Below are 114,184 nucleotides of genomic sequence, written 5' to 3' on the forward strand. Positions count from 1 at the left end.
GGCGGGGAGGGGGCGGCCGCGGAAGGCGACGGGCTCGGGGTGGGTGACGGGCTCGCGGTGGGTGACGGGCTCGCGGTGGGTGACGACGAGGGGGCGGCGGCGGCTTGCGGCGGCGCGGCCGGCACCAGTGGTGTCTTCGCGGCCGTAGTCCCTGGCTGCGGCGAAGGAGGCTGGGGATCTACCGGATCTACCGGCCCTGGTGAGACGACTCCTGCCGTGGGTCCCGCCCCGGTCGTGGGCTCCGCCGTATCGGCCGTGGTCTCCACACCGGCCGTCGGTTGTACCGCGACGGTGGGCACCACCCCGATGGTGTGGACCACTGAAGGCCCAGGCTCCGATGACGCGGGCGCTGGGGACACCGGCGCCGGGGACTCCGGCTCCAGGGATACCTCAGCGCTGGGTGTATTGCTGGGAACTACCAGGTGGGGCCTCGTGGCGCCGGCGCCCTGCCCGAGCATGACCGGCCCGCCCAGTGCGACGACGGCCGCCGCCGCGAGCACGAGTCGTCGGCCGACGAATCTGGAAGCCATGTCCATCCCCCTACTGACACTGAAGCCGGGAACCTGTCATCGGCTTTCGCTGCTGAGGCGGTCGCCGGTGGCCTCGCTCGGCCACCGGGCCAGCGTCGGGTCGGGCGGTTAAGAAATGGCTGAGGTGCCCGGAGCGGGCAGATTCCGGACGAACCACCACTGGCCCTGCAACTCGGCCAGCGCGTGTGCCCGCCGCCGGTGGTCCTCCGCCGCAGCCGGCAGACCGTTCGCCAGCTGGGCGTCCGACACGACGTGATGGATGTACGGCAGCAGCAGGCGCTCACCGATCCGCTCGGCCAGTTCGACGGCGGCGACGGCCCGTTCCAGGGCTTCCGCGGGCCGGCCCGCGGCCAGGATGCCGGTGGCGGCGAGCGCGCCGAAGTAGGGCAGGTGCCGTTGCGACTTCCCGCTGTGGTTGATCGCCTCGGCCATCATCGCCAAGCCCTCCTCCGGGTTGCCGCCGACCGATACCGCCCAGCCGAGCAGCATCTGCGACCAGACGAACCATCCGTCGCTGCCGATCTCCACCGCGATCTCCAGCGCGGACTCGGCCAGCCGGTGGGTGGTGGGGACATCGCCGGCGAGCTGACGGGTGATGGCATAGGTCAGGTCCGTGATGCAGACCGCGTCGAGTGCCCCGGCCCGGCGGGCGATCACGTCCGCCTGCCGGAACAGGTGATCGCTGTGCTCACCGCGGTCCTCGGTGAATGCTGCCAGCCCGGCGAGGGTGAGGTTCGCGCACTGGACGAGCTTCACGACCGCGGTCCCGAAGTACGAGGTGGCGTCGACCGCTGCCAGCCTCGCCGACGTGACGGCGACCTCCTCGGCCTCGGCGAGCCGTCCGAGCCAGAACAGCGTCCTGCTGTGGTAGACGCGCACCGCCTCGTAGAGCCCGCCGGACGCCTCCGGGGCGGCCAGGACCCGGCTGCCGTGGCGGGCCGCGGTCTCGTACCGGCCGATGCCCTGGAGTCCAAAAATGATCAGCGCGTCGATGGCGCCGAGGATCTCGGTCCGGCCCAGCGTGACGGCGAGCCGCCGGGCACGCAGCGCGGAGGTGTAGACCTCCACGTCGGCGGCTCCGGTCACGGCCATCGAGTGGGCGAGCACGATGTTGGCCAGCAGGGTGGTGGCGTCCCGCTCCGGGGTCGCGGGCAGCTGCGGGATCAGCCGGAGTGCCTGCCGGGCGTAGCGCACCGCGTCGACGTACCGCGTGGCCTTGCTCGCCTCGTCGGACGCCTTCATCCACAGTTGCACGGCGCCCGCGATGTCACCGGAGGCGGTCAGGTGTTCCGCCAGCCGTCCGGGCTCGGCGGACCCGGACGATCTCATCCACGCGGCGATCCGCCGGTGCAGCTCGGCGCGGACGCCGCGGGGCAGCGTGGCGTAGGCGCAGTCCTCCAGCAGCGCGTGGCTGAAGACGAAGCATCCCTCGCGGTGTCCGCTCGCCCGGCGCAGCACCCCGGCGGACACCAGTTCGGTGAGATCCTGTTCCAGCAGCGCCGGATCCCGGTCGCCGAGGTGCCGCTCGTCGCAGAGCAGCGCGACCAGCTCGCGGTCGAACGGCCCGCGCACGGCCGCGCACCGTTGCGCGAGCGCCTTCGCAGGGCCGAGGCTGTCGAGCCGGGCCTGCAGCGAGGCGTGCAACGGCGTCGGGAGGTCGCCGGTCACCTCGAGCGCCTCGGGGCCGGCGGCGACGGTCGCCAGGGTCAGCTCCCGCAGGTGCAGCGGATGGCCGTCGCAGCGCCGCACGATCTCGTTCACGGTGGCGGTCCGCAGCCGCCGGGCGCCGGCCGTCTGCACGACCAGGGCACGGGCGTCGGCGGAGGGGAGGCGGCCGAGCCGTACCCGGCGGGCGGTCGCGGCGAGCCGGGGCGGCAGATCGTCGGTACGGCTGGTGATCAGCAGGATGCCGCCGCCGACCTCGTCGGCCACCTCGTCGAGCAGGTCCCGGGTCTCCTGGTCCACATCGTGCAGATCCTCGACGACCAGGCAGACCGGCCGGTCACCGGCGCAGGCGCTCAGCCAGGTCAGGACGGCCCGGCGGCGGGCCCCGCCGGTGCGTTGCCGGGGCTCCGGGCAGTCGGCCCAGCCGGCCAGTTCGCCGAGCATCCCCAGCAGGTGGGCCGCGTCGTCGCCGGTCACGCCGGCCAGCTGCAGCTCCAGCAGGAACTGGTCCGCGTCCCGGTAGCACGCGGCCAGGGCCGCCGCGACCGGGTGCAGGGCCTGGCCGCGCCGGTGCCGGTCGCCTCGCAGGATCACCACGGACGCGGCCGGGTACCGGTCGCCGAGCTGGTCCAGCGCGGCCCCGGCCAGCGCCGTCTTCCCGATGCCGGCCTCGCCCCACAGCAGCAGCACGGTGAGGCCGCGGTCGGCGGCCGCGGCCTGCCGGACCTGGGCGAGATCGTCGGCTCTGCCCCACAGGTTGCCGCAGTGCAGGCCGTTCGCCGAGGGTGCCTGCTCGCCGACGACCACATACGTGCCGTCGGCGTTGGCTTCCAAAGTGAAGTGCGGGCCCACCATCATCGCCACCGCACCGGAGAGCACGACCTCGCCCTGGCCCGCGGCGCGCTGCAGCCGGGCTGCGACCGCGGGCGTGCTGCCGAACACCGCGGTACGGCTACCCGCCCTGAACAGCGCCAGCCCGTTGTGCACTCCGGCGCGTACTCCGGCGAGCGTGCTGGCGGCGCCGGGCCGGACCGCGGCCAGCCCGGCCCGGACCGCCTGGCGGGAGTCGTCCTCGGTCGCGACCGGATGCCCGAAGCAGGCCAGCAGACCGCCGTCGTCCACCGCGTGCACCACGCCGCCGTACTCGTCGACGATCGCGCGGATCCGCTCGCGGAACGCCTCCACCTCCGCCATCAGATCTTCGAGGTCGAGATCCTCGGCCAGCCGGTCGTATCCGGCGAGGTGGAAGCTGATGAACGTGGCCGGCCGCCGCTCGTCGGCGACCGTGATCGCGGTGGAGACGGGCGTGGCCACCGGAAGGCGTGGGTCCTGGGTGAGGATCGTCCGCTCCATCCGGCGAAGCTCCGGTCCGGGCTCGACGCCGAGCTTGTCCAAGAGCAGGTCGCGTACCCGCTGATAGATCGCGAGCGCGTCGCCCTGCCGGCCGGTCTGGTAGTAGGCCTGCATGAGCAGCGCCCACGGGCGTTCCCGGCACCGGTCGGTCTCGGTCAGCTCGATCAGGGCCGGAATGGCCTCGGCGATCTGTCCGATCCGCAGCAGCAGCGCGAGCCGTTCCTCGGCGGCCTCGGCACGCCGTTCGTCCAGCTTGTGTACCAGCCGTTCCACCACCGGGAAGGACCGCAGGTCGGCGAGTGCCGGGCCGGACCACAGGCCGAGGGCCTCGCGGTAGCGGTCGGCCGCGCGTTCCGGATCCGGGTCGGCCGCCGTCTGCGCGTCCGCGACCAGCCGTTTGAACCGGAAGAGGTCGCACTCGTCGTCGGCGAGGGACAGCCGGTACCCGAACGGCTCGCTGACGATCCGGTGTGGGGAGTCCAGGGCGCGGCGCAGGTGTGCGATGTAGACCTGCAGCGTCTTGCGGGGCCGGCCCGGCACGTCCTCGTCCCACAGGTCGTCCATCAGCTCGTCGACCCCGACGGCCCGGTTGGCCCGCAACGCGAGCAGCGCCAGGACGAGGCGCTGTTTGGGGCCGCCCAGCGCCACCTCACGCTGGTCGATGGTGACGCTGAGCGGGCCGAGAAGACTGAGCTGCACAGATAAGGATGTAGCGCAGGAAACCAGACTTAGCGTACTTATCACTCAAAACATACCCACTTGGCGCTTATCGTCGGCCGCTTCGGGGACGCGCACCGGCCGGGCAGCCGACGTCCACGGCACGGCCCACGGTCACAGGCCGGGAATGCCCTGATAGGCGCGCAGGTCGTGGGCCGGCACGACCTGCAGGCCGTCGCCGAGGCCGGCCATCCGCAGCAGTCCGGTCCGTACCGTGGCGGGGTCGTGGTCGGCGAATCTGCGCATCAGCCAGGGCCGCTCGGCGCGGCGGTGGAGGCCGTCGAGCTGCCAGGTCAGGTCGCCGATGAACGCGTAGCGCCGGCCGGCGGAGTCGGTGACGAAGACGATCACCGAGCCGGCCGTGTGGCCGGCGGCGAGCACGATGACCACGGACCCGTCGCCGTGCACGTCGTGGCTGTCCGGGAAGCCCTGGTAGGGGCCGCTTCCGAAGCCGTAGGCGCGGATCTCGTGGCGTGCGGAGACGTGCCGGAAGACGGCGCTGTCCGGTGCGCCGGCCGCGTACCGCCGCTCGGCCCCGTTCAGCCAGACCGGCGTGTCCTCGAAGCCGTCGAGGCCGCTCGCGTGGTCCCAGTGCGTGTGGGTGAGCACGACGCCGCGCAGCCGGCCGCGGTCGTAGCCGGCGGCGTCGAGCTGCGCGGCGGCGGTCCGGCCCGCCCGGTGCGGTGAGCGCTGGTACCAGGGCAGCATCGCCAGGTGCCGTGCGAGCCCGGCGCCGAAGCCGGCGTCGATCAGCAGATCACCCTGGGGATGCCGGACCAGGATCGCGGACGCGGCGAACGCGCGCCGGTCGCGGAACGATCCACCCCGGACGGCCATGGCGGCCCGGGTCTCGTAGGTGCCGGTGGGCAGGTGGAAGACGCCTATGTCCATCGTGATTCTCCCGCTGAGTGATGAGACCCCGGTCCGATCACGGTAGCACGTGATCGGACCGAGTCCCATCACCTGTGGTCAGCGAGTGCCGCGGTAGCCCACGGGGCCCTCGTTCGGGAACTGCGCCGTGCCGGAGAACTCGTTGGCGACCCGCAGCGCGATGTCGGCGTTGCCGTTCGGGCCGCTCCAGCTCAGCTTCGTCCCGGCCGGCGCGGAGTTCCGGTCGATGACGACGTGCCGGTTCTTCACCAGGGCGGTCAGGTCGGCGTCGTTGTGCCACGGCGCCTGATCCCCGCCCCACTGGATCTGGGTGTCGAACACCGCGGCGGCCTTGCAGCTGACCGAGGTCAGCCGGTCCAGCGTGCCGCGGTAGCCGACCGGTCCCTCGTTCGGGAACTGCGCCGTACCGGTGAAGGTGTTCTTGGCCTTGAAGGTGATGTTGCCCTTGCCGTTCGGCCCGGACCAGTGCAGCTTGGTCCCGGCCGGGACGGTGGCCTTGTCGACGATGACGTTCCGGTTCCCGATCAGCAGCGTGAGGTCGGCGTCGTCGTGCCACGGCGCCTGCTCCCCACCCCACTGGATCTTCGTGTTGAAGACCGCCGCGGACCCGCACGGGGCCGCCTCCACCGCGTGGGCGGTGCCGGCGCCGAGCCCGGCGACGGCTACGGCAACCGCGGTGGCGAGCAGGGCACCGGTGGTACGGCGCAGAGCACGGATGTTCATGATCTTCCCCCTGTGATCGATGTGCGGCCATGACCCTGACCGCCAGATCAGCCTCGGCGAGGCCGGTTAAGGAATGGCTGAGGCGCGGACCGGCTACGTCGTGGCTGGTTCACAGGTCGGCGCAGTGCGCCTGGGTCCGTCAGCCGACCGGCCGGCGCCAGATCGCCACCCCCGCGCCGATGAGCCCGGCGAAGACCGGATAGACCGCGCAGCGCTCCACGAGACCGATCAGGACGTTCGCCCCCGACCCCGCGACCGTCACGAACGCGACCAGCGACACCAGCCCGAACGCGCCCAGCACGACCATTGCCCGCCCGGTCCGCCGGTCGGCGCCGAGCCGCCCGCACATCCGGCCGAGCACGATGATCAGGATGTTGCCGCCGACGATCGCCATCATCGCGCCGAGCCCGTGGAAGTCGAACCGCCCCAGCCGGTCCGCCTCGCCGTCGCCGGGGAAGAACGCCAGCACCATGCTCCCCACGCCGACGATCACGCCGAGCAGCAGCACCGCGGCACGACGCCATCCGTGCAGGCCGCGCAGCAGCGCGATCCCGGCGATCACCAGGACTCCGAAGAGGAAGAAGCCGCTGTTGAAGACCCAGTCGAGCGGCGAATACATGTACTGGTCCAGCGCCACCAGCGGCCCGCGGACACCGAGATCACTGATGTAGTGGTAGGTGTAACTGTAGGGATGCTCGCCCGTCCAGGCCGCGGCCGCGACGAACTCGGCGAGCAGGAAGACGGCGGCCGCGGCGGCGAGCGCCAGCCCGGCGGCGCGGCGCGTGGTCGTGGCCGGCTGTGCGTCGATCATGGTATTTCCTCTCGATCGGTGACGCGGGTCAGCGTGGGCCCGCCCGCTCACACGGGGCAGACACAGCGCTCACACGCGACAAACCAATCAAGATCAAGATCAAGATCTGGATTTCCCGCTTCCGGCGTGGTCCGGTTCCGCGAGCTCCCGCGGCCTCGGATCCGTGGGTGGTCACGGAAAGCCCGCGACCTCCGCGGCTGGTCGCGTCCACGCCGCGACCAGCCGGCCCGCGGCAGACCACCCACGCAACAACGCCGCCGGGTACGACCCGTCCACTCACAGCCGGCCAGACCACGAACGGCCACGAAACCACGGGAAGACCGCGGCCGGTCGCGACTGGAGTGATCGGCAACAGGCACGAAGCCACCTCGGCCGGCTTTTCAACCTCAGCGTGCTGCTGAGGTTCGGCGTCGATGCCGGGCCGCCCACCGGCAGGCTCCTATTTCATGAAATTTCGGGTATGGGGTACTCGGTCGATCACGTCGGATCCCGGCCTCGATGCCGAAAACCCCGCAACGGCTCCCCATAGCCACCGCGGGAAGCCAAAGGATCATTGACGTCGGCAAAATGGCGGTCAATCGGCGCCGGAAAACGCCATTTTGCCGACGTCAATGATCCTTCTGCCGTGGATATCCCTCCTGGAGCGGTGAAGGTCCCGCAGAGGGCACAGGATCGCCCGGCCGTGGGTGGCAGCCGACCCGGCCAGACCCGCTGCGCACAGGTTCCGCCGCCAGGATGTCGCCGGCCCTCGGCGTCGAGGCCCCGCCCCACCTCGATCAGCGGGCACTCTGTACCCGAAATTCATGACATAGCGGCTCGCGCGCCGGCCACGGCGTCACGCTGACACCAAGCGCAGAAAGCGGTGCGGACAGCCCCTTGACGCACGCCCGGACATGCACGCGCGAAGATCGGGTTATGGACAGCGGTACACGGCTTCGCATCACGCTGCTCGGCGCGCTACAGGTCGCCCGCGGCGACGCCGCACACTCGCCTCCTACCGACGCCCCGCAGGTGGCTCCCACCGACGCCGCGCAAGTGCCTACCGGCCACGCCGCTCAGGGGGCTCCGGGCGGCGCTTCACGGGTGTCCCCCGGCGACGCCGTCCTGCCCGTGCCCGGTGCACGACTGCAGGCGCTGCTCGTCCGGCTGGCGCTCGCCGGGGGCCGCGCGGTCGAGCCCGGCGTGCTCGTCGACGCGATCTGGCCGGAGGAGCCGCCGCCCGGTGCCCAGCACGCGCTGCAGGCGCTCGTCTCCCGGCTGCGCCGCGCCCTCGCCCCGGCGACAGTTCTCCAGGCCCCGGGTGGCTACCGGCTCGCAATCGAACCCGGCGATGTGGACGCACTGCGGTTCGAGCGGCTGGCCACCGCCGGCAAGGAGCAGCTGCGGGCCGATGATCCGGCAGCGGCGGCAGCCGTACTCACGCAGGCTGTTGATCTGTGGGTCGAACCACCCGGCGCGGAACCCGCCGTCATCGCCGGGGTCGCGCCCACCGTCGCGACCCGGCTGGCGCGGATGTCGATCGAGGCGGTCGCCGACCTCGCCGACGCAGAACTGGCCCTGGACCGGGCCGAGCCGGCCGCCGCCCGGCTGACCGCGCTGCTGGCCGAGCATCCTGTGCACGAGCGGGCGGCCGCGCTGCTGATGGACGCGCTCACCGCACAGGGCCAGCAGGCCGACGCGCTCGCGGTCTACGAGCGCATCCGCGAGACGCTGGCCGACACGCTCGGCACCGACCCGGGCGCGGCCCTGCGCGAACGGCACCTGCACGCGCTACGCACCGACGAACCCACCCGGCATCGGCCGTCTCCGCGCAGCCTGCCGGCGCCGCTGACCAGCTTCGTCGGCCGCGACGACGAGCTCGACCGCATCGGCGCGCTGCTGACCACCGGGCGCCTGGTCACCGTGCTCGGGCCGGGTGGCGCCGGAAAGACCCGGCTCGCGATCGAGGCGGCCCGCCGCCACCGGCACGAGTACCGGGACGGCGCCCGGCTCGTGGACCTCGCGTCCGTGACCGAGCCGGCAAAGATCGCCTCCGCGGTCCTCGCCGGGGCCGGGCTGCGCGGCGCCCGCCTGCCGGCCGACGACCTGGACGCGCTGGCCGGGGAGATCGGCGCGCTGCGGTGCCTGCTGCTGTTCGACAACTGTGAGCATCTGATCAACGCCGTGGCCGAGCTGGTCTCGGCGCTGCTGCCGCGCTGCCCGGGGCTGAGGATCCTCGCCACCAGCCGTGAGCCGCTGGCGATCGACGGTGAGGCGCTGGTCCCGCTCGCCTCGCTCCCGCTGCCGGGCCCGGGTGACGGCATCGATCAGGCCCGTGACGTGGCGTCGGTGCGGTTGTTCGCGGAGCGGGCCGCCGCCGTGCGCCCCGGCTTCCGGGTCGACGAGGACACGCTGCCGGACATCGCGCGGGTAGTGCGCGACCTGGACGGGCTGCCGCTGGCGCTGGAACTGGCCGCGGCCCGGCTGCGCACGCTGTCGCTGTCCGAGGTCGCGGACGGCCTCACCGACCGTTTCCGGCTGCTGGCCTCCGGCACGCGCGCGGGCCCCGCCCGGCACCGCACGCTGCGGGCCGTGATCGCCTGGAGCTGGGACCTGCTCACCGAGCCCGAACGCACGCTGGCCGAACGGGTCTCGATCCTGCCCGGCGGCGTCACCGCGGACGCGGCCGCCGCGCTCTGCCCTGGGCCGGACGTGCCGGAGGTGCTGTCCGCGCTCGTCGACCGGTCGTTGCTGCAGCGCACGCCCGGCCGCTATCGGATGCTGGAAACCATTCGTGGGTACGGCATGGAGCGCCTGCACGACATCGGCTCCGTGCGTGACCTGGCCGCCGCTCACGTGACCGCGGTGCTGGCCCGGCAGGACGCGCTGCTGCGCGGGCCTGGCCAGCTGGCGGCTCTGACGGTGATCCGGGCCGAGTACGACAACGCGCTCGCTGCCCTGCGCCACCGCTGCGACACCGGGGACGCGGACGGCGCGATCACGCTCGCGCTCACGCTGACCTGGTACTGGCAGATGGCCGGGCGTCAGTCCGACGCCGCGTACTGGCTGGATCAGGCCCTGTCCGTGCCAGTCGGCACTCCGGCGCCGGAGCGGGGCAGCGCAGGGGTCGGGGTGCCTGAGCGGGATGGCGCCGGGGTCGGGGTGTCGGAGCGGGATGGCGCGCGGGCGGCGGAGCGGGACGGCGCGCGGGCCGCTTACCTGCTCAGCCGTGTGGACCTGCTGTCCGGGATCACCAGCGAGGAGGCCGCGGACGACCGTGCGGAGATGCACGGTTTGGCCGACCGGCTGATCGCCGATTCGGGGCTGCCCGGCCATTACCGGGTGATCGGGCCGATCCTGATGTTCCTGCAGGGTCGCACGGACGCGGTCGCTGCCTTCCAGCGGTTGGCGGACGGCGAGGACGTGTGGCTGGCCGGGCTGGCGCACCTGTTCCAGGCCGAATTCGCGGAGAACGCGGGCGAGCTGGACCTGATGCGCACCCATGTGGAGGCGGCGCTGGCCCGGTTCGCGCAGGCCGGCGACCACTGGGGGCGGGCCGGGACGCTGCCGATGCGCGCACGGCTGCGACGCTATGACGACCTCGACGGGGCACTGTCCGATCTGGAGGAGGCGCGGACGCTGGCGGCCGGTTTCGGGCCGCCCAGCGCCGGCGACCAGCTCGACAGCGACCTGCGCTGGGTTGACCTGTGCCTGCGGCGGGACGATCCCGGCCGCGCACTGGCCGTCATCGACGGTGCACGTGCCCGGACTGCACCTGACCTGCGGGTACTCGTCGACGCGGAGGAGGCGGCGATCCGGGTCGGGCTCGGTGACCTGGACCGGGCCGCCGCTCTGCTCGACGACGCGGAGCGGGCCCTGCGCCGGGACCTCGCGTTCCCGGCCACCCGGGCCCGGCCGCTGATCGCGGTCACGCGCGCGGGCCTTTGCCTGGCGCGCGGCGACCTGGACGGCGCGGGGGGCGCGCTCGGGGCGGCCTACGAGGTGGGGCTGGAGATCCGGGAGCTGCCCGTGCTGGCGCCGGTCGCCGTGTACGCGGCCGCGCTGGCCGAGGCGCGTGGTCACCCGCATGCCTCGGCCGTCCTGCTGGGCGCCGCCGCCCGCCTGCGCGGCGCCCACGATCACACCGACCCGCAGGTCCGCGCGCTCACCGGGCGCGGCCGGGGCGTGCTGGGCCGCGACGGGTTCGCTGCGGCGTACACCCGGGGCTGGGAACTGGATGCGGACTCGGCCGTGGCAGAGGTCGTGACCAGGGTGGATCGCGCGGTTCCACGCCCAGGAACGACGCGGGCTGGGTCGGGCGTGCCAGGTGCTTCGTCCGAAGACGCTTCTTGAACCGGAGCCTCTTCCGCGCCTCGGACTCGGTCGGAGAGTTCAAAGCCGCACCGGGGCTACGTGGCTACTGTCCGGAAACTGGGCGGGCCGAGGTATGGCGCTCGTAGCCATCCGTACGGGCTGAGCCGATATGCAGGGCCATCGGTCCGGGAACGGCCATGTCGGTGTAGACCTGGTTGTCTTGAGCGAGGTGGCTTTGCAGGCGCTCGTGCCGAAATTGGTATACAGCGCCCACTTGGCGGAGAACGCCGCGCCGATGTGCATCTTCGAGGAAGTGCACCAGTCGCCACGGCAAACGTCCCGTAACCGCAAGGACGAAGCGAGCAAGAGCAAACTGAGGCCAGCGAGAGGCGACCGAGATTACCATGACGATGATGAACATGAGTCCGTCGATGAAGTAATATCCAAAAAATACCGCCACTACCGCCATCGCAAGAACGGCCGCGATCAATACGCGCCGATCGCGCCTCAGACCGGAGCGGGGGATGACGATCGGAAGGTCTCCACTCGGAGTACCCAGCCCACCAACCAGTCCGACCACCACGCACAGGGGATAGCCGACAAGCATTCCATAGAGCACTACGTATGCCAAATCAAGATTGCCGGGAATTACGGCAACAAATACAAGCAACGCAACAACCGCCGCCGAGGAAAACGTTCCGGCGACTAGCACCCTACCCACTTTCAACAACCTTTCCTTACCGACACCCCCGTTGGCCACAACCAGGCCGCGACCTCGAATTACCCTATGGAAAAGGAACACCGCAAGCCCAACGGAGCCCCCCACAAGCATAACCGTATCGGAATACCCGTAACCTGAATTGGCAATCGCAGCCGCTGATCCCGCAACGACTGCATCTCCGAGAAATTCACGAGATCCAACGAAGCCGGAGAAGCGTAGCAACATTGGGCAGATAGCAGACACGCATACCGTGAGGTAGCCAGATCCCTCCACCCACACTACGATCACAGCAGTCCCAAAAACGGCAGCCACGAGCGGTACCCAGAAGAGCAGTCCGCCACTATAGACATGTGTCGCAATAAGCAATCCAAGCGTCATTCCGAGCCCAGGTAAAAAAATCTCCCATGCATGCACGTAGCTATTCATAAGGAAGGGTAGACCTTGTGAAAATGCAATACCTGAAGCGGCGCAGCCGATAAAAAGGGCGTCTCGAAGTCTTTTCAGCGCCGCACGGTCCCGCCCTTGCCCGGCATACCCGCCTGCCAACCGTCCACCGAGATAACCGAACGCAAGGCAAGCCAGATACGAGCATGGTTTCCATTCCCCGGCGGCATAGACCAGTCCATAAAAGAGGCCATTACCCACAAAACAAAGTTGATAGGCGAGCAGCACGACAACGACATAGGCGAGGCCGGCCGCCAGCGGCCAGTTCCCGATCAGATCTTTCAGGCGCCACCAGGCGATGTCCTGCTGTCCGCTGCGGTCCAGATGCCGGGCCAGCACGCGCAGCCATCGCTCCTCTCTACCCGAGGGGTAGATCGCCGGGATGTATCCGGCCAGGAGATGGTGCTCCGTCTGCCTGGCCGATGAGCGCCGGGCCGTGTTGACGAGATCCGCGGGGTCGCGGGACGGCTGTCCGTAGGCGGCCCGAGCCAGGTAGGCATTCAGCGGCGTGGCCAGTACCCGGCCAAGCGTGCCGTCCGGCCGGGTGCGGATCTCGTCGGCGACCGCTGACCATCGCTGCCCGCCGTTGATCTGTCCGGCGGACAGGAAGGCGATGACGTCGTCCGTGCGGGCGCCCTGGAGTTCGATGACGGCGGCGCGGGCCAGCGGCGTACCCCGGTTGTCGGTTGCCGCCTCGAAGTCGTCGGTGCGGCAGGAGACGACGAAGGCGCCGCCGCCGCCGAAGGCGGTGTTGAGGTGGTCGAAGACCTCGATGCGCCGGGTCGGCGGGAGTTCGTCGAGGCCGTCGAGGAGCGGCAGGATCCGGCCGTGCGCGACGAGGGTCTCGATGGTCGCGCGGTCTCCGAGGGCGGGATAGTCCTCGGCGAGGCGGCGGATCAGCCAGTCGTTCAGCTGTTCGCCGGGCTGCCAGGACGGGAGTGTGAACAGTACCGGGACGGGATCGGTGGTGTTGCGGACGGCCAGGAGTTCGAGGGTGAGGATCAGCAGCATCATCGACTTGCCGGCTCCGGGCGCGCCGAGTACCACGATCTGCCGCATGGGCAGCCGGGTCAGGACGTCGGCGAGATCGCGGACGTCGCCGGTCAGGTGCAGGCGGGTCGGCCGTCCCGGGACGACGTCGCCCAGGATCTCTGCGGGGGTGGCGCTGACCGGGCGGGCGGTGGATGCCCACCGGATCCGCAGCGGGCCGGGCCGGTCGAGCATGCGTGCCGTGGCCTCCGCCGCCCATTGCCGCCTGACCAGTACGGCCAGCTGGTCCTCGGGGGGCACGGGTGGAGCCGGCTTCCGGCCGACGAGCAGGGCCAGCAGGCCGACGGCCAGCGACAGTACGCCGACCGCCAGTCCGGCCACGCTCGCCAGCTTGTCGCTGGTGTCGAGCCGTTCGGCGGGCCCGGATGCGAGGAATACCAGGCCGGCCACCAGCGGGACCACGAGAAAGGACCCGCCGACCCACCGACGAGTACGGGAAGTTACCAACACGCTACAGATTGTCGGACTGGATGGTTCCGGCAGCTCGCCCACACACCGCATCGCGTGCGGGAATTAGCACGTCAGAAGGGGTCCGTCCCCGGCAGGAACCGGGGACGGACGGCCGACGATCAGGTGCGGGCCACCAGGCGGTGGGCCTCGCGCAGCACCTCCGAGGCCGCGATCGGGTCGAGGTCGCCGAAGACCGCGTCCGGCGGGCCGGAGACGGTGACCGTGGACAGCGTGCGTAGCTCGGACGAGTCGGAGTAGAGCGGGTTGTAGTCGGGCCAGAAGGCGATCTGGGTGATGTAGCCGCCGGGCCATGCGCGTTCGATCAGCCCGCCGGCCAGCTGCCAGCCGCGGGCGGCGAGCACGAACAGCGCGCGGTCGTCGGTCTGGCCGCCGGTGAAGTCGGCCAGCGTGGCCGTGGCTGCCTGAGCCTCGGACAACCGGTGGACCTCGCGGGCGACCTGCGGGAACGGCTGGAACGTCTCGTAGTCGGCGAAGATCTCCGCCCAAGCGGCGCGTTCGGGGCCGGCCGTGGCCGGGTGGTAGAGGCCGACGCGCTGGTCGTCGGCGAGCGTGAGCGTCTTCTCGTCGGCGTCGGCGAGGCTGCCGTCCTCGGCCACCCGGAAGCCGGGGCCGCCGTCGACCCGCCAGAGCAGCGCGCGGGCGAGGTGCCGGACGACGGGGTGGCCGAGCACGAGCGCCCGGAAGTCCGGCACGGACCAGGTCCGGCCGGTCAGCATGGCCTCCTCCAGGGCCCGGCCGCGTTCGCTCGCGAGCTGGCGGGCGTCCTTCTTCAGTGCGGCGAACGTGCGCTTGGCCTCGGCGGCGAGCGTGGCGTCGTCGGCCGCGACCACACGTGGCAGGCCCTTGAGCGGGCGGCCGTCGGCGTCGCTGACGGTGGGGTGCAGTTTCTCGTCGAAGGTGACGGTGAACTGCCGTGGCCCGAAGTCGAGCGTGAGGCGGCCGTCGGCGGCGAGGCCGAGGTCGGGCACGATCCGGTCGGCGAGTTCGGCCGGGGTCAGGCCGCGGGCCTGGGCGATCTGGGCGAGTTTCGCCTCGGCCAGCGCGCGGAAGCCCTTCTGTCTCGCCTTGCGGGCGACGCGTTGCAGGTGGGTGAGGGCGACGTCGGTGCCGATCGCGCCGAGCACCTCCAGTCCGGACTTGACGCGGGCGGCGGCGCCGAACGCCCACTCCGGGATCAGTGCGGACACCTGCGGGACGGTGGAGTTGTCGCCGAGGAACGCGAGCGCGTGCAGCGCCTGTTTGTCGGCGGCCGGGTGGTCCGCGGTCTGCCACTGGGTGAACAGCGCCCAGCCGAACGCGGCCAGGCTTGCCCGGTCGCAGGTCTCGCGGACCTCGGCCAGGCCGGGGTGCGGCACCGCGAACGTGGACCGGGTGAGTAGTGCCAGCAGCTGCCGCACGGCCGGTTCCGGCAGCGCGCCGTCGTGGCCGGGCACCCGGATCGGCGGCAGCGTCGCGACCGACAGCCAGCCGGGCAGCGCCTTCGCCTTCGTGACGGTGCGCAGCGCCGCGGGCAGCGCGTCGTCCGGGACGATCGGGCCGGTCGCGGCCGGGGCGGTCGTCAGTGACGCCTCGACGCGGGCACGGGCCTGCGGATCCAGGTCCGGCAGCAGCGCGATGACCGTGTCCGGGTGGGCGAGCACGTGGTGGTGCAGCAGCTCGGCCACCACCTCGGCCGCCTCGGGACGGTCCGGGGTCAGGCCGGCCAGTACGCGCAGTGCCCGAGCGGGCTCGCGGGCGGCGACCTGCGTGACCGCCTGCCGTACGTACTTGCGGTCGGCGCGCGCGGCCAGCAGGGCGAAGGCCTCGTCGGTGGGGATCGAGGCCAGCCAGGAGATGACCTTCTTGCGTTCGGGTGCGCCGTGGAAGACCTGGTAGCGCCGCCACGGGCTCTGGCGCTCGCGGTGCAGGTCGTAGCGGTCGAGCATGTCGGCGAATCGGGTGCCGACCGTGCTGCCGTCGCCGACGACGGCCATGACGCGCGCCCGGTCGTCGTCGCCGAGCAGGTCCAGCAGCGCGGGCTTGGTCAGCACCTGCAGGCCGAGGACGTCGTGGGCGAGCGCGGTGTCGCGATCCGCGGCCAGGACCCGCAGCGCGCGGGCCGGGTCGCGGGTGAGCACGCCGAGCCGGTGGAAGTCGAGCTGGCGGGTGTCGACGGTGTCCCAGATGACCGCGTGCAGCGCCTCGTCCGTGGGGATGGACAGCAGCACCTCCAGGCCCTCGGTCTGGATCTCCCGCTGGAAGCTGTGCTGGAAACCGGCCGCTTCCCGGAAGAGCGGGTCGCCGGTCAGCAGCGGTACGCCGGCCGGGCCGAGCGCGTCGAGGATCGTGGCGACGAACGCGTGCGGGCGGCGCCACCCGGCGCCGATGCCGAGCCGGAGGTCCTTGAGCGCGCCCGAGGTCAGCATGGCGGAGAGCCGGTGCGCCTGGTCGGCCGATTCGAGGCAGAACGCGAGCAGCCCGTGGAACCGGCCGGGCGGCTTCGCGTAGTCCGCGAACCAGCCCGGCAGCGCGGCGATGTCCGCATCGGCCCAGCCGGGCCGGCCCGGGACCAGGAACGTCGCGATGATCCGCTGCGGCAGCGGCCCGCCGCGGTAGCCGCCGAGCACGTCGACGGCCGCCGCGTAGTCCGCGTCGGCCGCGGACGCGAGATGCGCCCGGACCGTCGCCGCGGTGTGCACCAGCACGCTCTGGTCCTCGCCGTGCCGCTGGCACTCCGGGTTCTGCCAGTCCCAGCCGCCCTGCGCGGCCCGGCTGAGCGAGCGCCGGTAGAGCGCCTGCTCGCGCCGGGCCGGGTGGAACAGCATGCCGGCCAGCTCCGCCACGGCCCGCGCGGCGAACACCGGTCCGGCACGCTCGATCCACGCCTGCGCGGCCGGCTCGGCGTGCTTGTAGTCGAGGAGCAGCGCGGCCGCGGCCGCGCCGCGGGCGGACAGGTCCGCGGCGGGCCGGTGCAGGTCCGCCGCGAACCGCCGGCCCTCCGCGCGCAGCTCATGGTCGTACTCGGCGTCCGCGGCCGTGCCCAGCTCGGCGGCGTCCAGCAGCGCGGCGAGCCGTTCCGCCGCGCCCGGCTCGATCTCCGGCGGCGGCACCCGCCGGCCCCCGCGACGCGGGAACATCGCCTCGCGCCACTCCTGCGGCATCTCCCAGCCGTCCTCGAACCGCATCCATACCTCCATTGGCATCAATGAGCGGCGCGAGTCTATGCGGCGGGTCCGACAACCCCGGCGTCCGACAACCCCGGCGTCCGACGACCCCGGGTCAGAACGCGGCGGCGTGGCGTTCCGCCCAGGCCCGGAACGTCCCGGGGGCGGTGCCGGTCAGGTTGAACACGTCGTCCGTGACGAAGGCGGACCGGCCGAAACGCAGCGACGACTGCAGCGCCTCCATCATGGCGGCCAGCTGCGGCGGGGTGCCGCGGGCGATCGACGCGGCCGCGTACTCCGCCGGGGTCGTCTCCGCGAACTCGATCGGCCGGTCCAGGACGTCGGCCAGGATCTCGACCTGCTCGCGGGCGGTCAGCGCCTCCGGGCCGGTGAGCGTGTAGCCGTGGCCGACGTGGTCCGGGGAGGTCAGCGTGACGACGGCGGCCCGCGCGATGTCCTCCGGGTCGATCGGCACGGTACGGCCCGGCATGGTCGGATCGGTCACCCGGCCGGCCCGGATCTCGTCGCGCCACCACAGCGCGTTCGTGGCGAACGTGTTCGGCCGCAGGTACGTCACGTCCAGCCCGGCCGTGCGCAGCACCTCCTCGCGGTCCGCGAGCGCCTGGCCGATCGGGTTGTCCTCCAGCGGGTACGTGCGCGCGCCGACCGAGGAGAGCAGCACGATCCGCGGGCCGCCCGCCTTGCGTACCGCCTCGGTCATGATCTTTGCCTGGTCCAGCTGCGGGCCGGTCTGCATGAGGAAGACCGACTCGACGCCGTCCAGCGCCGCGACGACCGACTCCAGGTCGCCGAGGTCGCCGGTGAACCGTTCGACGCCCGCCGGGAGGTCCGCGGCGCGGGCCGGGTCCCGGACCAGCGCGCGGACCGGCAGGCCCTGCTCGTGAAGTTGCCGGGCGACCGGCCCGCCGACGTTTCCGGATGCTCCGGTGACGAGGTACATGTGTGCTCCTCAGGTTCGTGTGGAGATCACATTGCGTGCCCCGGGCACCGGCACACTGGCCCGGTTTGTGCCAGGCTCACCCGTACCCCCGGGGTGAGAATGGCCTGGTGAACCTCGCCACGCTGCTGCGCTCCTGGCGCGCCCGGGTGCAGCCCGCCGACGTCGGCCTGCCGTTCCGTGCCGGGACGCGCCGCACGGACGGGCTGCGCCGGGAGGAGGTCGCCTGGCTGGCCGGCGTCTCGCCCGACTACGTCAAACGCCTCGAACAGGGCCGGGCGCACCCGAGCGCCGCGGTCCTCACCGCGCTGTCGCGGGCCCTGCGGCTGTCCGACGCCGAGTACGAGCTCGCCTGCCGCCTCGCCGGGCACGCCCCGCGCGCGGCCGGGACCGTGCCGCGCCGGATCGGCCCGAGCGTGCAGCGACTGCTGGACCGGTTCGCGGACACGCCCATCGCGGTCTTCGACGCCACCTGGACGCTGCTGGAACACAACGAGCTGTGGACCGCGCTGACCGGCGACACCCATCCCAGGGGTACGCGTGCGACCAACCTGGTCTGGCGGTTCTTTCACGGCGAGACCGGCCGGGTCCGGCATCCCGACCCGGACTCCTACCGTGCCGCGATGGTCACCGATCTGCGCGACGCCGCCGCCCGGTATCCCGCCGACCCGGAGCTGGCCGGCATGATCGCGCAGCTGCGCCGCGACAGCGACGCGTTCGCCCGGTTGTGGGCGGACCCGACCGCGACCGCGTACGGCAACGAGCGCAAGACCGTCGACCACCCGCAGGTCGGCGCGCTCGACCTGGACTGCGACATCCTGTCCGTGCACGGCGCGGACCTGCGCATCATCGTCTTCACCGCCGCGCCCGGCACCGAGGCGGAGGGCCGGTTGAGGCTGTTGTCGGTGCTCGGGACGCAGGACATGAACACCCCGGCCTAGGGAAGCAGCACGATCTTGCCGGTAACCTGCCGGCTCTCGAGCAGCCGGTGGGCCTCCGCCGCCTGCGCGAGCGGCAGCGTGGTGACCTCGGGCGTGATCGCGCCGCCGGCCAGCAGCCCGACCAGGGCGTCGATGTCGGTACGGAAGCGGGCGGGATTCCTGCTGACCGCGCCTTCCACGGTGTGCAGGACGAGCCGGGGGCCGGGGGTGAGCATGGCGCGGGCGATGGCCGCGACCATGCCGCCCAGCGCGCGGGTGCGTGTTCGCCCGGTGCCGGACGCGAAGCTGAACCCGTAGGAGACCACGACACCGTCGCGGGCGGTGGCGCGGCGGGACAGGGCGAGCGACGGGCCGCCGACCGGGTCGAACGTCGCCGCCACCGGCATCGGCACCGAGGCCGCGTCCGCGGCCCACGTCGCCCCGAGCGCTTCCACGCGCGCGCGGCGCGGCGGGCTGGACGTGCCGTACACGGTGACGCCGGCCGAGAGGGCGATCTGGGTGAGCGCCGATCCGACGCCGCCGGCCGCCCCGAGCACGAGCACCGTGCTGCCGGGCCGTGGCCGCGCGATGTGGTGGAACATCTGGTACGCGGTGAGGTAGTTGAGCATCAGCGCGTCGAGCGTCGCCGCGTCGGCGTCCTCGGGCAGCGGCGCCGTCTGGGTCGCCGGGGCGAGCACATGGGTCGCGTAACCACCGGTGCCGACCAGTGCGCCGACGCGCTGCCCGGCGGTGAACCCGGTGACGTCCGGCCCGGTGGCGAGCACCCGGCCGACGGCGTCGAAGCCCAGCACGTGCGGCAGCCGGCCCGGGTTGAGTCCCTGCCTGGTGGTGACGTCGTTGAACGCGACCCCGGCCGCCTCGGTGCGAAGGAGAACCTGGCCGGCGCCGGGCACCGGTACCGGGCCGGTCTCGACCGTCAGGGCCTCGGGGCCGCCGGCGTGGCGCAGCCGGACCCTGGTCATGCTCTGCTCACTCATGCTTGAAACAATAAATGAGAAACTCAAGCATTTTGTCCGAGGTGACCGGCCTCACCCCACCGGCGGGTAGGCGTTGCGCACCAGGCCGGTGAACGCGGCCGGGAACCATTCGCCGCGCGGGGGCGCGCCGGCCATCGCGTTCGTCGGGCGGCTGGTGCCGCGGGGCGGCGGCATCTCGCCGTGCGGGTCGCAGCGCACGTCCTGGGTGAGGCTGCCGTCGGAGATGCCGGGCTGCTTGACCCAGGCGTACGCGTGCACGTGCGGGCGCGGGGTGGCGCGCGGCGGCTCGCCCAGCCCGGCCCCGGCCTGGTTGCACCAGGTGAACCGGACCTGGCGGCGGTCCACCTTGCTCTGGTCGACGAACGTGTTGATGTCGGTGGAGACGCTGGGCGCGACCGGACGGGCCGGGCCGCCCCAGCCGTTGCGGGACGTGTCCACCAGCGCGCCGATCCGGTCGGGGAAACCGGCCGCGACCAGGCGGGCGTGCATCGCGTCGACGAACGTGGACTCCTCCAGGTGGTCGTTCCAGTCGACCCACCGGGTCTGGATGATCGGCACGCCGTTGCGGGTCATGCCGATGTCGAGGAACGGCTCGTCGACCGGGTCGTAGTCGGCGACGTTGACGGCGAACCCGTCGACGCTGCCGACACCGCCGGGCGTACGGTCGGCCGCGGCGCGGACCAGGGTGGCGGCGGCCTGGAGATCCCCGGGCCAGCCGATCTGGTTCGAGGCGGTGACGTCGAGGTAGGCGGAGACGTGCGGGAGCTCGTGCAGGCGGGACAGCGCGTAGGGGATGGCGTCGAGGTAGACGCCGGCCTGTCTGGCCTGCTCACACTCGTACCATGGATAGCTTGTGGTGATCTGGTTCCCGAGTGAGTCGGGTTCGACGACCGTGGCGATCCGCAGGGCCCGATAGGCCGGGTCGGACAGGATCGTGGTGATCGGGTCGATGAAGCGCGTGCGGTACGCGGTCAGGCCGTCGCCGGGGACGGTCAGCTCGCCGGTCGGGGCGTGCGCGCAGCTGCGGTTCGGCAGGTTGTAGAGGACCAGGGTGATCACGACGGGGGTGCCGTCGCGGTCCTGCTGGGCGAGGGCGGCGTCGAGGTGGGCGCGAAGGCCGCGGCGGGCCGGGGTGCCGTCGACGGCGGCGATCGAGTCGAGCCAGACGGCGGTGGGACGGTGCGAGACCGCGGTCATCGCGGGGGCGAGGTCGCCGCCCTGCGCGGCGGCGGCCCGCACGGACGCGGACCAGTCGGGGTCGACGTAGCCGTGGGCACCGGCGAACGGGTTGGTGACCGGCGGGTCCGTGGCAGAGGTGACGTGGCGCGCGCCGGCCGCTGACGCGACGGCGGCCACGGTCCCGGCGGGGACCGTGGCCGACAGGACTGCCAGCGTGATCGGGACGATCCGGCTCCGCCAGCGCATATTCCACCCCATTAATCGACGTCAGTCGATTCAATCAGGATGGTGGCCGGAAGTCCACGGGCCTACTTGCCCAGCGACATGTAGGCGATCGTGTCGCCCTCCAGCTCGAACAGCAGCGTCCACCCCTCGTGCCCGGCCGCGGCCAGCGTGTACGCGGTGTCGGAGCTCTTCGTCAGACCCTTGCTCCCGTACGCCGCCTGCAGCTCCGCGAGCGTCGACCCGCGCTTGATCCCCTCGGCCGTGGTGGCGTCCTTCGGCGCCGCGACCACCTCGAGGCTGCCGTCCCGGAACGCGGCACCGCCCGCGTCGAGGAACGCGATCAGCCGGTCCGCGATCCGCACGGTCGAGTCCGCGTACGTCTGCGCGTCGTCCGCCGCCTCCTGCGCGGACGTGCCCGGATTGCGATCCGCCTCCTCGACCGCCTTCTCCAGCTCCTCGTCCGCGGCCATCCGCGCCGGATCCGGCGCCGGCCCGCCGACGAACGAGTACACGTTCTTGCCGAGCACGGTCGAGACCGGCGCGACCTGCAGCTCGCCGCCGGCCAACGCATCCTTCTCGGAGACCCCGACCGTGATCGTGCCGAACCCGTCCGGCCCGAAGTGCTTCACCGGTGCCACGGACGGCACGCTGCCGAGATCCTCAGTGGTGCCCGCCTCCGTGCCCGGCGAGCAGGCGGCCAGCAGCCCGGCCGCCGCGATGGCGCACAGCGTGCGCCTGACATATCCCCCGTTGATCATGCGGCGCAGCGTAGGTCGGCGTGTCAAGGCTCCACTGAGGAGTCAGTCAGGACAGTCCCGCCACCACGTCCCGCGCGAACGGCACCGCATAGCTCACCGTCGCCGACTTCGCCGCGTCCGCCAGCTGCTCGCGGGTGAGCTTCTCCCCGTGCAGCAGCTCCTCGATCGGCGTGCCCGGCACCTGGAACTGCAGGTTGACCACCGCGTTGCCGGCCAGGACCGAGCACTGGTACGACACCCCGCCGAGCGGCTGCGACGCCACGCACACGCCCCGGTCCCCCGCGCCCACGACCGGCGTCTCCGCGACGATCGAGATCGGGGTCTCGGTGCGATGCAGGTCGGCCAGGATCGCGTAGATCTGCGCGGCGTGGCCCGTGCTGCTCTTGTTCCACTCGCGGAAGTAGTAGGTCACGTTGATCGCCATCGAGGCCGGCCCGTCCTCGATCCACGAGACGATGCAGCCGTTGGTGTCGTCGCCCGTGATCGCGTCCGTGTCGTCGAAGACCGCCGAGGAGTCCGAGACCGTCGCGTCCCCGATCAGCCGCCGCACGTCCGTGCTGGTCAGCGTGTCGCAGACCTTGGGCAGCGTCGAGTACGGCCCGGTCTCGTACAGGGCGTAGCGGATCCCGAAGAACCCCACCGGCAACGCGACGACCGCCACCAGCGCGGCCACGGCGACGGCCAGCACGATCAGGCCGCGCCGCCGGGCCTGCCGTTTCGGTTCCGGCGCAGGGACGAACATCTGTGGCTGCACAGGTCGCACCCTAGTAACCGCACGCCACCCGCGCCATGCGCCGGGTCCATGGGGGGGTGTCCCGCCGGGTGGCGCGCTCTGGCTGAGCACGTCGAACCGACCGCCTCATCGGGTTCCCGGCCTGCTGACGGCGGCGCCGGTCAGCTCCCGGGCGGCGGCCCGGACCATGTCGCGCAGCCAGGTGTGGGCCGGGTCGCTGTCCAGGCGCGGATGCCAGATCATCCCGTAGGCGAACGCGTCGAACTCCTCCGGTGCCTCGACCAGCCGCAGCCGCGGGTCGGTGACCTGCTGTTCCGCGAGGCGGCGCGGGACGGTGCCGACCAGCGTGGTGCCGGGTACGGCGGCGGTCACCGCGCTGAAGTGGGTCACCCGCAGCGCGGCCCGGCGGCGGTGACCGGCGTCGTGCAGCCACCGTTCGACCAGCGGCTGCTCGTTCGCGGTCGGCGTGATGACCACGTGCCGGGCCTCGGCGTACGCGGCGAGCGTGAGCCGGTCGCGTACCGGATGATCGCGGTCGACGACGCAGGCCAGGTCGTCGGTGAACAGCCGCTCCCAGCGCAGCGGCGCGTCCGGGACCATCGGCGACAGCGCCAGGTCGGCGCGCCCGCGCGCGAGGTGGTGGTAGCTGTCCTGATCGCGCTGGTCGACGCGGATCTCCAGCTCGGGCGCGGTCCGGGCCAGCCGGGGCAGCAGGTACGGCCCGAGGACCGCGGTGGAGTAGTCCGTGCCGATGATCCGCAGCGTGCCGGTCGCGGCGGCCGGGTCGAAGGCACGCCCGGCGACCAGATCCTCGAGGCGGGGCAGCAGCAGGCCGATCTCGCGCCGCATCTCCCGGGCCCGCGGGGTCAGCTCGTAGTAGCTGCCGGCGCGGACCAGCAGCTCGTCGCCGAACAGCACGCGCAGCCGTTGCAGGGTGCGGCTCATCGCCGACTGGCTCAGGTGGCAGCGGACCGCGGCCCGGGACACGTGGCGCTCGTCGAGCAGGACCGCGAGCAGGTGCAGGTCGTGCACCATGAGCGCCGGCACGGTACGCGGTTCAGGCATGGATCGGTCCGGCGACGTCACGCAGCCGCCGTCCGGTGCCGCCGCGCGCCAGCGCGATGATCTCGGCCGCGATGCTGACCGCGGTCTCCTGCGGCGTGCTTCCGCCGAGGTCCAGCCCGATCGGCGAGGCGAGCCGGCCCGGGTCGACGCCGGTGTCCGCGAGCCGCCGCAGCCGGTCGTCGTGGGTGCGGCGGGAGCCCATGGCGCCGACGTAGGCGACCGGCAGCCGCAGCGCGACGTCGAGCACGGGCACGTCGAACTTCGGGTCGTGGGTGAGCACGCACAGCACGGTCCGGGCGTCCACCCTCCCGGCGGAGACCTCGGCCGTCAGGTAGCGGTGCGGCCAGGCGACGACGACCTCGTCGGCCGCGGCGAACCGTTCCGCGGTCGTGAAGACCGGCCGGGCGTCGCAGACCGTGACCCGGTAGCCGAGGAACGTGCCGATCCCGGCGACGGCCGCGGCGTGGTCGGTCGCCCCGAAGACGATCATCCGGGCCGCCGGCACGAACGCCGTGACCAGGACCCGGACGTCGCTGCCGTACTCCAGCTGCCCGGTCTTCCCGGCCTCCAGCATCCGGCGGCCGTCGGCGGTGGCCGCGTCGTCCAGCCGCTGTTGCCCCAGCGATCCGGTCCGCTCGTCCGCGGTGAGCACCAGGTGCGTACCGAGCAGGTCCGGCGGCCCTTCGATGCAGGTCAGCAGCGCGACCGGCCGGCCCGCGGTGACGTGCGCGGCGAGCGCGGGCAGTTCCGGGAAGCCGGCCGGTTCGACGAACAGCTCCAGCGTCCCGCCGCAGGGCAGGCCGACCTCGAACGCGTCGTCGTCGCTGACCCCGAACCGGGCCGTGCCCGGCGGCCCGCCCTCGGCCGCCTCCCGGCACAGCTCGTAGGCGGCACCCTCCACGCAGCCGCCGGACACGCTGCCGACCACGGACCCGTCCGCACGGACCAGCATCGCCGCGCCCGGCCGTCGCGGCGCGCTGGCCCAGGTAGCGGTCACCGTGGCGAGCCCGGCGCGCTCTCCGGCGGACCAGGCTTGCAGCAGGCTGTCGAGCAGGTCGGCGTTCATGCCGTCCACTGTGCCGGGCGACGGCCCCGGCACCCAACGCGCGACGCGGATACCCGCTATGCGCCCCGCGCATGATGCCTGGCCGTGGTCCCGGTATACGCGGCACGCATACCCGTCTCCCGCCGTACGCGTTGGCGACGGCACCGTCCACCCGGGACGCTGCCGCCATGACGGAGAGCTATGGAATTTCCCGGCGGGAGCTGCTCGGCCGTTCCGGCACCGTGGCCGCGGTCGCCGCGACCGTGCCACTGGCCGTCGCGGACACCGCCCCGGCACGGGCCACGACCGGTGAGGTCGGCGTGCGGATGACGGTCAACGGCAGCGTCACGCCACTGACCGTCGACCCGCGCGAGACGCTCCTGGACGTGCTCCGGGAACGGCTGCACCTGACCGGGACGAAGAAGGGCTGCGACCGCGGCCAGTGCGGGGCGTGCACTGTGCACGTCGACGGCGAGCGGGTCGTCTCCTGCCTGACGCTGGCCGCCACGCTCGGCGGTTCCCGGGTCACCACGATCGAGGGCCTGGCGCGCGGCGACCGGCTGCACCCGCTGCAGCAGGCGTTCATCGACCACGACGGTTTCCAGTGCGGGTTCTGCACGTCCGGCCAGATCATGTCCGCGGCCGCGGTCCTCGCCGACGGCAGGGCGCGCACCGACGACGAGGTCCGGGAGCAGATGTCCGGCAACCTCTGCCGGTGCGGGGCGTACCCCGGCATCGTGGCCGCGATCCAGCAGGCCCGGAAGGAGGCGAGCTGATGCGCGAGTTCCGGTTCGAACGCCCCGGCACCGTCGCCGACGCGGTACGCCGGCCCGCCCCCGGCACCGCCTTCCTCGCCGGCGGCACCACGCTCGTCGACCTGATGAAGCTGGAGGTGATGACGCCGGCGCGGGTGCTGGACATCAACCGGCTGCCGCTGCGCGGGATAGACCAGACCCGCGACGGCCTGCGGATCGGCGCGCTGGAACGGATGCGGGACGTGGCCGCCCACGACCTCGTCCGCCGCCGCTATCCGATGCTGGCCCAGGCCCTGGAGGCGAGCGCGTCCGGGCAGCTGCGGAACATGGCCAGCATCGGCGGGAACCTGCTGCAGCGCACCCGGTGCGGCTACTTCCGCGACGTCAGCGTGCCGTGCAACAAGCGGGCGCCGGGCAGCGGCTGCCCGGCGATCGAGGGCGAGAACCGGATGCACGCGGTCCTCGGGGCCAGCGACGCGTGCGTGGCCACCCACCCCAGCGATCTCGCGGTGGCGCTGGTGGCGCTGGACGCGACCGTGCGGCTGCGCAGCCGGGCCGGGACCCGCGACGTCGCGCTGCGCGACTTCCACCTGCTGCCCGGCACCACCCCGGAGCGTGAGCACGACCTGCGGCCCGGCGAGCTGGTCACCGACGTGATCGTGCCGGACCTCGGCTGGGCGTCCCGGTCGGTGTACGTGAAGATCCGCGACCGGCAGTCGTACGAGTTCGCGCTCGCCTCAGCCGCGGTCGCGGTCCGCCGCGACGGCGACACCATCGCGGAGGCGCGCGTGGCGGTCGGCGGCATGGGCACCCGCCCGTGGCGGCTCCCGGCCGTCGAGGCGGCGCTGGCCGGACGCCCCGCGGCCGAGGCGTCCTACACGGCCGCGGCCGAACACGCCACCGACGGCGTACGACCGCTGCGGCACAACGCTTTCAAGCCCGCGCTGATGCGCCGCACGCTGGTCCGCGCGCTGCTGGAACTGGAGAGGATCCGATGAGCGTCTCCCCGATCGGGCGCGAGACCGCCCGCGTCGACGGCCCGCTGAAGGTCACCGGCCGGGCGCCGTACGCCGCCGACTACCACCCGGACGGCCTCGTCCACGGCCATCTCGTCCTCGCCACCGTCGGCCGGGGCACGCTGCGCGCCATGGACGTCACCCGCGCCGAGGCCGCACCCGGCGTCATCGCCGTCTACACCCCGTTCCAGCCGGTACGGCTGATCAACACGTTCCAGGGCTTCGGCGCGGAGAACTACGTGCCGCTGCAGGACACCACCGTCCGGTTCCGCGGCCAGATCATCGGCCTGGTCGTCGCCGGCACGTTCGAGCAGGCCCGCGACGCCGCCGCGCTGATCACCGCCGACTACGCCGGCACACCGCCACGCACCTCGCTCGCCGACGCCGGCCCCGGCCGGTCCCAGGACATCGTGCAGGTGCTCGCCCCCGGCGTGGCCTCCATCGACGACGTGCTGCGCGCCGGCCCGGTCACGATCACCACCACCGTCACCCAGCCCGCCCAGCACCACGTCGCCATGGAACCGCACGCGACCACCGCCACCTGGGAGGACGACCAGCTCACCGTCTACAGCGGCGCCCAGATGCCGCAACGCAGCGCGCCCGCGATCGCCGCCGGCCTCGGCATCGACCCGGCCAAGGTCAGGCTGATCTGCCGCTACACCGGCGGCGGATTCGGCGGCCGCTCACCGGCCTGGAACGAGGCCAAACTGTGCGCGGCCGCGGCCCGCGCGCTCGGCCGCCCGCTCAAGGTCGTCCTCAGCCGCGAACAGGTGTTCACCACCGTCGGGCACCGGCCGGCGGTGCGGCAGACCGTCCGGCTCGCCGCGCAGGCCGACGGGCGGCTCCTCGCGCTCGCCCACGACAGCGACGCCGAATATCCCGCCGCCGGCGGCTGGCCGCTGATCCCCGCCCAGCACACCTCCGGCGTCCTCTACCGCACCCCGAACCTGCGTCTCGACCAGCGGCTCGTCACCCTGGACACGCCGTCGACCTGGGCGATGCGGGCCCCCGGCGAGGCACCCGGATCGTTCGCGCTCGAAACCGCGCTCGACGAACTCGCCGCGCGCACCGGCGTCGACCCGGTCGAGCTGCGGCTGCGCAACTACGCCACCCAGCACCCGGTCGAGGGCCGCCCGTTCTCCAGCAAACACCTCGACCAGTGCTACCGGCTCGGCGCCACCCGCTTCGGCTGGGACCGGCGGCCCGCCCGCCCGCGCTCGCGTACCGACGGTGACTGGCTGATCGGCATGGGCATGTCGACCGCCGCCTACCCCACAGACCGAGAAGCCGCCACGGTACGGGTGCGCTTCCACGACAACGGCCGGGTCAGCGTCGCCTCCGGCACCTCCGACCTCGGCACCGGCGCCTGGACCGTGCTCGCCGTGGCCGGCGCCGACACGCTCGGACTGCCCGTCGAGGTGATCGTCCCGGAACTCGGCGACTCCGCGCTGCCACCCGGCGGTGTCGGCGCCGTCGGCTCCGCGGTCACCGCCAACACCATGCCCGCGGTACGTGCCGCAGGCCGCGCCGCCATCGGCACGCTGCTGCGGGCCGCGGTCGAGAACCCGCGCTCCCCGTTCCACGGCCTCGACCCGGCCGACGTCAGCTACCGGCAGGGCCGCCTCCACTCCGGCCGCAGGTCGATGGGCTTCGACGAGCTGCTGCGCGCGATCGGCACGCCGGCACTGGACGCGATCGGCGCCACCGACCCGGCCCAGGACAGCCCGTACGCGTTCCACAGCTTCGGCGCCCACTTCTGCGAGGTCCGCGTCCACCGGCTGACCGCCGAGATCAGGGTCAACCGGTTCACGTCCGTGTTCGACGTCGGCACCGTCATCAACGCCCGGACCGCCCGCAGCCAGTTCATCGGCGGCATCATCTGGGGCATCGGGCACGCGCTGCTCGAAGCCGACCCGATCGAGCCCGACGGCCGGTACGCGGCCGCGACCATGGCCGACTACCTCGTCCCCGTCAACGCCGACATCCCGGACATCGACGTGCACTGGCTCGGCTACCCGGACCCGCACATCAGCGAATCCGGCGCCCGCGGCCTCGGCGAACTCGGCACTGTCGCCTCTGCCGCCGCGGTCGGCAACGCCGTCTACAACGCCACCGGCATCCGCGTCCACGACCTCCCGATCACCCTCGACAAGCTGCTCTGACACCCGTGCCGACCGGTAGTCAGGATCTCTTCGAAGGCGTATTCACCCACCGTGTGAAGTGGCGCCAGAGAAACCGGACCGGCGCCCGCACCACGAGATAGACGGCACCGAAGATCGCCGACAGCACCCAGTCGACGACCTTGGCCCACGCCCGCGCGACAGCGTCGAAAAGGACGACGAACGGCAGGAACAGGAAGTAGATCCCGAGCGTCATGACGCCGAGCAGCAGGTGCCCCCAGATCGGCATCCCGGCCAGTTCATACTCCAGCGGGTTCGGCTCCCGCTTCTGCCGGGGCGGGGGCGGCGGCGGTGGCTGATACGGATAGCCCGGCGGCGGAGGAGGCGGGGGCGGCGACTGGTACGGCTGCCGGGGAGGCTCGGGATACATCGGCTCAATGTAGAAACGCCCGGCAACATCACCCCGGTCTCTCGTCGATGTGCGACCGGCTCCGGCAACTCCTCAATCGCTGATCAGGCGGGCGGCCCGCTCGAGCTTCGCGTGGTGGGCCGCGCGGGCCGCCGTGTCGATCTCCGCCTCGAGCGCGGCCCGAAGCCCGGTCCGGCCGTCGAGCTGCTCACGCAGGATGTCGGCGTGGCCGTGGATGATGACGCCGAACAGCGTGACGTCGGGCTGCGGCCACCACGGGACGCGGCCGGGCGCGTCGACGGGAAGCTCCTCGATCGCCGCGTCCGTGTGCGTCCAGGCGCGCCGGTAGAAGTCGATGATCTGGTCGCGGCTCTCGTCCGGGCTCGCCCACAGGTCGCTGCCGTCCGCGTCCTGCCATCGCACCAGCGGCTCCGGGAACGGACGGCCGAAGACCTCGCCGAAGTACCGGGCCTCGCAGGTCGCCATATGCTTCACCAGGCCGAGGAGATTCGTTCCCGTCGCCGTCAGCGGACGCCGCACGTCGTATTCGGACAGGGCGTCGAGCTTCCAGATCAGCACCTCACGGACCGTCCGGAGCCGGCCGTGCAGGAAGTCCTTCGCGACATCGTCGATCATGGCGACGAGCTTGCCACGGGGCACCCTTTCAGAGGAGGGCGATCTCCGCGCTGGTCAGCCGAATGTCGGCGGCGGCGAGGTTGTCGCGGAGGTGGCCGGTGCGGGAGGTGCCGGGGATCGGCAGCAGCGCCGGTGACCGGTGCAGCAGCCAGGCGAGCGCGATCGCGGCGGGCCGCACACCCCGGGCACGGGCGGCCTCGGTGAGCGCCGTCCCCGTCGTGAGGCCGCCGGTGTTCAGCGGCGCGAACGGGATGAAGGCCAGCCCGTGGGACTCGGCGTAGCGCAGCACGTCCTCGGACGTACGGTCGGCGAGGTTGAAGCGGTTCTGCACCGACACGATCGGCACGATCCGGGCGGCCTCCTCGAGCTGACGCACGCTGACCCCGGACAGGCCGACGTGCCGGATCTTGCCCTCGTCGCGCAGCTGGGCGAGCGCGCCGATCTGGTCGTCGAACGGCACGGTCTCGTCGACGCGGTGCAGCTGGAACAGGTCGATGCGGTCGAGGCCGAGCCGGCGCAGGCTCAGCTCGGCCTGCTGGCGCAGGTATTCCGGGCGGCCACAGCGCGGCCACGGTCCCGGGCCGGTGATCGGGCCGGGCCGGACCAGGCCGGCCTTCGTGGCGATGACGAGCCCGTCCGGGTAGGGGTGCAAGGCCTCGCGGATCAGCTCCTCGGCCACCGCCGGCCCGTACGAGTCGGCCGTGTCGATGAAATCGACCCCGGACTCGACGGCCAGCCGCAGGACGCGCAACGCCTCGCCGCGGTCGGCCGGCGGCCCCCAGATGCCGGGGCCGGTCAGCCGCATCGTGCCGAATCCGAGGCGGTGCACGGTCAGGTCGCCGCCGATGGTGATTTTCATGCCTCAAGCCTGACCTCGGCGATTCATCAGGTCCAACGAGTAATCTCGTTGGTGTCATCGTCGGAATCGTTTAATCGGTAGGCGCATGGACGACCGCAAACTTGAGTGCTTCGTCGCGGTGGCGGAGGAGCTCAACTTCACCCGCGCCGCCCAGCGGCTCTACGCCACGCAGTCGACCGTGTCGGCCGCGCTGCGATCGCTGGAGGAAGAACTCGGGGCGAGCCTGTTCACCCGCACCACCCGCAGTGTCACGCTCACCGAGGCCGGGGCAGCGTTCCTGCCCGAGGCGCGGGCCGCGATCGAAGCACTCGACCGGGCCCGCGCGGCCGTCGCGCCGGAGACTGCCGGGCTGCGCGGCAGCCTCACCATCGGCACGCTGCACAGCATCACCACCGTCGACGTTCCCGCATTGGCCGGCGAATTCCACCGCCGCCACCCCGGGGTACGCCTGCGGGTGGAAATCTCCGCGCGCGGCGCCGCCGGGCACATCGAACGGGTCAAGGCCGGATTCCTCGACCTCGCCCTGGTCAGCGACGCGGAGAACGAGCCGGGCGTGCAGGTGACGCCGCTGCGCGTCGTACCCCTGGCGCTGTTCGTTCCTTCCTCGCACCGGCTGGCCGCGCGATCCGTCGTGAGCATCGCCGACCTGGCCGGCGAGCGCTTCATCGATCTGCCGGCCGGATTCGGCCAGCGGACCGCCGTCGACCGGGCCTTCGCCGAGGCGGGCGTCCACCGTGACCTCTGTGTCGAGACGATGGAGATCGCGGCCGTCGCGCAGTACATCCACCACGGCCTCGGCATCGGCTTCCTGCCGGCCGGTTACACGACCCAGCTGCCGACGGTACGCATCCGGGGCGTCACACTCGGCTGGACGCTGTCGGCAGCCACCGCCGCGGGCCGCGGCCGCTCCCGCGCCGCCCAGGAACTGATCGCACTGCTGCCCGCTCATACACGGACGGACACGCCCTTCTGACCCAGCACGTTCAGCCGATGGCGGCCGGCACTGTTCGGCGGCCGGCCGGGACCGGCCTGAACCGGACCGGCCAGGACTCCCGGCCGCCAGGCGGAAGGAATCCAACCGGTGTCCCAGTTCCACAACGTCTTCTGTGCCTCGCCGGCCGCCCTCTCCCGCACGGACCTTGCCGGCCGGATCGAGGACGCCTGGTACGGCGACGGCGAGCCCGCCTTCGCCCCGGTGCCGGACACCGACCCGGCCTGGCAGCGGCTCGAGGTGCGGCTGCCCGGCATCGGGCGGCCGATCGTGTTCCTTCACGACACCGGCGTGGCCGAGATCGGCGAGCTGGTGGACGAAGCCGCCGGCGCACCACCGACCCCGTTGCGCCCGGAGACCGCCGAGCGGCTGCGCGGCACCCGTCAGATCATCGGCATCGAGATCATGCCGGACGGGCTCGACGACGACGCGTGGGAGATGCTCGACCTCGTGCAGGCCTTCATCGCACGCGAGCTCGACGGCCTCCTGTTCACCCCCGACGGCGTGTACGACGCCCGCCTTCAGCGCATCAGCTGACGGCCGCGAGCGCCCTTCGCCGCCGCGATCGGCCGGCCGTGCGCAGCAGGGCCGACCGCACCCCCTCCGCCACCACCCCCGACGGCACGAAGAGCTGCTGCTTCAGCCGTGTCACGCGCTGGTGCCGTGTGATCAACGGCCGCAGCCGCCCCTCCCACGCGGCCAGGGATGCGCCGAGATCCCCCGGATGCTCCCCCAGCGCACGCCCCAGCTCCACACCCCCGTACAGCCCCGCCGTCGCCCCCATCCCCGAGTACAGGTTCAGGCACCAGGCCGCGTCGCCGAGCAGCAGCACGCGCCCGCTGCTCCACCGCCGCATCCGCACCTGGTGCACGGAGTCGAACAGATGGTCCGGCGCCGATTCCAGCGAGTCCAGGACGTGCCGGACGGCCACGTCGTCCATCCCGGCGAACACGTCCCGCAGGTGCGCGGCATGATCAGCCGGGAAGATCCGGTGCTTCGTGCGGTAGGTCAGCAGCGCCGTCGGCGGCCGGTCCGTGAACCCGAACACCCACGCCGCCCGACCGGCCCGCGCGCTGGTGACGCTGTCCTCCGGGCCGAACCCCGGCACCTGCCGCTCGAGCGGGAACGCGCAGATCATCGCGTCCCAGTTGGTCAGGAACCGTTCGTGCGGCCCGAACACGAGCTGCCGCACCGTCGATCGCATCCCGTCCGCGCCGACGACCAGGTCGAACGTCTCCGTGCGGGTCGCCGGCCCGGCGAGCGTGACCTCCACCCCGGCGCCGGTCTCCGCGAACGCGACCGGCGTGGTGGCGAACCGCACCTCCGCGTCCAGCCGCTCCCAGAGCGCGGCCTCGATGTCGCCGCGGACGACCGCTGCCGGCCGTCCCGGCTGGTCCAGGAACCCCAGTCCCGGCGCGCGTTCCCCGCGCCGGTCGATGGCCCAGGCCCGGCCCTCGGGGTTGCGGACGTGGATGTCGATCCCGAGGTCATCGGCCGCCTGCCGTCCCAGCGGCAGCACACCGATGAAATATCCGCCGGTACGCCGTGCGGCCGCCCTCTCGACGATGACGGGTGTCCACCCGGCCCGGCGCAGTCCGATCGCCGCGGACATCCCCGCGATCCCCAGCCCGACCACCAGCGCGCGCTTGCCCATGCTCTTCCCCTCCCCGAGATGCACGATCAGCCGGGAACGACCACGGCACGGCTACGCCCCTGGTGCGCCCACGCCGACCCGACCTCGCTGAGCGTGTATGCCTCGTACGGCGCCGACAGTTCCCCCGCGGCCAGGCTGTCCAGGAACGCCGGCAGCGCGCCGAGCATCTCCTCCTTGGACACCGACCCCCGCCCGCTGCCGCTGATCCGGATCCGCCGGCTGCGCAGCGGTGACGCCGGCACGGCCGCGTTCTCCCCCGCCAGCGACCCGATCTGCACGTACGCGCAGTCCTCGACGCGCGCCTGCCCGAGCGCCGTGAGCGCGGTCTCCGCAATCGGCCCCCACAGGAAGTCGAGCACCAGCGTCGGCGCCGCCTCGGTCACGACCTCTGCCAGCGTCCCCGGCCCGGGATCGGCGATCGACACGGTCTGCGCGCCGCGCGCCGCAAGGCGTCCGAGCGCCTCCGGGTCACGCCCGGCCGCGATCACGTGCTTCGCGCCGAGCGCGTACGCCGCCTGCACGGCCATGGTTCCCGACATGCCGGTGGCGCCGAGCACGAGGACCGTATCCAGACCTCCGGTCTCGTCGCGCCGGGCGACCAGCGGCATCCAGCCGGACAGCCCCGGGTTGACGCCGGCCGCGACCGCGAGCGGGTCCGCACCGGCCGGCAGCGGTATGCCGAACGGCGTGACCATGCGCTCGGCCATCGTGCCCCACGGCGCCTGGGCGAAGCCGGTGTAGACCAGCCGCCCGTCGGCCGTACGGGCGACCGCGTCGATGCCGGGGACCAGCGGATACGCATCAGGGCTGGCGTAGTGCCGGCCGGCGGCGATCCCGCGGACGACGTTGTGCACGCCGGCGGCGACCAGCGTCATCGGCACCCCGTCCGGCTCGGGAAACTCGGTGCAGATGGGCGGTGTGCCGGGGTTCGTGACGACTGCAGCACGCATCTCGCGTCGCTCCTTAACTAAGTTAAGCTGACTCGTCGAGCGTGCCTTAACTAAGTTAAGCTGTCAAGCATGACCAAGGGCATCACCCGCGCACGGATCGTCACGGCCGCACTGGAACTGCTCGACGAGAAGGGCATCGACGCGGTCACCGTCCGCGCGCTGGCCACCGCGCTCGGGGTGAAACCGCCCGCGCTCTACTACCACGTGCGCGACAAGCAGGAACTGCTCGACGAGATGAGCACCGAGATCTACCGGCGCGTCGCCACCGGGCTCGCCGCCATGACACCGCACGCGCACTGGCGCGACGACCTGGCCGGGTTCGCCCGCCTGCTGCGCGCCGAGTTCCTGCTGCACCGAGACGGCGCCCGCACGTTCAGCGGCACCCGGATCACCGACCCCGGCGTCCCCCGCGCACAGGAACCGTGGCTGGCCCGGTGGGCCGCGGCCGGGCACTCGCTGCCCGCGATCATGGACGCGCTCGACCTGGTCTCCGCGTTCGTGGTCGGCTTCGTCATCGAGGAGCAGGAACAGCGCCAGGGCGGCCCGGAGCGCTACTCACTCCCCCAGCGCGACGAATGGCTCGGCGACGACGCGCCGCTGGTCAGGCAGTCCGGCCACGCCCGCGACCACGGCGACCCCCGCTTCGAACGCCACCTCGGCATCCTGCTCGACGGCATCGCCGGAGACTCCTGACACATCGCTCAGGAAACAGCCCGGCCGGACGACGGTGCGGCGGTGACGTACCCCTGGACAGCCTGGGCCGGCGCCGCCGCGTCCGATGACCGGTTCGGCCTGATGCTGACGCTGCTCGACGCCGGCACCGCCAAAGATCAAGATCAAGGCCCTGATCCGGGGGTACGCCGCGCGGCGCTGCTCCTGCACGACGGCCGCCCCGCCGACGCACTCGCGACGCTGCGGGAAGTCGGCGTGACCGAGCTGCCGGGCGCGACCGAGACGTCCTGGTCGCAGCTGGTCCTGGCGGCCGCGCGCGCCGCGTCCGGGGACCAGGTCGCGCACCGGTCGCTGATGGCCTGGGCCGGCCGCATCACCGGCGACCCGCGCATGTACTACCTGGTGGCGGCCGCCGCGACCGGCGTCGGCGACCGGGCGACCGCGGACCTGGCCTGGGAGACGCTCACGACCGGCTACGAGATCGTCACGCCGCTGACCGCCGCCCGGCACGCCGCCGCCAGGGTCGCGCGGCGTGACACCGGCGACCCGGTGCTCGCGGTCGCGATCGCCGCCATGGAACTGCACCACCTGGGCGTACCCGTGGAGAAGGATCCTGGTCCTGCCCTGGAGGCGGTGCGGGATCTGCGGGCCCGCGGCGATCATGAGGGCGCACGGCTGCTGCTGCACGCGGTACGCCGCCGGGTCCCCGCCGTCCCCGCGCTGGACGCGGCCCTGGCCGCGCTGACCCCGGCCGCCGCGATGCGCCGCCACCTGATCACGGTCGTCGCGATGTGGTCCCTGGTCCCGCTCGTGCTGCTCCCGGCCGTCTTCGCGCTGCACCTTCCCGGGCTCATCGGCGGGCTCCTCGCACTGGCGGCCCGGCTGGCGTGGGAGCGCTGGATTCCGATCCCCGGGCTGAGCCGCGCGGACAGCCTGGTGTGGCGGGCGTTCCGCGCCGTCGGCTACGACCCGTTCACCGACCCGACCGCACCGCCGCCGAAGGACCAGAAGGGCTACTACGGGCTGGCCGGGCTCCTGGCCCTGATCTTCGTGGCGATCCCGCTGTCCCTGACGGTGGAGCGACTGCTGCCGGACGGCGCGGCACGTACCGGCATGTATCTGCTCCTCTGCCTCGGCCTCCCGGCGCTCGGCTACGTCGCCGCACGTCAGGCCCACCACTGGATGCGCGCCCGCGCGCACGCACGCCGCCGGGCGGTGGAGACCCGCGCGCGGCTGTCCGAGGCACGGCGATGCCACTGCTGGCAGCTGCACACGATCGCCGGCGACATCGCCGACGAATACCTGCACCACCACCTGCGCGCCGAGCCGTTCGACGACGCGCCGCCGTCGCTGCGCGGCAAGGTCTGGCTGGGCCGCTGCACCGCGACGGACACGGTCTGGCTGGCCGTCCCCGGCAGCCGCACCCTGCTGCTGCGCGGCGCGATGACGCCCCAGGAGGAGCAGCAGCCCGAGTCCGTCGGCATGTACCTCTGAACGGCACGGGCCCCGCGGTGCGCCGGGCCGCGGGGCCCGTGCGTCACCTCTGGACGGACTCACGCATCCGGCATTGTTCACCCGTCATCGATGCCGCGACTCACTCTCGAATCGCAGCCGCTCGCTGTCGGTAAGAATCACGACTCGTGCAGGCCGGTCGCGATCCCATCCGGTGGGAAGGAGGAACCAGCGGTTGCTGCGGGCTGCCGTAGCTTGTGTATCACTGCGGACCAACTGGGCACGATTGCCGAGGATGCGCCCTGAAGGAGCGACATCCCTTCCCCGCCTGTGACGTTTGGAACGAACAGCACAGCACCCCCGGCATGACCCGCGGCTGGGTGCCCCGGACGGTCCGGTTCCGCTGCGCGAGCCGCTGCATCTGACCAAGACTGTGATGTTCGACTGGCCCGCACCGGACAACTCCACCACCCGTGCCTACTGCAGGGGTTCTCGCACAGCACCTGCTTCGGCATGCGCGTCCGCATCGGCCAGAAACCGTCAGGCCACCTCCTATCGTCGCCGCATACCCTCGCGAAGAACTGCCGGCTACGGTGCTCGGTGATCTGGCGCCCAGCGCGGACAACGCGCCGGCGTCAGCGCCGGCGGAGCTATGCCGCCGCGCCACTGCCACCGGAGCGGGCCGGTCGCTGGCTCTGGTATTGCCGGCGCGCTCGTTACGAGTCGTCGCTCGCGATGTCACCCGGCCAACTCGCCGCGCGGACGACACCTCGGCATCGGCTGAACGGTGGATCACCGGCCACCCGCCACCGCTCGTTGATCAAGTTGGCGGTGATCGGCACCGTCGTCTGCGAAGGGCGGATGGCGCGTGATGGCAGAGGCCACAGCTGCACAGAAGTTCGTACTGGACTTTGCTCGTGAGATCGTGGCGGAACTGGCACCGGACGAGGCTCTCGGTCTCGCCGTGCTCGGCGAGGGCTTCCTCCAGGACCCGGACCGGGTGCTATCCGCCCGGGTGCGGTCCGGTGCGACGCTCGGCTCCGGCATCGACACGCAGATCCTCGTCCTGTCGCCGATCGCGCTCGCCACGGCCGCCGTCGTACACGAATGCCTGGTCGGCGAGGTGACCCGGGTGACGGCGCGCCGGGTCGCCCGGACGGTGAAGGGCCTGCGTAGGTCGACGGCCCTTCCCGGAGAGGTCACCGACGAGGCCCGGACCGCGGCCGTGGACGGCGCCCGGGTGCTGGTCATCGACCATACCGGTGATGCGGACCTGGCCGAGCGGTACGGGCAGGTGGTCGGGCTGTTGCTGGAGCGCCGGCGATGACCCGGGTCCCGTCCGGAACCGGTCTGCGGTTCGCGGCCCTGATCGCACTGACGGTGTCGGTGACGGTCTTCGTCCATGGCCACATCTACAGTGGCGGCCTGACCCGGGTGTCCGACATCTCCGACGCCTGTCACGTACGGGCGGAGCTGTATCCGACCAGCACCGGGATGGCCGATCCCGACCAGCGCAAGTGGGATGCCTACCAGGACTGCATGAGCGGTCACTTCCTGCCGGGACTCGCGTGGATCGCCGCCGGGCTTCTGGTGCTCGCCGGGCTCACCACCGCCATCTACCTGCTGTCGCCCTGGTGGCGGATCCGGCGCTCGCGGCTATGCCGTCTCGACGACCGGCCCGGCATCGCGGAACTCCTGCGCGAGCCGCTGGCGTCCGCGGCGGCAACGGCCGGGCTCGCACGCTTGCCGCAGGTCTACCTGGACCCGGCCGGGTCCTGCGCGGGCGGGGTCGCGTTCGGTACCAGGCGGCGGCCGCGCGTCTGCCTCGACGCCGGACTGGTCGCGCTCCTGCACCAGAACCGGGCCTCCTTCGACGCCATCGTCCTTCACGAGCTGGCTCATGTGCGCGCCGGCGACATTCCGCTGACGTACCTGACCATCGCCGTCTGGCGCGCCTGTGTCTGCGTTGCGGTGCTGCCCTGGCTGCTGTATCAGTACGTCCCGGTAATGCGACTGCTGCCGCAGCAGCGGGCGACCGCATTCGCGGAGTTCGACGTGGGTTTCATGTTGCGCGTCTCCGGGGGCCTTCTCCTCCTGGCCGGGCTGATCCTCCTGACACGCAACGCCGTGCTCCGCAGCCGGGAGCGGGAGGCCGACGCGCTGGTCGTCCGCTGGACCGGCGACACCGACCCGTACCGATCGCTGTCCACCGGGCACCGGCGTAGGCGGGTGCTCAGATGGCTGGCCACTCACCCGACCGCCGCCGCGCGCCGCGCCGCGATGGCCGACCCTCGGGTGCTGCTGCGGCCCGGAGTGCTGGAGGCGTTCGCCACCGGGCTCGCCATCCAGGTCGGGTTCGAACACGTCTGCGCCGCGATGGGCCTCGTCGGCTGGTACCAGGCCGACAACGGTTCGCACGATGTCATGCGCGGTGTCTGGGGACTGCTGCTCGCCGTGCCCGTCGGGGTGATCGCCTGGCGTGGTGCCGCGTTCCTGCGAGCCGGCGGCCGGGCGCGGATGGTCTTCGCCCGGTCCGGCCTGGCCCTCGGCCTCGGCGTGACGGCCGGCCTGCTGGTGCATCTGGAGCGCGCGTCGCTGCTGCCGGACCCCAGCGGACCCCGGGTGGTGGCGCTGACCGCCGCCCCGGTGATGATGATGCTGACGTGTGTGTGGGCCGGGTACTGCGCCCGGCTCCTGGGCCGCCGGGTCGCGACGGCCCGAGGGCTGCTGCTCGGATCGTCGCTCGTGCTGATCTGCACCGGGCTCTTCGGTGTCGTCGACATCGGGCTCGACGTGAACGTGTTCTGGTCGCAGCTCCTCGGGCCGTGGCTCGCGTACGTCGGTGACTACGGGCACGCCGCCGACCGCCCGGTCGTCCAAGCTGCGGTCTTCGTGCTGGTCGGCAATCCTCATCCTGGACCGGCGGCCACCACGGCGGCGCTGGCCGTCCTGTGGCTCGTTCCGGTGCTGCTGTCCCCGCGGCCCGCCCGCATCGTCCGGCCCGGCCTGCTCGGGGCCGGTGTCGCCGTGGCCGGCTGGCTGGCGCTGTTCCCGGTCTGGCGGGCCGTCAGCCCCGGTACCGGCCCGGAGGAGACGCTCATCCGGTCGGCCTGGGAGATCGCCGCCGCGGCTGCGGCCCAGCTCGCCCTCGCGGTGATCCTGCACCGGAGGCGAGGGTGGGCGACAGCCGCGCTCGGCACGTGGAGCGTCGGCACGGCAGCCACCATCACGCTCTGGCTGGCCCACTGGCACGCCGGGCAGCTCGACAGCCTGCTCACCCGGCGGCCGCTGCAGATCCTCGCCGTCACCGGCCTCGCCGCGACGGTCGTCGCGCTGGGAACCGGCGTCGCCCGCCGTCCGGCCAGCACGACCGTGAGCGCGGACCGGCGTCGCCCGGCAGTCGCGACGGCACTGGCGGCCTACGCCGCGGCGTGCGTCGCCAGCATCGTCTGGGCGCCTACCTCGGTGGGTGCCGCGCCGATCCAGCCGCCGGACGGCCCGCCGCCACCGATCCACCGGGCCCTCGCGCTCACGACCTGGTACGGCGGCGGTGGTGGAGTCCGGGTCGACGGGATCGTCAAGACGAGCGACGCGTGGCTGCGATCGGTCGGCTCGAAGGATCCTGTGCAGATCGCGGCCGCGTGCCAGGGTCAGCTGCGCGCGCTGCGCGCTGCCGCCGTGTTCCCGCCGCCACCGATGGCGGACGTCCGCGCCGACCTGTCGGACGCGATCGCGCACATCACCGCCAACGCCGAATGGTGCGTCGAGGTGACGGCCGACCCCACCAGCACCCGGCCGATGCCGGATCCCAAGGGACGGGGACTGCAGTCGCTCCTGAAGGCCCAGCGGGCGTTCTACCGTGCTCAACTGGAGGTTGTCGACAGGCAGGTGCCGTTCCGCTGAGCGACGGGAGGCCCGGCCGGCTGATGGCCGCGCCTTTCGCCACGAACGGGCGCGGGGAGCCGGGGTCTCCGCTCCCGCCGGAGAACGCCTCGCACCTCGCGATGGCGAACTACAGCAGTTTCCACAGCGGTTGCGCGACCTGATAGATCGCGATCATCGTGGCCAGAACCGTCGCCCCTGCCACCACCAGGTTCAGTACCCGGTCCCGGGAGAGCCCGGCCGGACGATGCGCGCCGGCCGGCGCCACCCGGGCCAGCTGACGCCCGTCATCGGTGAGCAGCAACGGCACGGCCAGGTCCAGCTCCGTCAGTATCGCGGCGCGCCCGGACAGGCCGGCGGCGGTGATCCGGCGATACAGTTCCTCCCCGCCGGCTGCCACCAGGTCTCGGGCCGGTCCCACGTGGTCTCGTGAGGTCTGGAACGCGACCCGTCTCACGGCGCGGCCGATACCGGCCAGGTCCGATCGACGGCCGTCCAGGGCTCGCGGGCGGTCGATCAGAGCTGATCGCGGGCTGTCGGCGCGGCGAAACGCCAGATACCGCGAGAGGAGGTCAGCCTCGGCGTCCCGGTAGCTGACGGTCCAGAGCAGCACCGCCGACGCTAGCAGCAGGAAGGCACCGCTGCCGGCGGTCGCACCGAACGCGGGCAGGGTCTCAGCGGATGGTGGCAGGCCGGCGCGGCTCGACATGGTCAGGTCGACGAGGGCGATGGTGGCGCCCAGTGCGATGCCGTACTGCGAGAGGTCGTGGCGCAGTTTGGCGAGTGCGAGCCATGCCGCACGGCGGCGGGTGGGAATACGACCGCGGTCCCGAAGGATCGTCGTGATCCGGTCCGCCTCCAGTGGTAGCTCACGGACAAGAATCGCGAGCCCCGACGCCGGCAGTACAAAAGCCAGAAGGGCTCCGGCGAACGCGGCGGTCTCCCATCGGCGCAGCAGTGAGACGGTACTGAGAACCAGCGGGTAGGAGATGGCCCAGGCGGCGAATACGAAGGCCATCGCGGAGGCAGCCCACCAGGTGATGCGATCGAGCCGGCTCGGAGCCCCGGCGTTTCGGCCCCGGTGACGGCGGCCGCGTTCCCATTGGGCGCGCCGGCTCATCGCCAGACGGAGCAGCTGCGCGGCCGTCAGCCGCAACCAGACGCCGTTGAGGAAGATCAGGGCCACAATCGCCGCGGTGCGCGTAGTGATCCACGTCGCGACGTCCACCGATGCGCCCCCGATCCTCACGCCAGCTTCCAGACCATGATTCATGATGAGTGGCAGCCGTGCGAGGCCAGGCGATCGCGGTGGCAGGTGCCGCTACCGCACCAACCCGTGTCAGGGCCGGCCACCACGTCCGTGACGGCGGGCCGGTAGCTCTTCACCCGATCGTGTCGACCGGCTGCCGGCACATCGCCGGGCCTACGTAACTCGTTCTCAGCGCGTCGCCGCCACAAAGCGCGAAGATCAATCCCAGTCGCTAAGGTGACGCGGTCTCGCGACAAGACCACCCTCGGAACGCCTGTGAGAAAGAGGAACAATGACTGGTCCCGGTAGCCTGGTGGTGGCGTTCGATCACGCGCCCCTCGGACTGTTCGCCGGGTTGCGAAACCTCCCAGGCATCGTCAGCGCTCTCGCCGATGTGAAGCCGGACGCGGTTATCCTGAACTTCGGGCCGATGAAGCGCCTGGGCGCCGAATTGGCTCGGTCGGGAATCGACACCGTCCTGCGCCTCGACGGGAACCGTTCGTACCTGGCAGGTGATTGGACCTCGTCCGACGAGTGGGAGTTGTTCTACTCAGTCGAGACGGCCGTCAAGGTCGGTGCCGCCGGCGTCATCGCCAACCTGCTGCTCGGCGGCCCCGGGGAGATGGCGTCCATCAGAGCGGTATCCACCGCGGCCGCCGCGGCACACGCTGCCCGACTGCGGTTCTACGTGTCGAGCATCGTCCTGAATCAACCAGGTGGCGACGGCAAGGCGTTCGGTGCGCGCATGGCGTTCGAGCTCGGAGCCGATGTCGTGAACATGTACGGCGCGGATCCGCGGGTCGTCGAGGAGGCCGTGTCATGGTGTGACGGCGGTGCTCTGCTGGCACAGGGCGCGCCGAAGAGCGGCCAGCCGGAAGCGGTTATCGGCTGGGCCAAGGAATGCATGGTGGCGGGGGCCACCGGCGTGTGCGTCGGCGAGGCCGTCTGGGGCGCGGACGACCCTGCGGCTGTTCTGGCAGGCATCCGCCAGGTGACACACGCCGTTGTCTGACCGTAGCCGGCCCCGCTGGCTGAGTGCTGAATCGCTTGACGACTTCGCCGGGCTCTGCCGGGTACACACGCAGTCGGGAGATAGGTCGCCCGCGGTCGAATTCCCCGTCTCTGGCGCGGATCGAGCGATCCTGTCCGAACAGATCCGTACCTTCCACGCCCGTGCGGGCACACTGACCGCCGGTGTCATGGAGAATCTCGACCGGTACAGGGGTGGCGCGCCGTGCCTGCGCGTAGCCCATCAGCCGAACTTCCTGCCGTCGGTGAACGTGGTCGCGCAGGCGACACTGACCAACGTCCTGAACAGACTGCTCGGCGGCGCGTACGCGGAGACCTTCTTCGTCGTCGACTACGACGTGAACGACGACCGCCGGTACCGCCAGGCGATGCTGCCGTCCTTGCCGTCGCGGGACGGCGTGTGGCGTCTTCCCGCTCCGCCGCGCCATGGTGCGCCGGCATGGATGACCAATGAGGAGGCGCCGACGCCCGACTTCGTCGGTCTGCTCGGCTCCAGCCTCCGCGTCTGGGCGCGCCAGCAGGCCGCGTCACTGCCGAGGGGTGCCAGTCGTGCCCGGCAGCGCGCCCGCGCCGACAACAGGCTCGACGTGCTCGTCGGCGTGTTCGAGAAAGCGGCGGCCGACGCGGCGAGCCTCGCTGACTTCAACACCCTCGTCCTGAGCTGGATCGTCAACCAGGCACTCGCACTACCCACACTGTTCATTCCCGGATCAGCGGCTCTCCCACTGATTGCCGGTCATCTCGCAGCGCTCTGGCACTCACGCGCGGCACTCACGCGCGCATGCGGCGCCGGGCCGCTGTGGAAGCGGTGCGTCTGCGGTACCCGGCTCGAGCTGACCGAGTATCCCGGCTCCAGCCCTCGGTTCGGCTGCGCCCGCTGCGGCCGTACCGGGTACGTGACTGACGCCGACGTCCCGGAACTGGCCGCCAACGGCGAGATCGTCCCACGCATCATCGCCGACGATCTCCTTGATGCCGTCGCCTGGGGCAACATCGCCGGATGCGACTACCGCGGAGGCGTGTCGCACTATGCCCGCTCCGCCCTCGCCGCCCGCGATCTCAACCTGGCGTCGTTGCCCGTGTTCCTGTCGTCCCGGACACCCGATGCCCGCATCGATCACCTCAGCGGCCAGGACTACGCCGCAGCACTCGACCGCTCCCCGGCGCTGATCGCCGCCGGGCGCACCAGCATGATCATGCCTCTGTTGTGGGCGGACGAACTGATCGCCGCCCGGCTCGCCGACGACATGCGCGGGACCTAACGGAGAAGGAAGCCCGCTAGAAACACCACCAGGACAGCGCTCGAGAACAGCACCACGATCTGGTGCGGCGTCATCCTGAAGGCATAGCTGTCAAGCAAGGCTCGGGTGCCGGCCTCGTTCTCCCGCACGCGGCTCAATTCCTCCGCCATCTCCATGTTCCGCTTCAACCCGCTCTCGAGTTCGTCACGGGCTCCGGCTGCCTTCCGGTCGAGATCGGCCCACCGTGTGCGCGCGTCCGCCAGCTCGACGTCCGCCGCCTGACAACTCTCGGCCTGTACCTCGGAAAGCTGCTTGTACTGCTCCAACAGGTCCAGGATCTCCTCCACCCAGTAGAACGACACCTGTGTGACGAGACCTTCGCTCATGGTCCGCGCCACCGCTGCGGCGGTCATCAGGCGGGTGGTCAGCGGACCGTCGAGGGAATACAGGTCGATGAACCATTGCGCGCCTCTCACGGCCGCCTCGCGGTTGACACTGCACTCGTTCAGGCACATGGCGTTGATTACCTGCAGCGTGCAGTAGCTGGTTATCTCCTGAGGGCCCGAACCCCAGCTCCCGTCCGGAGACTGCGCCTTGACCAGCCACGCGTACGCCCGGGTGACCCGATCGGGAACCAATGAGACCGCGCCGAACGAGCGGAAGCCCGACAGTGCACAGGCGGTCTGCCATGATGCCGGAGCGTGCTGGCCGTCGGGTTCGCCGGAGGACCGGAAGCAGGACGACTCGTCATCCCAGAACTCCCAGATCTGGTTGAAGGCCCGGGACGCGAACGTGGGATCTTCGTATCGGTTGAAGACGTGCATGGCCGCGCCGAGAAAACCGGCCCCGAACCAGTAGGAGCCGCGGTCCGGCCACCCTTGCGAGACGTGGAACCGCAACAGCTCCAAGGCGCGGTCCACGCAGCGATCCCCGACGCGATAGCCGCACAGGTGAAGCGCGAGCAGCACCTGGCAGGTGTCCCAGGCGTCCTCGCCCCATCCTCCGTCAGCACGCTGCACCGTCTCCAGCCAGTCCGCCGCGCGCTGCACCACATGCCCGAGTCCGAGCACATCACGGCCGCCGTCGGCCGCCCTGTCGTAGTGGATCCCCAACCTGGCCAGCATCGTGATCGTCTGTGCGGTAAAGCACGGCTTCTGCCGTGGAGTGTCATCCGAGCCCCAGGAGCCGTCGGCGTGCTGGCACGACAGCGCGTCAGTCATGATCCGCAACAGCGAGGCGTTCGGGTCCGCGCTCGAGTGCGGATAGCAGACCGCCGCGAACGTGCTCTGCACCCGCGCGGACCGGGCGCGGAGCGCCGCCACGGTCGTCGAGAGCTCAGCCGCGGAAGGACGGCCCGCGGAGTGATGCCAGCCTGGTTGCATGAGGATCCCCCTTCTCCGGAACACGTGACCGGGAGCCGGGACCGAGCTGGCGGCGAGACGCTGGGGGGCTGTCTCGGTCTGGCTAACACTGATGTTGCTGACTTTCTGTAACCACCTTAAGCGACCGGCACCCAGGTGCCAACGGCCTCACAATTCACTCACTTCAGGTGCTCAACGCAGACTTACATCCATTGGCGACGACTCAATCCGACGCTTGACGTCTCTGCATGAAGCACAGAGTGATCGTCACTCAGGCTCCGAGCGGCCAGCGACCCACCGCCGTCCGCCAACGGCTACGTGGTCTGCCCTGACTTGGCCTGCCCCGATTCGGCATTCGCCGCAACCTGGCCGCGGTACGGTCCGGCCATGCCGCTTTCCTTCGCCCAGGTGTCTGCTTGTCTGCAGGCAGGCGAGACGGACCGGCTCGCCGACGCGCTGATGGACATGGGCGAAGCGGATCGGCGGGCGCTCGCGGCGCCACTGAGAACATTCGAGTTCGAGCACCCGCCCTGGCACACCGAGCTGTGGAAACTCTATCTGGACCGCGGTTACGCGCTGCAGGTCACCGGCGCGGCGTGCCTGCCCACGGCCGCTGCTGTCGTCGCCTGCCTACGCTCCGACGAGGCCGGGCGTGGGCTGCCGCCGGACCGGGCCGGCACGGTCCTGCGGATGCTGCGTGCGCCCGGACGTCCGTCGATCACGGCGGTCGCCCGCGGACTGGCGAAGCGGCTACGCCCTACGGACACCTACCAGCACTGGCCGCTGGTGAACGCGCTGTGGCGCGACCTCGGCCGGCCGCCCCCGCCGACCGAGGGCGTGCTGCTCGGCTGGCTGCGGGAGATCGGCCACGACGCCGACCGGTACCGCGCCGATCCGTGGACGCCGGTGCTGCTGCCGCACGTCTTCGAGGTTCCCGGTGTCACCGAGGAGCTGACCGGCAACGGTCCGGGCGCGCTGGCCCGGCTCTGCGCCGACGGCGGATACGACCGGGCGGCGATGCTGGAGCACTGCGTGCTGCGGCTGCGCGACGGCGGGCGGCCGAGCGGGATCCGCCCTGTGGTTCAGCTCTACCGGATGCTGGCACCCACGGTCGCGGAGACCTCACCGCACGAGCGGGAGTACGCCGCGATGCTCGCCGGACCGCACGGTGCGGTCGCGGTCCTCGCGGCGGAGGCGCTGCGCGCGCTCGATGCCACGGAACAGCTGGTCGGCGCGGCCTACACGGTCCTGCCGCGCACGGAGAAGAAGCTGGTCCGGATCGTGCTCGGCTGGCTGGACACGGCGCTTGCCCGTACCCCCGAGGTGGAATTGTTCGCTGCCCTGTTGGCCGGTCTCGGCAACAATGCCCGGGACCTGGCGGAACGGACGTTGCACGTCGCCGCCCGGCACCTGCCCGCGGTCGGCGCGGCCGGGCACGACCTGCTCGCGGACGCCGCCGCCGGTCTGGACGGCGACCTGCGCAGGCAGGCGGATGTGCTGCTCGGCGTCGTCACGCCCGGCCGTCCGGCCGTTGCGGAGACCGTGACCGGCGCCGCCGTGGAGCCCGCGCCGGCGCCGATCGGCACGATCGAGGAGCTGGCGGCGGTCGCCGGCGCGCTCATCCGCCGCACGCGCACCGACCCGCTGCAGCTGGACCTGTTCCTGGAGGGCACGATGCGGTTCGCCCACGCGGACCGCGGTACCCTCGCCGCCGCGTACGACTCGATCACCGTGCCGCACTGGCACGACGAGCTGGTGGTCATGCTGGTCCGCGCGGTCGTCGACGGCCGCTGGGAGCGTCCCGCCCCCGACAGATTCCCCATCGCGCCACCGGACCGGATGCTGATCGAGCGTGTCTACGAGGTCGCCCTGCTGGTGACCGGCGGCTCGCCACCGCCCACGCTGCTGGCCCTGCCCGCGACGATCGAGGGGTACGTCGATCCGGCCCGTGTGCTCGCGCTGCTGGAGTCCTGGCAGCCTGAGCCCTACGACCTGTCCCAGGCGCTGCTGCGGATGCCGCCCGACGTCGACGCCGCGATCGTGGACCGGGCCGCCCGGCTGTCCACTCCGGCGGGGCGCGCGTTCGCGGCCTGGCTCCGCGACGGCGGCCTGCCCACGCCGCAGAGCACCGTCGTCGAGGGCGAGCCGGAAACGTTCGAGGTCTGGGCGCAGCACTGGACCTCCCCGGCCCGCAGAGCCGTGGTCTCGACCGCCGCACATCCGGCGCTGACCGTCCCGGACGGGCTGCTCGACGTACCCGCGGCCTGGTTCCATCCGCACCGGGTCGGCGAGTGGCCGCTGGTGCTGCCCGGCCACCGCGAACTGCTCGCCGCCCACCTGCAACGGCACCTCGCCTACTCGGTCGAGCACAACGGCTACGGCACCTTCGCCGTGCTGCCGGCGCTGGCCCGGTGCGGCGGCCCGTTCGGCCCCGCGACCGCGATCTGCCTCGCCCACGGCCTGACCGCCGCCCGCCCCGTCGAACGCCTCGCCACCATCGACGCCACCCTGCTCCTCGCCGCCCGCCACGACCTGGACGGCAGGCTGCTCGGCCGGGAACTGGCCGCGCTCGCCGGCGCCCGGACCCTCCGCCTGAACCGGGTCGCCGCCGGCCTCACGGACCTGGTGCGGGCCGGCGCCGCGGCCGACGTGTGGGCGATGGTCCGCGAGCTGATCCCGGCCGTCCTCTCCCCCGGTTTCTCCGGGGCGGCCGTGCCGGATCTGCTGTCCGTGGCGGAGTCCGCGGCCGCGGCGGTCCACGCCTCGGAAGACCTGCCATCGGTGACCGCGGTCGCGGCACGCGGCGGCCGGTCCCGGCTGGTCACGGAGGCGGCCCGGCTGGCCCGCACCCTGTCCGGAGGAGGCGGTCATGGCATTGTCCGCTCGTGAACGTCCCGACTGCGGCCGCCGGGCGCGGGAGCCGTTCGCCGATTGAGGCGCGCGATGCCGCCACGGCCCACAAAATCATCCTCCCGCTTCCGGCGTGGTACGGCAGCGTTGCTCCCGCGGGCAAACCTCGCCGTCCGCCAAGACTCCGCCGGCGCTCCGCTTGCCTCCCGGCATCGGAGCCGGTTCCGCGCGGCACCGGAAAGGACACGCGGCTCCCGCCGTGGTCGTGTTGGTCGAGGCGACTCCGCTCGATGTCCGGCCGGCCTCGACGGTACGATCAGGCGGGCGGCCCCTGGTCGGCGCCGACCGGGTCGTCCAGGCGGCGTAACGACTCGCGGACGTCGGAGGCGCTCGGGTGGTCGAGTGCGGTGAACAGCTGTTCCGCCTCCGTCCACGCGACACGCGCGGCCGAGGGCCGGCCGGCCGCCAGATGCGAATCGCCGAGGTGGACGAGCAGTTCGGCGACGAAGTAGTCGTGCTGGAGGGTGCGGGCCAGAGCGATGCCATGCTCGTAGCAGTCGATGGCCTCGGCGTGGTGGCCGAGGTTGTGGTGGGCGTACCCGATGCTGTCCCAGGTGCCGGTGGCCCCGTGCAGGTCACCGTCGGCCTCGAAGATGTCGAGGGCCTGGCGGCAGTGCGTCAGCGTCTGCGTGAACTCGCCGAGCATCGCGTGGTACCAGCCGATCGCGTTCAGCGCCTCGGCCTGGCCGGCCCGGTCGTCGGTGCCCGCGAAGAGCGCGAGGGCCTGTTTGGCGTGCTCGAGCGCGGTGGCGGGCTGTTCGCGCTGCCCCCACAGGTACGCGAGGTGGTGTTCCGTACGGGCCTGACCGACACGGTCGCCGAGCGTCGTGAACAGGTCCAGCGCGCGCCGGAGGCTGTCGTGCGCCTCGGTCCAGCGGCCGAGCCTGATGTTGGCCTGTGACAGGTTCCGATGCGCGTACGCGCGGGCCGGCAGTTCGCCGAGACGGGCGGCGCACTCGATGACGGTCTGCCACGACTCGATCTGATCGTGCAGGTGACCTTTCCGGGACGAGTAGGTGTCCAGCGACCACGCGAGTTGCCAGGCAAGCCGGTCGTACCCGGTCTCGGCGGCGTGCCGGAGCGCCGCGAGCAGGACGGCATGATGTTCGCCCAGCCAGGTCATCGCGGCGGTGAGATCCGCGAACTGCTCGCCGGCGGCCGGTCCGCCGAGCGGCAGGAGGATGGGCTCGCGGGGCGGGTTGAGCAGGCGGTCGGCCGCGTACGCGGAATGGGTGTAGTGCTCCAGCAGGCGCACGGTGGCCGACCGGCGGACGTCCTCGGCGTCGTCGCGGCGCGCGAGTTCGGCGGCGTACTCGCGCAGCAGATCGTGCAGCGTGTACCGGCCGGGGGCGTACTCGGTCACCAGGCTCGCCCGGGTCAGCTCACGCAGTGGCGCGCGGAGCCCGTGCACGGGCTCCCCGGCCAGTCTGGTCAGCGCGGGCACGTCGATGTCGGGCCCGAAGGCCAGCCCGAGCAGCCGGAACAGCCGGGCCGCGGGCTCGCTCAGCGCGGTGTACGACCAGGACAGCACCGCCCGCACGTCACCGGCCGGATCGCCGACCTCCAGCGCGTCCAGCCGTTCACTGGCCTCGTCGAGTTCGGCGGCGAGCGCGCTCAGCGGGAAGTTCGTCTGCCGGGTGCGCGCCACGGCGATGCTCAGTGCCAGCGGCAGCCGGGCACAGGCCGTGATGACCTGGTCGAGCGCGTCACGTTGCGCGACGACGGCCGGGCCGAGCCGGTTGGTCAGCAGTTCCTCGGCCTCCGCCCTGGACAGCAGGTCCAGCGGTACCGAGGATGCGCCGTCGGCCAGCAGACCGGTGAGCTGGGCCCGGCTGGTCACCACGACGACGACCGTGGCGGTGCCCGGCAGCAGCGGCCGGACCTGTTCGACGTCGCGGGCGTTGTCCAGCACGATGAGCAGCCGCCGCCCGGCCACCACGCTGCGGTACAGCGCCGCCTGCGCGTCGAGCGTGGCCGGCACCCGCCCGGGTGCGACGCCGAGCGCGTCGAGCAGCCCGCGGAGCGCCTCCTGCGGGGAGACCACCTGTCCGGTGGGGCCGAAGCCGCGCAGGCTCACGAAGATCTGCCCGTCCGGGAACCGGGACCGCACCGCGTGTGACCAGTGCACGGCCAGCGCGGTCTTGCCCACGCCGGCCGTGCCGGACACCACCGCGACGGCCATCGCGGTCTCGGTGAGCAGGTTGTCCAGCGTGTGCATGGCCAGCGTCCGTCCGGCGAAGCCCGGGACGTCGGCCGGCAGTTGGGCCGGCGTCGCGACGGTCTCCCGCGGCTCCACACGGTCGCCGCGCAGGATGGCCCGGTGCAGTTCCTGCAGCGTGGCGCTGGGGTCGACGCCCAGCTCGTCCGCGAGCCGGCCGCGAAACTCTGCGTAGTAGGCCAGCGCGTCGGCCGGCCGCCCCGCCGCGACGTACGCGCGGATCAGCACGTCGGCCAGCGGCTCGGTCAGCGCGTGGTCGGCCGCGAGCGTGGCAAGCGGCCCGAGCGCCGCGAGCGGGTTGCCGCCGCGCAGCTCGGCCAGGCCCCAGGCCACGCTCGCCGCGAGATACTCCTCCGCGTACGCCTGCCGCAAGCGTTCCACCCACTGCCCGGTCAGCCCCGCAAGCGGCGTGCCCCGCCACAGGGAGCGGGCCGTGCGCAGCAGCGTCAGCGCCTCGGCCGGCTCCGCGTCCCGGGCACGCCGGACCAGGTCCGCGAACCGGTGCACATCCACCCGCTCGGGCGCGACGTCGAGCACGTAGCCGCTGGAACGCCGGATCAACGGCGCACCCACCAGCCGCCGCAGGTGCGTGATGTGCACCTGCAGCACCCTGGCGGCCTTCGGCGGCGGCTCGTCCCACACCCGCGCGACCAGGGTCTCCATGGTGACCGGCCGTCCCGCGTCGACCGCCAGGGCCGCCAGCGTGTGCCGTCGCTGCGGTGGACCGAGCGCGGCCGCGCGGCCGTCCGCCCAGATCTCCACCGGACCCAGCAGACGGACCTCCACCACGGCCTCCCGTCCCGTACGACGACAACGTTTCATTAACCGTACGGGACCACACTCATGACGCTGATCAAGCCCGTCAGCCAGGACCGTGGACGGGCCGGGCCATGTGTGATCGGGGGTGGCCCGGCCTTGCCACAATCATCTTAGTCATTAAGATAACCGCATGAGCGTATCGACCGACTTCACCGTGGCGATCGCCGGCGCCGGACTGTCCGGGCTCTGCCTCGCCCAATACCTGCAGCGTGCCGGCGTCGACGTGCACGTCTACGAGCGGGACCCCGGCCCCTTCGTCCGACGGCAGGGCTACCGGATCATCCTCGACCGGCACGGTCTGGAAGCACTGCGCGAGAGCCTCCCCCGCCCGCTCTACCGCCTGGCCCTGGCCACCGGCGACGAACCCGGCGGGCACCTGCGCTTCACCGACAGCCGGCTGCGGAACGCGTTCACCATCACGTTCAAGGACGAGCCGCACGCCACCCGCCAGGTCGACCGCCTGACGCTGCGCTCGATCCTGCTGTCCGGCCTCGACGGACGCGTCCACTACGGCAGGTCCGCCGCCGCGGTCGAACGCGGCGGCCCGCACGGCCTGCAACTGCGCTTCTCCGACGGACGGACCACCGCCGCGACCGTCGTCGTGGCCGCGGACGGCATCGGCTCCGCGCTACGCGCCCAGCTCACCCCGGACGCGGCCCCGGAGAACACCCCGATGGCCGGCATCTACGGCCGATCACCGCTGCGGCAGCACGGCGAGAGCGTCATCCCGGACGCGCTGCGCACCAGCGGCGTCCTCGCGCTCGCCCACCGGCCGGGCCGCGCGTTCTTCTTCACCTCCATGCGCTTCGGCGAGAGCCCGCGCGACGCGTTCGCCCGCCTGGCCCCGGGCAGCTACGCGCCCACCGGCGACGACTACGTCATGTGGGGACTGCTGCTGAAACAGGAGGAGGTCCCCACCGGCGTCCACGGCGACCTGCTGGCCATGCGGGACCTCGCCGCCAGGATGAGCGTCGGCTTCCACCCGCTCATCCGCCGCCTGGTCGACACCGCCGAACTGGACGCCACCGTCCTCAACCTCTTCGCCACCGGCCGCCGCCCGCGCCGCTGGGCGATACCGAACGCGACCATGATGGGCGACGCCGTCCACGCCATGCCCCCGTTCGGCGCGCACGGCGGCAACACCGCGCTCCGCGACGCCGCCCTGCTCGGCCACCACCTCGTCGAAGCCCGGTCGAACGGCGAGCCGGTCGAGGAGGCGATCGCCCGGTACCAGGACGAGATGGTCCCCTACGCCTTCCACGCCGTCGACACCGCCGCCACGCTGATGCGCCGGCTCACCGGCAGCGCACCCGCCCCGCACTGGATCCTGACCCGCGTCCTGCCCAAACTGCACCGCGTCACCGTCCCCGAGGCATGATGGCGCACATGTCCGACGAGTCCGCGCTGACCGACCTGATGCGCGCCGGCCGCGAGACCGCACGGCTGTCCACCGTGTTCCGCTCCGCCATCGCGGACCGCCTCGGCCTCACCGTCAGCGACCTGGAGTGCCTGGACTTCCTCGCCGACTCCGGCCCCACCACCGCCGGCCGGATCGCCGCCCGCACCAACCTCACCACCGGCGCCGTGACCAGCATGCTCCGCCGCCTCCAGCAGGCCGGCTTCATCACCGCCGACCGCGACCCCGCCGACCGCCGCCGCGTCATCGTCACGCTCCGCCCCGAACGCGCCGCCGACCTGGAACACCCCTACGCCCACTTCGCCGCCCGCGCCGCGCAGCTCATCAGCCACTACACCGCCGACGAGCTCACGCTGCTGCTCCGCCACCACGCCCACCTGCAGTCGCTCTACCTCGCCGAGCTCGACACCCTCCGCAACCCCGTCCCCGAGCCGTCATCACCCCGCTGACCGGCCACAAAGCTCAAAGCCAGATCGCTTTCCCGCTCCCGGCGTGGCCCAGCAGCGCCGCTCCCGCAGGCGCTTGAACTCGCCTGGGAACGACCCCAGACCCCGGCCCTGACGCCCTCGCGATGAGTGGCGCGCTGCCTGCGGCGCGAAGATCAAGATCAAATTCATCTTCCCGCTCCCGGCGTGGCCCAGCAGCGCTGCTCCCGCGGGCAAACCTCGCCATACGCCAAGACTCCGCTGGCGCTTCGCTTGCCTCCCGGCGTCGGAGCCGGTTCCGCGCGGTGCACGGAAGAACACGCGAGTGCCGCCGCACTCGCGTTGCGCGAGGCGCGTCGCGTGCCGCACGCGACGTCCTTTCCGTGATCGGTGCGTCCCCCATGCCGTTCCAGCAACATGGGCGACGCACCGATCACGGGAAAGGGTGCCCGAAACCGAGCGCGCGGGCGGGTTTTGGTGTGAGCTCAGCCACCCGCGGCAGCGGAAGGGAGGAGCGCCAGCGACGACCGGTGCCCGCGGGAGCGTGCGGACCGCAACCACCGCGAAGTGGGAGGCGTGCAGCGCGGGGGACGTGTCGTGGGTGGTGAAGGAGAGGACGAGGTCGGGCAGGGGCGTGCGCGGGGAGACGTCGCAGAACCAGGTGCCGGGGCGCGGGGCGGACAGCATGCGGGAAGGGCCGAGGCCGACGCCGATGCCGGAGGCGGCGAGGCCGATGATCGTGTGGATGTCGCGTGCGACGGTCGCGCCGAGCAGGGCCGGGGAGTTCTCACCGAGCAGGGTACGCAGACCGGCGGTGATGGCGGGCTCGTCCTCGCCGGGGGCCACGATCAGTGGCTGCTGTCGCAACTGTTCGACGGTGACGGACGGGCGGCCGGCGTAGGGGTGGGTGGCGCTGACGACGACGACCAGGTGGTCGTGTCCGATGGGGACGGCGGTCAGGTGCTCGGCGCCGGCGCCCCGTGGCGGGCCGAGCGTGATGGCCACGTCGAGTTCGCCGGCGACGAGTGCGGCGGTGCTGCGGCTGCTCGACATCTCATGGAGTGCGAGTCGCACGTCGGGGCGTTCGCGGCCGAACCTGCTCAGGACGCCCGGCAGCGGGTCCAGCAGCGATGAGGCGATGAATCCGAGGCGCAGGCGGCCGGTCTCGCCGCGCGCGGCCCGGCCCGCGTCGATCGTGGCGGCCGCCATCTCGTCGAGCGCCCGGCGCGCCCTGGTGAGGAAGGCTTCCCCGGCGGCCGTCGGGAACACGCCCCGGCGGGTGCGGTCGAACAGCCGCACGCCGACCTCGCGTTCCAGGTCGGCGATCTGTTTGGACAGCGGGGGTTGTGCGATCCCCAGCGTGTGGGCGGCCCGGCCGAAGTGTTCCGCCTCGGCGAGCGCGAGCGCGTACCGCAGATGTCGCGCCTCCATGATCAGCCTCCTCGGTGATACCTGAGAAGTATCGCCGAGCGGCTTGTCAGATCTTTCGGTGGATGGTCCGGTGGCGCTCGACTTGGCTGACGGGCATGACAGACACCGTTTATGTCCTCGTGCACGGCGCCTGGCACGGCAGCGGGCAGTGGGCGGCGACCGGGCGCGCGCTCGCCGCGCGGGGTGCCGCGAGCGTGGCCGTCGACCTGCCGGGGCACGGCTTCGACGCGCCGCTGCCGGCCGGATACCTGCTGCCCGGCCAGCCCGGCCTGCTGACCGAGAAGTCGGCGCTGGCCGGCGTGACGATGGACGACTGCGCCGAGGCCGTGCTGGCCGTGCTGCGGCAGGTCCGGCGGTACGACACGGTCGTGCTCGTCGCGCACAGCGCGGGCGGCGGGCCCGCGTCGCTGGCGGTGGAACGGGCGCCGGAGCTGGTGGACAGGATCGTGTACCTGTCCGCGTTCGTCCCGGCCGGGCGGCCGCGGTTCTTCGACTATCTCGGCACGCCGGAGAACGCCACGGCACGGGGGCAGCGTCTTCCGCTCGGTGATCCGGAGGCGCTGGGCGCGGTGCGGATCAACCCGCTCTCGCCGGATCCCGTGTACGTCGAGGAGCTGTGGCAGACGCACTACCACGACACGCCACGGGACCGGTTCGACCGCTGGCGGTCCGCGCTGAGCCCCGACCTGCCGCTGGCCGTCCCGGCGTCGCCGGTCGCCGTGACCGAGGCGCGGTGGGGGCGGATCCCGCGCACGTTCCTGCGCTGCGCCGACGATCGGGCGCTCGCGCCGGCCGTGCAGGACCTGATGATCGCGGAGGCCGATCGGGCGATGCCCGGCAACGCGTTCACCGTGCGTACGCTGCCCGGCAGCCACAGCCCGTTCGCCGCCCGGCCGCGGGAACTCGCCGCGGCGCTCGTCCCGTGAACAGTGGACGGTTCGTGCTCCCGGTCGTGCTGAGCGCGACCTTCGTGCAACTGCTCAACGTCACGATCGCGCAGGTCGCCGCGCCGGCCATGCAGGCCGGGCTGGGGGCCGGGCCGGGGGCGGTGCAGCTCGTGCTGGCCGGGTACACGCTGACGTACGCCTGCCTGCTCATCACGGCCGCACGACTCGGGGACCGGTACGGCTACCGGCGGCTGTTCGTCATCGGGACCGTCGTGTTCACGGCCGGGTCGGTGGCATGCGCGTGCGCGCCCGGCGCCGCCTCACTGATCGCGGCGCGGCTGCTGCAGGGCGCGGGCAGCGGACTGGTCGCCCCGCAGGTCCTGTCGATCATCCGGGTGGCGGTCGCCCCGGAGCGGCGGCCGCGTGCACTGGGGCTGTTCGGCGCCACGATGGGGGTGGCGTCGCTGGCCGGGCCGCTGATCGGCGGGCTGCTCCTCGGCGCCGACCTTCCCGGCCTCGGCTGGCGCGCGATCTTCCTGGTCACGGTGCCGGTCGCGCTCGCCTCACTGGCCGGGGCGAGCGTGTTGCCGCGCGGGCGCGGCGCGGGCGGGCAGCGCGTGGACTGGGCCGGTGCGGTGCTGGCCATGACCGGGTTCGGCGCGCTGATCCTGCCGCTCGCGCTGGGACGGGAGGCCGGGTGGACGTGGGCCGGCCTCCCCGTGGGCGCGGCCGCGCTCGGTGGATTCGCGTGGACGCTCACGCACCGGCCGGATCCGCTGGTCCATCCGTCGGTGTTCCACGACCGGACCGCGCGGTCCGGGGTGCTGCTGGTGTTCGTGTTCAACGCCGGCGTGCCGTCGTTCACCTACCTGCTGTTCCTGCACCTGCAGTCCGTTGCGGGGTATTCGGCGGTGGCCGCCGCGCTGGTCTCGGCGCCGTTCGCGGCCGCGGCCGTACTGGGCAGCCCGAGCGCGCCCGCGCTGTCGCGTCTCTTCGGGGCACGGCTGCTCACGGGCGCGTCGCTGGCGCTGGCGGGGATGACCCTGGTCCTCGCGCTGCTCATCGGCTTGCCGGGCGGGCGCTGGGCGGCGCTGCCGGTGCTGGCCGTCGGTGGTGCCGCGTTCGGCGCGTTCACCGCCTCGGTGTTCGCGCTGGTGCTGGCCGAGGTGGGCGAGGTGGCGGCCGGGTCGGCGGCGGGGCTGCTGCCTACGGCACAGCAGCTGGGCGGGTCGATCGGGGTGACGGCGGCGGGGCTGGTCTACTTCGCGCCTGTGGGCGGGGCGGCGTTCGGGCGCGCGATGGTCTACGAGGCGGTCGTGTTCGGGGTGACGGCGCTGATCAGCCTCCGGCTGCGCCCGTCGCGCGTGGACGTCTCGGCGGCCTGACGGAGTCGTGGTCCTGGCTCCGGCCGTCAACTGGACTCGCCGCAGTCGCCGATGGGGGTGGCGGTGCGGGAGCGGGGGATGACGAGGGCGGCGGTGGCCAGGTCGGGGGGCTGGGCACCGGTCTGGAGGGTGAGGCTGGAGCTGGTGAGGCGCCAGGCGCGGTCGGCCTCGGAGAAGTCGACGGACAGGCCGGTGTAGCCGAGCCAGCCGTCGCCGGTGGGGAGGAACGTCGTGCCGGTGGGTGGGGAGAGGCGGAAGCTGACCATCTGGCAGGGTTCCAGCTCGCCGAGGTCGATCGCGCCGCGGACCGGTGGGTGCAGGTCGTCGGTGGTGATCCAGGCGCTGATACGGAGGCGGCGGATCGGGACCGGGGCACGGTTCTGCATGACGACGTCGAGGCCGGCGGACAGGACGCTGCTGTCCTGCTGGGCCTGGACGGCCCAGACGGCGACCCGGGAGGCGTAGACGCGTTCCTCGCGGAGCAGCAGGTAGTCGTTGAGTCGCTGCTGCTGCCGGTTGACGTTCTGCTGGCCGGACCAGGCCAGCGCGGAGACGACGAGCGCGGCCAGTGCGACGAGCGCGCCCAGCCAGGTCGCGCGTGCCTGGGCCCGGGTGGCGCGCAGCATCTCGGCATCGTCGCCGGGAGAGGCCGCGGCCGGAGTCGGAACCGGCACAGGCACGGGGCCCGGTCCGGAGCCCGGCAGCCCTGGGTCCACCCCGGAGTCCGGCAGCAGCGGGTTCCGCTCCGGCGACGGGTCTGCGGGCCGGCCGGCGGCCGCGACCCGCACGTACAGGCCACCGGGCCCGAGAGCGAACGCACCCACGCCGGACGGAACGTCCCCGGGAAGAACGGGCCCGTCCGGCACGGACCCGGGCGACGGCAGGAACAGGCCTGCCGCGGTGAAACGCCACGCGAGCCGGTCAGTCCGGCCGGTAGTCGGATCCGTTCCATCGGTGCAGGACCGACTCATAACTACCCTCCGCGCAGTTCGGGTCGCAGTCGTTGATGTCCTCGCGGATGTCGAAGATCCCGTCGCCGTCGCCGTCGACCAGCACCACGCTGTAGAACCGGGACGTCGGCAGCTCCGCCTCGGACGGCAGCGTGCCGAAGTCCTCGAAGCCCCCTGCCGTCGGTGCCAGGACCAGCAGCCCGTCGTATCGTCCGGGGTTGTACCGCAGGAACAGGTGACCGGTCCGGTCCGATGCGGGCGAAGCCGGTTCGAGCGTGAACCAGTCCCCGCCCTTCCAGCGCCACAGCACCCGGTCGGCGGGGCCGATGGCGAGCAGCCCGGACTCGTTCTCCCACTCCGTCGAGCCGCTGGTGTAGGACAGCAGCCAGATGCTCCCCCAGTCCGGATGCGCGACCGGGATGGCACCGGTCGACCGGCAGTCGGTCTGGCAGATGCCGAGCTGGTGAAACTCCATCGGCCCGTAGACCGGCGGGGCCGAGACAGCGGGCGGATCCGGGGCAGCAGGCGGATCCGGCTCGGGCGAAGCACAGGCAGCCGTCAAAAAGAACAAGATCGACAACATGACGCCGGTACGCCTCACAGCGTCGGACATTGCCGTGCCCAATCGTCCGGATCCACGACCTCCGGCACCCACTGCCGGCCGCGTTGCCGCACCTCGCCGTACCGCAGCGCGCGCATGTGCTCCACCTCCCGGTCCGTCATCGACATCCGGGCCTCCCCGTCCGGGCACAGGTCGGTGGCGACGCGGAACGGCACGAACCCGTTCCGGACCAGCACCTGCTCCTTCCGGCCGCCCGTCTCGTACGAGATCAGCACCTCGAAGGAGTACGCCCCGAACTCCGAGATGAAGTAGAGCAGGAACGACTCCTTGCCGTGCCCCTCGAACTCGATCGCCGGGTACTCCTCGAAGTACGGGCCGCCGATCCCGCCGGAGTCGTCGAGCAGGTGCGGCATCGGGGAGTCCGCGTCCATGTTGAACACGATCTGTGACTGGTCGCCGCCCTCGTTGCCGTAGGAGACCATCGCCGCGAGCGGGACGCACTCGACCACGATGTTGACCGGGCGCACGTCGTACACACTCAGGTTTGCGCCTGTGGTGTTCTCCAGCGACACCAGCGCGTACGCGCCGCCGGCCGCGAACGCCCCGTGCAGGAACGCCTCGTCCAGGTCGATGAGTTTCTCCGTGGTCAGCGCGCCCGGCATCGCGGCGAGCCCCTCGTCGGACAGCACCACGTCGGCGTCGAAGTTGCGAGCCGCGTAGCTCAGCGTGGTCGCCCGCAGCGCGGTCCCGCCGCCGGCCTCCACCGCGGCCGGTTTCCGGGGGCAGTCCGCGGTCGGCGCCACCTTGCTGAACGTCTGTTCCGGGACCTCGGCCGAGGCGGACGGCACGACCGCGGTCCCGCCGGGTGTCGCGCAGCCGGCGGCCATCAGGACGGCGGCGCAGGCCGCACCATGCCGGAATCGTGTTCGCACGGGGCCTCCGAGGAAGGAGAAGCCGCAGACACCGAATGTAGGTAGGCGACCACGTGCGGTGGAAGGCGCACGGCCCGGGTCGCACCGATCAGCAGCCGACCGGACCCGATCATGCGACCCGCCCCCTCGTTCCGGCGAGGCCGTTCCCCCTCAGGACGGCTGGCCGACCCCCCGGAGTGTCCAGGTGAGGCGGTGCAGGCCGGGGCCGATCCGGTACGGCGCCCGGGTGTCCGGGCCGCAGGAGGCGGTGCCGACACCGCGGTGGGCGGCGTCGAGGTGGACGACGGTGGTGGCGCGCGGGACGAGTGCGTCGTGGTGGGTGGCGGCGTCGAGGTCGGCGGCCCGGAAGCGGGTGGCGCTGATCTGACGCGGTGTGTCCGGGTGCAGGGTCAGCGTGCCGGCCGGTCCGGTCAGCGTCAGCACCCGCACGCCGTGCCGCCCGCCGCTCTCCTGCGGGCGCAGGTAGGGCGTGAACGCGCGGTCGACACTGGACGTGTAGGCGCCGATCGGGCCGCCGGCGGTCCGGTCAGGGTAGGTCTCGCCGGGGCCGTGGCCGTACCAGGACAGGGTGTCGAAGCCGGGCACGGTCTCCAGGACCACGCCGACGCGGGGCAGGTCGTCGCGCGTGTCCGGGATCGTGATCTCGTCCGTGACGGTCAGCCCGCCGGGTGCGGCGGTCACGGTCTGCACGTGGATCACGTCGCCGTAGCGGTTTTCCACCACGGTCCGGTCTGCGCTCCGGTCGATGTGCAGGTGGGTGCGGGTGAGGGACGCCAGGTCGCGCCAGCGCTCACCGTGACCGGCGATCCGGTCGTTGTCGGTCGGCGCCCGCCACAGGCTGAGCACCGGCCCGGCCACCAGCAGCGGATGCCGCAGCACGCCGTCGTCCCCGACCACAACGGCCGGAAGCCCGGCACCGGCCGGAAGCCCGGAGCCTGTCGGGAAGGACCGGCCCTCAGCGCGCAGCCGCACCTGTGGACGCGCGATCTCCGTACCCTCCGGTGCCCATGGCATGTCGACGGCGCTGGTCAGGCGCAGGGTCGCCCAGGTCTCGGCATCGCCGGGCGGAACCTGCGGGGCGGGAAGGATGCCCGACTCGCCCGCGGCCACCTGCGGCAACACGACCGGCAGCACGGCAATCGTCCCGTCCGCCGACGTGATCTCCCACGCCGCGGCCAGCCACGAAAGCCCGTTGAAGTGCTGCCGGTTCGTCACCGTGACGACGTCACCGGCGAGCGTGAGCCGCACCGGGCTCGCCAGCTCCCGGTGCTCGGCCATGCCCGGCTTCGGCGTCCGGTCCGGGAACACCAGCCCGTCCGCGCAGAACGTCCCGTCGTGCGGCGCATCCCCGAAGTCACCGCCGTACGCCCAGCGATATCCGGGCGCCGCCGCGCCGGAAGACCACTGTGGACCAGCAGCGGGTCCGGCCGGAAGCCCGTCCGACAGCCGCTGCAGGATCCCGTGATCCCAGAACTCCCAGATGAACCCGCCCTGCAACCCCGGCGTCGACTCGATCGCCGCCCAGTACTCGGCGAGCGACCCGTTGCTGTTGCCCATCGCATGCGAGTACTCGCACATGATCAGCGGCCTGGTCCGCCCCGGGTCCGCCGCCCAGCTCACGATCGCGTCCAGCGACGGATACATCGGGCAGACGATGTCGCCGGCGTGCGCGCCGCCGTCCCAGTCGTCACGGATCGCGCCCTCGTACTGGATCGGCCGGGTCGGATCGTCGTGCCGGATCCAGGCCGCGGCCGCGTCGTGGTTGACGCCGTAGTCGCTCTCGTTCCCCAGCGACCAGATGATCACGCTGGGGTGGTTGCGGTCCCGGCACACCATCCGCGACACCCGGTCGACGAACGCGGGCAGGTAGCGCGGATCCCCGGCGATCTCGTGCGCATGGTCGTGCGTCTCGATGTTCGCCTCGGCGACCACGTACAGGCCCAGCTCGTCCGCGAGGTCCAGCACCATCGGCGCGTTCGGGTAGTGCGAGGTCCGGATCGCGTTGAACCCGTACTGTTTCATCAGGCTCAGCTCGGCCCGCACCTGCTCCTCGGTGACGGTCCGCCCGGTCAGCGGGTCGAAGTCGTGCCGGTTCACGCCGCGGATGAACACCCGCTCCCCGTTGATGAGCAGGTCTCGACCGTCGACGCGCACATCCCGGAACCCGACCTTCAACGAAACCGAGTCCAGCACCGTGCCGCCCGCGTCGAGCACCGTCACGGTCAGCGGATAGCGCACCGGATTCTCCGCCGACCACGGCGTGACGCCGGGAAGGTCCGCGCGCAGCCGCGGCAGCCCGAGCCAGTCGGAGACCCGCTCGTCCGCCCGCTGCTGAAGATCAAATTCCTGATCCAGCGGTACGGCCGCCCCGTCCAGCGTCGCGGCCACCGCCCACCCGTCCGGCAGCCGGTCACCGGTGGTCGTGACCCGCGCATCGACGACCAGCCGCCCGCTCGCGGACGCGGTCACCCGCACGTCCGCGAGGTGCACCGGATTCGTCGCGTACAGGTACACCGACCGGGTCAGCCCGCCGTGCCACCACTGGTCCTGGTCCTCCAGCACGGTCGCGTCCGACCACTTCACCACGGTCAGCCGGATCGTGTGCGTCCCGCCGGGCGTGACCAGCGCGGTCACGTCGAGTTCGGTGGCCAGGTGCGAGTCCTTGCCCATGCCGGCCGGCACGCCGTCCACGGTGGCGATCAGCACGCTCTCGGCCGCGCCGACGTGCAGCACGATCCGCTGCCCGGCCCACCCGGCTGGGACGGTCACGTCGCGTTCGTACACGCCGGTCGGGTTCTTCGCCGGCACGATCGCCGGGTTCCCCGGCCACGGGTGCGTGACATTGGTGTACCAGGGCAGGTCGCCCGGGTGCTGCGTCGTCCACGTCCCCGGAACCGTGATCGAGCCCCACTGCTCGCCGACCGGAGAAACCGGTGACGGCAAAAGCTGGAAACGCCACGAACCATCCAGCGGTACGCCCGGCGCGCGCGGCACCGCGTGCGCGGCTATCCGCCCGGATCCGAGCAGGTCGGGGCTGTCCCACGGGTTCATGCGCGGCCCAGCCGCAGCGTGACGACCTCGAACGCGCGCAGCGAGAGCGCGATGTCCCGCCCGTCCACGGCCGGCGACTGCCCGTCGTAGACCCGTTCCAGCAGGTCGGTGCGGTCAACGGCGGCCAGGTCGAACCCGGCGCGCAGCGTGGCCCGGCCGCGCCCGCCGAGCGACTCGTAGACGCGCACGATCACGTCGCCGGAGCCGTCGTCGGCGAGCTTGACCGCCTCGATCTCCACGCCGGGCCCGTCCAGCGTGACCAGCGGCGCGATCGGGGCACCGGTGCCGGCGCGCAGCGGCAGGTTGAGCGCGTACGCCTCCGCGACGGTCTCCGCGACGGTCGCGCCGGGCAGCAGCGCGTAGGTGAACCGGTGCCGGCCCAGGTCGGCCTGCGGGTCCGGGCTGCCGGGCGCGCGCAGCAGGCTGAGCCGGATCGTGGTGGTCGTGGCGCCGTCGTCGCGGGTGTGCCGGCCGGCGTCGTGGCCGTAGGTGGCCTCGGTGATCAGCGCGGCGCCGTACCCGGGCTCGGCCGCGTGCACCCACCGGTGCGCGGAGACCTCGAACCGGGCCGCGTCCCAGCCGGTGTTCGCGTGCGTGGGCCGGAACACGTGGCCGAACTGGATCTCGGAGGCGACGCGGTCCGCGTGCACGTCCAGCCCGAACGCGGCCTTGAGCAGCTTCTCGCGCTCCTGCCAGTCCACCTCGGTGTCGAAGTCGACGCGGGCGCTGCCGGCGCGCAGCCGTACCCACTGGGTGATCGTGGATTTGTTGATGGTGCGCACGATGCGCACGGTGGCCACCAGCGGGCCGGCGTCGGCGAGGTCGACGGACTCGGCGTCGGTCAGGTCGACGGAGCTGCGGCGGTAGTGCCGCTCGACGTCCCAGGCGTCCCACTGGCTCGGCAGGTCCGGGTGGATCTGGAGCAGGTTGCCGGGGATGCCGGGCGCGAGCGTCTCCCGGGCCGCGGCCAGGTCGTAGACGGAACGGATCAGACCGGCCTCGTCCAGGACCACCCGGACCAGGCCGTTGTCGAGCACGATGCCGTCCGGCCCGGCGACCGCGGTGACCGGCGTGTCCGCGAACAGCGCCGGGTCGGGCGCGGCCGCGCCGGAGCCGGGCACGTGCGCCGCGACCGCGAACCGGCCGTCGGCGAGGGCCTGCGCGCCGTCGGCGGCCACGTCGAGGAGCGCGACCTCGCGGCGGTCCCGGCCGGCGGTGTTGAACAGCAGCAGGTCGCCGCCGCGCTCGGTCGAGGCGCGGATCAGCGTGTCGAGTTCGGCGGCGACGCGCGCGTAGGTCTCCTCGGCCTCGCGGTGCACCCAGGCGATCGAGCTGCCGGGCAGGATGTCGTGGAACTGGTGCAGCAGCACGGTCTTCCACAGCGCGTCCAGCTGGGCGGCCGGATAGTCCGCGCCGGTGCGCACGGCCGCGGTCGCGGCCCACAGCTCGGCGGTGCGCAGCAGGTGCTCGCTGCGCCGGTTGCCGGCCTTGGTCCGGGCCTGGCTGGTGTAGGTGGCGCGGTGCAGCTCCAGGTACAGCTCACCGGACCAGACCGGCGCGTCCGGGTACTCGGCGCGGGCGGCCTCGAAGAACGCGTCCGGCGACTCGACCGTGACCCGGGGCGCGCCCTCCAGGTCGGCGAACCGGCGGGCGCGCTCCATCATCTCCCGGGTGGGACCGCCACCGCCGTCGCCGTGCCCGAACGGCGCCAGCGACCGGGTCGCCTTGCCCTTGTCCGTGAAGTTGCGGACCGCGTGCATCAGCTCGCCGCCCTCGATCACGGCGTTGTACGTGTCGATCGGCGGGAAGTGGGTGAAGACCCGGCTGCCGTCGATACCCTCCCACCAGAACGTGTGGTGCGGCAGCGGGTTCGACTCGTTCCAGGACAGCTTCTGGGTGAGGAACCAGTCCATGCCGGCGAGCTTGGCCAGCTGCGGGTAGGCGGCGTTGTAGCCGAACGAGTCCGGCAGCCACACCCCGCGCGTCTCCACGCCGAACTCGTCCAGGAAGAACCGCTTGCCGTGCACGAGCTGGCGCGCGAGCGCCTCACCACCGGGCAGGTTGCCGTCCGCCTCGACCCACATGCCGCCGACCGGAACCCAGTTGCCGGCCGCGACCGCGTCCTTGATCCGGGCGTAGATCGGCGGGTAGTTGTCGCGGACCCACGCGTACTGCTGGGCCTGCGAGCACGCGAAGATCAGCTCCGGGTACTCGCGGGCCAGCGCGGTGACGTTCGCGAACGTGCGGGAGGTCTTGCGGACCGTCTCGCGCAGCGGCCACAGCCAGGCGCTGTCGATGTGCGCGTGCCCGACCGCGGAGAGCGTGTGCGCGGACGCGTGCGCCGGACGGGAGAGCACGTCGGCGAGCAGCGCGCGGGCCTCCTGGGCCGAGGCGCGGACGCCCTGCGCGTCGAGCACGTCCATCGCGCGTTCGAGCGCGCGGAGGATCTCGTGGCGGCGCGGGTCGGTGACGGCCAGCTCCGCCATCAGCTCGCGCAGCACGCTCATGTCCAGGCCGAGGTGCCAGACGTCCTCGTCGAGCACGGCCAGGTCCGCGGTCCTGAACGTGTAGATCGGCCGGTCGGGGGCGGTGAGCTTGTCGCCGAGCGGGGTGGGCTTGAAGCCGTCGGCCAGGATGTCCGGGTTCGCGGCGGCCTCGATGAGCAGCTCGACCGGGCCGGGGCCGGGCAGCGGGACGTACTGGTTGCGGGGCTCGATGCCCTTGATCGGGCTGCCGGTCGCGTCGTAGACCAGCGCCTCGGCCTGGTTGCCCGGCCAGTCGCCGACGAAGCCGAGGTCGAGGACCGCCTCGACACGCCGCCCGGCCCAGGCCCCGGGTATCTCACCGGTCGCCTTTATCCAGGTGGTCGACCAGGGCCGGCCCCACTGCTCGCCGACCGCGAACGGCGTGAACTCGGCCTGCGCGAGCGCGTCGGCGACCGGGATCGGCTCGTCCGGGACCTTCCAGGCGTGCAGCGTCAGCGGGATCCGCTCGGCGTAGACGGCGGGCAGCACCCGTTCGGCCAGCAGCCTCTCCAGGCGGCGTTCGACCAGGCGGCGATCGTCGTGCATGGGAAAGCCCTCGTTCTCTAGCGCAGGTACGACAGCTGGGGGAGTTGCTCCTGGTAGGCGTCGAGCAGCCGCCGCGCGACCGCGACGGAGTCGACCAGCGGGTGCACGGACAGCGCGCGCAGCGCCGCGCCGCGGCTGCCGGTGACGGCCGCCTCGATGACCGCCCGCTCGACCGCCTTCACGGACGCGACCAGCGCGGTCGCGTGGTCGGGCAGCGCGTCGATCGCGACCGGCCGGGCGCCGCTGGACCCGACCAGGCACGGGACCTCGACGATCGCGTCCGCGTCCAGGTGCTCTATCGTCCGGCGGTTACGGACGTTGAGGATCAGGGTGGCGCGCTGGTCCTGGGCGATGGCCCGCATCAGCGCGAGCGCGATCTGCTCGTAGCCGCCGGACTCCAGGTCGCCGCTCTCCCGGTCGCCGGCGCCGGCCGCCTCGCGGTTCTCCGCCATGTAGGTGGTCTCCCGCTCCAGGCGGGTGGCGTGCCAGGCCGCCAGCGCCGGGGTGTCGCAGGAGGCGACGTCGGCGTAGAAGCGGCGCTGCTGCTCCAGCAGGAACGTGCCGCGGGTCTGGGTCGCGGCGCGCGCGGCCGTGACCGCCTCACGGTTGAAGTAGTAGTAGTGCAGGTACTCGTTCGGGATCGCGCCGAGCGCGCGCAGCCAGTCCGTGCCGAAGAGCTTGCCCTCCTCGAACGTGGCGAGCGCGGTCTCGTCCGCGAGCAGCTCGGGGAGCCGGTCGACGCCGTCGACGAGCACCCGGCGCAGCCAGCCGAGGTGGTTGAGCCCGGCGTAGTCGAGCTGGGCGCGGGACGGCACGACGCCGAGCGCGCGGGCGACGCGTTTGCCGAGCCCGGACGGGGAGTCGCAGATGCCGATCACCCGGTCGCCGAGCTCGCGGGACATCGCCTCGGTGACCAGGCCGGCCGGGTTGGTGAAGTTGATGACCCAGGCGTGCGGGGCGAGCCGGGCGATGCGGGACGCGATGTCCAGCGCGACCGGCACGGTACGCAGCCCGTAGGCGATGCCGCCGGCGCCGACCGTCTCCTGCCCGAGCACGCCCTCGGCGAGCGCGACCCGCTCGTCGATGGTGCGCCCCTCCAGGCCGTGTACCCGGATCGCGGAGAAGACGAAGTCGGCGCCGCGCAGCGCCTCGTCCAGGTCCGTGGTGGTGGTGACGACGGGCGCGTCCGGGACGCCGTCGGCCTGCGCGGCCAGGACCCGGCCGATCGCGGCCAGCCGCGCCGGGTCGAGGTCGTGCAGCGTGACGTGCGAGACCCGGCCTTCGGCATGGTCGTCGAGCAGCGCCTGATAGACCAGGGGTACGCGGAATCCGCCACCACCCAAGATCGTCAGCCTCATGCCGCTTCCCCCGCTTCGCTCCTCCAGCGGCATGCGTCAGCCGCTGACCAGCCCGATGAACTCGCAAGCTCGTTCATGCCGTCTTCCCCGAGTCGTCGCCGGCCACTGGATTCGCGAGCTCGCTCATGCCGTGATCACCTCTACCTCCGCGGTGCGCAGGGCGTCGAGCGTGGCCGGGTCGGCGTCCGCGTTCGTGACGACCACGTGCAGGTCGGACGCGTCGCAGACCCGGGCCATGCCGGAGCCGGGGAACTTGCCGGCGTCCGCGGCCAGGATGACCTGGTCGCTCGCCGCGATCATGGCGCGCTTGACCGGCACCTGGATGACCGTGGTGTCGACGACCGCGCCGGTCGCACGCACACCACTGGTGCCAAGTATCAGGCGATCTGCGTGCATTTGGCGTAAATTGTCCTCGGTGAGGAAACCGACCAGCGACCGATAGTCCCGCCGCACGACGCCGCCGAGCAGGATCAACTGGATCGCCACGTCGTCGACGAGCTCCTCATAGACGGCGAGGTTGCTGGTGATGACGGTGAGCGCACGCCCGTGCAGGAACCGCGAGACGCGGTGCGCGGTGGTGCCGATGTCCAGGAGCACGGTCTCGCCGTCCTTGACCAGCTCCGCGCACCGGCGGGCCACCGCGTCCTTCTCCGCCGTGCGCACGGCGGCGACGTCGGCGAACGGGTCGTCCTTCTCCTCCAGCGGCACCGCGCCGCCGTGCACCCTGCGCAGCAGCCCTTCCTCGTCCAGCTCGACCAGGTCGCGCCGGATCGTGGCGGGGCTGACGCCGAGGCTCTCGGCGAGCGCTGTGACGGTCGCCGGGCCGTCGGTCCGCAGCGTGCGGAGGATCAGTTCGTGGCGTCGCTCTTGGAGCATGGCGATCACATTAGCGTGCACGAACGATCAGCACCATGCTCATTTTTGATTGACTCTTGCGTTCGACGATCGTTTGGCTGACGATCGTGCTTACCTTTGCAGACTTCGGCGTGAACTTGCGCACTCCAGGGAGGCGGCGACCGTGTCAGACACCCCCGATGTGGACGTCTTCCTCTCCGGGCTGCTCTTCGTCGACGTCGTCTTCACCGGCCTCCCGCAGGCCCCGGAGCTGGGTAAGGAGATCTGGTCGGACGGGCTCGGCACCGGGCCCGGCGGCATCGCGAACTTCGCGGTCGCGCTCAGCCGGCTCGGCCTGCGCACCGGGCTCGCGGCCGCGTTCGGCGACGACTTCTACGGCCGCTACTGCTGGGAGACGCTGGAGAGCGGCGAGGGCATCGACCTGAGCCGCTCCCGGCGCTTCCCCGGCTGGCCGATGCCGGTCACGGCCGCGCTCGCCTACGACGGCGACCGGGCGCTGGTCACCCACGGGCTGGACTCCCCCGTCCCGCTCGACGACCTCGCCGCGTCCCCGCCGTCCTGCCGGGCCGCGGTCGTCCACCTCACCGAGCACGAGCCGACCTGGGTACGCGAGGTCGCCAAGGCCGGCGGCAAGGTCTTCGCCGACACCGGCTGGGACCCGGCCGGCGCCTGGTCACCGCGGCTGCTCGAACCGCTCGCCGACTGCCACGCCTTCCTGCCCAACGAGCACGAGGCGATGGCCTACACCCGCACCGGTACGGCCGGACAGGCGCTCTCCCGCCTCGCCGACCTGGTCCCGCTGGCCGTCGTCACCCGGGGCGCCGCGGGGGCGCTCGCGGTCGACGCCACCACCGGCGAGACCGCCCAGGTCGACGGGCTGCACGTGACCGCGGTCGACCCGACCGGCGCCGGCGACGTCTTCGGCGCCGCCATGGTCGCCGGCACGCTCTCCGGCTGGCCGCTCGCCGACCGGCTCCGTTTCGCGAACCTCTGTGCCGCACTGTCCGTGCGCGGGCCGGGCGGCGCCCCGTCCACACCGGACTGGGCCGCGGTCGCCGGCTGGTGGCGGGACACCAGTGCCACCGGCGACCCGGACCTGTCGAGGGACTACGCGTTCCTCGACGACATCCTCCCGTGAACACTCCCGAAGGCATCACCCGAAGGACGTGACAATGACTCTCTCCCGTCGTTCCCTTCTTCAGCTCGGCGTGCTCGGCCTGGCCGGCGCCGGACTCGCGGCCTGCACCTCCAACACCGGCTCCGGTGGTTCCGGGTCGGGCGCCGGCGAGACCGCGCTCTGGTACTGGGGCGACGGCCTCAGCGACACGGTCATCGCCAACGCCGGCACCCAGTTCGCCGGGCAGACCAGCCTCAAACCGACCAAGGTCGGCGGCGACTTCAAGCAGAAGCTCACCACCACGCTCGCCTCCGGGCAGTTCATCCCGGACATCACCGGCATCAAGGGCGAGGACATGGCCAACTTCCGCGCCAACGCGGACAAGTTCGCCGACCTCAACGAGTACGGCTTCTCCGACGTCGCCGGGAACTACCTGGAGTGGAAGGTCAAGCAGGGCAGCACGCCGGACGGCAAGGTCATAGGGTTCCCGATCGACATCGGCCCGACCGGCATGTTCTACCGCGAGGACGTCTTCGCCCAGGGCGGCCTGCCCACCGACCCGGCCCAGGTCGGCACCGCGCTCGGCACCTGGGACAGCTTCTTCGAGGCCGCCACCCAGCTCAAGGGCAAGACCGGCGGGCTCATGGTGGTCAACGCGTCGGCCGTGTTCAACCTCGTCGTCGGGCAGGGCACCACCCGGTTCATCGACCCGTCCAACACGTTCATCGGCGACCAGCAGCACATCCGTACCGCGTGGGACCTGGCGGTCAAGGCGGTCACGCTCGGCGTCGACGCGAAGACCGAGGACGGCTCGACCGACTGGAACGCCGGCATCACCAAGGGCAGCATCCCGGTCATCATCAGCGCGGCCTGGGCCGGCATCGACATCCGCAACAACGCGCCGGACACGTCCGGCAAGTGGCGCGTCGCGAACGCGCCCGGCGGGCCGGGCAACATCGGCGGCTCCTTCCTGGCCGTGACCAAGAGCGCCAAGAACCCGCAGCTGGCGTACGACATCGTGAAGTGGATCCTCAGCCCGGAGAACGCGGCCCAGGGGTTCGCCGACGCGTCGCTGTTCCCGGCCAGCCCCGCGTCGTACCAGATGGAGGCGCTGACCAAGGGCGACGAGTTCTTCGGCGGCCAGAAGACGATCGACATCTTCGGCCCGGCCGCGGAGAAGATCCCGATCGCGTTCGAGGCGCCGGCCGACGCGGCCGTGTCCGCGCCGTTCTTCAACGAGCTGGTCAACGTGGAGCAGGGCAAGAACGCCGAGGAGGGCTGGAAGGCCGCGGTCGAGGCCGCCAAGCAGATCGGCCAGCGGGCGGGAGTGAACTGACGTGATAAGGCCACGCACGGCCGGAGCCGGCACCGGCCGTGCCGGCCGGCGCGGGGTACTGCGCTACTGGCCGCAGTACCTCGCGATCTCCCCGTTCTACCTGCTGTTCACCGTGTTCATGCTGTTCCCGGTGCTGTTCTCGCTCTACCTGTCGTTCCAGCGGTGGGACGGGCTCGGCGAGATGACCTTCGTCGGCCTGCAGCAGTACCGGTTCCTGATCGAGGACGCCACGTTCTGGCTGTCGCTGCGCAACACGCTGCTGATCTGGGTGATGAACACCGTACCCATGCTGTTCTTTGCCCTGGTTCTCGCGTCGCTGCTGTCCGCGGCCAAGCGGTTCAAGGGCTTCTACCAGGTGGCGCTGTTCATCCCGAACATCACCTCGGTCGTCGCCATCGCGATCTTCTTCGGCGCGGTCTTCAGCAACCAGTACGGCCTGGTCAACCTCGGCCTCGACGCGATCGGCCTGCCGACCGTCCCGTGGCTGTCCCACCCGTGGGCGATCAAGGTCGTCATCGCCACGCTGATGACCTGGCAGTGGACCGGCTACAACGCGCTCATCTACTACGCCGGCATGCAGGCCATCCCCGGCGAGATATACGAGGCCGCGCGCCTGGACGGCGCCGGCCCGGTCCGCACGTTCTTCTCCGTCACCGTCCCGCTGCTGCGGCCGATCATCCTGTTCACCGTGGTCATCTCCACGATCACCGGCATGCAGAGCTTCACCGAGCCGCAGGTGCTCTTCGGCAACAACAACGCGGTCAACCCGAACTCCGGCGGCCCCGGCCAGGCCGGCCTGACCATGGTCCTCTACTTCTACCGGACCGCGTTCAACAACAACGACTACGGCTACGGCGCCGCGATCGCCTGGGCCGTCTTCCTGGTCGTCATGGCGTTCACGATCCTCAACTGGCGCCTGGTCTCGAGGAGAGCCGACAAGTGACACGATTCCGCGGCACGCTCGTCCACGTCGTCCTGGGCCTCGCCGTCCTCCTCTCGCTCTTCCCGTTCTACTGGACCGTCGTGATGGCCACGAACACCACCCGCGACGTGTTCGCCGACCCGCCCACGTTCATCCCCGGCACGCACCTGATCGACAACGTCAACACCGTGCTGGCCAACGTCGACCTGCTCGCCCCGCTGGTCAACACGATCCTGGTCGCGAGCGCCACCACGGCGCTGGTGCTGTTCCTGGACACGCTCGCCGCGTTCACGTTCGCCAAGTACGAGTTCCCCGGCCGGCGCGTCATGTTCGGGCTGCTGCTCGGCCTGTTCATGGTCCCGGCGCAGCTGTCGCTCATCCCCCAGTTCGTCATCATGTCCGAGCTCGGCTGGGTCGGCTCGCTCAAGGCCCTGGTCATCCCGGCCGCGGCCAACGCGTTCGGGATCTTCTGGATGCGCCAGTACATCATCGGCGCCGTCCCCGACGAGCTGCTCGAAGCAGCCCGCCTGGACGGCGCCGGGTTCTTCCGCATCTACTGGAGCGTCGTGCTCCCCATCGTCCGTCCCGGCCTGGCGTTCCTCGGCATCTACACGTTCATCGCCGCCTGGAACGACTACGTCTGGCCGCTGATCGTCCTGCTCGACCCGAACAAGGTCACGCTCCAGGTCGCGCTCTCCCAGCTCAACGTGGGCCAGCGGCAGGACTACAGCGTCCTGATGGCCGGCGCGCTGATCGGCATCGTGCCGCTGATCGCGGTCTTCACGCTCTTCGCCCGCGGCTTCGTCAGCGACGCCACCAAGGGGGCGATCCGGGGCTGACCCCAGTCGTTACGCGCCGTCGGCGCGCCACACCCAGTTGCGGCGCGGGTAGAGGTCGCGCAGGCCCAGGCGGCGCAGGTTGTCCAGGGAGGGATTCGTCGTGCCGTCGGCGGGCAGGCCGGTCTCGGCGATCAGCCAGCGGCAGCCTGCCTGCCGGGCCGCGCGGGCCCTGGCCAGGATCAGGGCCGACTGCGCGCCCCGGCGGCGATGCTCCGGGCTGACGCCGGCACCGCTCAGCAGCCCGGCCTGTCCGTGGAGGAAGAGCGTGCCGCCGCCGACGAGCGTGTCCCCGTCCCACGCGCCGAACGGCAGGAACGCCGGCTCGGCCGCGGCGGCGGACATCATCTCGGTCAGGCCGGGCGCGGTCATGCCGAAGCTCGCCAGGATGATCTCCGCCCAGGCGGTGCGCTCCGCGGCGGGCAGCGGCCCGGCCCGCAGGCCGCTCGACACCGCCTGGACCTCTTCCACCTGCGCCCCCAGCTTCATCCAGGTGGCGCCCGCGGTCAGCCCGTGCCGGGTGCTGATCTCGTCCCAGTCCGCGGGCAGCGCCGACGGCGCGATCTGCACGGACGCCCGCAGCACCCTCGCGGCACGGTAGAACGCGACGACCTCCGCCAGCACGTCCTCGGTCACCGGGGCCGCGACGCCGAGCCCGACCGTCCGGTTCCAGAACCCGCTGCCGTCCGCGCGCATGGCCACGGCGACGCCGCCCCCGATCCGCGCGGTGGACGCGCCCAGCCGTTCCCGGACCGGTCCGGGAGCGCTGCTGACGTACCCGATGAGCGATTCTGCTTCGACGGTCTCGGCGATCGTGTTTTCAATGGTGTGCATACCTACAGGTAGCGGGCGGGCGCGGAGAAGTTCGATCGCGGGTGGTGGTAGATGCGCAACTCGTGCACGCGCGCGCCGGCCAGCGTCTGCACCCACACCGCGCCCGGCGGGCAGTGGAACGGGTCGTCGGCCGGGTTGATCAGCTCCTCCTCCCAGATGAGCACGTCCGAGCCCGCGACCACGTCGACCAGCCGGCGCCGTACCCCGTCGCTCAGGTCCGAGTTCATCGCGCGGACCAGGTATTCGGTGCCCCGCCGGTGCCGGCCGCCCGGCCAGAAGCTGTCGACGGCCGGCGCGTAGAAATCGGCGATCGCGGCCGCGAAACGGCCCTGCATGGCCGCGTCCAGCACGTCCTGCGCCTGACGGCGGCGCGCGAGCGCGATCGCGGTCGAATCGGCGTGCGCCGCGTCCGCCGTGGCCAGCAGCGCGGCGCTGAGCTTGCTCCTCGCCTCGTGGAGCCGGCTGCGCACCGTGCCGACGGGAAGATCACAGACCTCGGCGATCGACTGGTACGCCGTCAGCCCGCTGAAGTACCGCAGCAACGTGACCAGCCGCAGCGGCGGGGTGAGCTGCTCCAGCGCGTGCCACACCCAGTCCCGCTGCGCGAGCCGCTCCACCCGCTGCTCCGGATCCCACCGCGCGTCGGCGAGGTCGCGCAGCACGTCGTCGCCGACCGTGGTGCCGCGGCGCTGCCGGAGACGGTCGAAGCAGGTCCGGCGGACGATCCCGCGCAGCCAGGCACCGGCGGCCTCCGGGTCACGGAGCGTGGTGATGGACCGGATCGCGGCCAGCGCCGCATCATGCACGGCATCCTCCGCGTCCGCCGGACTCCGGAGGATGCCCAGCGCGGTCGCGTGCATGGTGGCGCGGTGCCGCGCGTAGAGCAGGCCCAGCGAGGCGGCGTCACCGGACTGCGCCTGCCGGACCAGGTCCGCGTCGGTGTCGTTCATGAAACCTCGCACGAAGAGGGACGGTGAGCGCTACTGACCGTACCGAACGCCGTCCACAGCGGACGGCGCTCGCCGCGTTCTGTGAGAATGCGGCCCATGATTATCCGGCGATTCCCGATACCCGTTGCGGCGCTTCTGCTCGCGCTGCCGCTGGCCGCGTGCGGGACCGGCGACGCTACCACCGCGAGCCCGTCCGCCGTGCCCGTGCCCGCCGACAGCAACGTCTGCTGCGGCGCGAGCGGCGACAGCATCCTGTGGCAGTGGCGCTCCTACGCGCTCAAGGACGGAACCTTCAGCCAGGTCTCCGGCGAGCGCACGTTCCCGCCGCGCAGGTAACGCGCATGGCGCTGCGAGGAGTGGATCTCAACCTGCTGCCGATCCTGGACGCGCTGCTCACCGAGCGGAACGTGACCCGGGCCGCGGAGCGGATGTCGGTCGGGCAGTCGGCGATGAGCGCCGCGCTCGGCCGGCTCCGCAAGCAGCTCGGTGATCCGCTGCTGATCCGCCGCGGCCGCGTCTACGAGCTGTCCGCGCTGGCCGAGTCGCTGGTCGAGCCGGTGCGGGAACTGGTCGCGGCCGCGGACGCGCTCCTCGGCGTGCGCACCCCGTTCGACCCGGCCACCGCACGCCGCGTGTTCACGGTGATGACCAGCGACTACGTGACGCTGCTGCTGCTCAAGCCGCTGCTGCACGCGCTCGCCGCGGAGGCGCCGGGCATCCAGCTGAACGTGGTCGCGTTCACCGACGACTTCGAGGAACGGCTGCGGCGCGGCGGCGTGGACCTGCTGATCTGCCCGATGCAGCTGGCGGCCGCGCTGAACGACCTGCCCCGGACGCTGCTGTTCGAGGACCGTTTCGTGCTGGCCGGCGACCGCGACAACCCCGCGCTGCGCGAGCCGGTGACCCCGGAGACCTTCAAGCGGCTACGGTACGCCGGCAACCCGCGGATCATCACGGCCGAGCTGGAGGCCCAGGGCGTCACCTGTGTCAGCGAGCTGTCCGTCCAGTCCCACGTGCTGGTGCCGTTCCTGCTGACCGGCACGCCGCTGGTCAGCTTCGTCCAGGCACGCCTGGCCCGGCTCGTGTCCGAGCAGGCCCGGCTGCGCGTCCAGCCCGCCCCCGTACCGTTGCAGCCGCTGGTCGAGGTGCTGTACTGGACCGCCGCGAGCACGGACGATCCAGCACACACCTGGCTGCGCGCCTGCCTGGCCCGGCAGGCCGGCACCCTCTAACCGACCACCCGGTACAGCGACGGCATCGCTGTCGCCTTCTGCGCGTCGATGTTGGCCAGCACGAACTCCCAGTAGCTGGGGTGCCGGAACGCGTCCGCGGCCGGTTTCACGTCGTCCCACCGCGCGTTGTTGATCAGCGCGTAGTCGGACGCGGCGGCCGGGCGCAGCAGCTCGGAGTTGAGCATCCGGCCCTTGTCCAGCCACCAGCCGGCCGTGTGGTCCCAGATGTCCAGCAGCGCCTGCGGGTCGTCGGCGAAGAAGAAGTTGAACAGGAACACGCCGCTGCGGTCCCGGTCCACGTCGTCGATCTTCTTGGCGTTCGTGACCGGCAGCGCGTCGGTGTACGTGGCGGCGCCGGTCACCGTGGCCATCAGCTCCGCGAACGCCGGCGTGGTGTTCACCGCCGCCGCGGACTCCGGCGAGCCGGTCTCGACCATGACGAGCGTGTCGTAGCGGGCCGGACGGCCGGCCGACCCCCGGGCCGGGAACCGGTCGAGGCTGCCCGGCGCGAACAGGACCGCCTCGAACACGGACACCGACCGCACGTCGGGCAGCGCCGCGAGCACACCGGCCGGCCGGTCCAGCGCACGGTGCAGGGCCGCGCGCGCCGCGCTGGCCGACGGGATGTCCGCCGGGATCGCCACCCGCTCGGCCGCGTCCACATCGGTGGTCACGGACCCCGGGTCGACCTCGGCCGTGACCAGCAGGTACCCGTACGGGTTCGGCGGCACGAGCTGGACCTTCGCGGCGCCCTTGTCGGGGTTGACCACCGGCATCTGATTCCTCCTTGACCACGCCGTTCGACACCCCCAACGTATCGACGGCGCTCGGTGCGGAGAAACAGTTCGTGTCGATACCAGCCATCACTCACAGGCCGATCGGCAGGCCCGCGTAGTTCTCCGCCAGACCCGCCGCACCGGCCCGGCTGGACGCGACCCAGCGCAGCTGCGACAGCTGCAGCTCCGCGTCGAACGGGTCGCCGGACGTGTGCAGCATCGTCGTCATCCACCAGGAGAAGTGGGTGCAGCGCCAGACCCGGCGCAGCGCGTCGTCCGAGTAGGCGTCCGCCGGCGCCGGGTTCTTCTCGTGCAGCAGCGCGGTCAGCGCCCGCGCCAGCAGCGTCACGTCCGCGATCGCGAGGTTCAGGCCCTTCGCGCCGGTCGGCGGCACGATGTGCGCGGCGTCGCCGGCCAGGAACAGGCGGCCGTGCCGCATCGGCGTGTGGACGTGGCTGCGCATCGGCAGGACGCTGCGGTCCGTGATCGGGCCGGGCGTGAGCGTCCAGCCGTCCTGACCGTGGCCGAGCCGCCGGGACAGCGCGTCCCAGATCCGGTCGTCGGACCACGCCCGGACGTCGGTGTCGTTCGGCACCTGCAGATACAGGCGGCTGACCGACGGCGAGCGCATCGAGTGCAGCGCGAACCCCTCCGGGTGCCACGCGTAGATCAGCTCGTCCGTGGAAGGCGCCACATCCGCAAGAATCCCCAGCCAGGAGTACGGGTAGGTGCGCTCGAACGTCCGCGCGGCCGGCACCGCCTGCCGGCTCGGCCCGAACGAGCCGTCACACCCGGCCACCGCCGCGGCGTCGACGCGTCGCGGCGCCCCGTCCCGGTCGGTGAACGTGACGGAGGGCCGCTCGCCGTCCAGGTCGTGCAGCCGCACCCCGGTCACCTCGTAGATCACCTCGGCCGTACCGGCGGCGACCAGGTCCTTCTGCACCTCCGTCTGCCCGTACACCCAGACACTGCGGCCGGTCAGGTCCACGAAGTCCAGGTGGTGCCGCTGCCCCGGCCACTGCAGGTAGATGCCGCGATGCTCGTGCCCCTCCGCGCGCAGCCGCGCCCCCAGCCCCACGGACTCCAGCAGTGCGACGCTGGACGATTCCAGGATCCCGGCCCGGATCCGCGCGGCCACGTACTCCTGGGAGCGGGTCTCCAGGACGATCGCGGCCACGCCGGCGCGGTGCAGCAGGTGGGCGAGGAGCAGGCCGGCCGGGCCGGCGCCGATGATGACGACCTCGGTACGCATCCTGCCAGCCAACGCCACCCCCGGCCCGGACGGAAGAGGTTCGGTAGGTTCGTCGGCGTGGAACCGGTCAGCAGACGTCGCCGCGGCGCCGCCCTGGAAGAACTCATCCTCGAGGCGGCCTGGGAGGAGCTGTCGGCGGTCGGGTACGCGCAGACGTCGATCGCCGGCGTGGCGGCACGGGCGCAGACCGGCAAGCAGGTGCTCTACCGCCGCTGGCGCAACCGCGCCGAGCTCGCGGTCGCCGCCGTCAACCACCACGTCGGGCCGTTCGCCGCGGACCCGGCCGACACCGGCTCGCTGCGCGGCGATCTGCTGGCGCTGCTGGCGGCCGCGGTGGCTCGGGTGAGCGCGGTCGACCCGGGCGTGCTGCTCGGGATCCTGTCCGAGTTCGCGGACGAGGACGACGTGATCGGGCCGATCATGCCGTCGCTGGTCGCGGTGCTGCTCGACCGGGCGGTGGCGCGGGGCGAGCTGACGCCGGTGCGGGTGCCGGACCGGGTGCTGTCACTGCCCGGGGAGCTTGCGCGCGCGGAGATCGCGCGCGCGGTGCGCCGGTCCGAGGGGCTGCCGGAACCGTTGTCCCCGCGGTTCGCCGAGATCGTGGATCAGGTGTTCCTGCCGCTCGTGCGCGCCTATGCCGGCGAGACTCCATAAGAGACTTGCGTCTCCTAGTTCATGCACCTACCTTGATAAGAGACCAGAGTCTCTTATCAAGGTAGGTAGTCATGTCCTCCCCGACCGCTTCTTCCCCAGCGGCGTCATCGCCGGCCGCCTCTTCCACGGCCGCGCAGTCCCCCGCCACGTCATCCCCGGCCGCCGCTTTCCCGATCGCGCGGACCTGCCCGTTCTCGCCGCCCGCCGAATACCGTGAGCTACGGGAATCAGGGGCCGTCGTGCCGCTGGAGGGTGACCGGACCTGGGCCGTGACCAGGCTCGCCGAGGCCCGGCAGGTGCTGGGCGACCCCCGGTTCAGCCACGACCCGACCCGGCCCGGCTACCCGACGATCCACCCCGGCGCGCCCGTCGAACCAACGCCCGAGGGCGCGTTCCAGGCCATGGACGACCCGGAGCACCGCCGGTACCGCCGCCTGGTCCAGGGCCGGTTCACCGTCGCCGCGGTCAACCGCATGCGCCCCTCGATCCAGGCGATCGTCGACCGGGCCATCGACGACATGCTCGCCACCGGCGCACCCGCCGACCTCGTGACGGACTTCGGCCTGCCCGTACCCTCGATGGTGATCTGTGATCTTCTCGGCGTCCCCTATGAGGACCGCGAGTTCTTCCAGTCCCGCACCCAGCGGATGGCCGTCGTCACCGGCGACACCGCCGACGGCCAGGCAGCCCTCGGCGAGCTGCGGCAATACCTGCGCGGCCTCGTCGACGGCAGCCCGCACGACGGCCTGATCAGCCAGCTCGCGTCCACCGCCGACCTGACCCGCGAGGCCGTCACCAACATCGCGCTCAGCCTGCTCATCGCCGGCCACGAGACCACCGGCAACATGATCCCGCTCAGCCTGCTCGCGCTCTGGGACCACCCGGATCAGCTCGACCGCCTGCGCGCCGACCCCACGCTGATCCCCGCCGCCGTCGAGGAACTCCTGCGCTACCTGTCCATCGTGGACTGGGTCGCCTTCGACCGCGTCGCCGTCGAGGACGTCGAGATCGGCGGCCACCAGTTCCACCCCGGCGACGGCGTCTGGGTCCTCGGCGCCGCCGCCAACCACGACGACCGCGCCTTCCCCGACCCCGCCACGCTCGACCTCACCCGCCGCTCCCGCCAGCACATCGCCTTCGGCCACGGCATCCACCAGTGCGTCGGCCAGAACCTCGCCCGCGCCGAACTCGAGATCGCCCTCCACACCCTCCTCACCCGCCTCCCCGCCCTCCGCCTCGCCGTCCCCTTCGCCGACCTCCCCTTCAAGCACGACGCCGCCGTCTTCGGCCTCCACCACATGCCCGTCACCTGGTAGCCCCGGTGATAGCGGGCGGCGGTGCCGACCCCGCCGCCCGCCGGTCAGACCTCACCGCCACCGACCGGTCCGGACGACATCGCGACGCTGATGGAGCACGTCCGGCGGCCGGACTCCGACGCGCGGCCGGTCGGCAATCACCTGGCATTCCTTGCGGGTACGCGGCCGGAGCTGCTCCGGCCGTACCAGCGGGAGCTCCTCGACGCCGGCCTGCTCAACCGACGCCGGCCTCGTCTACACGAACGGCCACATCGACTCGACGCCCGGCGTCGTCGGCACCGCCGGCGGCCCGCCGATCGGCCTCTACCCGAACCCCGTGCTGCCGTTCCTGCGACCGGCTGATGTTCCACATCCTCACCGTGGAGGACCGCATCCGCGAGAACGGCGACGGCTTCCGCAGCCTCTTCCTCTGCGAAACCTGCCATACGGTCGCCAGCAACGCCACGCCCTGGAACTGACGGCGTCATGAGCACGTGGGGCACCGGACCGTTCGAGAACGACACGCCGAAGGGGCCGGAAAGGCGCCGGACCATCGCCGCAATGCGCGCGGCCCTCGACCCGCCACAGCGGGAATCGCCGTTCGCGCTCTGATCCGGTGCGGGAGGATGGTGGGCATGGCGTTCACCGAGGAGGAAGCGGCCTATCTGCGGTCGCAGCCGATCGCGCGGCTGGCGACGGTCGGGCGTGACGGGCAGCCGGATGTGGTGCCGGTGGCGTGTGAGTTCGACGGGCAGTATTTCTGGGTGGGCGGGTCCGGGCGGGCCGTGCTGGAGACGCGCAAGTTCCGCAACATCGAGGGCGGGAATGCGCAGGTCGCGTTCGTGGTCGACGACATGGTGTCGTTCGATCCGTTCATCACGCGCGCGATCCGCGTCTACGGCATCGCCGAAGGCCCGTTCGAACGTGTCGGCATGGTCGGCCCGGGATTCTTCCTGCGCATCACGCCGACCGTCTCCTGGAGCTGGAACATGGCGGGCGAACCGGCCGGCAGCGAATGGTACGCCCCGCGCCGGACCGTGCACGGGTAGGTCAGAGCGTGGTCGCGACGCGTACGAACGCGGCCAGCGCCCGCGACCGGCTGTGCGGCGGCCAGGCGATGACCGTGGTCACGGCCGGCGCGTCGACGACCGGGACCGCGGTCAGGCCCTCGCGCAGGTTGGCGCGGCAGGATTCGGGCAGGACCGTGGTGGTACGGCCGAGCGCGACCAGCTGAAGGATCTGCATCTGGCTGCTCACCTGCGCGCCGGGGCCGTCCGGATACACGCCGTCCGGGCCGGGCCAGCGCGCCGGTGGCAGGTCGGGCAGCCTCGTGACCTCGGCCATCCGCACGTGCGGGCGGGAGGCGAGCGGGTGGCCGGACGGCAGGATCGCGACCTGGCCCTCGCTGCGCAGGATCTCCGTGTCGAGGCCGGCCGTCGAGTCGTAGGGCAGGTGCAGCAGCGCCACGTCCGCCTGACCGTTGTGCAGCTGCAGGTGGGGGTGCGTCTCGCAGAGCAGCAGCGTCACGTCGGCCGCGCCGGGCTCGGCCGCGTACGCGTCCAGCAGTTTCGTCAGCACCTCGTCCCCGGTGGCGGTCTTCGTGGCCAGCACCAGCGCGGGTCGGCTGGTCGTGGCCTGGCGGGCACGGCGTTCGGCGGCGGCGAGCGCGCTCAGGATCGCGCGGCCCTCGTCCAGCAGGACCGCGCCCGCGCCGGTCAGCCGGACCCGGCGGCTGGTGCGTTCCAGCAGCGTGACGCCGAGGCGCTGCTCCAGTTGACCGATCGTGCGCGACAGCGGCGGCTGGGCGATGCCGAGCCGTTGCGCGGCCCGGCCGAAGTGCAGCTCCTCCGCGACCGCGACGAAGTACTGCAGCTCACGCGTCTCCACACGTCCGAGCCTAATCCGCCATCCATACCTCTGCGGTATCGATCCGCGGTCCGGACGGTGTTGGTTCCACGCCGGTCCGCGACCACGATCGACGACATGAGCGAAACGACGATCGCGCTGGTCACCGGCGCGAACAAGGGAATCGGATACGAGATCGCGGCCGGGCTCGGCGCGCTCGGCCACCGCGTCGGTGTCGGCGCCCGGGACGCGCGGCGCCGCGAGGACGCCGTGGCGAAGCTCCGCGCCGCCGGCGTGGACGCGTTCGGTGTGCCGCTCGACGTGACCGACGACGCCAGCGTGACCGATGCGGCCGACTTGATCAATGCACGCGAGGGCCGCCTCGACATCCTCGTCAACAACGCCGGCATCCTGTCCGACGTGTGGCCGGACGCGCCGTCGTCCACCACCCCGGACATGATGCGACGCGTCCTGGAGACCAACGTGATCGGCGTCGTGCGCGTCACCAACGCGCTGCTCCCGCTGCTGCGCCGCGCACCCCGCCCGCGCATCGTCAACCAGTCCAGCCACCTCGGCTCCCTCGGCCTGCAGACGGCACCGGGCGTCGACCTCGGCGGCGCGAGTGGCGCATATTCCCCGTCGAAGACGCTCCTCAACGCCGTCACGGTCCAATACGCCAAGGAACTCTCCACCACCACAATCAAGATCAACATCGCCTGCCCGGGGTACGTCGCCACCGACTTCAACGCCTTCGAGGGCACGAGCACCGCCGCCGAGGGCGCCGCGATCGCGATCCGCCTGGCCACGCTCCCCGACGACGGCCCGACCGGCCAGATGTTCGACGCCACCGGCCCGGTGCCCTGGTGAACGACGCCGACCCGGCACCCACCGGCAGCCCAGCGCTCAACGCCACGGCCACAGGCCAAGCAGCTCCCCACCCCACGATCAGCGGTCCGGTCCTCGACGGCCGGCACGCCGGCGGATCGGACGCTGCCTGGACCGCTGACGATCTGCGGCTGATCGACGCCGCGGACGAGCTGGAGATCGCCGCCCGGCGCACTGACGGAAGCCTGCGACGACGCCTGCCGATCTGGGTCGTGCGCGTCCGCGACCACGTGTACGTCCGCACCTGGTACCGGCGCGACACCGGCTGGTTCGCACACGTGCTCCGCACCGGCCGGGCCGCCGTCCGCGTGCCCGGCCTGGAGTCCGACGTGACCGTCCACGACGTCGGCTCGGCGGGGTCCCGTACCGAGGTCGACGCCGCCTACCAGGCCAAATACCGCCGCTACGGCAGCTCCGCGACCGGCCCGATGGTGACGGACGCGGCCGCCGCGACGACGCTGCGGCTCAGTCCCGATCGCTGAGACGCCGGAGTGCCTCGGCAACGGCCATGCGCCCCACCGCCTCGTTGTGACGCTCGTTCGAGTCGACCGGGTGCACCAGGATCCGCCGCAGCACGAACCGGACCGGCGGCGATCCGGCCTCGGCCAGCCCCGCCTCGACACCCCGGCGTACCGCGGCCACGCACCACTCGATCAGCTCGTCGTCCTCGCGGTCGGTCCACCGGTCGTCCGGCGCGTGCGCGTCCACGAACTCGAACCGCTCGGCCGGCTCCACATCCGCGACGATCTTCGCAATCCCGGCACAGTTGGTCTGATTCCCGGACCGCACCGCGATCCCCCGCACCGCCCGCCCAATGCCAGCACCCACCCGCGCACGGTACTCGTCCCGCCCCACCTGATCACACGGCCGCAGGAGGCCCGCCGAAGCCAAAGGATCATTGAGGTCGACAAAAAGGCGGTCGAACCCTCCTCGGCAACAGCCTTTTCGTCGACCTCATTGATCCTTTCCGAAGGGACCACCGAGCGGCGATGGCCTCGGCCAGCAGGTCGTCGAAGCTGTCCATCCGGGCGACCCTGGTGGGCTGTCCACCAACGTTCGACGGGTGCCGCGCCCCCTCCAAGATCAGGGCGTCCCTCAAGTCGTTAGAACGACTTGAGGGACGCCCTGATCACCGGCAGGGGCCGGTAACGTTCGTGGACAGCCCACTGGCGACGGGTGCGGGCCCGGCCCACGCGTTATCCGCCGGTGCTGGTGATGATGGCGTCGAGGCCGGCGTCCGGGTGGTAGGTCCACGAGGCCCGCAGGTCGCCCCAAGATGCCTGCTGGCGGCCGTCGAGCGCGCGGGTCGCGTCCATCTGCTCCTGCACGTACATGGGGGCGTCCAGCGCGTTGAGCAGGCAGGTCAGGGTGGAGACGGGTACGCCGGTGAAGTCCTCGCCGCCACGCGAGTCGATGAGCAGCGTCCGGTCGTCGTCGCCGAGCGTGGTGCCCGCGCCGGTCGGATCGCAGGTCTTCTTCGCCGCGGCCAGTGCGGTCGTGCCCGCGATGCCGATGCCGACGGCACCCGGCCGGGTGAGCGTGTAGGTGACGACGGCGGTGGTCCCGACGACCAGGAACACGACGGCCACGGCGGCGGCGATGAGCAGCGGGAGTTTCCCGCGACCGCGGGCCGGCACGGCAGCGAACGGCGGGCCGGACTGCGGCGGGAACGGCTGCGCGCCCGGGGCATCGGCGTAGGGCGACGGGAACGGGAGCGTGCCCGGCAGGTCGGCGCGCGGTGGAGGCGGCGCCGGGCTGTCCGGCGGCATGACCGGCGGGACGTGGAACGGGGCGACGGGCGGCGGGGCGAGCGAGGGGCCGGGCTGCTGCACCGGATAGGTGAAGAGCGCTTGCGTCGGCGGCTCGTCGTCCGGGTTCGGCCGGGAGGGAACGGGCGGCATGTACGGCGAGGTCATCGTGGGCTCCTGGAAGTCGCGGTGCCCATCCGGCCCGCTCCGAGAGCATCTTTAGCGACAAATCGTCCTTTTCCGGGTACGACTCGCGGACGACCATCCTGTCGGATCTCCGATCACCCACGCGGACACGCCGAAACCCGGCAGGCGGAGAATCGCCCCGGTGAGCGACACGCGGCAACAGGTGATCGACGAGGTGGCCGATCGGATTCTCGCGTTGCGGCGGGACCACCCCACGCGCGTCGGGATCGACGGGCACTCCGCGGCCGGCAAGACGACCCTGGCCGACGAGCTGGCCGCCACGCTGCGGGACAGGACCGGGAGGACCGTGCTCCGGGTCTCGATCGACCACTTCAAGCGGCACGTCGACCTTCGGACCCGCTATCCGGCCGGCTCGCCGGAGAGCTACTACGCGGAGATGTTCGACGTGGAGGCGGTCCGCGACGAACTGCTGGCGCCACTGGGACCGGGAGGCACCCGTCGCTATCGGACGCAGATCATGGATGTCAGTGGTCGGACGAGGATCGACGACGGCGTCCGCATCGCACCGGACGACGCGATCCTGGTGGCGGACGGCGGTTTCCTGCAGAAGCCGGCGCTGGCACCGCACTAGGATCTGTGCGTCTACCTGCACATCGACGTGGCGGACGTGCTGCGCCGCGGCACCGCGCGCGATCGGGCCTGGATGGCGTCGGCGGACGCGGCCGCGGAGCGGTACCGCACCTACTACATCCCCGGCGAGCAGCTCTATCTGGCCGAGGTGCGCCCGGCCGAGCGCGCCGACGTCGTCATCGACAATCGCGCGTTCGACGCCCCGAGAATCACGCGAGGATAGTCTCCGCGGGCCGCAGCCCGGCCACTGTCGTACGTCACGGACGCGGGAAAGAAGCGTGGCGGGTCACCACACCCACCCGTCACGCCTCCGAGGCGTCGTAGGTCGCGCGGTGGGCCAGCACGTCGTCCATGTGGTCCTGGGCCCACGCCTTGAGCGCGCGGACCGTCCCGTAGAGCGAGCCGCCGAGCGGGGTCAGCTCGTAGGTGACCGTCACCGGGACGGTCGGCGTGGCGGTGCGGGAGATCAGGCCGTCGCGTTCCAGCGCGCGCAGCGTCTGGGTGAGCATCTTCTGGCTGACGCCGGCCAGCAGCCGGGACAGCTCGGAGTAGCGCATGCCCTGCGGCGTGCCGTCGCAGTCGCCGCCGAGCGCGGCCAGGACCAGCACCACCCACTTGTCCGAGAGCCGGTCGAGCAGCTTGCGGCTGGGGCACACGTCCAGGAACGCGTCGTACTCCGCCTTCGCCTGTGCCTTCTTCTGCGCCGCCGTCATCGTCGCCATGCCGCACCTCCGCGTACCTTACGCACCTGCGAGTGCGTACTTCCCGTCAGGAAGTTACCCCACCATAGTGAAGCGGTCACCGTTCGAGAAACTGCGAAGCACGAGGTACACGTCATGAGCTCCCACTCCCTGCCCGGCGGCACCTGGACGTCGGCCGACGGCCTGACCGTCACCCGGTTCGGCTACGGCGCGATGCAACTGGCCGGCCCGTGGGCCATGGGGCCGCCGGCCGATCGGGCGGGTGCGCTGGCCGTGCTGCGCGAGGCGGTCGCGCTCGGCATCACGCACATCGACACGGCGGACGCGTACGGGCCGCGGGTCACGAACGAGCTGATCCGGGAGGCGCTGCACCCGTACCCGTCGTCGCTGCTCGTCTCGACGAAGGTCGGGGCGAACCGGGACGCGCAGGGCGGCTGGCCACCGGCCCGCGACCCGGAGAGCCTGCGCCGTGCCGTCCACGACAACCTCGACGCGCTCGGCCTGGAGACGCTGGACCTGGTCAATCTGCGTCTGGGCAACGCTCAGGGGCCGCTGCCGGAATCGGTGGAGACCTCCTTCGGCACGCTGGTCGCGTTGCAGCAGCAGGGCCTGATCCGGCACCTCGGCGTCAGCAACGCGACCGCGGAACAGGTCGCGGAAGCGCAGTCGATCGCGCCGATCGTGTGCGTGCAGAACCTGTACAACCTCGCCTACCGCCAGGACGACGCGCTGATCGACACGCTGGCCGCGCAAGGCGTCGCCTACGTGCCGTTCTTCCCGCTCGGCGGGTTCAGCCCGCTGCAGTCGGACGCGCTGGCCGCCGTCGCGGACCGGCGCGGCGCGACACCGATGTCCGTGGCGCTGGCCTGGCTGCTGCAGCGCTCGCCGAACATCCTGCTGATCCCGGGCACGTCGTCCGTGGCGCACCTGCGCGAGAACGTGGCCGGCGCCGGCCTGGAACTGTCCGCGGACGACCTGGCGGAGCTGGACAAGATCGGCGGCTGATCACAAGATCGGCGGCTGATCACCGGATCGCGGCCAGTGTCCGCATCGCGTCGTGCTCGCGGGCGGCCAGGTCGGTGAGCAGCGCCGAGGCGTTCGCGGAGTCGCCGGTCGCGAGGTGGCCGGCGACCTCGGTCCACAGTGGCGCGATCTCCGCGTACCTCCGGTGCCCCTCGCGCAGGTGCTCGTCGTCGACGAGCACGACGCACTCCGCCAGGAAGTCGCGGTAGAGGTTGCGGAACAGCGCGCCGCCGGTCCCGCCGCGTTCCATGAGCATCGCGGCCCGCGGATTCGCCGGCCGGTTCCGCACCCGGCGGGCGGCGGTGGCGATGCCGCGATGGCCGAGGTTCGCGATCGGCGGGTGCAGGAAGGTCCGGGCGTTGCCGCGAATCGCCGCCACCGCGGCAGCGCCCAGATCAACATCACCGACCCGCGAGACGGTGTACGACAGGTTCCGCGCGGTCATCGGGCCGCGCGCGTGGCGCGCCTGCGCCAGACCGGCCAGCGAGGTCGTCACGGCACCGCCCTGCTGCGCGGTGTCGACCAGGTAGGCGTCCTTGTCGTCGTAGCCGTAGATCGCCACGAAGTGCCCGCCGAAGTGCACCTTCTCGGTGAAGTACTCCAGGTGGTACGAGTCCAGCTGCAGCCCGGCCGGGCGCCCTGCGTCGAGTGCGTCGGCCACGTTCTGCCAGGCCTTGCGCGGCGACGACGTCTCCCGCACGTCCAGCGTCAGCCCGAGCCGCTCCGCCACCGTGCGCGTGATCGTCGCCGGCTTGCTGCGCCCGCCGAGGAACGGGAACTCCATGTTCTTCGCGTCCCAGTAGATGAACCCGAGCCCCTCCCCCAGCCCGAACATCATCGGCTCGGACAGCTCCACGCCCGCGTGCCGCAGCAGCGCCCCGAGCGTGGTGGTCTCGCAGTGCAGCCCTCCCGCGAAGGACACGTTCTCAACGATCATGCGGCGTCCCGGGGTCGACGTAGCCGACGTCCGGCGAGCCGGGCGTCGTGCGGACCTGGTAACCCCAGTGCTGCAGCACCTGGGACATCCGGCGGACGCCGGACGGGTTCGCGGAATGGATGACGATGACGCCGATGTCGAACGGGTCGGAGTCGAACGCGGCCCGTTCCAGCACCTCGACGACCGGCCAGACGGTGTCCTCGCCGCCGAGGTCGTGGTCGAGCCACAGCTCGTCGATGCGCTGGTGCCGGTAGCGGGCCAGCAGCGCCACACCCTCACCGCTGGTGCGTGCCACGTCCGCGACGCGCCCGTCGACGAACGAGCGCAGGTCGTCGACGAGCAGGATCCGCGGCATTCCATGATGATGCACGGCCGACGCGGTTCGCACGATGGCGATTCCGCGCGGCCGTGCCGTACCTTCGGCTATTTCTGGGGTGTGGTGGCCAGCAGGAACGCGGACATCAGCCGGAAGCCCGCCGCGACCACGAAGACCAGGCCCGGGAACGCGTACGCCAGCGACCAGCCGAAGATCACCCCGGCCGCCAGCGGCACCGCGGTCTCCGCCGCCGCGCCGATGCCGGTCAGCGCGCCCTGGACCGTCCCCTGCTCGTCGTCGTGCACCGTGCGGGAGACCCACGACAGCTCGGCCGCACCCCCGACCGCGCTGACGACCGCGAGGACCTGAAGGGCACAGAGCATCCACGGTACGGTGGCGAACGCGGTCCCGGCCAGCACGAACGCGCTCAGCAGCGTGCCGGCGACGGCCGCGCGCCGGTCGCCGAGCCGGTTCACGACCGGCGCCACCGCCCAGGTCTGGAAGACGGCGCCGAGCAGCGCGAACACGGCCATGACCGTGCCGATCCGGGCCGTCGACCAGGCGAACTGGTAGGTGAGGAAGAACGTCCACGTCGACTGGTGGATCATCCGGGAGACGTCCGCGCAGAGCCGGGACGCGGCGAGACGGCCGAGGACCGGGCGGCGCAGCACCACGACGATCGCGGTGACCGGGTTCGCGGTCCGCAGCGTGAGCAGCGTGACGCGGTCGCCGCGCCGGGACTCGGGCAGGATCAGCGCGCCGTAGGCCACGTTGAGGAAGCACAGCCCGGCCGCGGCGAAGAACGGCAGGCGCACGTCGACCGCGCCGAGCAGGCCACCGATCGCGGGACCGGCCACGAAGCCGATGCCGAACGCGGCGCCGACCAGCCCGTACGCGCGAGGCCGTCGCTCCGGGGGTGTGGTGTCCGCGATGTAGGCGTTGACCACGGTGTTCGTGCCCGCGCACGCACCGGCCAGCGCGTGGAACAGCAGCAGCGCCCACGGCGCCCCGGAGATCGCGTGCGCCAGCCAGTCGATGCCGAGGCAGCCGAGCGAGACGAGCAGCACCGGGCGGCGGCCGTAGCGGTCGGCGAGCCGCCCGAGCAGCGGCGCCACCACGAACTGCAGCAGCCCGTAGGTCGAGCCGAGCAGCCCGGACCAGAGGACCGCGGAGGCCGCGTCCGCGGTGACCGAGGTCAGCAGCGACGGCAGGATCGGCACGATCAGGCCGAGCCCGAGCATGTCGATGAAGACCGTGACGAGCAGGAACGAGAGGGCGGGTGCCCGGTGCATGACGGCTCCTGGTGAGCGAGGGGGCAAGGGGCCCCTCGCGCCGTCCACAGACACGGACGATCAGATTATCGGTGCCGTCAAATGGTTTTCCTGCGGCGATTTCCACCCGGACGAGGCACGGGCGCCGTGCCCGTGGCCGGGGCCGATCCGTATAGTCGGGACAGTGGCAGACGACAGCCCGAAGGAAGCCTGTGGCGTCTTCGGTGTACGTGACCTCCAGCAACCCGCCTCGCACCTGACCTACCTCGGTCTCTACGCCCTGCAGCACCGCGGGCAGGAGTCCGCGGGCATCGCGGTCAGCGACGGCACCAAGATCCTGGTGGACAAGGACATGGGCCTGGTCTCCACCATCTTCGACGAGCACCGGCTCCGTGCGCTCCCCGGCGGCCTGGCGATCGGGCACACCCGCTACGCGACCACCGGCGCCAGCGCGTGGGTCAACGCGCAACCGGTCTCCCGGCACGCCGGTGACCTGTTCTTCGCGCTCGGCCACAACGGCAACCTGGTCAACACGGTCGCGCTCGCGCGCGAGCTGCCGCCCGGCGCCGAGCTCGGCAGCGACAGCGACGTGGTCGCCGGGCTGCTGGCCGCCGAGCGCACGGACCTGGTCACCGCGCTCACCACCGTGCTGCCCCGGCTCGAAGGCGCGTACTCGTTCGTGGCCATGGACGAGACCCGGCTGATCGGCGCCCGCGACCCGCACGGCTTCCGGCCGCTGTTCCTCGGGCAGCTGGACACCGGCGGCTGGGTGCTCGCGTCCGAGACCCCGGCGCTGGACGTGGTCGGCGCGCGCGTGGTCCGCGAGATCGACCCCGGCGAGCTGGTCGTCATCGACGACGAGGGTGTGCGCACGCTGCAGTTCGCCGTGCCGCGGCCACGGGCGCTGTGCTCGTTCGAGTTCGTCTACATCGCGCGGCCGGACGGGCGGATCGCCGGCGTCGGCGTGCACGCGGCCCGGCGGCGGATGGGCATGGCGCTGGCCCGCCAGGCCCCGGTCGACGCCGACCTGGTCATGCCGATCCCGGACTCGTCGATCCCGGGCGCGCAGGGATACGCGGCCGCGTCCGGGATCGAGTACGGCGACGGGCTGATCAAGAACCGGTACATCGGTCGGACGTTCATCGCGCCGACGCAGGCGCTGCGCGAGAGCGCGGTCCGGATCAAGTTCAACCCGATCGCGGACATGGTCGCCGGGCGGCGGCTGATCGTGGTGGAGGACTCGATCGTGCGGGCCACCACGCTGCGCGGCACGATGGGCATGCTGCGCGACGCCGGCGCGGCCGAGATCCACCTGCGGGTGCTGTCGCCGCCGTACCGGTGGTCGTGCTTCTACGGCCTGGACACCGGCGACCGCAGCTCGCTGATCGCGGCCCGGATGAGCGTCGACGAGATCCGCGACCACCTCGGCGCCGATTCCCTGGAATACCTGGAGATCGGCGCCATGACGGAGGCGATCTCGCCGTCACCGGACGGGCTGTGCACGGCCTGCCTGACCGGAGACTATCCGGTGCCGATCCCCGGCCTGCACGCCTGACTCACCCGCGGGGCTCAGCCGGGCTCATCCTCCGGCCGGCCCATGCTCCCGGCCGGCCGGGGCGCTCACCCGGCCGGCCGTCTCACCCCACCCGCTGGGGCGGCCGGGACGACCAGCGGCACCCGGCTCCGGTCCCTATCCCGCGACGCTGACCGGCGCGCACGCGCACCCGGCCAGCCGGGCCGGGAGCGTGCCGGCCGCCGCCACGGCCTCGACGTCGCGCAGCAGGTGATCGCGCCGGTCCGCGTCGATCAGCCGGCCCCGCACCACCACCGCGTGGAGGCGCCGGGTGTTGCGGATGTCGGCCAGCGGGTCCGCGTCGAGCACGGCGAGGTCCGCGATCGCGTGACGCCGGACCGTACCCACGTCGGGAAGGTTCAGGAACTGCGCGGGCACGCTGGTCGCGGCCTGCAACGCGCGCAACGGGCTGAAACCGGCCTCGACCAGGTTCGCCAGCTCGTCGTGCAGGCTGAAACCGGGGAACACGAACGCGGTGCCGGTGTCCGTGCCGGCCAGCACCGACACGCCCGCCCGGTGCGCCGCCCCGATCCAGCGCTTGCGCGCCGCGAACAGCTCCCGGTGCTCGGCCGCGGCCTGCTCGGTGCGGCCGGCCAGGTACACCTGCTCCAGCTGGGCCTGCCAGCCGTCGCGGGTCGCCGCGGGCAGGTAGCGCAGCCGGTCCTGGTGCTGCGCCACGGATTCCGGCAGGTCGAACACGCGGTGCTGGGTCAGCGTCGGCACCTGGTGCGCGCGGTCCGCGGCCAGCCGCCCGAACACCGCACGGGCACGCGCCGGGTCGAACGTGCGCGCGGCCAGCACCTCCAGCGGGTGTGTCTGGTTGAACCAGCTGTTGTACTCGCCGCCACCGACCCGGATCTCCGCCAGCCGCCGCCGGATCTCCGGCTCCGCCCCCGCGGTGTCGAACCAGCCGGTGTAGACGTGCTCAAAGCTGCGCTGCCCGGCCGCGCTCGCCTCCGCCAGCGGGATCGCGTCCGGCGTGTGGCCGACGAACGTGACGCCGAGCCGCCGGCACTCGTCCGCGATCGCGTGATAGGCCTGCGGGGTGAGCCGCACGTAGACCTTGATGAAGTCCGCGCCGGCGGCCAGCTGCCGGTGCACCTCCGCGCGGGCCGCGGCCGGGTCGCCGACCTCGACGTAGGGCGCGCCGAGCCCGGCCAGCAGCGAGGGGTCACCGTCCACGATGGCGCTGGCCACGACCGACCTCGGACCGGACAGCGTGCCCGCCTCGACCCGGTCCCGCCACTGGTAGAGCAGCGGCTGGCCGTTCATGTCCCGGACCGTGGTGACGCCGTTCGCCAGGAACAGCGGCAGGTCGATCTGCTCCTGCCCGCTGCCGTGCACGTGCGAGTCGATCAGTCCCGGCACGACGAACTTCCCCCGCCCGTCCACCACCTGCGCCCCTGCCGGGACCCTCACGTCCCGCGCACTCCCGATCGCGGCGATCCGATCCCCACGCACCAGGACGGTCACATCCCGCCGCCGCGCGCCGGTCCCCGGATCGATCACCGTCGCCCCGGTGATCGCCACCGCGTCCCCCGCCGCTTCCGTTGCTGCCGCTTCCGTTTCTGCCGCTGCTGTTGCTGCCGCTGCTGTTGCTGCCCCGCTCCCGGCGAACGCCTGGGCCGCCACGATCCCCGCGCCGATCCCGGCCCCCGTGCTCAGCACCCGCCGCCGCGAAACCCCTGCCGTCATCACACATCCCCCTCATCGACCCGATCCGATCCGAACGGACGACGGCGAGCCTAAAAGCTGACGTTGACGTGAGGGGCAAGCTTCGCAGGTGGGAGACGGTCCGATGTAGGCCGTCCCTCGACCACAAGATCAAGTTCAAATTCTTGATCTTCCCGCTTCCGGCGTGGTCGCGATCCGCATGCTCCCGCGGGCAAACCTCGCCGTACGCCAAGCCTCCGCTGGCGCTCCGCTTGCCTCCCGGCATCGGAGCCGGTTCCGCGCGACACCGGAAAGACCACGCGGCTCCCGCCGCGGCCGCGCCGATCGACGCGCGTTCCGTGCCGCACACAGCGACGACCGCACCCAGCACCGCCCGGCTCGCCGAGCTTTCGGCGTCAAGGTCCGCACCAGCCTCGAAGACGGGCACTCCATGCCCGAAATATCAGGAGATAGCCACCTGACAGCTTCCGGCCAGCGCCAGGTAGCGCCGCCCGGCCGCGGCCGGCGAGACCGCGGCATCCCCACCCCGCCGCCGAAAGCTGACCGGAATAGGCACCACCACGAACCGAAGCCGAAGGATATTCACGCCCGCGAGGCGTCACCCGAAGATGCCAGATGGACTCAGGAGGTTGATCTCGCCCCAGGGAAGCCCGCCGTGAAGACCAGGCCAAGCACCACGCATGTCCGACATATCACTGCAAGGCGGCCACCACTCGCTTCGGCGGAACCGCTACCAGCGCCAGGCGCCCGCACCGAGGGGAAAGGATCATTGAGTGCGGCAAGGAAGGCGTCGATCAGCGTCCGCGACGCCTTCCTTGCCGCACTCAATGATCCTTCGAGAAGTTCTACGTCGATCCGACGCCGGGGCCGGCCGGAAGGATCATTGACGTCGGCAAAATGGCGGTCAGCTGACCGATTTGGCAGCCATTTTGCCGACGTCAATGATCCTTTTCCTTCATCACGCTGCCTACGGCGGCTATGGTTCCGCGGCAGTAATCGGCGATTGGTCTTTTAACGTGAAATATCGGGCGCGGCACGCTCTGCTGGGCGCCCAGCTGGCCGTCACCCTGATCTCGGAGAGCGCGGCACCATCGGACGTTGGTGGACAGCCGACCAGCAGCCAGCGCCCAGCAGCCGTCGGTGGCAGCTCCTTTATGGCGAAATTTCGGGCGCGGACCGACCGACAGGACGCACGGCAACCGGCGGGACGTGCGGCACAGCGACCGCGGCACAGCAGCCAGCCGGACACGCGGCAGAACGACCGCGGCACAGCAGCAAGCGGAAGGTGTGCCGAACCGGGGCCGGAATGGCCCTGGCTCACGGCCCGACGGCGGCGGTCGGGCCGTGAGATGAGGGGTCAGCCGCGGGTGGGGAGCATGTCGTCGAAGGGGAGGTCGGGGAGGCGGAGGGTGTCCATGGTGGTGGGGACGCCGGCCCAGCGGCGCAGGGTGGCGGTGGCCGTGGCGGCGTCGGCGGGGGCCAGGCGGGAGATGTTGGCGCCGTGGTTGGCGCCGGGGGCGACGAAGAGCTGGGAGTCGCGGCGGCTGGGGGTGAAGCGTTCGGCGCTCCAGGGGTCGTTCTCGCCGTAGATGAAGAGCATCTGGGACGACTGGGTGCGCACCCACAGGTCCACGTCGATCATGGGGAGCGGCTGGTGCGGGGCGCGCAGTTCGCGGGGCAGCGTGGAGACGGCGCTGTAGAGGCCGGGGTAGCGGGTCACGCCGCGCAGGTGCTCGAAGCGCAGGCTGGGCCAGCCGAGCTGGGTGGCGGCCTGGTAGTAGTACGGCCAGTAGGGCTCCAGGCCGCCGTCGGTGTAGAACGACCAGCCGACGACCCCCTCGATCCAGTCGTAGATCTCCTGGTCGGTGGCGGTGACCGGCGGCACGGCCGCGCAGTCGGCGACGGTCTGGTACTGCCAGAACGTCCACACCGTGTCCAGCACGGTCAGCTCGAACGACCGGTCCGCCGTGCCGAGCGTGCGGGTGAACGAGTATCCCTCCGCCTCCAGCAGCGGCACCAGCCGGTCACGCCGTTTCAGCGTCTCCCGCTGCACGGCGTCGAGCGCGTGCCGGCACTCCGCGTCCGCGACGGTGTCGAAGAAGCGGTCGTAGGTGCCGTCCAGGTCGTTGAGCACGTCGTTCGGCGCGACGTAGGCGACCACGCCGTCCACGTCGCCGGGGTAGAACCGGCGGTGGTAGACCGAGGTCATGCCGCCCTTGCTGGCGCCGGTCTGGATCCACTTCGTGGGGTAGATCGTCTTCAGCGCCTGCACGATGCGGTGCTCGTCGCTGGCCTCCTGCCAGATGGTCAGGTCGTCCCAGTCCGCGGGCGACGGCCGGGACGGTGTGAAGAAGCGGTGCTCCACGGAGACCTGGTTCGCGTCCAGCAGGCGGGTCGGCTCGGTGCGCGACGGCGACGGCGTGGCGGCCAGCCCGTAACCGCCGGTGGCCAGCACGACCGGCGCGTCCTCCGCGCGGTGCAGCAGCGTGAGCCGCTGCTCGTAGCTGCCCCGGCCGGGATGCCGGTGGTCGACCGGCTGCCGATAGGCGAGCACGAAGAACCGGTATCCGGTCGGCTCGCTCTGCGACACGATGCGCAGGCCGGGGATCGCGGTCAGACGAGCAACAAGGTCATCAGCGGGTACGGCCACGCGCGCATACGCCGCGGTGGAAGGAAGTATCAGGGCCAGCACGAGCAGGAGAACCGTCACGACACGACTGCGCATTGACGGATTCTAATACTGATCACACTGTATGCGCGGCCCCGCGCAAGCGATCCCGCTCAGACGGTCACGATCCTGCGCCACAGCGGGTCGGTGACCGCGCAGACGACGGTGACGGCGGTGAGCAGCAGCGCGGCGGCGAGCAGCAACCTCACCTCCGGATAGTCCGCGGACGCGAGCCGGGCCGGCAGCGCCGCGCCCGCCCCCGCGACCCCGGCCACCGCCATCTGCGCCAGCCACGCCGGGATCAAGGCCCGCGGCACCTCCGCGATGACCAGCACCGCCACCGTGACGACGATCAGCAGCGTGGCGGCGATCGCGAGCGGCCGCCCGCTCAGCCCCAGCGCGTACCGGATCGTCAGCGCGGGCGCGAAGAACCCCGCGACGAACCAGCCCAGCCCGGTGCCGAGCGTGCCGATCCCGAGGCCGGGCGCGCGTTCCGCCGTGCGCCGCCCCGCCGCGAACCGCGCCGGGCCCAGCACCGCGCCCGCGGCCACGCAGCCCGGGATCTGCCCGGCCAGGTGCCCCAGGTTGTAGAGCAGCAGCGTGTCGTAGACCGCCAGCACCAGCCAGCCGATCGCGGCCGCGCTCACGCCGAACAGCGCCAGATCCACCGCGTCCCGCGCCTCCCGCTCCGGCGCCGGCGTGGCCCGCCCGAGCCGTACCAGCAGCGGCACCGTGACCGCGCAGGAGATCAACCGCAACACCACGTCCTGCACCGTGTACGGGTTGGGCAGCGACCATTCGATCACGCTGAACGTGACGGTCCAGACCAGCGCCGCGGCCGTGAGCACCGGCACGCCGGTCAGCGCCCGGTAGAGCCGCCGGTCCCACCACCGGGTCACCAGCAGATACGCCAGCAGCACGAACGGCAGCTCCAGCATCGCCTGCACGCGCAGCACGGTCGGCGCCAGGAGGTGCGGGGCCGGGAACACGTCCGCGAGCGCGCGCACCGCCCGGTTGCCGTCGGCGAGCGCGAACCAGCCCTCCGGCAGCCGGTCCGCGATGAACGACGGGTCGCCGCCGTGCACCCGGATCAGATAGACCGTGCACAGCACCTGATTGACCAGACAGGCAGCGGCCACCGTCGCGAGCCACAGCCCCGGATGCGCGAACCTGGACGGCAGGACCGGCGCCACCGGCCCGCGCACCGCCCGGATCGTCAACGGCAACGCCACCAGCACCGCGCCGGCCAGCGTCAGACTGATCGCCACCCCGATGCCGTCCACGCCGGGAGCGTAACGTCCTACGGTGGGGGCATGACCACCACGGACCGCACGCTCGCCGTCGCCGCGGCCGAGGCCGGCGCCGCCGTCGTCCGCTCCTGCTACGGATCGCCGCTGTCGCGCGTCGACAAGGGCGCGGGCGACTTCGCCACCAGCGCCGACCTCGACGCGGAGGCGGCGATCGTGAACCTGCTGCGCGCCGCCCGTCCGCACGACGCCGTGCACGGCGAGGAGCGCGGGCAGACCGGTGCCGGCGAGCGCACCTGGCTGGTCGACCCGCTCTGCGGGACGCTGAACTTCGCCGTGAGCACGCCGCTGGCCTCGGTCAACGTGGCGCTGCGGGATCACGGCCGGATCACGGCGGCCGCGGTCGCGGACCCGTTCGCCGGCGAGGTGTTCTGGATCGACGGCGGCACCGCGCGCGACGGCCGGGGTGCACCGCTGGTCCCGTCTGCTGCATCGACGCTGGTCGACGTGAATCTGGATCCGCCGTTCCCGAACCGGGACGTCTTCCTCGCCGCCCGGCTGCTGGCCGACGACGACTTCATCGCCCGGTTCCGTCCGCGGGTGATCTCCACGACGCTGGCCGTGGCCTGGGTCGCCGCCGGCCGCCGCGCCGCCTACGTCACGGACGGCCACCTGCGCGACAGCGTGCACTTCGCGGCCGGCATCGCGCTCTGCCAGGCCGCGGGCTGTGTGGTCACCTCGCTCGACGGCGGCCCGCCGCACACCGGCACCGAGGGCCTGATCGTGGCTGCCGACGCCCGCACTCACGCCGCACTGCGCGAGCTGATCGCCCGTCAGCGAGACAGCCGCGCCTGACCGCGCCCGGCCCGGAACCGCACGGTCCGCTGCAGCAGCACCGGATACCCGTGCATCACCACGTGCCGATCCCGGCCAGGATCAGGTGCGCCGGCTCACTCGTCGCCTTCGTCGTCACCGGCCTCGTCCGCGCACGCTGCCAGCAGCGCGACGACGACGCCGAACAACACTGATCCGGGGCCGCCGTCTTGGGTAGCGTGCTGACACATGCGGAATGTGGTGCTTTACCAGCTGCTGTCCCTCGACGGTGTCGCCGAGGAGCCGGGCGACTGGATGTTCGACGTCGACGCGCGCGTCTTCGGCAACCTCGCGACCGTCATCGGCAGCCAGGACGCGGTGCTGCTCGGCCGCGGCACCTACGACTACTGGGTGGACTACTGGCCGACGTCCGAGGTGGAGCCGTTCGCCGGTTTCATCAACTCCACGACCAAGCACGTGGTCACGTCCAGCCGGCCCGCGACCGGCTGGGCCAACACGGTCCTGGTCGACGCGCCGGTCGCCGACTACGTGGCCGGCCTCAAGGCCCGCGACGGCGGCGACATCGGCATCCACGGCAGCATCAGCCTGGCCCAGAGCCTGCTGGCCGCCGGGCTGGTCGACGAGCTCCGCCTGGTCATCACCCCGGCTCTCGCAGGCAAGGGCCGGAAACTCTTCGGGTACGACGACGCGCTGCGCCGCCTCACCCTGCTCGACGCCCAGTCCTCGCCCGGCGGCCACCTGTTCCTGCACTACCGCCGCTGACGGCATGATGGTCCTCGCCCTGTTGTTCCTGCTGGCGGCCGCCGCCGGGGTCCTCAGTGGGGCGGTCGGTACCGGGTCGTCGCCGGTGCTGCTGCCGGCCCTGCTGTGGGCCTACGGGCCTCGGGTCGCGGTGCCGGTCATGGGCGTCGCGTCGGTGCTGGGCAACGTGGGGCGGGTGGCGGCGTGGTGGCGGCGGGTCCGGTGGCGGCCGACGCTCGCGTATGCGGCGCCCGGCGTACCCGCGGCGGCTCTGGGGGCTCATACGCTCTTGATCGTGCCGCCACGGGTGGTGAAGGGGCTGCTCGCGGCGTTCTTCGTCGCGATGATCGCGGCGCGGCGGTCGCGCGGAGGGTTGTCGAGCGGATCGGCGCCGACACCCACGAGTCGCTGATCGACGTGGTCCTCGGGGTCGGCGCCGCCACCATATCGTGGCGGCTATGCGCTGAGCAGCGCGGCGACGACGCCGGTCTTGCCCTCGGTGTAGCCCTTCCGGTCGTCCGGTGTGCGCCGGAACAGCTCACGCTTCACCGCCTCGTAGCGGTCCCGGGCGGCGGGGTCGGCGCGGAGCAGGTCGCGCAGGCGCAGGTAGTTGCGCCACTGGAGACCGTCGTGGGGGACGAGGTGCAGGTGGGCGACGCGGTGGCGGGGGCGGGACTCCAGGACGAACACGTGGCCGCCGTCGTCGCCCGCGTCGCCGACGTAGAGCCATCCGGCGGCCTCGAGTCGTACCGTGGCGGGCTCTTGATCTTGGTTGATGCCGGCGGCCAGGTCGATGATCGGCTTGGCGAGCAGGCCTGGGACGGACGCGGAACCGATCGGCGCGACCGCGGTCACGGTGTCGCCGAGGATCGTGGCCACCTCGTCGCGCAGCGCGGTGCCGGCGGCGATCCACGCGGCGGTCGTCCGCTCCAGCCGGATCGTGCCGTGGTCGAGGCCGAGGCCCGCGTCCGTCAGTCGTCTCATGCCTCCAGGTGAGCATGGTTCCACGTACGCGATCAGCTCGCGCTCAACGGCGGGCCGGCGCTGTTCATCCTGCTCACGCTCATCACCGGGCCGCTCCCCGAGGAACCCGGCTGGCGGGGCACGGCCTACCCCCGCCTGCGCTCCCGGATGGGCCGGGCGCCCGCGCTGCTCGTGCTGTCCACGATCTGGGCGATCTGGCACCTGCCGCTGTTCTTCATCCCCGGCACCCTCCAGCACGGCTGGGGCCTCGACAGCTGGAGCGGGGTCTTCTTCCTGCTGGCCATCTACCCGATCACCGCGCTGACCTGCTTCGCCTATGAGCGCGCCGGTTTCGCCGGCGCGGCGGCGGTCCACTTCGGGGTCAACGGCGCCATCGTGCTGCTCGGCATCAGCGGGCCGCCTGCGCTCGGCATGAGCGCCGCGGTGCTCGCGGTGGTCGCCGCGTTCGTGCTCATGGTTCGGCCTTCCTGAGACGTCCGGTGCCTGTTCTGCCCGGCTTCTTAGCCGTGTGACTCGCGCGGCGTACCCTCGTGGCGTGGATGTGGTCTCTGATGTGCTGCGGGTGTCCGGCGTGCGCGGCGCGCTCGGCGCACGGATCGAGGCGGGCAGGAACTGGGCGATGCGGATCGTCGACTACCCGGGCGCGGCGCTGCACGCGGTGACCAGCGGCGGCGCGTGGCTGTCCGTGCCGGGCGGCGAGCCGCTGGAGCTGGCCGCGGGCGACGTGGTGCTGGTGCCGGCGCTGACGCCGCACACGCTGGGCAGCGCACCCGGGGCGGAGGCGGGCGCGTGCGACCAGGACGCGGCCGCGCGCGCCCGCGAGGCCGGTGCCGCGATCGTGCTCGGCGACGCGCCGCCGCGCACCCGGATCGTGACCATGCACTACGACTGCGATCACACGGTACGCACCCAGGTGCTCGACGCGCTGCCCACGCCGGTCCACGTGCGCGCGGACCAGGGCGCGAGCGGCGTCGACGACACGGTGCGGCTGTTCGGGCGCGAGCTGGCGCGCCCGCAGCTGGCCACCACGGCCGTGCTCAACAGCCTCGTCGACATCATGCTTGTCCAGCTGCTGCGCGTGTGGCTGCCGTCGCGGCCGGACCTGCACCGCGGCACCTGGCTGGGCATGCTCGACGACCCGATCGTGCACCGGGCGCTGCAGCACATCCATGCCGCGCCCGCGCTTCCGTGGACGACCGAGACGCTGGCGGCCGCGACCTCGGTGTCCCGGGCGACGCTGACCCGGCGTTTCCCGGCCGCGATCGGGCAGGGGCCGGCGGCCTACCTGGCGCAGTGGCGGATGGACCTGGCCGCGGCTCGGCTGCGTACCACGCGGGAGCCGGTCGAGGCGATCGCGGCGCAGGTGGGGTACGGGTCGGTGCCGGCGTTCAGCCGCGCGTTCACGAGGGCGCACGGGTCTTCACCGGGGCGCTACCGGGCCGCGGGCTAGAGGCGGTACCACCACGTCTGGATCTCGTCGTCCAGGCGGTCGAGGTCGCCGTCGGTGGGGCGGTAGCCGTCCGGGAGCGGCGCGTCCAGCGCGTGCGTGCGGCGGGCGATCTCACGCAGCTGTTGCACGGCCGGATCCTCCTCAAGATCCTCGACCGACAGCACGGTGGTGATCAGCGCGTCGGGGCCGAGCGCGTACCAGAGCGCGATCAGCTCGACGTCGCCCTCCTTCTCGGCCGCCTCGCAGACCCGGACGACCACGTCCCGCAGCCGGACCTCGGCCGGCGGGACCGCGTCCGCCCCGGTCAGTCTGCCCTGCGCGACCAGCTGCCGCCAGAGCGTGGTGCCGGCCTCGCAGTAGAGCCAGGGCGGGTCGACGTAGCCCTCGTCCAGGTCGTCCTCCCAGGCCTCCTCGTCGTACTCCTTCAGCTCGGTGAAGTCGGTGATCCCGGCCAGCTCCGGGAACTCCGCCTGCGGGAAACGGTAGGTGTGCCCGCGTTTGAGCAGCACGTCCTCCATGCTGCCCATGGTGTGCGAGCAGTCGTAGCCGCGCTGGAAGGTGAACAGGGCGACCAGTGCGTCCCGCACGGTGGTGTCGTCCGCGGGCGCCTGCCGGTCCAGCGTCAGCACCGAGAAGTGCACCAGATCCTCAATGACATGCAGGGACATGTGCCGACCTTACGACGCGCCGGCTTTCAACCAGGCGTGTGCCGCCCGCAGCAGCTCGTCCTGGGGAACGTCGTCGAACGCGCGCAGCTTCAGGAAGTGCTGCGTGATGGTCAGGCCGAGGATGCCGCTCACGGTCAGCAGCGCGCGCAGCCGGGCGTCGTCGCCGTCCATCGACCTGGTGAGGTTGTCGACCCGCTCGTCCAGGAAGCCGCGCATCGACTCGGTCGCCTCCGGCACCGTCAGCATCGACCGGATGAGCGCGCTCGTCTCCGGCGGCAGCCCGCCCAGCCGGAACGTGAGCACCTCCAGCAGGTGCTCCGCGGTCAGCCGGTCGTCGCCGCCGGGCAGCTGGACCGCGGTCGCGAACAGCGCCGCCTTCGAGCTGTAGTGCTGCATCACCAGCGACGCGTCCACGCCGGCCTCGGCCGCGATGCCCCGGATCGTCGCGCCGTCGAAGCCCTTCGCCGCGAACTCCTGCCGGGCCGCGTCCAGGATGCGCTGGGCGGTGCGGGCACGGGCGGCGTCTCGGGTGGTCACGCACTCACCCTACTCAACAACGGTTGAGCCGTTAGCATCTCGGCATGACGTCGCGAGACAGTGCGCTGGCCACCATGACCGAACGGTTTCCGCAGGTCGAGGCGCGGGTGCAACGGGTATGGGGGCTGCGGCTGCCCCGGCACGTCGCCGTGTTCGCCGCGCTGGCGGCCAGCGACGGGGACGCGCTCGACGAGATCGGCCTGTCGCCGTGGGGTGTCACCGACCTGTTCCGGGACGGCGGGCTCGACCTGCGCGGGCGGGACGGGCTCGACGAGCGGCTGCACGCGCGGTTCCGGTGTGACGCGGCGGAGTTCGTGACCGTGATGGGCGGCGACACGGACGGGCTGCACTACGGGCTCTGGTACGACGATCCGGCGCAGCTGCCGGGCGCGATCGCCTACAACTACGCCCGGGATTCCGGGGAGACCTGGCTGTCCGGCGCGACGACGCTGCTCGGCGTGGCACGCGAGCGGGTCGAGGGGTTCCTGCGGGACTACGGGGACGAGGAGGAGGAAGCGGCGCGGGTCGGGCCGTTGATCGAGGCGCTGGACTGGTACGAGGCCGCTTCCTCCGCCGGACCGGTCGCCGCGCGGCGGGCTCACCTCGCGGTCGCGCCGATGCCGCTGCTGCCGCCGGGCAGCGGAGATCCGCGGGCCGCGGCCTCCGGGGAACGGCTCGACGCGTTCCGGAAGGATGCCGAGCGGGCCGCCGCGTGGATCGCCGAGGCCCGGCAGGAGCTGGACGCGGGACGGCCCGCGCTCGCGCTCGCGGTCGGCGCCGAACTGCACTGGCTCGACCGCGACGCGTACCGGCAGAACGGTCTTGATCTGCTCCTGGGCGCTTATCGCGCGCTCGGTCGCGATGCGCTGGCCGAGATCGCCACGGTCCACGCCGCCCACCGTGATCTCCGCTCGGTGCAGGTTCTGGTCGCGCCACGCTAAACCCGCGCGCGGCGCTGCCGATGGTCGGCCGTGTCCTCGAACTCCTGGCTGCGGATGCTGCCCGCGCTCGTTGCCGCGCTCGTGCTGACCGGGTGCGCGCCCAGCGCCGAGGAGTCGGAGGAGGCGGCCAACAGCCCCGAGGCCCGGGAGGCGCGCACGGTGGCGGCGGACGCGTTGCCGGGGCGCGTCCTCGCCCTCGGCAGGGCCGCCGGTGCCGATCCGCTCGGGCACGGGTGGTACGACTGGTGCAGGGCGGGCGGAAGCCCCCTGAACTTTCTCCAGCCCGAGCCGCCGCTGACCTGTGGCCGGAGCGAGTCCTTCTTCTTCGGCACCGACCGCAACGGCGCCGCCTCGATCGACGCGATGATCGCGGCCTCCGAGGCGGCCCGGGTCACGCTCGTGAGGGACCCCCGGACCGATCCGGACCGCGGGGTCCCCTTCGAGGACACCCCCGGTTTTCTGACCTACGACACGGTCGGCGACGAGCTGCCGATCGAAGTGTGGGTCAGCTGGGAGGAGGCCGGCCGGATGAAGCCGCCGTCGGATTTCACCGACTCGACTGAACCGGAGCCGTTCCTCCAGTACCAATCGGCGGACGCCGCCTCCTGGTGGCCCGCCGCCATCCACCGGTACCGCTACATCGTCGAGTTCCGCGCCCAGTGGACGTACTACATCCTGGACCGGGGCGACGCGTCATCGCCGTCGGTGCAACCGTCCTGAACCCTTTCCGTTGACGGTGTGTGCCACTGTCTTCCGGCCGGGTGCTCGCCGCCGGTCGGCGCACAGCGGGCAGGATCGCGGCATGAGGCTGAATTCGTGGCGTACGGATGACAGCATGGCCGCATGACCCCGGAACAGCACGCCACCCGCGCAGAGGAGCTCGCCGCCGAGGCCGAGCAGGTCTATGGGGAGCTCCGCCACGACATCGAGACGGCTGGTAACGTCGACCAGACGGTCTGGGACTTTCTCGACACCACCGTCCGGCTCGGTCAGCTGCACGCCACGCTCTCCCTGCGTCCTTCCGTGACCGGCGACCGCCAGCCGTAGGTGGCTCCTCAGGCAGCCTGTTCCGCCAGCCAGCGCCAGTCGTGCCAGGTGGCGAGGCGGGCAGCGTAGAGGGATTCGGCGACCGGATAGGGGTAGGGGCCGAGGAACAGGCGCAGGGGCGGGTCGGCAGTGTCGGCCAGCTGCAGGATGACCGGGGCGGTCAGCGCGGGATCGGCCGGCGTCCTGGCCACGGCACCCGCGCGACGGGCCTCACGGATCGGCTCGTACGCGTCGATCGGTGTGGTGTGGACCGCGGACGCGCCCGACCAGTCCGTGCCGAACGGGCCCGGCTCGACGATCGTGACGGCCGGTCCGAGCGGGCCCAGCTCCGCGGCCAGCGCCTCACTCATCCCCTCCAGCGCCCACTTCGACGCGTTGTAGATGCCCAGCGTCGGGAACGCGCCGACGCCGCCGATCGACGACACCTGCAGCAGGCGACCGGCCCCTTGCGCGCGCAGGATCGGCACGACCGCCTGCGTCACCCAGAGCGCACCGAAGAAGTTGACCTCCATCTGTGCGCGGGCCTGCGCCTCCGTCGTCTCCTCGACCATGCCGAACAGCCCGTATCCGGCGTTGTTGACCACCACGTCGAGCCTGCCGAACGCGCTCACCGCCTCGTCGACGGCGGCGAACACGGCGGCCCGGTCGGTCACGTCGAGTGTCAGAGGCACAAGCATTCCGGGGTACGACTCCGCCGGCTTCTTCAACGTCTCGGGATCGCGGGCGGTGGCGGCGACCCGGTCGCCCCGGGCGAGCGCGGCCTCGGTCCAGGCGCGGCCGAAGCCACGCGAGGCACCGGTGATGAACCATGTCTTCATGCCTCCACGCTCCCCCGGCGCTCGGCGCCCAGCCAGCACCCCGCCAGGGGATAGGCTGCGAGCGGTGAGCGGTGACAACGCGCTGGGCGACTTCATCAAGGGACGGCGCGGGCGGATCGGGGCGGCACAGGCGGGCCTGACGCCGATCGGGCGCCGGCGCGTGCCGGGCCTGCGCCGCGACGAGCTGGCACAGCTCGCGGGCGTGAGTACGAACTATCTGATCCGCCTGGAGCAGGGCATCGACCGCAACCCGTCCGGCCAGGTGCTGCGGGCACTGGCGGGCGCGCTGCACCTGGACGCGGACGAGAGCGCGCACCTGTTCGCGCTGGCCGCCCCGGCCCCGGGCGTGACCGCGACGACGGTCTCGGACGACGTGCAGCAGCTGATCGACTCGTGGGCGCAGCCGGCCTACGTGCGGAACCGGCGCCTCGACGTGCTGGCCGCGAACAAGACCGCGATGGCGCTGAGCCCGCTCTACACGCCGGGCCGGAGCCTGGTGCGCGGCATGTTCCTGGATCCGGCCGCCCGCGCGCTGTTCCCGGACTGGGCGCAGATCGCGGCGCAGACCGTGGCCGCGCTGCGCGCCGAGGCCGGCCCGCAGGACCCGATCGTCACCGAGATGCTGGCCGATCCGGCTTTCCGGGAGATGTGGGAGCGGCACGACGTGCGGCCGACCCGTGACGAGCTCAAACGGTTCGACCATCCGGTGGTGGGGCCGCTGGCGTTGCGCCGGCAGTCGCTGGTCGTCGCGGGCGCCCCGGAACAGGTGATCATCACCTATCAGGCCGCGCCCGGGTCGCCGGACGCGGACGCACTCGGACGGCTGCTGTGATGCCTACCGCGGTGATCAGGCGCCGTCGAGCCGGGTGAGCGTGTCCGCGATGTCGCCGGCCAGCGCGTCGAAGACCGCGGGATCGTCGCGGAGGCGGTCGCCCTTGGGCGAGACCCACATGCGTACCAGCAGGTTCCGGTCCCGGACCAGGACGCCCATCGAGGTGCCGTCCGCCGTGATCCGCCACGTGTAGCGGAACGCCTCCTGGCCCGGCCCGTTCTGCAGCGGCGCGGCCGTCGCGGAGATCCATTCCGGCGGTGACCAGCCCAGGCTGTCGAGCGCGCGGACCGTCTGCTCCCGCGCGGCCGCCTCGTCGGGAAACCAGGTGACCTCGGCGGCCCGGTACTCGGCGCGGTCGTTCAGGCCGTTGTAGCCCCACACGCAGTAGCCGCTGCCGTTCGGCGTCGGGTCAGGGCTCTGATGCATGACGACCGTGTCGCCGCCCAGCAGCGCGTGGGCGCGGGTGCCGACGAGGCTCAGGCAGACGTCCCGCGGGCTGGGGTAGAGCGCGGGAGCTGCCGGAACGGAGGCGGCACTCGTCGGAGATCGCGTCGGGGTGGTCGGCGTCGGCGTACCGGTGGCATCGGGGTCCTTCGAAGACCACAGACCGGGAATCAGAAAGGGTACGAGCGTGAGCGCGGCCAGCAGCGCCACGAGCGCGAGAACGGGCCAGGGCCGCGGTCTGCGCGGCGCGGTGCCGCCGTCCGATGTGGATGCCGGCCGGGCCGGGCGCGGATTCACGACGGGTCCCGGCGGTGCCGGAGAAGGCTGAGCCGGTTCGCCCGCGCCGCCCAGCGCCACCACGCTCTCCGGCTGCTCCACCACCGTCGGCCGCACGCCGAACGCCCTGTGCAGCATCGTCGCGACCAGCGGGATCCGGCTCGACCCGCCCACCATCACGATCGCGGCCGGCGCCTCCGCCCCGGCCGCCCGCAGCACGGACCGGGTCGCGGTCACGGTCCGCTCGATCGTCGGCCGGGCCAGCGTCTCCAGCTGCTCGCGGCCCAGCACCACGGCCTGGTCCAGCAGCGGCACGTAGATCGTCGCGGTCGTGGTGCGGGACAGCATCTCCTTGGCGCCGCGCGCCTCCTCGCGGACCTGCCGTGCCGCGCGCCGGTCCTCCGGCGTCTCCGGGACCAGCAGCCGCCCCCACGCGCCGGGCACGGTGGCGGCCAGCACGACCAGGATCGCCTCGTCGATGTCGAGCCCGCCCGCGTCCGGCAGGCCCTCGGTGGCCAGCACGGTGAAGCCGGTGCCGTCCCGGCGGATCACGGTGGCGTCGAAGGTGCCGCCGCCGAAGTCGTACACCATGATGCTCTGGCCTTCCGGCACCGTGGCGCCGAGCGCGCGGCCGGCCGCGACCGGCTCCGGCAGCAGCTCCGGCGCGGGCAGACCGGCGGCCGCGGCCGCGTGCTCCAGCACGGCGCGCCGGTGCGGTCCCCAGGTGGCCGGGTGGGTCAGCACCAGTTCGCGCGGGCGTTCCGGGGCCTCGGCGGCGGCGCGGGCCAGCACCGCGCCGATGACGTCCGCGACCGGGATCTCGCGGCCGTCGAGCAGCAGCACCCGGTCGTCGATGCGGCGTTTCGGCGCGGGCTCGAACGCCTCCGGGTGGCTGCGGCCCCATTGGAGCGCATCGCGGCCGGTCAGCAGGCGGTCGCCGGCCAGGCAGACCGCGGACGGCAGCAGCGACTGGCCGTCGAAGAGCAACGTCCGCCCGGGTACGGCCGCGGCCGTGTGCGATGTGCCGAAGTCGATGCTCAGCCTCACAGCACGGGAGCTTAAACGGGCGGGCGCCAGCCCGTCGCCCACAGCGCCGCCGCGGGTCCGAACATCGGGGACGGCAGCCGGTCGAGGTCGCGCCACCACACCCACTCGTGTGCCTTGTCCGGCTCGCGGACCTCGGGCTCGCCGTCGGCCTCGACCAGGTGGTGCAGCGTCACGTAGTGCAGGCCGTCGGCGGGGAAGACGTCGCTGGTCCACATGATCTGGCTGATCCGCGCGGCGCGCAGCCCGGTCTCCTCCTCCAGCTCGCGCCCGGCCGTGACGTGCGGCTCCTCCCCCGGCGCGACCTTGCCGCCGGGGAACGCCCAGGTCCCGTCGCCGTGGGCGCCGCGGCGCCGGCCGAGCAGCACCGCGCCGTCGCGGACCACGACCGCGCTGACGCCGACGAACGGGCCGTTCACCGCGTCAGTCCACGGAGGAGGTTGTCGGCGACCAGGTCGAAGCGGCCGATGTCGGCGAACGTGCGGGCCAGGATCTGCGCGCCCTGCAGCTCGGACCAGATCGAGTGCGCGGTCACGCGTACGTCGTCGAACGCCCGGAACGCCTTCTCCTGCTCGCCGCGCCGGAGCACGTCGGTGAGCCAGTCGACGTGGTCGTCCGTGAACGCGGCGATCTGGGTGCGTACGCCGTCGGGCAGCAGGTCGTAGTCGACGATCATGTGCGTGCACAGGCAGATGGTGGTGCCGCCGTGCAGCGCGTCGCGGACCAGGCCGACGTAGGCGCGCATCTGCCCGACCGGGTCGCCCATCGTGTCGAGGCCGTGCAGCGCGCCCATGAACCGTGTGGTGTACCGCCTGGTCAGCGCCTCGCCGAGGTCGGCCTTGGCCGCGAAGTGGTGGTGGATGCTGGCCGACCGGATGCCGACCTCGGCGGCCAGGTCGCGGTAGCTCACCGCCACCCAGCCGCGCGCCTTCATCAGGCGCTCCGCGGCGTCGAGCAGCCTGGTCACGGTGTCGGTCATGGGTGCCATCCTATTGCCTACCTAGTACTTGGTAGGCTGCGCGGCGACTCGATCGGAAGGATCACCACATGCACGCGCTGCTCATCACCTACCGGACCACCCGCGCCACCGCGGAGGAGCTCGTCCGGTCCGCGACGCCGTACTTCGCCGGGCACGAACGCCTGCTCTCCAAGGTGTGGCTCGACGACGCGGAGGACGGCCGCTACGGCGGCTTCTACGTGTGGCGGGACAGGACCGACATGGACGAGTTCCTGGCCTCGCCGGTGTTCCGGAAGCTGACCGGCGCGCCGGGCGTCACGGACGTCACCACCACGCACTGGCCGATCGCGGAGGAGGCCAGCCGCGCCACCCGGGGCCTACCCGCATAACGCTCACGCAGGACGGTCAGGCGGTCTTCTCCGCCGAGAGGATCTCGTCCGCCACCGTCTCCAGCGGCCGGGCCGCGTCGACCGGGATCGCACCGAGCGCCAGGCGCGTGGCATGGAAGCCGGGGAGCCAGGAGCGCAGGAACGCGCGCTCGTCCGGCGCCTGGCCGAACGCGTTGTCGCGGCGCGGGTCGTCCAGCCGGGCGAGCATCGTCGGCTCGTCGACGACCAGCAGGTACGCCCGGTCGAAGCGGTCCCACAGCGCCAGGTCGTTCGTGGCGTTGCCGCACAGGAAGAGCGTGCCCGGCGCGGCGGCGGCGATCAGCTCGTCCAGCCGCGCCGGGTTCCACATCCACCGGTGCCGCGACAGCCACTCCCTGTCGGTGCCGACCGTGGTCACCGGGTTGCCGTCCTCGTCCTCCCAGCGGGTCATGGCCGGGTCCTCGTCCGCGTCGACCGCGCACGCGCCACGGCTGGACAGCAACGCCGCGATCGTGCTCTTACCCGCCCCGGACACACCGGTGATCAGTACCGCCCCCATGGATCCAGACTGACAGGCCCCGCAACGCAATTAGCGGTGCCAGCGCAGCCAGGCCGCCTGCCCGCCGTCGATCAGCAGATCGGTGCCGGTGATGTAGCGCGACGCCGGGCCGGTCAGGAACGCGGCCGCCTCGGCTATCTCGGCCGGCGTGCCGGTACGCCCGATGCCGCACGCGTCCAGCGTCGCCATCATGTCGTGCCCACTGTCCGCCTCAGCACGGGACATCGCGGTCGCGATCATGCCGGGGCTGATCGTGTTGATCCGGGCTCCGCGCCGGTTCCAGTCCAGTGCCGCCGCCTGCACGCGCACCTGGTTGGCGCGCTTGGCCACGATGTACGCGCCCACCGGCGTCCCCGCCGCGGCCACCACCGGCAGCCCGAGCAGCTCCGCCGACGGCGTGAGGGCGAGCGCCCGCTCCTGCACCGGGCTCAGCGTGGCGTAGTGACCGGCCATGCTGGCCACGCAGACCAGCGAGGTGCCGTGCGTGGCGACCTCCCCGAACGCGTCGATGACGTGCGCGGTGCCGGCCAGGTCCACGGCCATGATCTGCCCGATCGTGGCGGTGGCCGCGGAGACACCCGCCGTGTGGACCACCGCGCCGATCGGGCCGATGTCCGCAGCGGCCTTCGCCAGCCCGGCGACGGCCGCCGCGTCGGAGACGTCGGTCAGGTGGCCGCGCACGTCGTACCCCTCGGCGGTCATGGTGTTGATCGCACGCTCCAGCGAGGCGGGGAACGCGTCCGCGAGCAGCACCGTGCATCCGCTGCCGAGGCGACGGGCGACGGCCAGGCCCATGCCGCCCGCCCCGGTCACCACGACGACGCTCACGCCTCCACCAGCCGGATCGCGGCCGCGGGGCAGACCGCCGCGGCCTCGCGGACGCCGTCGTGCAGGTCCGGGCCGGGCTCGGCGTCCAGCACGATCGCCACGCCGTCGTCGTCGCGCTGGTCGAACACGTCCGGCGCGATCATCGCGCACTGGCCGGCCGCGACGCACCGCGGCTCGTCGAACTCGACGCGCATCACCAGGTCACCGGCAGCGACCTGAGGCCGTAGGCGACGCCCTCCATCGCGAACGGCACCTCCTCGAACGGCACGGCCAGCGCGAGCGTGGGGATGCGGCGGTAGAGCGTGCCGTAGGCGACCTGCAACTCGACGCGGGCCAGCGACTGGCCGAGGCACTGATGCGCGCCGTAGCCGAACGCGTGGTGCGAGCGGGCCGGGCGGGTCAGGTCCAGCCGGCCCGGGTCCGGGAACTCGGCCGGGTCGTAGTTCGCGCCGGACAGGTCGAACACCACGCCGTCGCCGCTCCTGATCGTGGTGCCGTGCAACTCGATGTCCTCGACCGCGATCCGCCGGATTCCGGTGTGGACGATCGTCAGGTATCGCAGCAGCTCCTCCACCGCGTTCGCCACGAACTTCGGGTCGTCGCTGTTGTCGCGCAGCAGCGCCAGCTGGTCCGGCTCGTGCAGCAGCGCGAGCGTGCCCAGCGAGATCATGCTGGCGCTGGTCTCATGGCCCGCGATCAGGATCGCGCTGCCCATGGTGACCGCCTCGGCATGACTCATCTCGCCGGCCTTGACCCGCGCGCCCATCTCGGACAGCACGTCGTCGGCCGGCGCGTCCATCTTCTTGACGAGCAGATCACCGAGGTACGCACCGAGCGCGCGACCGGACTCCGCCGCCACCTCCGGCTCCGTGTCGTGGCTGATCGCGCGGCTGCTGGCCCCCTGGAAGAACCCGTGGTCCTCGTACGGCACACCGAGAATCCGGGTGATCACCAGCGTCGGCACCGGCAGCCCGATCGCCTGCACGAGATCGGCCGGCTTCGGCCCGGCCAGCATGTCGTCGATCAGCGAGTCGATGATCTGCTGGATGCGCGGCCGCCACTGCTCCACCCGCTTGACCATGAAAGGCCCGTTCACGGTACGGCGCAGCCGCGTGTGCTCCGGCGGATCCGTGTTCGTGATCAGGTTCGGGATGTGCGGCGCCGCCGCGGCCCGCCCCTTCGTCATGTGCGGATAGCCCGGCTTCTTCTCGTCGATGCTCAGCCGCGGGTCGTTCAGCAGCGCACGCTGATCCGCATGCCCGGTGACGAACCACGGCGTACTGCCGTCCCAGATCCGCACCGTCCCGACCGGCGGCATCTCCCGGATCCCCGCCGCCGGCGCGAACGGGCACCGCGCCTCGCGTTCCATCGGGTAGTACGGCACTGTCTCCTCAGTCATGAACCCATGCAAACAGCCCGCCCTGACACCCTCCGGACCAAAACCTGACAAACCGCGGACAACGGAGGGGGCGCATAATGGGCGCCATGGACCTGCCCGACCGCTTCGCCGGCGTGGACGCGCGCATCCCGGACAGCTGGAAGTCATTGCAGGGCCCCGCCGAGGGCACCGTCCACCTGCCCAACCGTCTCGCCTGGTCCGGCCCGGCCTCGTTCGACGTCGCCGACCCCGGCGACCGCTTCACGCTCTACTCGGTACTGCTGGACTGCGGACAGCTCGACGACGTCTGCGCCTACATCAACCCGTCCCTGCTCCGCACCGACTGGCCCCGCCTGCGCCGCGCCACCACCTCCCAGATCACCCGCCGCTGGGAACGCAAATTCCCAGCCCTCGCCGCCTGAGTTCCGCATGGAGCCGTTTCACCTGCGCCTGGCCCAGCTCGCGTTCACCGACGCACACGACTCGCCGACCGGCTCAGCGTCGCCGTCGACCGCGCCGACAACGGCTACGCCGCGTACGGCCTGAATGCGGAGGACATCGCCGAGCTGAGGCGGTGGGCGCTGGGCTGGGAGCAGGAGCTTCGCGTGCGTCTCGTGGCATCCGACGAGCGGCCGGCGGGCCGGACTGGGACGCGTACCTCGACGACTGAACACGTCACGCGGCGGCGGCCCCCAGCCAGTAGCCGAAGCCGCGGCGGGTGTGGATCAGCGGCGGGGCGGCGCGGTCGACCTTGTGGCGGAGGCGGGAGACCAGGCGTTCGATGGTGTTGTCGTCGCGGGTGGTGTCCCAGAGGTGGTAGGCGAGCTGGGTCTTGCTCAGCACCCGGCCCGCGTGCAGCATCAGGTGCTTGAGCAGCCGATACTCGGCCGGGGTCAGGCGCAGGTCACGGTCGCCGCGCCAGGCCTGGCAGGCGGCCTCGTCGAGGCGCAGGTCCGCGTAGCGCAGACCGGATCTCGGCCGCAGCAGCACCTGGATGCGGGCCAGCAGCTCCGCGGTCTGGCAGGGCTTCGTCACGTAGTCGCCGACCGCGGCGCCGACCTCGGGAACGACCTGGTCCAGGCCCTCGCAGGTGGTCACGGCGAGCACCGGCGGGCGGTCGGCGAGCACGGGGCGGTGGCAGGCCAGGTCGTACACGTCCGGGATCTCCACGTCGACGATGATCAGGTCGAAGTGGTCGCCGGCCAGCAGCTCCATCGCCGCGGCCCCGCTGCCCACCGCGTCGACGCGATAGCCGGACCGGCTCAGGCTCTCCACCAGCGAGCGGCGCAGGCCGGGCTCGGGGACGGCCGCCAGCAGATGCCCGGAGCGCTCGACCTTCAGCATGACTCCACTCTAGGCAGTCAACTGCCTGCTTGAGCTTGCCCTGGGGGCGACCCCAGACCCCGATCCCGCCGGCGCGATGGCCCGGCCCGCGTTTCGCCGCCGACATTCACACAGGCCGGAAGGCAATCCAAGGTCAAAATCTTGCTTTCCCGCTTCCAGCGTGGTTCGGCAGCGCTGCTCCCGCGGGCAAACCTCGCGTCGGGCTCCGCTGGCGCTCCGCACGACGCGAGGAGCCGGTTCCGCCGTGCACCGGAAAACCCGTGCGGTCCTGGATTCCTCGCCAAGCCGCCGATCCGGGCCGAGCATGGGACGCGCGAGCGGTCGGCACGACGGGGCGATCCGTGCACGCCCCGCATACGCCGCGCTCAGGCCGCGGACCGAGTAGACACCTGGACGCCAGCCCCGGCCCGGCCATTGTGGGCTACCGCATCAAAGCCAGGTAAGCGAACCGCCAGCGATCGCTGACACCCGCCTTATTGTGATATTTCGGTCACGGGGTGCCCGGTTGGTCAAGGGTGTCCGGATCCCAACAGCGAAAGCTCAGATGACGTGGTCACCGCGTCCGCAGAGTTGGGATGGTGCGGTCGCGAGGCTGTGAAGATGCTGGTCAGCGACCTGGCCGTCCACGGCTGGGATCTGGCGCAGGCAACCGGCGGCTCGAAGATCGCCGGCGTTTCCGGGCCTGCTGCGGGCGACCACAGGCCATGCATGATCGTTGTTGCGTTCACTGTCCTTTCAGCCCGCCGGAAAGGACAGTGAGCGCAACAACGATCATGGCCCAACTGCCTGCCGCCGACGATATGCCGAAATGTCGGGTGTCGAGCGCTCGGCGGTCGCCGTCGGCGCCAAGCACCGAGGCACGGAAAGCTCGATGTACTCGGCAGGCCCGGCCGCAACCCCAGCACCGAGCAGGGCGTCGCCCGAAGCGGCACATCGACCAAAGGCGGCACAACGCCCGAGCTGCACCTCAGCCGAAAGCCGCACAACACGCGAAAGCAGCACCCTGCCCGAGGCGGCACGTCGGCCGAAAGCGGCACGTCGGCCGACTGCGCGGCCCGAGCGGATGCAGGGGTGGTGGCCACACCGCGGCCGGGCGCACGGCGTACCCCGGATGCGGTGTGGCCTTTGAAGACTTCAGTCCTCGGCGCGGTAACGCCGCAGGGCGCGGCGGGCGTCGTGGCGGCTACGGCGGCGCTCGGTGCGGCAGATGAAGGCCCACTCGGCCGAGCCGTGGCTCTCGACGCGGCGGTACCAGTAGGACCAGGTGCCGGTCCAGTAGCAAGCCGAGCGGCGGTCGCCGAGCCAGGCGGTGTCGCGGGTGATGTCGGCGGGGAGCGTGCAGGGGCCGAATCGGTGGTCGTGGTGCGGCCGGCACGCCGTCATCGGGGCGTCGGCCATCTGGACCCACCAGGGGCGGGTCTTGTCGGTCCTGCTCATGCGGTCGCCTTTCGGCTCCGTGACGCCCCGGGCTGGGGCCGTCGCTAGACCGGATGCACCGCAATCACCTCCGCTTGGATGGACTCCCCCACTCTACCGGGCCCCGGCATGGGGGTTCGGCCACGAAATAGCGTGCCCGGCAGCCTCACGGCTCAGGAGCGGGCCAGCAGCTGCTCCAGCGCGGTGAAGGCGCGCTCCAGATCGGCCTGGATCGACGGGATCGCGCGGCGGAGCAGCACGAACGCGTGGATGACGCCGGCCGCCTCGAGGTAGACCGTGTCGACGCCGGCGGTGACGAGTGCGGCGGCGTAGGCGCGGCCCTCGTCGCGGACCGGGTCCTCGCCGGCGGTCAGGATCACGGCCGGCGGGAGACCGGCCAGGTCGCCGATGAGCGGCGAGGCCCGCCAGGAGGCGGCGTCCGGCCGGTAGTGCGTGTAGTACCAGCGGCGTCCGGCCTCGGTGAGCAGGCGGCCGGTGGCGAACTCGGCGTGTGACGGATAGGGCCGGGTCAGGTCGGTCGCGGGGTAGATGACCAGGTGGGCCGCGACCGGCACGTCACCGCGCAGTGCCATGGCGGTCACGATGGCGAGCGTGCCGCCGGCGCTGTCGCCGCCGAGCACGAGCGTGCCGGTGCCGGGAAGCGCCGCCGCCCAGCGGGCCGTGTCCTCCGCGTCCTCGACCGCGGCCGGGTAGGGGTGTTCCGGGGCGAGCCGGTAGCCGGGCAGGACCACCGGCAGGTCGAGGCGGTGCGCGAGCGCGATGGCGAAGCTGCGGTGCGTGTGCGGGCCGCCGGTGACGAATCCGCCGCCGTGGAACCAGACCAGCACCGGGCCGGGTCCGCGGTCGGTGCGCGGGTCGAGCAGCAGGCCGGGGATGCCGCCCGATCGGGTGGGGATGGTGAGCGCGCGCTCGACCGCGATCGCCGGCGCGGGCAGGTCCGCGAGCGGCACCGAGGCGGCGAGACCGTCCCTGGCCTGCTGCGGGGTCTGGGTCTCGATGCTGTCCTGGCCGGCGAGGTAGCCGAGCAGCGCGTGTACGTCCGGTCGTGTCATGCGGCCTCCAAATGTCAGTTTCTGACATAGAGACTAGGCGTGAAAGTCAGAATCTGACATCGCTGGTACGGTGTCAGGTGTGCCACACCCGACCAGCCGCGAGCGTCTGCAGCGGGCCGCGCTGGAGTTGTTCGCCGAGCACGGTTACGCGTCCGTGACGGCCGTCGCGATCGCGGAGCGGGCCGGGGTCACCGAGCGCACGCTCTACCGCCAGTTCCGGGACAAGCGCGACGTGCTCTTCGGCGACGGAGACCGGCTGCGCGAGCTGCTGCTGGACGCGCTCGGCCACGGGCCGCGGACACCCGGCGACGCGGTCCGGCATGCGTTGTGGGCGATCGCGGCCGATTTCGAGCCGCGGCGTGAGCAGCTCAGCGCTCGGGCTGCGGTCGTGCGGGCCACGCCGGAGCTGGCCGAGCGGGAGCTGTGGAAGATGCGGTCGTGGGCTGCCGCGCTGACCGGTGCGCTGACCGGGCCGGGCGTGGACGGGTTCGTCGCGGCGGCACACACGGAGGCGGGGCTGGGGCTGTTCCAGGCC

102 protein-coding genes and 1 pseudogene (1 of these 103 cut by a window edge) are annotated in these 114,184 nt (G+C 72.2%); 46 read left to right on the forward strand and 57 right to left on the reverse strand.

The genetic code is table 11. The features are described from left to right. Positions 1 to 638: 638 nt before the first annotated feature. From OP04_RS38655 to OP04_RS38675, 4 genes are all read right to left on the reverse strand, one after another. A complete protein-coding gene (locus OP04_RS38655; protein ID WP_033344954.1) occupies positions 639 to 4,247 on the reverse strand; it encodes a BTAD domain-containing putative transcriptional regulator in 3,609 nt (1,202 codons plus the stop codon). Positions 4,248 to 4,379: 132 nt separating this feature from the next. After that, positions 4,380 to 5,156, reverse strand: coding sequence for an MBL fold metallo-hydrolase (locus OP04_RS38660; RefSeq protein ID WP_033344955.1), 777 nt, complete (start codon positions 5,154 to 5,156; stop codon positions 4,380 to 4,382). A gap of 78 nt (positions 5,157 to 5,234) precedes the next feature. Beyond that, positions 5,235 to 5,879 (reverse strand): hypothetical protein, encoded by a 645-nt coding sequence (locus tag OP04_RS55010; protein ID WP_198154129.1) that lies wholly within the window; start codon positions 5,877 to 5,879, stop codon positions 5,235 to 5,237. A 139-nt stretch (positions 5,880 to 6,018) separates the two neighbouring features. Continuing rightward, entirely contained in the window at positions 6,019 to 6,690 is a 672-nt protein-coding gene (locus tag OP04_RS38675) for a DUF998 domain-containing protein (protein ID WP_033344956.1), read from the reverse strand. A gap of 915 nt (positions 6,691 to 7,605) precedes the next feature. Between OP04_RS38675 and OP04_RS38680 the strand changes: the two genes are divergently transcribed. Next, a complete protein-coding gene (locus OP04_RS38680) occupies positions 7,606 to 11,022 on the forward strand; it encodes a BTAD domain-containing putative transcriptional regulator (RefSeq protein WP_051799739.1) in 3,417 nt (1,138 codons plus the stop codon). Positions 11,023 to 11,206: 184 nt separating this feature from the next. On the opposite strand, the pseudogene OP04_RS50550 reads toward OP04_RS38680, so the two are convergent. The 3 genes and pseudogenes from OP04_RS50550 to OP04_RS38695 all read right to left on the reverse strand — a co-directional run. After that, a pseudogene (locus tag OP04_RS50550) lies at positions 11,207 to 13,600 on the reverse strand (NACHT domain-containing protein); the annotation flags it as partial. Positions 13,601 to 13,767: 167 nt separating this feature from the next. Beyond that, positions 13,768 to 16,833: a DUF4132 domain-containing protein gene (locus OP04_RS50555; protein ID WP_051799741.1), complete on the reverse strand. Its 3,066-nt coding sequence runs from the start codon at positions 16,831 to 16,833 to the stop codon at positions 13,768 to 13,770. A 94-nt stretch (positions 16,834 to 16,927) separates the two neighbouring features. Then, positions 16,928 to 17,773: an NAD(P)H-binding protein gene (locus OP04_RS38695; protein WP_033344957.1), complete on the reverse strand. Its 846-nt coding sequence runs from the start codon at positions 17,771 to 17,773 to the stop codon at positions 16,928 to 16,930. 107 nt (positions 17,774 to 17,880) lie between these two features. Here OP04_RS38695 and OP04_RS38700 point away from each other — a divergent pair, with 107 nt between their 5' ends. Further along, complete coding sequence (locus OP04_RS38700) at positions 17,881 to 18,711, forward strand: helix-turn-helix domain-containing protein (RefSeq protein WP_232323901.1); 831 nt, start codon at positions 17,881 to 17,883, stop codon at positions 18,709 to 18,711. On the opposite strand, the gene OP04_RS38705 is transcribed toward OP04_RS38700, so the two are convergent. From OP04_RS38705 to OP04_RS38730, 6 genes are all read right to left on the reverse strand, one after another. Beyond that, positions 18,708 to 19,688: an alcohol dehydrogenase catalytic domain-containing protein gene (locus OP04_RS38705; RefSeq protein WP_085067109.1), complete on the reverse strand. Its 981-nt coding sequence runs from the start codon at positions 19,686 to 19,688 to the stop codon at positions 18,708 to 18,710. The two genes, OP04_RS38700 and OP04_RS38705, sit on opposite strands and share 4 nt — an antisense overlap. A gap of 51 nt (positions 19,689 to 19,739) precedes the next feature. Further along, positions 19,740 to 21,113: a glycoside hydrolase family 6 protein gene (locus OP04_RS38710; RefSeq protein WP_051799743.1), complete on the reverse strand. Its 1,374-nt coding sequence runs from the start codon at positions 21,111 to 21,113 to the stop codon at positions 19,740 to 19,742. Between the two features lie 62 nt (positions 21,114 to 21,175). Then, positions 21,176 to 21,850, reverse strand: coding sequence for a hypothetical protein (locus tag OP04_RS50560; protein WP_051799744.1), 675 nt, complete (start codon positions 21,848 to 21,850; stop codon positions 21,176 to 21,178). A 46-nt stretch (positions 21,851 to 21,896) separates the two neighbouring features. Next, positions 21,897 to 22,604, reverse strand: coding sequence for a hypothetical protein (locus tag OP04_RS38720; RefSeq protein ID WP_157240948.1), 708 nt, complete (start codon positions 22,602 to 22,604; stop codon positions 21,897 to 21,899). 105 nt (positions 22,605 to 22,709) lie between these two features. Next, positions 22,710 to 23,648 (reverse strand): LysR family transcriptional regulator, encoded by a 939-nt coding sequence (locus OP04_RS38725; protein ID WP_085067111.1) that lies wholly within the window; start codon positions 23,646 to 23,648, stop codon positions 22,710 to 22,712. Then, positions 23,641 to 24,714 carry an XdhC family protein gene (locus OP04_RS38730; protein ID WP_033345044.1) on the reverse strand — a complete coding sequence of 358 codons (1,074 nt, stop codon included), beginning with the start codon at positions 24,712 to 24,714 and terminating at the stop codon, positions 23,641 to 23,643. The genes OP04_RS38725 and OP04_RS38730 overlap by 8 nt, the downstream gene beginning before the upstream one ends. Before the next feature lie 305 nt (positions 24,715 to 25,019). On the opposite strand from OP04_RS38730, the gene OP04_RS38735 reads away from it, so the two are divergent. Genes OP04_RS38735 through OP04_RS38745 form a run of 3 tightly spaced genes read left to right on the forward strand, consistent with a single transcriptional unit; the run spans position 25,020 to position 28,626 of the window. Further along, on the forward strand, positions 25,020 to 25,469 hold the full coding sequence (locus OP04_RS38735) for a (2Fe-2S)-binding protein (RefSeq protein WP_198154141.1): 450 nt from the start codon (positions 25,020 to 25,022) through the stop codon (positions 25,467 to 25,469). After that, a complete protein-coding gene (locus tag OP04_RS38740; RefSeq protein WP_033344960.1) occupies positions 25,469 to 26,446 on the forward strand; it encodes an FAD binding domain-containing protein in 978 nt (325 codons plus the stop codon). The genes OP04_RS38735 and OP04_RS38740 overlap by 1 nt, the downstream gene beginning before the upstream one ends. Next, entirely contained in the window at positions 26,443 to 28,626 is a 2,184-nt protein-coding gene (locus OP04_RS38745; protein ID WP_033344961.1) for a xanthine dehydrogenase family protein molybdopterin-binding subunit, read from the forward strand. The genes OP04_RS38740 and OP04_RS38745 overlap by 4 nt, the downstream gene beginning before the upstream one ends. Positions 28,627 to 28,645: 19 nt before the next feature. On the opposite strand, the gene OP04_RS52460 is transcribed toward OP04_RS38745, so the two are convergent. The 3 genes from OP04_RS52460 to OP04_RS38760 form a co-directional block, all read right to left on the reverse strand. Further along, positions 28,646 to 29,014: a hypothetical protein gene (locus tag OP04_RS52460; RefSeq protein WP_085067112.1), complete on the reverse strand. Its 369-nt coding sequence runs from the start codon at positions 29,012 to 29,014 to the stop codon at positions 28,646 to 28,648. 72 nt (positions 29,015 to 29,086) lie between these two features. After that, positions 29,087 to 29,629 carry a DinB family protein gene (locus OP04_RS38755; protein WP_033345045.1) on the reverse strand — a complete coding sequence of 181 codons (543 nt, stop codon included), beginning with the start codon at positions 29,627 to 29,629 and terminating at the stop codon, positions 29,087 to 29,089. 28 nt (positions 29,630 to 29,657) lie between these two features. Further along, on the reverse strand, positions 29,658 to 30,488 hold the full coding sequence (locus OP04_RS38760; protein ID WP_033344963.1) for an aldo/keto reductase: 831 nt from the start codon (positions 30,486 to 30,488) through the stop codon (positions 29,658 to 29,660). 85 nt (positions 30,489 to 30,573) lie between these two features. Here OP04_RS38760 and OP04_RS38765 point away from each other — a divergent pair, with 85 nt between their 5' ends. Together OP04_RS38765 and OP04_RS38770 are read left to right on the forward strand one after the other, a co-directional pair. Next, on the forward strand, positions 30,574 to 31,461 hold the full coding sequence (locus OP04_RS38765) for a LysR family transcriptional regulator (RefSeq protein ID WP_033344964.1): 888 nt from the start codon (positions 30,574 to 30,576) through the stop codon (positions 31,459 to 31,461). Positions 31,462 to 31,569: 108 nt separating this feature from the next. Beyond that, the gene (locus OP04_RS38770) at positions 31,570 to 32,016 is read left to right on the forward strand and encodes a hypothetical protein (protein ID WP_033344965.1); all 447 of its coding nucleotides are present in this window, start codon (positions 31,570 to 31,572) and stop codon (positions 32,014 to 32,016) included. Here OP04_RS38770 and OP04_RS38775 read toward each other — a convergent pair. Together OP04_RS38775 and OP04_RS38780 are read right to left on the reverse strand one after the other, a co-directional pair. Then, positions 32,009 to 33,133 (reverse strand): FAD-dependent monooxygenase, encoded by a 1,125-nt coding sequence (locus tag OP04_RS38775; RefSeq protein WP_033344966.1) that lies wholly within the window; start codon positions 33,131 to 33,133, stop codon positions 32,009 to 32,011. The two genes, OP04_RS38770 and OP04_RS38775, sit on opposite strands and share 8 nt — an antisense overlap. Positions 33,134 to 33,159: 26 nt before the next feature. Beyond that, positions 33,160 to 34,083 (reverse strand): zinc-binding alcohol dehydrogenase family protein, encoded by a 924-nt coding sequence (locus OP04_RS38780; protein WP_033344967.1) that lies wholly within the window; start codon positions 34,081 to 34,083, stop codon positions 33,160 to 33,162. Positions 34,084 to 34,152: 69 nt separating this feature from the next. Here OP04_RS38780 and OP04_RS38785 point away from each other — a divergent pair, with 69 nt between their 5' ends. The 4 genes from OP04_RS38785 to OP04_RS38800 all read left to right on the forward strand — a co-directional run bounded on the left by OP04_RS38785 (position 34,153) and on the right by OP04_RS38800 (position 40,110). Continuing rightward, the gene (locus OP04_RS38785) at positions 34,153 to 34,776 is read left to right on the forward strand and encodes a TetR/AcrR family transcriptional regulator C-terminal domain-containing protein (RefSeq protein WP_033344968.1); all 624 of its coding nucleotides are present in this window, start codon (positions 34,153 to 34,155) and stop codon (positions 34,774 to 34,776) included. Positions 34,777 to 34,818: 42 nt separating this feature from the next. Then, a complete protein-coding gene (locus OP04_RS38790) occupies positions 34,819 to 36,249 on the forward strand; it encodes a hypothetical protein (protein ID WP_033344969.1) in 1,431 nt (476 codons plus the stop codon). A gap of 829 nt (positions 36,250 to 37,078) precedes the next feature. Further along, a complete protein-coding gene (locus OP04_RS38795; protein ID WP_033344970.1) occupies positions 37,079 to 37,534 on the forward strand; it encodes a hypothetical protein in 456 nt (151 codons plus the stop codon). Next, on the forward strand, positions 37,531 to 40,110 hold the full coding sequence (locus OP04_RS38800) for a M48 family metalloprotease (RefSeq protein WP_033344971.1): 2,580 nt from the start codon (positions 37,531 to 37,533) through the stop codon (positions 40,108 to 40,110). The genes OP04_RS38795 and OP04_RS38800 overlap by 4 nt, the downstream gene beginning before the upstream one ends. A 109-nt stretch (positions 40,111 to 40,219) precedes the next feature. On the opposite strand, the gene OP04_RS38805 is transcribed toward OP04_RS38800, so the two are convergent. After that, the gene (locus OP04_RS38805) at positions 40,220 to 41,317 is read right to left on the reverse strand and encodes a hypothetical protein (protein WP_033344972.1); all 1,098 of its coding nucleotides are present in this window, start codon (positions 41,315 to 41,317) and stop codon (positions 40,220 to 40,222) included. A gap of 334 nt (positions 41,318 to 41,651) precedes the next feature. On the opposite strand from OP04_RS38805, the gene OP04_RS38810 reads away from it, so the two are divergent. Together OP04_RS38810 and OP04_RS38815 are read left to right on the forward strand one after the other, a co-directional pair. Next, complete coding sequence (locus OP04_RS38810) at positions 41,652 to 42,350, forward strand: beta/alpha barrel domain-containing protein (protein WP_033344973.1); 699 nt, start codon at positions 41,652 to 41,654, stop codon at positions 42,348 to 42,350. Positions 42,351 to 42,537: 187 nt separating this feature from the next. Further along, on the forward strand, positions 42,538 to 43,629 hold the full coding sequence (locus OP04_RS38815; RefSeq protein WP_033344974.1) for a hypothetical protein: 1,092 nt from the start codon (positions 42,538 to 42,540) through the stop codon (positions 43,627 to 43,629). On the opposite strand, the gene OP04_RS38820 is transcribed toward OP04_RS38815, so the two are convergent. After that, positions 43,626 to 44,900 carry a prenyltransferase/squalene oxidase repeat-containing protein gene (locus OP04_RS38820; protein WP_198154130.1) on the reverse strand — a complete coding sequence of 425 codons (1,275 nt, stop codon included), beginning with the start codon at positions 44,898 to 44,900 and terminating at the stop codon, positions 43,626 to 43,628. The genes OP04_RS38815 and OP04_RS38820 overlap by 4 nt on opposite strands. Before the next feature lie 456 nt (positions 44,901 to 45,356). On the opposite strand from OP04_RS38820, the gene OP04_RS38825 reads away from it, so the two are divergent. Further along, positions 45,357 to 47,858 (forward strand): hypothetical protein, encoded by a 2,502-nt coding sequence (locus OP04_RS38825; protein ID WP_157240952.1) that lies wholly within the window; start codon positions 45,357 to 45,359, stop codon positions 47,856 to 47,858. A 277-nt stretch (positions 47,859 to 48,135) separates the two neighbouring features. Here OP04_RS38825 and OP04_RS54000 read toward each other — a convergent pair whose 3' ends face one another. After that, the gene (locus OP04_RS54000; protein ID WP_198154131.1) at positions 48,136 to 50,883 is read right to left on the reverse strand and encodes an AfsR/SARP family transcriptional regulator; all 2,748 of its coding nucleotides are present in this window, start codon (positions 50,881 to 50,883) and stop codon (positions 48,136 to 48,138) included. A 163-nt stretch (positions 50,884 to 51,046) separates the two neighbouring features. Here OP04_RS54000 and OP04_RS38835 point away from each other — a divergent pair, with 163 nt between their 5' ends. Both OP04_RS38835 and OP04_RS56600 read left to right on the forward strand, forming a co-directional pair. Continuing rightward, complete coding sequence (locus tag OP04_RS38835; RefSeq protein WP_033344977.1) at positions 51,047 to 52,294, forward strand: FAD-dependent oxidoreductase; 1,248 nt, start codon at positions 51,047 to 51,049, stop codon at positions 52,292 to 52,294. Between the two features lie 8 nt (positions 52,295 to 52,302). Next, positions 52,303 to 52,782 (forward strand): MarR family transcriptional regulator, encoded by a 480-nt coding sequence (locus OP04_RS56600; protein ID WP_269746731.1) that lies wholly within the window; start codon positions 52,303 to 52,305, stop codon positions 52,780 to 52,782. Here OP04_RS56600 and OP04_RS55015 read toward each other — a convergent pair. Continuing rightward, a complete protein-coding gene (locus OP04_RS55015; RefSeq protein WP_198154132.1) occupies positions 52,771 to 54,189 on the reverse strand; it encodes a LysR family transcriptional regulator in 1,419 nt (472 codons plus the stop codon). The genes OP04_RS56600 and OP04_RS55015 overlap by 12 nt on opposite strands. Positions 54,190 to 54,284: 95 nt before the next feature. On the opposite strand from OP04_RS55015, the gene OP04_RS38850 reads away from it, so the two are divergent. Further along, positions 54,285 to 55,115, forward strand: coding sequence for an alpha/beta fold hydrolase (locus tag OP04_RS38850; RefSeq protein ID WP_198154133.1), 831 nt, complete (start codon positions 54,285 to 54,287; stop codon positions 55,113 to 55,115). Continuing rightward, complete coding sequence (locus tag OP04_RS38855; RefSeq protein WP_198154134.1) at positions 55,112 to 56,461, forward strand: MFS transporter; 1,350 nt, start codon at positions 55,112 to 55,114, stop codon at positions 56,459 to 56,461. Before OP04_RS38850 ends, OP04_RS38855 begins: the two co-directional genes overlap by 4 nt. A 26-nt stretch (positions 56,462 to 56,487) precedes the next feature. Here OP04_RS38855 and OP04_RS38860 read toward each other — a convergent pair whose 3' ends face one another. The 7 genes from OP04_RS38860 to OP04_RS38890 all read right to left on the reverse strand — a co-directional run bounded on the left by OP04_RS38860 (position 56,488) and on the right by OP04_RS38890 (position 67,261). Further along, a complete protein-coding gene (locus OP04_RS38860) occupies positions 56,488 to 57,285 on the reverse strand; it encodes a hypothetical protein (RefSeq protein WP_033344979.1) in 798 nt (265 codons plus the stop codon). 97 nt (positions 57,286 to 57,382) lie between these two features. Beyond that, positions 57,383 to 57,886 carry a hypothetical protein gene (locus tag OP04_RS38865; RefSeq protein ID WP_033344980.1) on the reverse strand — a complete coding sequence of 168 codons (504 nt, stop codon included), beginning with the start codon at positions 57,884 to 57,886 and terminating at the stop codon, positions 57,383 to 57,385. A gap of 122 nt (positions 57,887 to 58,008) precedes the next feature. Then, the gene (locus OP04_RS38870) at positions 58,009 to 58,905 is read right to left on the reverse strand and encodes a hypothetical protein (protein WP_157240956.1); all 897 of its coding nucleotides are present in this window, start codon (positions 58,903 to 58,905) and stop codon (positions 58,009 to 58,011) included. 150 nt (positions 58,906 to 59,055) lie between these two features. Beyond that, positions 59,056 to 61,956, reverse strand: coding sequence for a glycoside hydrolase family 2 TIM barrel-domain containing protein (locus OP04_RS38875; RefSeq protein WP_033344982.1), 2,901 nt, complete (start codon positions 61,954 to 61,956; stop codon positions 59,056 to 59,058). Next, positions 61,953 to 65,027 (reverse strand): alpha-mannosidase, encoded by a 3,075-nt coding sequence (locus OP04_RS38880; protein ID WP_033344983.1) that lies wholly within the window; start codon positions 65,025 to 65,027, stop codon positions 61,953 to 61,955. Before OP04_RS38880 ends, OP04_RS38875 begins: the two co-directional genes overlap by 4 nt. A 17-nt stretch (positions 65,028 to 65,044) precedes the next feature. Beyond that, the gene (locus tag OP04_RS38885; RefSeq protein ID WP_033344984.1) at positions 65,045 to 66,385 is read right to left on the reverse strand and encodes a 6-phospho-beta-glucosidase; all 1,341 of its coding nucleotides are present in this window, start codon (positions 66,383 to 66,385) and stop codon (positions 65,045 to 65,047) included. Positions 66,386 to 66,508: 123 nt separating this feature from the next. After that, positions 66,509 to 67,261: a DeoR/GlpR family DNA-binding transcription regulator gene (locus tag OP04_RS38890; protein WP_033345050.1), complete on the reverse strand. Its 753-nt coding sequence runs from the start codon at positions 67,259 to 67,261 to the stop codon at positions 66,509 to 66,511. 142 nt (positions 67,262 to 67,403) lie between these two features. Here OP04_RS38890 and OP04_RS38895 point away from each other — a divergent pair, with 142 nt between their 5' ends. From OP04_RS38895 to OP04_RS38910, 4 genes are read left to right on the forward strand one after another with little or no spacing between them, the layout of a single operon-like run. Continuing rightward, positions 67,404 to 68,378: a carbohydrate kinase family protein gene (locus OP04_RS38895; RefSeq protein ID WP_033345051.1), complete on the forward strand. Its 975-nt coding sequence runs from the start codon at positions 67,404 to 67,406 to the stop codon at positions 68,376 to 68,378. A gap of 34 nt (positions 68,379 to 68,412) precedes the next feature. Then, positions 68,413 to 69,693, forward strand: coding sequence for an ABC transporter substrate-binding protein (locus OP04_RS38900; protein WP_033344985.1), 1,281 nt, complete (start codon positions 68,413 to 68,415; stop codon positions 69,691 to 69,693). Position 69,694: 1 nt separating this feature from the next. Beyond that, positions 69,695 to 70,636 carry a carbohydrate ABC transporter permease gene (locus tag OP04_RS38905; RefSeq protein ID WP_198154135.1) on the forward strand — a complete coding sequence of 314 codons (942 nt, stop codon included), beginning with the start codon at positions 69,695 to 69,697 and terminating at the stop codon, positions 70,634 to 70,636. Then, entirely contained in the window at positions 70,633 to 71,454 is an 822-nt protein-coding gene (locus OP04_RS38910; protein WP_198154136.1) for a carbohydrate ABC transporter permease, read from the forward strand. The genes OP04_RS38905 and OP04_RS38910 overlap by 4 nt, the downstream gene beginning before the upstream one ends. Positions 71,455 to 71,463: 9 nt before the next feature. On the opposite strand, the gene OP04_RS38915 is transcribed toward OP04_RS38910, so the two are convergent. Both OP04_RS38915 and OP04_RS38920 read right to left on the reverse strand, forming a co-directional pair. Next, positions 71,464 to 72,285, reverse strand: coding sequence for a GNAT family N-acetyltransferase (locus tag OP04_RS38915; RefSeq protein WP_033344986.1), 822 nt, complete (start codon positions 72,283 to 72,285; stop codon positions 71,464 to 71,466). A gap of 2 nt (positions 72,286 to 72,287) precedes the next feature. Continuing rightward, positions 72,288 to 73,235 (reverse strand): RNA polymerase sigma factor, encoded by a 948-nt coding sequence (locus tag OP04_RS38920; RefSeq protein WP_033344987.1) that lies wholly within the window; start codon positions 73,233 to 73,235, stop codon positions 72,288 to 72,290. Positions 73,236 to 73,331: 96 nt separating this feature from the next. On the opposite strand from OP04_RS38920, the gene OP04_RS38925 reads away from it, so the two are divergent. Next, positions 73,332 to 73,571, forward strand: a complete 240-nt coding sequence (locus tag OP04_RS38925) for a hypothetical protein (RefSeq protein ID WP_033344988.1) — start codon at positions 73,332 to 73,334, stop codon at positions 73,569 to 73,571. Between the two features lie 5 nt (positions 73,572 to 73,576). After that, a complete protein-coding gene (locus OP04_RS38930) occupies positions 73,577 to 74,467 on the forward strand; it encodes a LysR family transcriptional regulator (RefSeq protein ID WP_033344989.1) in 891 nt (296 codons plus the stop codon). Here OP04_RS38930 and OP04_RS38935 read toward each other — a convergent pair. Continuing rightward, positions 74,464 to 75,243, reverse strand: coding sequence for a hypothetical protein (locus OP04_RS38935; protein WP_033344990.1), 780 nt, complete (start codon positions 75,241 to 75,243; stop codon positions 74,464 to 74,466). The two genes, OP04_RS38930 and OP04_RS38935, sit on opposite strands and share 4 nt — an antisense overlap. A gap of 91 nt (positions 75,244 to 75,334) precedes the next feature. Next, positions 75,335 to 76,495, reverse strand: coding sequence for a 4-hydroxybenzoate 3-monooxygenase (locus OP04_RS38940; RefSeq protein WP_033344991.1), 1,161 nt, complete (start codon positions 76,493 to 76,495; stop codon positions 75,335 to 75,337). A gap of 57 nt (positions 76,496 to 76,552) precedes the next feature. Here OP04_RS38940 and OP04_RS38945 point away from each other — a divergent pair, with 57 nt between their 5' ends. The 3 genes from OP04_RS38945 (at position 76,553) to OP04_RS38955 (ending at position 79,493) form a co-directional block, all read left to right on the forward strand. Beyond that, on the forward strand, positions 76,553 to 77,149 hold the full coding sequence (locus OP04_RS38945) for a TetR/AcrR family transcriptional regulator (protein ID WP_033344992.1): 597 nt from the start codon (positions 76,553 to 76,555) through the stop codon (positions 77,147 to 77,149). A gap of 239 nt (positions 77,150 to 77,388) precedes the next feature. Then, positions 77,389 to 78,465, forward strand: coding sequence for a cytochrome P450 (locus OP04_RS38950; RefSeq protein ID WP_051799749.1), 1,077 nt, complete (start codon positions 77,389 to 77,391; stop codon positions 78,463 to 78,465). Between the two features lie 614 nt (positions 78,466 to 79,079). After that, positions 79,080 to 79,493, forward strand: coding sequence for a PPOX class F420-dependent oxidoreductase (locus tag OP04_RS38955; protein WP_033344993.1), 414 nt, complete (start codon positions 79,080 to 79,082; stop codon positions 79,491 to 79,493). Between the two features lies 1 nt (position 79,494). Here OP04_RS38955 and OP04_RS38960 read toward each other — a convergent pair whose 3' ends face one another. Further along, entirely contained in the window at positions 79,495 to 80,331 is an 837-nt protein-coding gene (locus OP04_RS38960) for a LysR family transcriptional regulator (RefSeq protein WP_033344994.1), read from the reverse strand. Positions 80,332 to 80,427: 96 nt separating this feature from the next. Between OP04_RS38960 and OP04_RS38965 the strand changes: the two genes are divergently transcribed. After that, positions 80,428 to 81,156 (forward strand): SDR family oxidoreductase, encoded by a 729-nt coding sequence (locus OP04_RS38965; RefSeq protein WP_033344995.1) that lies wholly within the window; start codon positions 80,428 to 80,430, stop codon positions 81,154 to 81,156. After that, positions 81,153 to 81,656 carry a DUF2255 family protein gene (locus OP04_RS38970; RefSeq protein WP_198154137.1) on the forward strand — a complete coding sequence of 168 codons (504 nt, stop codon included), beginning with the start codon at positions 81,153 to 81,155 and terminating at the stop codon, positions 81,654 to 81,656. Before OP04_RS38965 ends, OP04_RS38970 begins: the two co-directional genes overlap by 4 nt. Here OP04_RS38970 and OP04_RS38975 read toward each other — a convergent pair. Then, positions 81,640 to 82,002 carry a hypothetical protein gene (locus OP04_RS38975; RefSeq protein ID WP_157240958.1) on the reverse strand — a complete coding sequence of 121 codons (363 nt, stop codon included), beginning with the start codon at positions 82,000 to 82,002 and terminating at the stop codon, positions 81,640 to 81,642. The genes OP04_RS38970 and OP04_RS38975 overlap by 17 nt on opposite strands. A gap of 368 nt (positions 82,003 to 82,370) precedes the next feature. Then, a complete protein-coding gene (locus tag OP04_RS50565; protein ID WP_051799750.1) occupies positions 82,371 to 83,090 on the reverse strand; it encodes a hypothetical protein in 720 nt (239 codons plus the stop codon). A 160-nt stretch (positions 83,091 to 83,250) separates the two neighbouring features. Between OP04_RS50565 and OP04_RS52475 the strand changes: the two genes are divergently transcribed. Continuing rightward, positions 83,251 to 83,700: a nucleoside/nucleotide kinase family protein gene (locus tag OP04_RS52475; RefSeq protein WP_051799751.1), complete on the forward strand. Its 450-nt coding sequence runs from the start codon at positions 83,251 to 83,253 to the stop codon at positions 83,698 to 83,700. A gap of 27 nt (positions 83,701 to 83,727) precedes the next feature. Further along, entirely contained in the window at positions 83,728 to 83,922 is a 195-nt protein-coding gene (locus OP04_RS52480; RefSeq protein ID WP_051799752.1) for a nucleoside/nucleotide kinase family protein, read from the forward strand. Between the two features lie 79 nt (positions 83,923 to 84,001). Here OP04_RS52480 and OP04_RS38990 read toward each other — a convergent pair whose 3' ends face one another. After that, positions 84,002 to 84,421 (reverse strand): winged helix-turn-helix transcriptional regulator, encoded by a 420-nt coding sequence (locus tag OP04_RS38990; RefSeq protein ID WP_033344997.1) that lies wholly within the window; start codon positions 84,419 to 84,421, stop codon positions 84,002 to 84,004. Positions 84,422 to 84,535: 114 nt separating this feature from the next. Between OP04_RS38990 and OP04_RS38995 the strand changes: the two genes are divergently transcribed. Continuing rightward, entirely contained in the window at positions 84,536 to 85,405 is an 870-nt protein-coding gene (locus tag OP04_RS38995; protein WP_033344998.1) for an aldo/keto reductase family oxidoreductase, read from the forward strand. 19 nt (positions 85,406 to 85,424) lie between these two features. On the opposite strand, the gene OP04_RS39000 is transcribed toward OP04_RS38995, so the two are convergent. The 3 genes from OP04_RS39000 to OP04_RS39010 form a co-directional block, all read right to left on the reverse strand. After that, positions 85,425 to 86,360: a BtrH N-terminal domain-containing protein gene (locus tag OP04_RS39000; protein WP_033344999.1), complete on the reverse strand. Its 936-nt coding sequence runs from the start codon at positions 86,358 to 86,360 to the stop codon at positions 85,425 to 85,427. Further along, positions 86,350 to 86,715: a cyclic-phosphate processing receiver domain-containing protein gene (locus tag OP04_RS39005; protein ID WP_033345000.1), complete on the reverse strand. Its 366-nt coding sequence runs from the start codon at positions 86,713 to 86,715 to the stop codon at positions 86,350 to 86,352. Before OP04_RS39005 ends, OP04_RS39000 begins: the two co-directional genes overlap by 11 nt. A 68-nt stretch (positions 86,716 to 86,783) precedes the next feature. After that, positions 86,784 to 87,968, reverse strand: coding sequence for an MFS transporter (locus OP04_RS39010; RefSeq protein ID WP_051799753.1), 1,185 nt, complete (start codon positions 87,966 to 87,968; stop codon positions 86,784 to 86,786). 163 nt (positions 87,969 to 88,131) lie between these two features. On the opposite strand from OP04_RS39010, the gene purF reads away from it, so the two are divergent. Next, positions 88,132 to 89,502, forward strand: coding sequence for an amidophosphoribosyltransferase (gene purF, locus OP04_RS39015; RefSeq protein WP_232323902.1), 1,371 nt, complete (start codon positions 88,132 to 88,134; stop codon positions 89,500 to 89,502). A 135-nt stretch (positions 89,503 to 89,637) separates the two neighbouring features. On the opposite strand, the gene OP04_RS39020 is transcribed toward purF, so the two are convergent. From OP04_RS39020 to OP04_RS39030, 3 genes are all read right to left on the reverse strand, one after another. Beyond that, positions 89,638 to 91,050 (reverse strand): amidohydrolase family protein, encoded by a 1,413-nt coding sequence (locus tag OP04_RS39020; RefSeq protein WP_051799754.1) that lies wholly within the window; start codon positions 91,048 to 91,050, stop codon positions 89,638 to 89,640. A 1,501-nt stretch (positions 91,051 to 92,551) separates the two neighbouring features. Then, complete coding sequence (locus OP04_RS39025; RefSeq protein ID WP_033345001.1) at positions 92,552 to 93,919, reverse strand: S28 family serine protease; 1,368 nt, start codon at positions 93,917 to 93,919, stop codon at positions 92,552 to 92,554. A 56-nt stretch (positions 93,920 to 93,975) separates the two neighbouring features. Next, positions 93,976 to 95,145 (reverse strand): hypothetical protein, encoded by a 1,170-nt coding sequence (locus OP04_RS39030; RefSeq protein WP_033345002.1) that lies wholly within the window; start codon positions 95,143 to 95,145, stop codon positions 93,976 to 93,978. A gap of 30 nt (positions 95,146 to 95,175) precedes the next feature. Here OP04_RS39030 and OP04_RS39035 point away from each other — a divergent pair, with 30 nt between their 5' ends. The 3 genes from OP04_RS39035 to OP04_RS39045 all read left to right on the forward strand — a co-directional run bounded on the left by OP04_RS39035 (position 95,176) and on the right by OP04_RS39045 (position 97,096). Further along, a complete protein-coding gene (locus OP04_RS39035; protein WP_033345003.1) occupies positions 95,176 to 95,964 on the forward strand; it encodes an inositol monophosphatase family protein in 789 nt (262 codons plus the stop codon). Between the two features lie 207 nt (positions 95,965 to 96,171). Next, positions 96,172 to 96,705 carry a dihydrofolate reductase family protein gene (locus tag OP04_RS39040; protein ID WP_033345004.1) on the forward strand — a complete coding sequence of 178 codons (534 nt, stop codon included), beginning with the start codon at positions 96,172 to 96,174 and terminating at the stop codon, positions 96,703 to 96,705. A gap of 4 nt (positions 96,706 to 96,709) precedes the next feature. Further along, a complete protein-coding gene (locus OP04_RS39045) occupies positions 96,710 to 97,096 on the forward strand; it encodes a sulfite exporter TauE/SafE family protein (protein WP_051799755.1) in 387 nt (128 codons plus the stop codon). A 44-nt stretch (positions 97,097 to 97,140) separates the two neighbouring features. Here the strand turns inward: OP04_RS39045 and OP04_RS39050 are convergent, their stop codons facing one another. Then, positions 97,141 to 97,668, reverse strand: a complete 528-nt coding sequence (locus OP04_RS39050; protein WP_051799756.1) for a GrpB family protein — start codon at positions 97,666 to 97,668, stop codon at positions 97,141 to 97,143. Positions 97,669 to 97,734: 66 nt separating this feature from the next. Between OP04_RS39050 and OP04_RS39055 the strand changes: the two genes are divergently transcribed. Both OP04_RS39055 and OP04_RS39060 read left to right on the forward strand, forming a co-directional pair. Continuing rightward, complete coding sequence (locus OP04_RS39055; RefSeq protein WP_269746732.1) at positions 97,735 to 98,139, forward strand: CPBP family glutamic-type intramembrane protease; 405 nt, start codon at positions 97,735 to 97,737, stop codon at positions 98,137 to 98,139. A gap of 64 nt (positions 98,140 to 98,203) precedes the next feature. Continuing rightward, positions 98,204 to 99,118, forward strand: coding sequence for an AraC family transcriptional regulator (locus OP04_RS39060; protein ID WP_033345005.1), 915 nt, complete (start codon positions 98,204 to 98,206; stop codon positions 99,116 to 99,118). Here the strand turns inward: OP04_RS39060 and OP04_RS39065 are convergent. Continuing rightward, positions 99,115 to 99,786, reverse strand: a complete 672-nt coding sequence (locus OP04_RS39065; protein ID WP_033345006.1) for a hypothetical protein — start codon at positions 99,784 to 99,786, stop codon at positions 99,115 to 99,117. The genes OP04_RS39060 and OP04_RS39065 overlap by 4 nt on opposite strands. A gap of 9 nt (positions 99,787 to 99,795) precedes the next feature. Next, entirely contained in the window at positions 99,796 to 100,323 is a 528-nt protein-coding gene (locus tag OP04_RS39070) for a TetR/AcrR family transcriptional regulator (RefSeq protein ID WP_033345007.1), read from the reverse strand. Between the two features lie 44 nt (positions 100,324 to 100,367). Between OP04_RS39070 and OP04_RS39075 the strand changes: the two genes are divergently transcribed. From OP04_RS39075 to OP04_RS39085, 3 genes are all read left to right on the forward strand, one after another. Then, on the forward strand, positions 100,368 to 101,264 hold the full coding sequence (locus tag OP04_RS39075; protein ID WP_033345008.1) for an ADP-ribosylation family protein: 897 nt from the start codon (positions 100,368 to 100,370) through the stop codon (positions 101,262 to 101,264). A gap of 30 nt (positions 101,265 to 101,294) precedes the next feature. Continuing rightward, a complete protein-coding gene (locus tag OP04_RS39080; RefSeq protein ID WP_033345009.1) occupies positions 101,295 to 101,984 on the forward strand; it encodes a hypothetical protein in 690 nt (229 codons plus the stop codon). A gap of 123 nt (positions 101,985 to 102,107) precedes the next feature. Continuing rightward, positions 102,108 to 102,311 (forward strand): hypothetical protein, encoded by a 204-nt coding sequence (locus OP04_RS39085; protein WP_033345010.1) that lies wholly within the window; start codon positions 102,108 to 102,110, stop codon positions 102,309 to 102,311. Between the two features lie 8 nt (positions 102,312 to 102,319). Here the strand turns inward: OP04_RS39085 and OP04_RS39090 are convergent, their stop codons facing one another. Beyond that, positions 102,320 to 103,129 (reverse strand): SDR family NAD(P)-dependent oxidoreductase, encoded by an 810-nt coding sequence (locus OP04_RS39090; protein ID WP_033345011.1) that lies wholly within the window; start codon positions 103,127 to 103,129, stop codon positions 102,320 to 102,322. Positions 103,130 to 103,193: 64 nt separating this feature from the next. Here OP04_RS39090 and OP04_RS39095 point away from each other — a divergent pair, with 64 nt between their 5' ends. Further along, entirely contained in the window at positions 103,194 to 103,961 is a 768-nt protein-coding gene (locus tag OP04_RS39095; RefSeq protein ID WP_033345012.1) for a helix-turn-helix domain-containing protein, read from the forward strand. A 15-nt stretch (positions 103,962 to 103,976) separates the two neighbouring features. On the opposite strand, the gene OP04_RS50575 is transcribed toward OP04_RS39095, so the two are convergent. The 3 genes from OP04_RS50575 to OP04_RS56065 are packed head-to-tail and all read right to left on the reverse strand — an operon-like array spanning position 103,977 to position 106,704. Next, the gene (locus OP04_RS50575; protein WP_051799758.1) at positions 103,977 to 105,728 is read right to left on the reverse strand and encodes an Hsp70 family protein; all 1,752 of its coding nucleotides are present in this window, start codon (positions 105,726 to 105,728) and stop codon (positions 103,977 to 103,979) included. Positions 105,729 to 105,739: 11 nt separating this feature from the next. After that, positions 105,740 to 106,144, reverse strand: coding sequence for a nucleotide triphosphate diphosphatase NUDT15 (locus tag OP04_RS39105; protein WP_033345013.1), 405 nt, complete (start codon positions 106,142 to 106,144; stop codon positions 105,740 to 105,742). Continuing rightward, positions 106,141 to 106,704, reverse strand: a complete 564-nt coding sequence (locus tag OP04_RS56065; RefSeq protein WP_033345014.1) for a TetR/AcrR family transcriptional regulator — start codon at positions 106,702 to 106,704, stop codon at positions 106,141 to 106,143. The genes OP04_RS39105 and OP04_RS56065 overlap by 4 nt, the downstream gene beginning before the upstream one ends. 68 nt (positions 106,705 to 106,772) lie before the next feature. Between OP04_RS56065 and OP04_RS39115 the strand changes: the two genes are divergently transcribed. Beyond that, on the forward strand, positions 106,773 to 107,072 hold the full coding sequence (locus OP04_RS39115; RefSeq protein ID WP_033345015.1) for a YdhR family protein: 300 nt from the start codon (positions 106,773 to 106,775) through the stop codon (positions 107,070 to 107,072). A gap of 16 nt (positions 107,073 to 107,088) precedes the next feature. Here the strand turns inward: OP04_RS39115 and OP04_RS39120 are convergent, their stop codons facing one another. The 4 genes from OP04_RS39120 to OP04_RS39135 are packed head-to-tail and all read right to left on the reverse strand — an operon-like array spanning position 107,089 to position 109,837. Continuing rightward, positions 107,089 to 107,610, reverse strand: coding sequence for an AAA family ATPase (locus tag OP04_RS39120; RefSeq protein ID WP_033345016.1), 522 nt, complete (start codon positions 107,608 to 107,610; stop codon positions 107,089 to 107,091). A 30-nt stretch (positions 107,611 to 107,640) separates the two neighbouring features. Continuing rightward, positions 107,641 to 108,438 (reverse strand): SDR family oxidoreductase, encoded by a 798-nt coding sequence (locus OP04_RS39125; RefSeq protein ID WP_033345017.1) that lies wholly within the window; start codon positions 108,436 to 108,438, stop codon positions 107,641 to 107,643. Then, positions 108,435 to 108,632, reverse strand: coding sequence for a ferredoxin (locus OP04_RS39130; protein ID WP_033345018.1), 198 nt, complete (start codon positions 108,630 to 108,632; stop codon positions 108,435 to 108,437). Before OP04_RS39130 ends, OP04_RS39125 begins: the two co-directional genes overlap by 4 nt. Next, positions 108,632 to 109,837 (reverse strand): cytochrome P450, encoded by a 1,206-nt coding sequence (locus OP04_RS39135; RefSeq protein ID WP_033345019.1) that lies wholly within the window; start codon positions 109,835 to 109,837, stop codon positions 108,632 to 108,634. Before OP04_RS39135 ends, OP04_RS39130 begins: the two co-directional genes overlap by 1 nt. 86 nt (positions 109,838 to 109,923) lie before the next feature. Between OP04_RS39135 and OP04_RS39140 the strand changes: the two genes are divergently transcribed. Continuing rightward, entirely contained in the window at positions 109,924 to 110,238 is a 315-nt protein-coding gene (locus OP04_RS39140; RefSeq protein ID WP_157240960.1) for a hypothetical protein, read from the forward strand. A 253-nt stretch (positions 110,239 to 110,491) separates the two neighbouring features. Here OP04_RS39140 and OP04_RS39145 read toward each other — a convergent pair whose 3' ends face one another. Next, a complete protein-coding gene (locus tag OP04_RS39145; protein WP_033345021.1) occupies positions 110,492 to 111,160 on the reverse strand; it encodes a response regulator transcription factor in 669 nt (222 codons plus the stop codon). 594 nt (positions 111,161 to 111,754) lie between these two features. Between OP04_RS39145 and OP04_RS54005 the strand changes: the two genes are divergently transcribed. After that, positions 111,755 to 111,919 carry a hypothetical protein gene (locus OP04_RS54005; RefSeq protein WP_198154138.1) on the forward strand — a complete coding sequence of 55 codons (165 nt, stop codon included), beginning with the start codon at positions 111,755 to 111,757 and terminating at the stop codon, positions 111,917 to 111,919. A 375-nt stretch (positions 111,920 to 112,294) separates the two neighbouring features. Here the strand turns inward: OP04_RS54005 and OP04_RS39150 are convergent, their stop codons facing one another. Together OP04_RS39150 and OP04_RS39155 are read right to left on the reverse strand one after the other, a co-directional pair. Further along, entirely contained in the window at positions 112,295 to 112,597 is a 303-nt protein-coding gene (locus OP04_RS39150) for a hypothetical protein (protein ID WP_033345022.1), read from the reverse strand. Between the two features lie 152 nt (positions 112,598 to 112,749). Next, entirely contained in the window at positions 112,750 to 113,649 is a 900-nt protein-coding gene (locus OP04_RS39155; RefSeq protein WP_033345023.1) for an alpha/beta hydrolase, read from the reverse strand. Positions 113,650 to 113,728: 79 nt separating this feature from the next. Between OP04_RS39155 and OP04_RS39160 the strand changes: the two genes are divergently transcribed. Beyond that, positions 113,729 to 114,184: the 5' portion of a TetR/AcrR family transcriptional regulator gene (locus OP04_RS39160; protein WP_033345024.1), read on the forward strand. It continues 84 nt past the right edge of the window; the window shows 456 of its 540 coding nt (coding positions 1-456); it begins with the start codon at positions 113,729 to 113,731; its stop codon lies off the right edge, out of view.

The organism is Catenuloplanes japonicus (assembly GCF_000717135.1).
GTDB classification, from domain to species: domain Bacteria; phylum Actinomycetota; class Actinomycetes; order Mycobacteriales; family Micromonosporaceae; genus Catenuloplanes; species Catenuloplanes japonicus.

Coding starts and splice junctions, on each gene's coding strand:
- OP04_RS38660 (WP_033344955.1), bottom strand. CDS start 5,156: ATGGACATAGGCGTCTTCCACCTGCCCACCGGCACCTACGAGACCCGG.
- OP04_RS55010 (WP_198154129.1), bottom strand. CDS start 5,879: ATGAACATCCGTGCTCTGCGCCGTACCACCGGTGCCCTGCTCGCCACC.
- OP04_RS38675 (WP_033344956.1), bottom strand. CDS start 6,690: ATGATCGACGCACAGCCGGCCACGACCACGCGCCGCGCCGCCGGGCTG.
- OP04_RS38680 (WP_051799739.1), top strand. CDS start 7,606: ATGGACAGCGGTACACGGCTTCGCATCACGCTGCTCGGCGCGCTACAG.
- OP04_RS50555 (WP_051799741.1), bottom strand. CDS start 16,833: ATGCGGTTCGAGGACGGCTGGGAGATGCCGCAGGAGTGGCGCGAGGCG.
- OP04_RS38695 (WP_033344957.1), bottom strand. CDS start 17,773: ATGTACCTCGTCACCGGAGCATCCGGAAACGTCGGCGGGCCGGTCGCC.
- OP04_RS38705 (WP_085067109.1), bottom strand. CDS start 19,688: ATGAGTGAGCAGAGCATGACCAGGGTCCGGCTGCGCCACGCCGGCGGC.
- OP04_RS38710 (WP_051799743.1), bottom strand. CDS start 21,113: ATGCGCTGGCGGAGCCGGATCGTCCCGATCACGCTGGCAGTCCTGTCG.
- OP04_RS50560 (WP_051799744.1), bottom strand. CDS start 21,850: ATGATCAACGGGGGATATGTCAGGCGCACGCTGTGCGCCATCGCGGCG.
- OP04_RS38725 (WP_085067111.1), bottom strand. CDS start 23,648: ATGCCTGAACCGCGTACCGTGCCGGCGCTCATGGTGCACGACCTGCAC.
- OP04_RS38730 (WP_033345044.1), bottom strand. CDS start 24,714: ATGAACGCCGACCTGCTCGACAGCCTGCTGCAAGCCTGGTCCGCCGGA.
- OP04_RS38735 (WP_198154141.1), top strand. CDS start 25,020: ATGACGGTCAACGGCAGCGTCACGCCACTGACCGTCGACCCGCGCGAG.
- OP04_RS38740 (WP_033344960.1), top strand. CDS start 25,469: ATGCGCGAGTTCCGGTTCGAACGCCCCGGCACCGTCGCCGACGCGGTA.
- OP04_RS38745 (WP_033344961.1), top strand. CDS start 26,443: ATGAGCGTCTCCCCGATCGGGCGCGAGACCGCCCGCGTCGACGGCCCG.
- OP04_RS52460 (WP_085067112.1), bottom strand. CDS start 29,014: ATGTATCCCGAGCCTCCCCGGCAGCCGTACCAGTCGCCGCCCCCGCCT.
- OP04_RS38755 (WP_033345045.1), bottom strand. CDS start 29,629: ATGATCGACGATGTCGCGAAGGACTTCCTGCACGGCCGGCTCCGGACG.
- OP04_RS38760 (WP_033344963.1), bottom strand. CDS start 30,488: ATGAAAATCACCATCGGCGGCGACCTGACCGTGCACCGCCTCGGATTC.
- OP04_RS38765 (WP_033344964.1), top strand. CDS start 30,574: ATGGACGACCGCAAACTTGAGTGCTTCGTCGCGGTGGCGGAGGAGCTC.
- OP04_RS38775 (WP_033344966.1), bottom strand. CDS start 33,133: ATGGGCAAGCGCGCGCTGGTGGTCGGGCTGGGGATCGCGGGGATGTCC.
- OP04_RS38780 (WP_033344967.1), bottom strand. CDS start 34,083: ATGCGTGCTGCAGTCGTCACGAACCCCGGCACACCGCCCATCTGCACC.
- OP04_RS38785 (WP_033344968.1), top strand. CDS start 34,153: ATGACCAAGGGCATCACCCGCGCACGGATCGTCACGGCCGCACTGGAA.
- OP04_RS38795 (WP_033344970.1), top strand. CDS start 37,079: ATGGCAGAGGCCACAGCTGCACAGAAGTTCGTACTGGACTTTGCTCGT.
- OP04_RS38800 (WP_033344971.1), top strand. CDS start 37,531: ATGACCCGGGTCCCGTCCGGAACCGGTCTGCGGTTCGCGGCCCTGATC.
- OP04_RS38815 (WP_033344974.1), top strand. CDS start 42,538: ATGGAGAATCTCGACCGGTACAGGGGTGGCGCGCCGTGCCTGCGCGTA.
- OP04_RS38825 (WP_157240952.1), top strand. CDS start 45,357: ATGCCGCTTTCCTTCGCCCAGGTGTCTGCTTGTCTGCAGGCAGGCGAG.
- OP04_RS38835 (WP_033344977.1), top strand. CDS start 51,047: ATGAGCGTATCGACCGACTTCACCGTGGCGATCGCCGGCGCCGGACTG.
- OP04_RS56600 (WP_269746731.1), top strand. CDS start 52,303: ATGTCCGACGAGTCCGCGCTGACCGACCTGATGCGCGCCGGCCGCGAG.
- OP04_RS55015 (WP_198154132.1), bottom strand. CDS start 54,189: ATGGAGGCGCGACATCTGCGGTACGCGCTCGCGCTCGCCGAGGCGGAA.
- OP04_RS38850 (WP_198154133.1), top strand. CDS start 54,285: ATGACAGACACCGTTTATGTCCTCGTGCACGGCGCCTGGCACGGCAGC.
- OP04_RS38865 (WP_033344980.1), bottom strand. CDS start 57,886: ATGGAGTTTCACCAGCTCGGCATCTGCCAGACCGACTGCCGGTCGACC.
- OP04_RS38875 (WP_033344982.1), bottom strand. CDS start 61,956: ATGAACCCGTGGGACAGCCCCGACCTGCTCGGATCCGGGCGGATAGCC.
- OP04_RS38880 (WP_033344983.1), bottom strand. CDS start 65,027: ATGCACGACGATCGCCGCCTGGTCGAACGCCGCCTGGAGAGGCTGCTG.
- OP04_RS38885 (WP_033344984.1), bottom strand. CDS start 66,385: ATGAGGCTGACGATCTTGGGTGGTGGCGGATTCCGCGTACCCCTGGTC.
- OP04_RS38890 (WP_033345050.1), bottom strand. CDS start 67,261: ATGCTCCAAGAGCGACGCCACGAACTGATCCTCCGCACGCTGCGGACC.
- OP04_RS38900 (WP_033344985.1), top strand. CDS start 68,413: ATGACTCTCTCCCGTCGTTCCCTTCTTCAGCTCGGCGTGCTCGGCCTG.
- OP04_RS38915 (WP_033344986.1), bottom strand. CDS start 72,285: ATGCACACCATTGAAAACACGATCGCCGAGACCGTCGAAGCAGAATCG.
- OP04_RS38920 (WP_033344987.1), bottom strand. CDS start 73,235: ATGAACGACACCGACGCGGACCTGGTCCGGCAGGCGCAGTCCGGTGAC.
- OP04_RS38925 (WP_033344988.1), top strand. CDS start 73,332: ATGATTATCCGGCGATTCCCGATACCCGTTGCGGCGCTTCTGCTCGCG.
- OP04_RS38930 (WP_033344989.1), top strand. CDS start 73,577: ATGGCGCTGCGAGGAGTGGATCTCAACCTGCTGCCGATCCTGGACGCG.
- OP04_RS38935 (WP_033344990.1), bottom strand. CDS start 75,243: ATGCCGGTGGTCAACCCCGACAAGGGCGCCGCGAAGGTCCAGCTCGTG.
- OP04_RS38940 (WP_033344991.1), bottom strand. CDS start 76,495: ATGCGTACCGAGGTCGTCATCATCGGCGCCGGCCCGGCCGGCCTGCTC.
- OP04_RS38955 (WP_033344993.1), top strand. CDS start 79,080: ATGGCGTTCACCGAGGAGGAAGCGGCCTATCTGCGGTCGCAGCCGATC.
- OP04_RS38965 (WP_033344995.1), top strand. CDS start 80,428: ATGAGCGAAACGACGATCGCGCTGGTCACCGGCGCGAACAAGGGAATC.
- OP04_RS50565 (WP_051799750.1), bottom strand. CDS start 83,090: ATGACCTCGCCGTACATGCCGCCCGTTCCCTCCCGGCCGAACCCGGAC.
- OP04_RS38990 (WP_033344997.1), bottom strand. CDS start 84,421: ATGGCGACGATGACGGCGGCGCAGAAGAAGGCACAGGCGAAGGCGGAG.
- OP04_RS38995 (WP_033344998.1), top strand. CDS start 84,536: ATGAGCTCCCACTCCCTGCCCGGCGGCACCTGGACGTCGGCCGACGGC.
- OP04_RS39000 (WP_033344999.1), bottom strand. CDS start 86,360: ATGATCGTTGAGAACGTGTCCTTCGCGGGAGGGCTGCACTGCGAGACC.
- OP04_RS39005 (WP_033345000.1), bottom strand. CDS start 86,715: ATGCCGCGGATCCTGCTCGTCGACGACCTGCGCTCGTTCGTCGACGGG.
- OP04_RS39010 (WP_051799753.1), bottom strand. CDS start 87,968: ATGCACCGGGCACCCGCCCTCTCGTTCCTGCTCGTCACGGTCTTCATC.
- OP04_RS39025 (WP_033345001.1), bottom strand. CDS start 93,919: ATGCGCAGTCGTGTCGTGACGGTTCTCCTGCTCGTGCTGGCCCTGATA.
- OP04_RS39035 (WP_033345003.1), top strand. CDS start 95,176: ATGACCACCACGGACCGCACGCTCGCCGTCGCCGCGGCCGAGGCCGGC.
- OP04_RS39040 (WP_033345004.1), top strand. CDS start 96,172: ATGCGGAATGTGGTGCTTTACCAGCTGCTGTCCCTCGACGGTGTCGCC.
- OP04_RS39045 (WP_051799755.1), top strand. CDS start 96,710: ATGATGGTCCTCGCCCTGTTGTTCCTGCTGGCGGCCGCCGCCGGGGTC.
- OP04_RS39050 (WP_051799756.1), bottom strand. CDS start 97,668: ATGAGACGACTGACGGACGCGGGCCTCGGCCTCGACCACGGCACGATC.
- OP04_RS39065 (WP_033345006.1), bottom strand. CDS start 99,786: ATGTCCCTGCATGTCATTGAGGATCTGGTGCACTTCTCGGTGCTGACG.
- OP04_RS39075 (WP_033345008.1), top strand. CDS start 100,368: ATGACGTCGCGAGACAGTGCGCTGGCCACCATGACCGAACGGTTTCCG.
- OP04_RS39085 (WP_033345010.1), top strand. CDS start 102,108: ATGACCCCGGAACAGCACGCCACCCGCGCAGAGGAGCTCGCCGCCGAG.
- OP04_RS39090 (WP_033345011.1), bottom strand. CDS start 103,129: ATGAAGACATGGTTCATCACCGGTGCCTCGCGTGGCTTCGGCCGCGCC.
- OP04_RS56065 (WP_033345014.1), bottom strand. CDS start 106,704: ATGACCGACACCGTGACCAGGCTGCTCGACGCCGCGGAGCGCCTGATG.
- OP04_RS39115 (WP_033345015.1), top strand. CDS start 106,773: ATGCACGCGCTGCTCATCACCTACCGGACCACCCGCGCCACCGCGGAG.
- OP04_RS39120 (WP_033345016.1), bottom strand. CDS start 107,610: ATGGGGGCGGTACTGATCACCGGTGTGTCCGGGGCGGGTAAGAGCACG.
- OP04_RS39130 (WP_033345018.1), bottom strand. CDS start 108,632: ATGCGCGTCGAGTTCGACGAGCCGCGGTGCGTCGCGGCCGGCCAGTGC.
- OP04_RS39135 (WP_033345019.1), bottom strand. CDS start 109,837: ATGACTGAGGAGACAGTGCCGTACTACCCGATGGAACGCGAGGCGCGG.
- OP04_RS39140 (WP_157240960.1), top strand. CDS start 109,924: ATGGACCTGCCCGACCGCTTCGCCGGCGTGGACGCGCGCATCCCGGAC.
- OP04_RS39145 (WP_033345021.1), bottom strand. CDS start 111,160: ATGCTGAAGGTCGAGCGCTCCGGGCATCTGCTGGCGGCCGTCCCCGAG.
- OP04_RS39150 (WP_033345022.1), bottom strand. CDS start 112,597: ATGAGCAGGACCGACAAGACCCGCCCCTGGTGGGTCCAGATGGCCGAC.
- OP04_RS39155 (WP_033345023.1), bottom strand. CDS start 113,649: ATGACACGACCGGACGTACACGCGCTGCTCGGCTACCTCGCCGGCCAG.